This window comes from Kribbella pittospori, assembly GCF_004331465.1.
GTDB classification, from domain to species: Bacteria; Actinomycetota; Actinomycetes; order Propionibacteriales; family Kribbellaceae; genus Kribbella; species Kribbella pittospori.
In genome coordinates this window covers 1-112,471 of sequence record NZ_SJKB01000002.1, presented here as the reverse complement: position 1 = coordinate 112,471, position 112,471 = coordinate 1, and the positions used below count along the sequence as shown (strand labels likewise).

The window sequence follows — 112,471 nt, the reverse complement described above, 5'->3', positions numbered from 1 at the left end:
CAAAGACATCGGCTGGTTCGACCGGGCCTGAGATCCGGCCTGAAATACGACTTCTCGGGTGGGCCGGATAGGGTCCACGCATGGTTGACGTTGCGGCGATCTTCAAGGCGTACGACGTACGAGGGGTCGTCCCGGACCAGCTGGACGAGTCGGTGGCCCGGGCGACCGGGGCGGCGTTCGTCGAGGTCCTGGACGTCCTCGCGTCCCCGGGGGCGGTTGTGGTCGGCTACGACATGCGGCCGTCCAGCCCGGCGCTGGCGGCCGCGTTCGCCGAGGGTGTGACGAGCACCGGGGCGGACGTGGTCGACATCGGCCTGGCTTCCACCGACCAGCTGTACTTCGCCTCGGGCCGGCTCCAGCTGCCCGGTGCGATGTTCACCGCCAGCCACAACCCGGCCCGCTACAACGGCATCAAGATGTGCCGCGCCGGCGCCTCCCCGGTCGGCACGGACTCCGGTCTGCGCGACATCGCGGACCTGGTCGCCAAGACCGTCGCGGAGGGCCCGGTGCCCATCGCCGTGCCGGGCAAGGTGGCTCGCAAGAACCTCCTGACCGCGTACGCCGACCACCTCAACGACCTGGTCGACCTGAGCGGCATCCGGCCGCTCACGGTCGTCGTCGACGCCGGCAACGGGATGGGCGGCTACACCGTCCCGGCCGTGTTCGCGTCCGGGCCGGTGACGATCATCCCGCTGTACTTCGAGCTGGACGGCAACTTCCCGAACCACGAGGCCAACCCGCTGGACCCGAAGAACCTGGTCGACCTGCAGGCGAAGGTCCGCGAGGTGGGCGCCGACCTCGGACTGGCCTTCGACGGCGACGCGGACCGCTGCTTCGTGATCGACGAGAAGGGCGACCCGATCTCGCCGAGCGCGGTCACCGGTGCGGTCGCGGTCCGGGAGCTGGCCAAGCACCCGGGCTCGGCGGTCATCCACAACCTGATCACCTCCAGGGCCGTGCCCGAGCTGATCACCGAGCACGGCGGGACGCCGGTCCGGGCCCGGGTCGGGCACTCCTACATCAAGCAGAAGATGGCCGAGACCGACGCGGTGTTCGGCGGCGAGCACTCGGCGCACTACTACTTCCGGGACTTCTGGCGGGCCGACACCGGCATGCTGGCCGCACTGCACGTGCTGGCCGCGCTCGGTGAGCAGGACAAGCCGGCCAGCGAGCTGTTCGCCGCGTACGAGCGGTACGTCGCGTCCGGCGAGCTCAACAACAAGGTCGACGACGCCGCGGCCACCACCGCGGCGATCGAGGACACCTTCGGCGACAAGCCCGGCATTACCGTTGACCATCTGGACGGTCTGACCGTGTCGGCGCCACAGTGGTGGTTCAACGTCCGTGCGTCGAACACGGAACCGCTGCTACGGCTGAACGTCGAGGCCGCGGACCGGCCAACGATGGAACGCGTCCGTGACGAAGTACTGGCCCTGATCACCGGTGCATCGGTGGAGGAGAACTGAATGGCTGTCAACCTGGACCCGGACCTGCTGAGCATCCTGGTCTGCCCGAAGTGCCGCTCGGAGTTCCGCGTGGACGACGAGGCGAACGAACTGGTCTGTACGAACGCCGCCTGCGCCCTGGCCTACCCGGTCCGTGACGACATCCCGGTGCTGCTGATCGACGAGGCCCGGGACACGAGAGACACCGAATCCGCGGACAGCTGATGAGCTCCTTCGACGACTCGCGGCTGGACGACCCGGCCGCGCTTCAGGCGACCGATCACCTGTTGCGGCGCCTGGCGATGGCCGGAGCGCGCGTCCGGGCCGAGCTGGAAGCGGCCGAGGAAGCCCTGTCCAAGGTCGACACCGACGGCTTCCGGCCGCGCGCGGTGCTGGCCGCGGGCCGCGACGCCCGACTGGTCCGCGCCGTGCTGGAGCCGGTCTGCCCGGTGCCGTTCGTGGCTTGGCCCGGTCCCGGCCTGCCCGGCTGGGCCGGTCCGCTCGACCTGGTGATCGTGCTCGGTGGAGTCGGCCCCGATTCCGACGCCGAGTCAGCCGCATCCGAGGCGGAACGGCGTGGCACCGGCCTGATGGTCGCCTGCCCGCCGGACTCCCCGGTCGCACGCGCGTCCGCGGGCGCCCGGCACGCCATCCGGCTGCCGTCGCAGTCCGACGACCAGTTGGCCTCGGCGGTCGCCGTACTGCAAGGGCTGCACCAGATGGAGCTCGGTCCGGTGGTGGACGCCAAGTCGGTCGCGTCGATCCTCGACGACGTCGCGATCGAGTGCTCGCCGAACACCGACGTGGCCTCGAACCCGGCGAAGGACCTGGCACTGATCCTGGCCGACGCACTGCCATTGGTGTGGGGTGGATCCGTCCTCGCCGCACGGGCCGCACGCCGGGTGGTCGAGGCGATCCGGCTGGCGAGTGGCCGGCCCGCTCTGGCCGCTGACGCCGGGCACCTACTGCCGGTGCTGAACCAGCCGCCGCGCGACCTGTTCGCCGACCCGTTCGACAAGCCGGAGGAGCTGCGGCCCGCTTTGGTCATCCTGGACGACGGCACGGACGACCCCGGGGTCACCGAGCACCGGCACAAGCTGGAGGACAAGGCAGCGCGTCACGACGTGCGGGTCAACGTGGTCACGCAGGCCGAGGGCTCGGACATCGCCCGGTACGCCGCTCTGTCGCAGCACGGCCGCTACGCCGCGGCGTACCTGGGCATCGGCCTGGGCCGCTACGGCACTCCGATCGACTCCGCCCCGGACGAGCCAGGGAACCCAGCGGAGGATCCAGCGTGGTAGTGCCGTTGCTGAACACCATCCGGGACTACGCCTGGGGTTCGCGGACAGCGCTCCCCGAGCTGATGGGCGTGGAGCCGGACGGCCGACCGCAGGCGGAGCTGTGGATGGGCGCGCACGAGTCCGCGTCGTCCGTCCTGCCATGGGGCGATTCCCTGTACGACGTGGTGTCCGCCGGACCGGCCGACGTACTCGGGCAGGAGACCGCGGAGCGGTTCGAGGGACGGTTCCCGTTCCTCGCCAAGCTGCTGGCCGCGGAGCAGCCGCTGTCGATTCAGGCGCATCCGTCGCGGGAGCAGGCGATCGACGGGTACGCGCGGGACGAGGCGGCCGGGATCCCACGGGATGCGGCCGACCGGAACTACAAGGACGCGTGGCCCAAGCCGGAGATCCTGATCGCGCTCGGGCCGTTCGAGGCGTTGGTCGGGTTCCGGCCGCTCGACACGACGGTCGCGCTGCTGGACGCGCTGATGCCGGTCGGGTTCGCGGACCTCACCAGCCTGCTGCGCAACGGCAAACTCCAGGACGCGTTCACCCAGTTCATGGGTAGCGACCGGGACACTATCCGTCCGCTGGTCTCGGCCCTCGGTGAGGCGTGCGCGCAGTACGCCGGCGAAGCATTCGCCATCGAGTGCGAGACGCTGGCCAAGCTCTGCGCGGACTTCCCGGACGATCCCGGCGTACTCGCGGCACTGTTGCTCAACCGGGTGCGGCTGGAGCGGTTCGAGGCGGTGTACCTGCCGGCCGGGAACGTGCACGCGTACCTGTCCGGGTTCGGGTTCGAGGTGATGGCCAACTCCGACAACGTGTTGCGCGGCGGCCTGACCAGCAAGCACATCGACGTACCGGAGTTGGTGTCAGTGGTGGACTTCGAGCCGCTGGCCGATCCGGTGCTCACCGCGCCCCCGGTGGTTGACGGCGTCGCGACGTACGAGACCGGTGCCGAGTACTTCGCCATCCACAGGGTCGACCTGGACAACGGCGAACGGACGGTGGCCGGAGTCGGTCCGCGGATCGTCTGCTGCGTGGCGGGATCGGTCGAAGTAGGGGCCGCAGGCACCGAGTCGGATGTGATGTTGTCCGCCGGTCAGTCCGCGTTCGCCTCGGGACCCGAAGGACCCTGTATCTTGCGTGGTTCCGGCACGGCGTTCGTCGTGTCCGCGCGCTGAAACCACTGACTGCTGACGGAGGACCTGGACAACATGGCTGGTGGCGGAACCAAGGCCGTCGTCGCGGCGCTGCTGGCGAACACCGGCATCGCCGTCACCAAGTTCGCCGCGTGGGGGCTGACCCAGTCGGCCTCGATGCTGGCCGAGGCGATCCACTCGGTCGCGGACGCCGGCAACCAGGTCCTGCTGCTGGTCGGCGGGAAGCGGGCGCAGCGCGAAGCCGACGAGTTGCACCAGTTCGGGTTCGGCCGGGAGCGGTACGTCTACTCGTTCATCGTCGCGATCGTGCTGTTCAGCGTCGGCGGCCTGTTCGCGCTGTACGAGGGCTACCACAAGGTGCACGATCCGCATCCGATCGAGCACTGGAAGTGGGTGCCGGTCGCCGTCCTGCTGATCGCGATCGTGATGGAGTCGTTCTCGTTCCGGACCGCGATCATCGAGGCGAACAAGCTGCGCGGGCCGGTGTCGTGGCCGCGGTTCATCCGCAACGCGCGGGCGCCGGAGTTGCCGGTGATCCTGCTGGAGGACTTCGCCGCCCTCACCGGCCTGGTGCTGGCGCTGATCGGCGTCGGCCTGACGCTTGCCACCGGCAACGGTGTGTTCGACGGCCTGGGCTCGATGGCGATCGGTGCGCTGCTGGTCTGTGTCGCGATCTTCCTGGCGATCGAGATGAAGTCGCTGCTGCTCGGCGAGTCCGCGACCCGCGAGGCGCAGCAGAAGATCGTCGACGCGATCGAGAACACCACCGGCGTGCAGCGGCTGATCCACATCAAGACCTTGCACCTCGGCCCGGAGGAGGTTCTGGTCGCCGCCAAGGTCGGCGTCGAGCCGACCACCGACGCCGCGTTCGTGGCCGAGACCATCGACGCCGCCGAACGCGCCATCCGCGCCGCCGAGCCGATGGCCGTGCACATCTACCTCGAGCCCGACGTCTACGAGGAGAACCACGTCCCCGACGAGCGCCCCGCCGTCCCCGAGGCACCGTCGCACTGAGCTCCCGTCTGATGGGTTGACCCACGAGATGGTGGGTTCGCCCATCGCGTGCGGCGTGCCAACCCACCATCGCGTGGGTCGACCCAGGAAATGCCGGGTCACCGGGGTTTGGGTGGGAGTACGCCGGAGCGGCCGAGCCACCGCAACGCCCGGTCGCGGTCGATCTGGGACTGGGTGGGCGGCGCGGTGAGCCGGCCGGTGCGGTAGCCGAGGTTGCGGATGTCGGCTGCGACCGACGGTTCGGCCAGGGCTCTGAGGGCGAACGCCAGGGCCGCCGGCGTCACGTCGTACCGGCGTTCGAGGTCCAGGGCGAGTTGGACGGCGGCGAGGTCGCGGTCGTCGTACTGGCGTTGTGCGGTCTGCCCGGAGCGTGACCGGGGAAGCAGGCCGAGGGCCTCCCGGTACCGGAGCATCCGGGGGGTCGTGCCCAGTCGCTTGGCGGCCTCGGTGATGCGCATGGGGACAATCTTGACATTTCGGTGTTAGAAACGCGGTACAGGCGATCAATCGGTAGGGTTCGGGCCTCTAGGCTCTGGCACGCAGGAAGCAATCAACAGTCTTCAGGGGAGCGGGAACGGTATGACGTTCGATTACAAGGTGGCCGACCTCGGTCTGGCCGAGTTCGGCCGCAAGGAGATCCGGCTGGCCGAGCACGAGATGCCCGGCCTGATGGCGATGCGCGCGCAGTACGGCGACAGCAAGCCGCTGTCCGGCGCGCGGATCATGGGCTCGCTGCACATGACGATCCAGACCGCGGTGCTGATCGAGACGCTGACGGCGCTCGGCGCCGAGGTGCGCTGGGTCTCCTGCAACATCTTCTCCACCCAGGACCACGCGGCCGCCGCGGTCGTCGTCGGCCCCGACGGTTCGGCCGACGCCCCCGCCGGTGTCCCGGTGTTCGCCTGGAAGGGCGAGACGCTGGAGGAGTACTGGTGGTGCACCGAGCAGGCGCTGAAGTGGCCCGGTGAAGAGGGTCCGAACATGATCCTGGACGACGGTGGAGACGCCACCATGCTCGTCCACAAGGGCACCGAGTTCGAGAAGGCCGGCGCCGTACCGGACCCGTCGACCGCGGACTCCGAGGAGTACGCCGTCGTGCTGAAGCTGCTGACCCGCACGCTGCAGGAAGCGCCGCAGCTGTGGACCACCATCGGTCAGGGCATCAAGGGTGTCACCGAGGAGACCACCACCGGCGTGCACCGGCTGTACGAGATGCACAAGGCCGGCGCGCTGCTGTTCCCGGCGATCAACGTGAACGACTCGGTGACCAAGTCGAAGTTCGACAACAAGTACGGCTGCCGGCACTCGCTGATCGACGGCATCAACCGCGCCACCGACGTCCTGATCGGCGGCAAGGTCGCGGTCGTCTGCGGGTACGGCGACGTCGGCAAGGGTTGTGCGGAGTCCCTGCGCGGCCAGGGCGCCCGGGTGATCGTCACCGAGATCGACCCGATCTGCGCGCTGCAGGCGGCGATGGACGGCTACCAGGTCACCACCTTGGACGACGTGGTCGGGATCGCCGACATCTTCGTCACCACCACCGGCAACAAGGACGTCATCACCGCCGACCACATGGCCGCGATGAAGCACCAGGCGATCGTCGGCAACATCGGCCACTTCGACAACGAGATCGACATGGCCGGCCTGTACAAGGTCCCGGGCATCGAGCGGGTCAACATCAAGCCGCAGGTCGACGAGTTCCGCTTCGCCGATGGACACACCATCATCATCCTGTCCGAGGGCCGCCTGCTGAACCTCGGCAACGCGACCGGCCACCCGTCGTTTGTGATGTCGAACTCGTTCACCAACCAGGTGCTGGCCCAGATCGAGCTGTTCGTGAAGACGGCCGACTACCCGACCGAGGTGTACGTACTGCCCAAGCACCTCGACGAGATGGTCGCCCGCCTCCACCTCGACGCCCTCGGCGTCAAGCTGACCGAGCTCTCCAAGGAGCAGGCCAACTACCTGGGCGTGCCGGTCGAGGGCCCGTACAAGGCCGAGCACTACCGCTACTGATCCCCCCACCCCCACGAAAGGCGCCCCGCCATCTGGCGGGGCGCCTTTTCGTTGGCTAGGACCACTCGTTGCTGCCGGGGGCTGCCCAGCCTTGGGCGTTGACTGCGGCGGGACGCGCGTCCAGGACCGGCCGCGGTACGGCGAAGGGGCCTGGGGGAGCCTGTGGCGGCGGAGGCAGGACGCCGTACGGGCTGGGTGGGGCGTACGGCGTTGGTGGCGCGAAGGGGCCGGTGTGGGCCGGGCGCGCGGTTGCCAGGCGGTTCAGCTCCCGGCGACGGCGTTCGGCCAGTACGGCGGACAGGTACGCCGGAGCGATCATTGGCACCGGTGGAGCGGGTGCGGTGACTTGGCTGACGCGGTACGCCAGCGCGTCACCCAGTGCGATCCGGGCGTCGGGCTGCAGTTCGGTGAAGCGCCCGAGGTAGTCCCGGGCGGTGTTGGCGAGCTCGTCGGACAGCCGTGACAGCTCCAGCGACTGCGCCCACTGCACCAGGTGGCCGGCCACGAACAGCGGCGGCGACGTCATCGGCTGGTGCCGCTCGCGGATCACCACGGTGCCCGAGACCATGTCCCCGATCCGCTTGCCCTGCTTGTTCATCAGGCTCGCCACGATCCCCGGGCAGGCCGCGAACCACGGCGCGAAGTCGACGAAGAACCAGAACAGCGTACGCACCAGCGCGTGCCGGAACCGGATCGAGCTGCCGTCGTCGCGGACCACCTTCAGCCCGAGCACCATCTTTCCGAGCGTGCGGCCGCGGGTCAGCGTCTCCATCACCACCCGGTAGCCGACCACGACCAGCAAGACGACGATGAAGATCAGCGACACCGCGAGCGCCTCACTCGCGTCCCCACCGATCAGGAAGCCGGTCAGCAGCGAGATCAGCACGCTCAGCACGATGCCCTGCAGCAGTACGTCGATCGCACACGCCAGCGCCCGCGTCGGCATCCGCGCGATCCGCACCTGGAGGACGACCGCTTCCCCCGTGACCAGCTGAGACACCCCGTCGCCCCTCCCTAGACACTCTGTCCGGCTAGTCTGCCAGCGCAAGGAGCCAGTCAGGGGAGGAGGTGCGCTGTGGACGTCGAGGCGTTCGTCTCGGTGCACCAGCCGCAGTGGGACCGGTTGGCCTACCTCACGCGTCGCCAGCGGCGTCTGAGCGGTGCTGAGGCCGAGGAACTGGTCACGCTCTACCAGCGTGTCGGTACGCATCTGGCCGCGCTCCGAGCGGCCGGTGCCGACCCGGTCTCCATCGGACGGCTGTCCGGTCTGATCGCGGATGCCCGGGGTGCCGTCACCGGCGCGCAAGCACCTGTCTGGCGCGACATCTCGAAGTACTTCCTGGTCAGCTTCCCGGCCGCGCTGTACGCGTCCAGACGCTGGTGGGTCACGATCGGCCTGATCTTCTACGTCGTCGTGGCGTGGTCGGCCTGGCGGATCATCGCGCATCCCGAGGTGGTCGACTCCATCGGTACGCCGGACCAGATCCAGCAACTCGTCGACCACGACTTCGAGTCGTACTACTCGGAGAACCCGGCCCGGGACTTCGCGCTGCGGGTGTGGATCAACAACGCGACCATCAGCGCCGCGGTGCTCGCGCTCGGCATCCTCCTGATCCCGTCCGTCTTCATCCTCTGGGACAACGCGCTGAACCTCGGCGTCAGCGCCGGGCTGATGATCAGCCACGACCGGGGCGGCCTGTTCTTCAGCCTGATCACGCCACACGGTCTGCTCGAGCTGACCACGGTCTTCGTCGCCACCGCGGCCGGTCTCCGGCTCGGCTGGTCCTGGATCGTCCCCGGCGCGCGGACCCGGATGCAGGCACTCGCCCAGACCGGTCGCGCGACCGTTGGGATGGCCATCGGTCTGGCCGCGATCCTGCTGGTCACCGGTGTGATCGAAGCATTCGTCACGCCGTTCCTCCCCGGCCCGGTCCGGATCACGATCGGCATCCTGGCCGAGCTCGGTTTCTTCGTGTACGTCTGGACCCTCGGCCGCCGCGCCGCCCGCTCCGGCGAGTACGGCGACATCGACGAAGCCGACCGCGAAGCCACCGCCCCCGTCTCCGCCTGACCGTTTGCCCGTGGGCACTGGGCTTGGGTGAAGACTGCCCAGGAAGTCAGGACGAGCCAGTGGTACGGCGTCGCGATCACCGTCGGGTTGATCGCCTACGGCGTCGTGCACCTGCTGATCGCGTGGATCGCACTGCAACTCGCCTGGGGCAAGTCGTCGGAGGAGGCGTCCCAGCAGGGCGCGCTCCAGGAACTGGCCGGCAAACCGCTCGGCGGCGTACGGCTGTGGATCGTCGCGATCGGCCTGTTCGCGCTGGTGATCTGGCGTGCCCTCGACATCGCGTACGGCGCCCTGGACCTCTCACAGACCGTGCGGTCGGTGGGGCGCGCGATCGTCTATCTGGTGCTCGGTGTGAGCGCGGTGAAGGTTGCAATGGGCTCGGGCGGATCCAGCTCCGGTCAGTCGCGCACTGTCAGCGCCCGGCTGATGGGGAACGGTGCCGGACGGCTGCTGATCATCGCGATCGGTGTCGGCATCGTGGCGGTCGGCGTACACCAGCTGTACAAGGCGGTGACGAAGAAGTTCACCGAGGACCTGGTCGGCGGCGTCTCCGAGACGACCATCCTGCTCGGCCGGATCGGGTACGCCGCCAAGGGCATCGCGTTCGTGATCGTCGGCATCCTGTTCGCCTGGGCCGCGATCGACTACGACCCGCAGAAGGCCGGCGGCCTCGACACCGCACTCCGCACAGTCAAGGACCAGCCCTTCGGCCCAGTCCTCCTCACCATCCTCGCACTGGGCCTGGCCGCCTTCGCCCTCTACGCCTTCATCTGGTCCCGCAACGCCCGCAAGTGATCAGCCGATCGGTACGTCGCGGCGCCTCCAACCGACCAGGCCGATGGTGCCGACGATGATGGTGATGGCCAGAAGGACGATCAGCGGGGTTGCGGAGAGGGAGCCGCCGGGGAGGCGGGGGAGGTGGGTGAAGGGGGAGATGTCGTTCGTCCAGTCGGCGAGTTGGACGCCGGCGTTGGTGAAGCCGATCAGGATGCAGATGCCGGGACCCGCCCACGCCGCCGGGGAGATGCGCGGGAAGAGGCCGAAGATCGCGAGGGCGATCGCCGCCAGCAACCACACGGCGGGCAGTTGCCCCAAAGACGCACCGATCAGCCGGGGAATCTGCTTGCCGACGTCGTCAACCGCCAACCCATACGCGAGTCCCGCGGTGAGCCCGGACGCGAACAGAGCCAACGCCGGACCGAGCACCCCGAACAGCAGGTGACTCCCGGCCCACCGCAACCGGCCGGTCGCGGTAGCGAGCACCGGCTCGGCCCGCCCACTCGTCTCCTCAGCCCGCAACCGCAGCGTCGCCTGTACGGCGTACGCGGACGCGATCAGCCCGAGGATCGTCATCACCCCGGCGAAGAACGAGTCGATCAACCCGGCCGAACCACCGAGCCGCTCGAACATCTCCTTGGCCTTCGGCTCGTCGCGCAGGATGTCGCCGACCCCTTCGGCCACACCGCCGAACAGCAAGCCCAGCAAGGCGAATCCGACTGTCCACGCCACCAGCAGCCCACGGTGCAACCGCCACGCCAGTCCCAACGGCGAACCGAGTCTGCCCTCGGCCGGTCCCAGTCGAGCCGGCAACAGTCCGGCGCCGACGTCCCGCCGTACGGCGAGATTGATGGCGACGGCAACGAGTACGGCGGTTGCCGCAAGCATCACCACGGCCAGCCACCAACGGTTCTCGCCGTACGGGTGGATGCGCTGCGCCCAGGCGATCGGCGACAACCACGACAGCCACGCCAGCGGGCCGTCCGTGTGCGCACTCGTGTCGCCCGCGGCCCGCAGTACGTACGCCGCCGCGAGCACACTGATCGCGATACCGCGCGACGTCCCCGCGTTGGCGGAGAGCTGCGCGGCCACCGCACCAATCGCGGCGAAGAACCAGCCGGTGGTGGCGAATTCGGCGCCGATGGCAACGGATCCGGACCACGGCAGGTCCTGGCCGTGCATGCCCAGGGCAAGCAGTACGGCGAGCACCAGGTTCGCACCGAACGTCGACAGCAGGGCCGCCGCGAGTCCCGCGTGCCGGCCGACGACGCTCGAGCCGAGCAGTTCGCTGCGGCCGGTCTCCTCCTCGACGCGGGTGTGCCGGATCACCGTGAGCAGGCTGATCAGCCCGACCATCACCGGCACGAATCCCAGTCGCCAGGTGACGAACTCACCGAGACTCGTCCCGGACAGTTCGCCGTACAAGGTGATGAAGCCGGCGTTGTTCGCGTAGTCGAGCCGCGACTGCGCGGTCGGGAACAGATCGCCGTACTGCTTGACGTAGCTCATCGGGATCGCGCAGAGCACCACGATCCAGATCGGCAGGATGATCCGGTCCCGGCGCAGGATCAGCCGGATCAGACCGCCGGTGCCGGCCAGCGTTTTCATTTCGCCGCCTCCGGTTCGTACAGCCGCAGGAACAGCTCCTCCAACGACGGCGGCTGACTGACCAGACTCCGTACGCCGATCTCCGTGAGCCGTCGCAGTACCGAGTTGATCTCGTCGGTGTCGACGTCGAACCGGACCAGGCCGTCCTCGACGCGCAGGTCGTGGATGCCTTCGAGCTGGGCGAGTCCGTTCATCGTGCCGACCAGCTCGGCCCGGATCGACGTACGGGTCAGGTGCCGCAGCTCGGACAGGGTGCCGCTCTCGACGGCGCGGCCGGCCCTGATGATCGTGACCCGGTCGCACAGTGCCTCGACCTCGGACAGGATGTGGCTGGACAGCAGGACCGTCCGGCCGTCCCGGTCGCTGACCTCCTGGACGACCTCGCGGAACACCTCCTCCATCAACGGATCCAGGCCCGAAGTGGGCTCGTCGAGCAGCAACAGTTCGACGTCGGAGGCGAGCGCCGCGACCAACGCGACCTTCTGCCGGTTGCCCTTCGAGTAGGTGCGGGCCTTCTTGCGCGGGTCGAGATCGAATCGCTCGAGCAGGTCGGCCTTGCGCTTCTTGTCCAGCCCGCCGCGCATCCGGCCGAGCAGGTCGATGGCTTCGCCGCCGGACAGGTTCGGCCACAGCGTCACATCGCCCGGGACATAGGCGAGTCGCTTGTGCAGCTCGGTGGCGTCCGACCACGGATCGCTGTCCAGCAGCCGTGCGGTGCCGGAGCTTGCCCGGGTCATCCCGAGCAGGATCCGGATCGTGGTGGTCTTCCCCGCGCCGTTGGGGCCGAGGAAGCCGTGCACCTCACCGGTTCGCACCGTGAGGTCGAGGCCGTCCAGGGCACGAGTGCGCCCGAATGTCTTGACCAGACCTTCCGTGCTGATCGCAGCCGGCATGATCAGTTCTCCTCAGATCTCTTCCGTAGTTGTTCGGCTTGTTCTTCGGTGATCAGGGGGATGGTGAAGACCTCCATCAGCCCCTGGCCGATCCGGGCGTACCCGGCCGGTGTGGTGATGTCCTCGCCCAGCGCCTTCGAGACCTGGTCGCGGAAGACGAAGACGCTCAGCTTGATCGCGGCCATCGCCGCCGCGTAGGCCCGCCGGTCGGTGGGGTGGATGCCGTAGCTGGTGGTCCACTCCTCGATGCTGTCGACGGCGCCGAGGAACAGGGCGGCCGCGGTCTCCGAGCCGTCCATCATCGAGCGGACCAGGTAGAGCTGGAGCGGGAACACCCGCGGATGCAGGGTTGCCGGGTCGAGGGCGGCGACCCCACCCGCATCGGTGAGCTCCTCGCCGACCTCCAGCATCCGTTCCTTCGCGTACTCGTCGCAGGCGTCGCGCAGCGCCTCCTTCGACCCGAAGTGATGCCGCACCAGGCCGGACGAAACGCCGGCCTCCGCCGCGATGTCGCGGATGCTCGCGCCCTCGATGCCGCGCTCCCCGAACAGGCGGATCGCCGCGTCCCGGATCCGGGCTCGCGCGGTCAGGTCGTCGATCGGACGTTCCATGGTGCTCCTCTCGCTACACACAAGAGCAAACTCCTACACGACCGTGTAGTCAAGTGGAAAATGATTACGACTTCTGGAAACACTTGTGTGACAAAGTTCCGCATCTCGTTGACAGGAGAGCGCTTGCTGGTGTGGTTTCGTCACCAAACCAACACGCACGGTGGAAGGTGGGGCGGATGAGGAAGCTGTTCGCGGCGATCGCGGCGCTGGGTCTGCTGGTGGTGTCTCCCGGTACGGCGCAGGCCGCCGAGCCGGCCAAGAAGGTCGTGAAGGTCGGGGTCACCCAGTCGGTCGACTCGATGAACCCGTTCCTGGCCGTCCGGCTGGTGACCGGGGCCATCCAGCGGTTGATGTACGGCTTCCTGACCGTGCCGGACTCGAAGACGCTGCAGCCCAGCCCGGATCTGGCCGAGTCCTGGAAGACGTCGCCGGACGGGTTGACCTGGACCTTCACGATCCGGCAGGCGAAGTGGTCCGACGGGCAGCCGATCACCGCCGACGACGCGGCCTGGACGTTCAACAAGATGATCACCGACGACGCCGCCAAGTTCGGCAACGGCCCGGCGGTGGCCAACTTCGCGAGCGTGACCGCGAACGGCCAGGAGTTGACGATCAAGCTGAAGACCCCGCAGGCGTCGATGCTGGACAACCCGGTCCCGATCATGCCCAAGCACATCTGGGAGAAGGTCAAGGACATCTCGAAGTACGAGGCCGACGAGTTCCCGACCGTCGGCAGTGGTCCGTACAAGGCGGTGGAGTACAAGAAGGACCAGTTCGTCCGGCTCGAGGCGAACCCGGACTACTGGCGCGGGCGTCCGAAGATCGACGAACTGCAGGTGATCTTCTACGACAACCCGGCCGCCGCGATCGTCGGTCTGAAGAAGGGCGACATCGACCTGATCGGCCGGCTGAACCCGCCGGACTTCGAGGCGCTCAAGGGCGACGCCAACATCGTCCAGTGGAACACCCAGGGCCGGCGGGCGTCGTACCTGCAGATCAACCACGGCGCGACCACCACCGACAACAAGCCGATCGGTGACGGGCACCCGGCCCTGAAGGACGTCCGGGTGCGGACCGCGTTGCACTACGCGATCGACAAGCAGAAGCTGGTCGACGAGGTGCAGAACGGGCTGGCCAAGCCGGCCGACGGCTCGATCATCCCGCCGCTGTACAAGGACTTCTTCTGGGAGGCCAGTGGCGACGAGAAGGTGACGTACGACGTTGCCAAGGCCAACAAGATCCTCGACGACGCGGGTTACAAGAAGGGGCCGGACGGCATCCGGACGATGCCGGACGGGTCGCGCAAGCTGCAGTTCCGGTTCAGCATCCACACCGACACCCCGATCGAGGACAAGCTGGCCGAGTACCTGACCGGCTGGTTCAAGGAGATCGGCATCGGCCTGAGCACCAAGCGGCTCGACTCCACCAAGTTCACCGAGGAGACCGGCGTCACCGCGCTGTTCGACATCGCGATCAGCGGCTGGTCGGTCAACCCGGACCCGGAGGAGGTGCTCGGCACGCACCTGTGCAGCCGGCGTCCGACCGCGTCCGGTCAGGGTGGCGGGACCGAGTCGTTCTACTGCGACCCGCAGTACGAGGACCTGTACCTGCAGCAGCAGAAGGAGCTCGACCGGCCGAAGCGGGCCGCGATCATCAAGAAGATGGAGGAGCGGCTCTACACCGACGCTCCGGTGATCGCGCTCTACTACCCGAACGACCTCGAGGGCTACCGCAAGGACCGGATCGCCGGCATCACGCCGATCCCGGAGGACAACGGCCTGCTGTACGGAGGCAGCGGCTACTGGCCGTTCTACACGGTCGACACGGTCACGGCCGACGGTGGTGAGGACGGGATCAGCGGCGGAGAGCTGGCCGGCATCATCGGTGGTGTCGCGGGTGGTGCCGTGGTGGTTGCCCTGGGCGCCTTCGTGATGATGCGCCGCCGCCAGGACGTCGCCGACGAGCGCGAATGACGGTCAGCCAGCCCGCCGTCGAGGCTCTGGAGGAGAGCCCGACCCGCTACGGTCTGCTGCGGTACGCAGCGGCCAAGGCGGGCGGGGCCCTGCTCAGCATCGCGATGGTGATCGTTGCGACGTTCTTCCTGTTCCGGTTGCTGCCCGGCGATCCGGTGCGGGCGCTCGCCCAGGGCCGCAACATGACGCCCGAACAACTCGATCTGGAACGGGCCCGGCTCGGTCTGGACAAGTCGATCCCCGAGCAGTTCGTGCATTTCGTCAAGCAGACGCTGCAGTTCGACCTCGGGACCTCGTACGAGTACAAGCGGCCGGTGATCGACCTGATCGGGGAGCGGATCGGCTCGACACTGCTGCTGACCGGGACCGCGCTGGTGATGGCGGTCAGCCTCGGGATCTGGCAGGGCGCGCGGGCCGGGTGGAAGCCGGGCAGCCGGTTCGACAAGTTCTCGACCGCGATCTCGCTGGTGCTGTGGTCGGTGCCGACGTTCTGGCTCGGGCTCCTGCTGCTGATGGTGTTCGCTGCGGGCATCGGGCCGATCCCGGGCGTCTTCCCGACCCGCGGTATCTCCAGCGTGGACGCGCCGGACGGGTTCGGGTACGTCCTCGACGTCGCGCAGCACATGGTGCTGCCGTGCCTGACCATGGTCGCGGTCGTGTACGCGCAGTACCTGCTGGTGATGCGGTCGTCGGTGCTGGACGAGGTCGGGCAGGACTACATCACCACGGCGCGCGCGAAGGGGTTGCGCGACGACGACATCCGGCGGAGGCACGCCGTACCGAACGCGTTGCTGCCGACGGTGACGCTGGTGTTCATGCGGATCGGGTTCGTGGTCGGAGGTGCGGTGACGGTCGAGGCGATCTTCAGCTGGCCGGGGCTCGGGCAGTTGTTCTACGACGCGATCCGGGTGCCGGACTTCACGCTGATGCAGGGCACGTTCCTGCTGATCACGGTGTCGGTGATCGTGATGAACACGCTGGCCGACGTGGTGTACCACGTCCTTGACCCGAGGGTGAGGTCGGCATGAGTGGCGTGATGTGGGTCCGGCGGCAGCGGGCGTTGCGACGGTTCGGGTCGGAGTTCCGTGCGCACAGGGCCGGGATGGTGGGGCTCGCCATCCTGTTGGTCGCGGTGGTGCTCGCACTGATCGCGCCGCTGTTCATCGATGCCGGCGTGACGAACGTGGTGAGCGGGACCCGCGAGAAGATGGCGCCGCCGAGCATCCACGACCCGCTGGGCACGGACGAGTCCGGGCGGTCCGTGCTGCTGATGATCTGGTGGGGATCGCGGACCTCGTTGCTGATCGGGTTCCTGGCCGCGTTGCTCAGCATGGTGATCGGTACGACGTTCGGTATCGCGGCCGGGCACTTCCGGGGCTGGGTCGGAGCGATCATCCTGCGCATCACCGACTGGTTCCTGGTGCTGCCGTCGCTGGTCACCGCGCTGGTGCTGGCCGCGATCCTCGGTGGCAGTACGGCGACGATCATCGTCGCGATCGGCGTGACTTCGTGGCCGTCGACGGCCCGGCTGATCCGGGCGCAGACACTGGCGGTAGAGGCGCGCCCGTACATCGAACGGTCGCTTGCCCTCGGCGCCGGGCACTGGCACATCACCACCCGGCATGTGTTCCCGAACGTCGCACCGTTGCTGCTGGCAAGTACGACGCTGGAGGTGGCGAGCGCGATCGTGACCGAGTCGACGCTGGCGTTCCTCGGCGTCAGTGCGAACAAGACCTCGTGGGGGACGATGTTGCGTGGTTCGTACGACTGGGGTGCGGCGACTGCGGGCGCGTGGTGGTACATCTTGTTGCCGGGTCTCTGCATCGTGCTCGTGGTGATGGCATTCACCTTGTGTGGAAGGGCTTTGGAGTCCGTGCTCAATCCCCGGTTGCGGACGAGGGCGGCGTGATGAGTCTGCTCGAGTTGGACGAGGTGTCCGTCACGTATCGCATTGCGTCCGGCGACGTTCCCGCCGTACGCGGAGTGTCGTTGTCGTTGGAAGCGGGGGAGGCTGTCGGGCTGGCGGGTGAGTCGGGATCCGGCAAGTCGTCGGTGGCGATGGCGTTGCTGCGGTTGCTGCCGCGGTCGGCGCGGGTCGACGGGCGGATCCTGCTGCACGGCGAGGACGTGCTGGCGATGAAGTGGGGGCGGCTGCGGGCGGTTCGCTGGTCGGAGGCGTCGATCGTGTTCCAGGGTGCGCAGCATGGGCTGAACCCGGTGCAGCGGATCGGTGACCAGATCGCCGAGCCCTTGCTCGTGCACAAGTTGTCGACGCCTGCTGAGGCTTCGGTGCGGGTGCGGGAGTTGCTGGAGCAGGTCGGGTTGCCGACGTGGCGGGCTCGGAGCTATCCGCATGAGCTGAGTGGTGGCCAACGGCAACGAGTGATGATCGCGATGGCGTTGGCCTGTTCGCCGCGGCTGATCATCGCGGACGAACCGACGACCGCGCTTGATCTGATGGTGCAGGCGCAGGTGCTGACGTTGATCCGGAAGTTGATCGCCGAGCACGACATCTCGCTGCTGATGATCTCGCATGACCTGTCCGTGCTGGCTGATGTGTGCGACCGGCTGGCGATCATGTACGCCGGTCGGCTGGTCGAGCAGGGTCCGTCATCGGGGGACTTCCGGCATCCGTACAGCCAGGCGCTGGCGGCGGCGTTCCCGACGGTTGGCGATCCGGCATCGCGGCTCGCGCCGCGCGGGCTGGCCGGCGATCCACCGGATCCGCAGCAGTTGCCCGGTGGGTGTGCGTTCCATCCGCGGTGTCCGGCGGCTCTGCCGGACTGCTCGACGACAACCGTCGACCTGCGTCCGGCCGGTCCGGGGCGGGCGGCTGCCTGTCTGCTCGTGGGGAGGGATCTTGCTAGAGGCAACTGAGGTGAAGGTTTCGTTCGGTGGCCGCGGTGGTCGGCAGGCTCGGGCCGTTGACGGTGTGAACCTGACCGTCGCGCCGGGGGAGATCGTCGCGCTGGTGGGCGAATCCGGGTGCGGCAAAACGACACTCGCCCGTACCTTGCTCGGTCTTGAACGGCCGACGTCCGGCCAGGTCTCGTACGACGGGACGCCGTTGAGCTACACGGGCCGTCGGCTGCGGGCGTTCCGGCGGCAGGTGCAGTTGGTGTTGCAGGATCCGATGGGGTCGCTGAATCCGCGGCAGACCGTGTACGAGGCGGTCGCCGAGGGGCCGCGGATCCACGGGCTGCCGGACGAGGAGAAGGTCGTCGCGGACGCGTTGTCGCGCGCGGGCTTGCGGCCGCCGGAGCGGTTCTTCCTGCGCTATCCGCACGAACTGTCGGGCGGTCAGCGGCAGCGCGTGGTGATCGCTGGTGCATTGGCGTTGAGTCCCAAGGTGCTGATCGCCGACGAGCCGGTCGCGTCGCTGGACGCATCCGTGCGGGGCGAGATCCTGTCGCTGCTGCTCCGGCTCCGGGACGACCTTGGCCTTGCCGCGCTCGTGGTCACGCACGACCTGGGTCTCGCCTGGAACATCGCAGACCGGGTCGCCGTCATGTACCTCGGCCGCATCGTCGAGTCCGGCCCCACCGAAGACGTCCTGACCAACCCCCAACACCCGTACACCCAGGCCCTCCTGTCAGTCCTTCCCGAGTCCCCCGAACGCATCGTCCTCACCGGCGAACCTCCCGACCCGACCCGAATCCCCACCGGCTGCCGCTTCCACCCCCGCTGCCAGCTGGCCCTCACCCCCGCCTGCCACAGCACCCCCCTCCAAATCCTCCCCGCCACCACCACGGCCCAAGTCGCCTGCCACCTAGCCCCAGTACGCACCACCACCTAACCCACCCGCACACCCCAACCAGCAAACCCCTCGCCAGCTCACTCGCCACACCACAGCCGCACCCCTCCGCGCCCCCGCCTCTGCGGCACCCATCGCAAGCTCACCCGCCCCACCCCCACAGCCCGCGCCAGCCCGCCCGTCCGACCATCATTCGAGGGGATAACCCCTGGTGTTGTGGGTTCTCCGCTTCTGCGCGAGGGGAGAACCCACAACTCGAGGGGTTATCCGGTCGAGTGACCACCTCAACCCACCGGTCCCACCGGCGTCCGGGCAGCTGGCTCGTTCTCAGGTGACACGTGCATCTGGACAGGTAGTGCACCTGCGATACGCCGTACACGGAGCACAGACAGCGCTCAGGTGCACTACGTCTGCGTCGGTACTACCTGTCCTCGTGCACGTTTGCCCTCGATCGCGGGGCCTGGCAGTCCTTCCAGCGGTTGACAATAGTTAACGAGAAGTAGAACTATTGCGGCATGGTGGAAGATCAGGTCGATCGGTTCTTCGAGGTGCTGGCCGATCCGACCCGGCGGCAGGTCGTGCGGCTGCTGGGGGACGGGCCACAAAGGGCCGGGCAGCTCGCCACGGCCACCGGCTCGTCGTCGCCGGCGATGAGCCGGCACCTGCGCATCCTGCTGGCGGCCGGCCTGGTTGCCGACGAACGCGGTCCCGACGACGCCCGCGTCCGGATCTTCCGCCTCAACCCGGAGCCCGTGGTCGCCGTACAGGCCTGGCTCGACCAGGTCCAAGCGCACTGGCGCGACCAACTCAGCTCGTTCAAACGGCACGTCGAGCAGAAGGAGTCATCGTGACCGACCACTCCGCCACCACGTCGGTCGAGGTGACCGTCGACCCGGCCACCGCCTTCCGCGTGTTCACCGAAGAGATCGATCTGTGGTGGGTGCGCGGGCCGATCAACTTCATGGACTCCGCCCGGCTGCTCGAGTTGCGGATCGAGCCGGGTGTCGGTGGACGGTTCCTCGAGGTCTACGGCACCGACGACGTCCTCGAATCCGGCCGGATCACGGAGTGGGAGCCGGGTACGGCGTTCGCCTATCGCAATCCGGCCGAGGACGTCGAGACCCGGGTTCGCTTCGACCCGATCGACGGCGGCACCCGCGTGACCGTCGTACAGGCGTTGCTCAAGGACGGCGCCGACACGGCATTCGTCTGGCCGAACGTACTGCACTGGCTGCCCGCCTGGATCGCCCGCCGTGACTCGGCTCCGCGTACGCCGCGTGAGCTCGACCGGCTCGCGATCGCCTTGTACTACGAGGATCCGGCCGCGGCGGCGCGCTGGCTGCACACTGTCTTCGGCCTCGACTCGTGGGACAAGATCCCGGCCGAGGGACAGCAGCCGTCCTGGATCGAACTGCACGTCGGCTCCGCCGCGATCCTCCTCTGCAAGCGCACCGAGTCTGCCGCGCCGGCAGCCGACCATGCCGTCTGGGTGTACGTCGACGACCTCGACGCGCACTTCGCCCAGGCCCAGTCGAACGGCGCCAAGATCCTGTCCGAGATCCAGCAGTACGGCTACCGCTCGTACGACGCCGAGGACCTCGAAGGCCACCGCTGGACCTTCCTGCAGGCCCGCCCGACCCAGCAGTGAAGGAGTCATCGTGACGCAGGAGTCTGTGAAGCCGTCGGCGACGGCTTCGGTTGAGGTGGCGGTTGATCCGGCGACCGCGTTCCGGGTGTTCACCGAGGAGATCGATCTGTGGTGGTTGCGGAGCCCGATCAACTTCTGGGAATCCGGGCGGGTGATCGCGATGCGGCTGGAGCCGGGCGTAGGCGGCCGCATTCTGGAGGTCTACCGAACCGAGCCGGAGGACGCGCTCGAGCTCGGCACCATCACCGTCTGGGAGCCGGGTGAGCTGCTCGCATACCGCAGTTCCGTCGACGACACCGAGACCAAGGTCAGCTTCGACGCGATCGACGGCGGCACCCGCGTCACCGTCGTCCAATCGTTGGTCGAGGGTGGCGACAAGGCCTTCTACTTCTGGCCGAACGTGATCCGCTGGATCCCCGCCTGGGTCGCCCGCCGCGACACCGCGCCGCCCACCCCGCGTGAGCTCGACCGCCTCGCAATCGGCTTGTACTACGAGGATCCCGCCGCCGCGGCCCGTTGGCTGCACACCGTCTTCGGCCTCAACTCCTGGGACACGATCCCCGCCGAGGGCGAGGACCCGTCCTGGATCGAACTCCACGTCGGCTCGGCCGCAGTACTCCTCTTCAAACGCACCGACCAGGCCGCACCGTCAGCCGACCACAACGTCTGGGTGTACGTCGACGACCTCGACGCGCACTTCGCCCAAGCCCAATCCAACGGCGCCAAAATCCTCTCCGACATCCACCACCACGGCTACCGCTCCTACGACGCCGAAGACCCAGAAGGCCACCACTGGACCTTCCTCCAAGCCCGCCCGACTCAACTGTGATTACAGGCGGCCGGCCTTCTTCAACGCCAGGTAGGTGTCGGCTAGGGCTGGGGCTATGGTGTCTGGGTTTTCGTCGAGGACGGTGACGCCGGCTCGGGTGAGGACGGCGGTTACGCGTTCTCGGTCGAGGCGGGTTCGGGCGGCGGAGGCGGCGCCGTAGACCTCGGGGAGGTCGGAGCGGGTGGACTCGAGTTCGGTGAGGCGGGGGTCGGCGACCGACGCGAGGACGATGACGTGACGGCGGAGCAGTGGGCCGATGACGGGGAGGAGGGACTCCTCGATCACCGCCGGGTCCAAGCCTGTCAGCAGTACGACGAGAGAACGCTGGCCTAACCGCTCGAGCACCTGGGACACGACGACGCGGAAATCGGTCTGGACGAGCTCAGCCTCGACGTTCGCCAACGCGTTCACGAACGACGGCAGCACGTCCTCCGGCGCGGGACGTCGTACGTCGGCCCGGACCGCGGAATCGCAAGCCAGCAAGGAAACCCGGTCACCGGCCCGGGTCGCGAGCGCGGCCAGCAGGAGTGCCGCGTCCATTGCGTGGTCGAGCCGCGGTGCGTCGCCGACTCGTCCGGCTGACATCCGGCCGGAGTCGATCACGATGGCGACCTGGCGATCGCGCTCCGGCCGCCAGGTCCGCAGTACGACGTTGCCGCGACGGGCCGTCGCACGCCAGTCGATGCTGCGTACGTCGTCACCCGGCACATAGTCACGCAGCGAGTCGAACTCGGTGCCCTGACCCCGCACCAGCAGAGCGGTCCGCCCGTCCAGCTCCCGCAACCGCGCCAGCCGCGACGGCAGGTGCTTGCGACTCTTGAACGGCGGCAACGCCCGGACCGTCCACTGCACCCGGTGCGACCCCTGCCGGCCCGCGAAACCGAGCGGACCGATCGACCTGATCGTCACCCGATCCGCCTGCCGGTCCCCGCGCCGCGTCGGCAGCAGATTGGTCGTCAGCCGTCGCCGCTCCCCGTGCGGCAGGTTCAGCTTGTGTGGCGGATCCAGTACTCCGGCCGACGGCGGCCACGCATCACGCAACAGACCACGCACCCGCCGACCCGGATTGGCCACCAGCAGGTTCACCGCAGCGTGCTCACCCAGTCGTACGGCGGTGTCGCCCTCGCGGCTCAACTGCAGTCGCCGAGGCGAACCGGCCAGCAACATGTCCACCACGCACACCACAACAACGACCGCGACGACCAGACCGACGCCACCCCAGCTCGGCATCGCCAGAGCGACGAAGAGGACTCCGGCTGCGGCCAGCAGAGCGGCCCTGTATGTGAGCACCATGAGCTATCGGGGCACCGGTACGGTCGCCAGGACGCTCTCCAGCACCGCGTCCGCGCTGACGCCTTCGAGCTCGGCCTCCGGACGCACCTGCACCCGATGCCGAAGGCAAGGACGTGCCATCGCCTTCACATCGTCCGGAATCACGTAGTCCCGACCGGACAGCCACGCCCATGCCCTGGACACTGCCAGGAGGGCGGTAGCGCCTCGCGGCGACACCCCGAGCTGCAGTGACGGCGACTGTCGCGTCGCCCGGCACAGATCCACGACGTACGCGAGCACGTCCTCCCGGACCGAGACCCGGCGTACGGCGGCCTGACCGGCGGCAAGGTCCTCCGGTCCAGCGACCGGACGCAGACCGGCAGCAGCCAGGTCGCGCGGGTCGAAGCCCTGTGCATGCCGAGCGAGGACGGCGATCTCCGCGTCGCGCGGCGGGATGTCGAGCGTCACCTTCAGCAGGAACCGGTCCAACTGGGCCTCGGGCAACGGATACGTGCCCTCGTACTCGATCGGGTTCTGCGTCGCGGCGACGACGAACGGCACCGGCAGCATCCGCGGTACGCCGTCGACGGTGACCTGCCGTTCCTCCATCGCCTCCAGCAACGCCGCCTGGGTCTTCGGTGGGGTCCGGTTGATCTCGTCGGCGAGCATGATGTTGGTGAACACCGGACCCGGCCGGAACTCGAACTCGCTGCTCTTCGCGTCGTACACGAGTGATCCGGTCACGTCACCGGGCATCAGGTCCGGCGTGAACTGCACCCGCTTGGTGTCCAGCCGCATCGCCATCGACAACGCGCGCACCATCAGCGTCTTCGCCGTACCGGGCACGCCCTCCAGCAGCACGTGGCCGCGGCAGAGCAGGGCGAGTACCAGTGCGGTCACCGCGGTATCCTGACCGACCACCGCCTTGCCGATCTCGGTCCGCAGCGCGACCAGCGCCTGCCTGGCCTGGTCGGCGCTGACCTCGGTAGTCGTCACGGGTGTCGTACCTCCTGCGTCAGTGCGTCGAGTTCATGGGACAAGGACATCAGAGCGGCGTCGCTGAGCGGTGGGAGGCCGTAGAGGAGTTCGTACAGCATGGCCGGGTCCCGGCCGGTCCGGGCCGCCACTGTCGCCACGACAGCCGACGGATCGGCCCGCCGGGGGATGCCGTGCGCCTTGTGGAGCTTGCCGAGCGCCGACTCGCGCAGTGCGGCCGCAGCGCGGTCTCTGGCTCGTGAGCGCCGATACAGCCGTGCCCGGCCCTCTGTGGTCTCGGCAGCGTGCACGATGACCGGCAACCGCTCCGCGACCACCGGGCCGAGCCGTCGGCCCCGCCACAACGCCACTACAAGTACGGCGAACGCCAGCGCCCACCCGATGTAGCGGATGTCCGGCGGGACCAGTGGAGGGCCGTCCTCGTTGTCGTCGCCGAATCCGCTCGACTCCCACTGCGGCAGGTACCAGGTCAGCTCCCGGTCCGTGCCGATCAGGTTGAGCGCCAGGGCCGCGTTGCCGTCTTCTGCGAGCTGCTCGTTGGTGAACGAGCGGGTCGTACCCACGACGTCGACGATCCGGCCGCCCGACTCCATCCGGATCACCGTGTTGTTGATGCCGTCGCCGTAGCACGCCTGCGCGCCGTCCGGTGCGGAGTACGTCGATCCGCCGACAGTCACGGTCCCGGCCTTCACTGCGGCAGGCAGATCGCAGTTCGGCTGGCGACTGTCCGAGGCCAGGATCTGTCCGTTGTCCTCCACACCCGGTGCCAGGACCTCCAGCGCTCTGGTGCCGGGACGGATCAGAACGACATGGCTCCACCCGGCGTCCGCGATCCGCTGCCAGTCGAAGCGGTCGAGCTGGCCCTCAGGACCGATGAGCAGCGTCTTGCCGCTGGCCGGCTGGACAGCGTCGTCCAGTACGTCGGTGCCGGTCACCTTCACACCGTGGTTGCCCAGCAGCGTCGCCAGCGCCCGCGCGCCCTCCGGCTCCGTGGAGTCCGGGCTGAACGGCCCAGAAGTCCGTGCGGTCGTGGCGATCAGTACGACGATCGCCGCCAGCACAATCACCCCGGTCACGAGCAGTGGCGTCCGCAGCGCCCGCCAACTCTCGCCAGCACTCCGCCCTACTGCAGTACTCACGCACTCACCATGACCCGAGCAGTCCGGGCAGCGTCGTCAGCGGCGACGACTGCGGCGTACCGCTCCGGTGTACCCGGACGGTTGCCGTAGACAACCTCGGTGAACGCGAGTGCAGCCGGCTGCAGTGGTTCCCGCAATGCCGGTGTCGCGCGGCCTGCGTCGGCGACCACCTCGTACGCCGTCCGCCCGGCGCGATCGTCCAGGATCGTGCGCTCGGTCAGCTCTGCCACGCAGGCGCGGAAGCGGCTACGGATGGCGTGCGCGTAGTCCCCGGACGCCGCCTCCCGCTCCGCCTGAGCGCGGTACTCGGCCGCTGTCCGTGGTCTGGAGGTGTCGAAGACCGTCTGCTTCTCCCGATGACTGGTCCGGAGTACGCCGGCCCGCCACAGCACCACGACGACGATGAGCGCGAGCAGGACGATCAGCATGACCAGACCGGCGTGCCCGTTGGGGGAGGAACCGCTGAGGCTGTCCAGCATGTCGCCGATCCACTGCATGACCTTGTTGAGCGCCTTCTCGATCAGTGAGCCACCGGACTGCCGGTACGCCGACTTCGACAACTCCTGGGCCGCCTCGGCAGCCGCCTGGTCCCGGCCGATGTCCACCGGGGGTTCCTCGAGGAACACAGCGATCACGGCGTACCTCCTGGCCGCAGGACCGGACGCATCCACAGGTCGAGGCCTTCTCGCCGGACCCGCAGATCCAGGTAGATCAGGGCCTGGACGGCGGACATGAAGGCCAGACTGGCGATCAGCGTCATGGCGGTCGCGACCCCTGCCGCCACACCGATCACCACAGCGGCCACAGTCGCGCCGGTGCCGTCGCTGCTGTCGGCCCACGAGCCGACCGTGAGCACCAGCGTGGTCACCCCGAACTGCAAGGCGTACCCGACGATGTTGACCACCAGACCGCCGAACAGCAGGATGCCGAACACCCGCCAGAACTTGCCCTTCACCAGCCGCCAGGAACGCTTCAGCGAACCCCAGATCCCCACCCTGACAGGGATGTAGAGGCCGATGTCGGGTGCGCGCCGGCCCTCCATCAGTACGACGGTCCCCGCCAGCACCAGGCGGATGCCGAAGATCAGCACGAGCACAGCACCGACCAGCACCAGCACTATCGCCACCGCACCGGCCACGTCGGAGGAGATCGCCGCGTCCGTGCCGGAGCCGATACCGAACACCGCCAGACCCCAACCGGCGATCAGGATGACGAACGACAGCGACTGCAGCAGCCCGACAGCTGCCAGTGCGGGCAGCGACGGCCGGACCAGCCGCAGCAGTTCGCGCGGCCCGACGCGATGCGCCAACTGGCTCCGCACGGCGGCCAGGGCGATGATCCCGGCCATCATGCTCGACACCACGGTGAACAGGACCAGCTGGACGCCGTAGGTGAGCAGCAACGCCGCACCGGCCTGCTGGAACGGGTCATCGGACCCGAAGAACCCACCCAGACCACCAGGTACGGCGACCTCCGTCAGCACGGCCTGGACCGCGATCAGTGCGATGGCCGCAAGGACCGGGAGGCCCAGCATGATCGTCTTGTTGTCGGAGATGGTCCGGGCCGCGTTGTCGAGCAGGTCCGCGGGCAGCCAGGGCCGCAGCGGCTCCGTCGCCGTACCTTCGTGCAGCGTGATATCGCCGGCTGTCTGCTTGGCCACCATCCACCTCCCGTCCCCGCTGAACCGTCGGCCGCACACCGACGTGTGATCCTCAGAAGCTTGTCCCCAGAGTTGTCCCAGAGTTGTCTTGGACACCCGCAGTGCACCATGATCACAGCCCAACTCGGGGTCACTCGGCGATCCGGCGTGTGCACTACCCGGGGAATGGGACACTATCCGTAGTGCGTACGGTCAGCATCCGCTGGGCGCACAACGATCGGACGGCAAGGAGCAGGGCGTGGCAGAAGGCAACCGGACGATGCGGGGCCGCATCCTCATCGTCGACGACGACACTGCGTTGTCGGAGATGCTCAGCATCGTGCTGCGCAACGAGGGCTACGACACCTATCTGTGCGCAACCGGTGACAAAGCGGTACCGGCGTTCCGGGAGTTCAAACCGGACCTGGTGCTGCTCGACCTGATGCTGCCCGGCATGGACGGCATCGACGTCTGCCGGGCGATCCGGGCCGAGTCCGGCGTACCGATCGTCATGCTGACGGCCAAGAGCGACACCGTCGACGTCGTGCTGGGCCTGGAGTCCGGTGCCGACGACTACGTGGTCAAGCCGTTCAAGCCGAAGGAGCTGGTGGCCCGGATCCGGGCCCGGCTGCGCCGGATGGACGAGCCGGGGCCGGAGTCGCTGACCATCGGCGACCTCACCATCGACGTGGCCGGGCACTCGGTGAAGCGGGCCGGGGAGACCATCCAGCTGACTCCGCTGGAGTTCGATCTGCTGGTCTGCCTGGCCTCCAAGCCCTGGCAGGTGTTCACCCGCGAGGTGCTGCTGGAGCAGGTCTGGGGCTACCGGCACGCGGCCGACACCCGGCTGGTCAACGTGCACGTGCAGCGGCTGCGCTCCAAGATCGAGAAGGACCCTGAGCACCCCGAGATCGTGGTCACGGTCCGCGGTGTCGGTTACAAGGCGGGTGCGGACTGATCGAGTACGGACGCGACCCGGAGTCGCAGGCTGTCGCCGACGCCCCGGCAACGACGCCGGGGCCGGAGCAGCAGCCGGCCCTTCCCGAGCAGGACGGGGCCGAGACCCGCGGGACGGAGCTGGAGCTCACCGCCGCCGCGGCTGATTGGCCTGCCTACCCGCAGCCGCTCTGGCGGACGCACCCCAAGCACTGGCCGGACATCTGGCGGCGGTCCATCCAGGCCCGGATCGTCACCGGCACCCTGCTGATGTCGACCGTCGTACTGCTCTTGGTCGGCTGGGTGATGATGAGTCAGGTCACCGACGGTGTGCTGGAGTCCCGTCGTGACAGCGCGCAGGCGGAGGCGCGGGCGCAGCTGACCTCGCTGTCCAACACGATCAACGCCGCCGACCCCACCACGATCAACCAGCAGCTGTCCGAACTGGTCCTCGGCACTAACCGCCCCGGCCTGTACGACGTTCTGCTCGTGCCGACCGACACTGCCACATCGAACGCGATCCGCTACACCGGACTGGTCGACAGCGACTCCATCCCGCAGCCGCTGGCCTCTTCGGTGATGAGCGACGACTCCAAGCTGTGGGACACCTACACGCTGATCAACTACCGCGACGGGCCCAGCGTCCCCGGGCTGGTGATGGGATCGCAGCTCCGGGTGAACTCGACCGGCGACCGGTACGCCGTCTACTTCCTCTTCCCGCTCACCGCGCAGCAGGAGACGCTCGACGTCGTCCAGCGCGCGCTGGTCACCGCCGGACTGCTGCTGGTCGTGCTGCTCGGCGCGGTGGCGTGGCTGGTCACCCGTCAGGTGGTCACCCCGGTCCGGATGGCGCGGCGGATCGCGGAGCGGCTGGCGGCAGGCAAGCTCGAGGAGCGGATGCAGGTCCGCGGTACTGACGACCTGGCCCGGCTGGCGGTCTCCTTCAACAAGATGGCCAGCAACCTGCAGCGGCAGATCCGGCGGCTGGAGGAGCTGTCCCGGCTGCAGCGCCGGTTCGTCTCCGACGTGTCGCACGAGCTGCGGACTCCACTGACCACGGTCCGGATGGCCGCCGACCTGCTGCACGAGAGCCGGGACCAGTTCGACCCGATCAGCCGCCGCTCGGTCGAGCTGCTGCAGAACGAGCTCAACCGGTTCGAGGAGCTGCTCGCGGACCTGCTGGAGATCAGCAGGTTCGACGCCGGTGCGGCTGCTCTGGACCTCGAGGACGTGGACCTGCGCGACATCGTCAACCGCGTGCTCGAGAACCACGAGACTCTGCTCCGGCGCAAGGGCTGCGAGGTGCAACTGGACATGCCGGAGCCGTGCCGCGCGCAGGTGGACGCCCGCCGGATCGAGCGGATCCTGCGGAACCTGATCGGCAACGCCATCGAGCACAGCGAGGGCCTGCCGATCCGGATCAGCACCGCGTGCGACGAGGACTCGGCCGCTGTCGCGGTCCGCGACCACGGTGTCGGTTTCCGGGCCGAAGAGGCCGAGATGGTGTTCAGCCGGTTCTGGCGGGCCGACCCGGCCCGCGCCCGGACGACCGGCGGGACCGGCCTCGGCCTGTCGATCGCGCTGGAGGACGCACGGCTGCACGGTGGCCGGCTGGACGCCTGGGGTTCACCGGGCGAAGGCGCCTACTTCCGCCTCACCCTGCCGCGGCGGCCGGACGTGACGCTGTCCGGATCGCCACTGCCGGCCCGCCCCGCCGACGCCACCCGGGTGGTCTCCGACAAGTCGCTGGTCGACGTCGGAGCGCCGTACCAGAAGCTGACGGGTGGTGAGGAGCGGTGAGGCGCAGACTGCTCGTGGTCGTGCTGGCGCTGACGTTGCTGGTCACCGGGTGCGCGACCGTCCCGACGCAGGGGAATATCCGCCAGGGCAGCCGGGAGGGCCTGACCCAGGGCGGGATCGGCGTCGGCGTCGAGGCGAAGCCGCCGCGGGAAAACCTCACCGAGCTGGAGCTGGTGAACGGGTTCCTCGAGGCGATGTCGGACACGCGGGCCTTCGACGTCGCCCGGCAGTACATGACGGCCGACGCGGCCGCGGCCTGGAAGCCCGAGACGCAGACGATCGTCTACGACCAGCGTCCCGGATCGGTGGCCCCGCAGCCAGGCGGTGGGGTGAAGCTGACCGCCCGGAAGATCGCGACCGTCGACGAACGGGGCGAGTGGATTCCGGCGGCGCCCGGCGCCGACCGGGCCGACTTCCTGTTCAAGGTCGCCAAGGTCGACGGCCAGTTGCGGGTCGCTTCGGCGCCGCCCGGCGTGTACCTGGGCAGCAACCAGGTGGACCTCAAGCTGGCCCCGCGCGATCTGTACTTCTTCAACCCCGGCCGGGAGTTGCTCGTCCCGGACCCGGTCTACCTGTCGGTGAACCAGTCCCAGGGCCAGGCCGCGACCCAGCTGATCCAGGAGTTGCTGAAGGGCCCGACCAAGAGCCTCGGCAACGGCGTCGTGTCGCTGGCCCCGCCCGGCACCCAGGTGCAGGTGTCCGTCCCGGTCGAGTTCGGCGTCGCCACGGTGGCGCTGAACGACACGGCCGCCGCGCTCCGGGATCAGGACCGGCACCTGCTCGCCGCCCAGATCGTCTGGACGCTCAACCAGATCAACCTCCGGGCCCGGATCACGGTCGGCGGCGCACCGCTGCTTCCGGACGATCCCGACGTACTGCCGTTCACCAACTTCAGCCAGTACGACCCCTCCATTCCCGGTGGGGCGATGACCACGCTGTACGGCCTGCGGCAGGGCCGGGTGCAGCGCGTCGAGGGGCTCGACGGGGCGTCCGACATCGCCGCCCGGCCGCTGGACTCCAGCCTGCTGCACGGGCAGATCGCCGAGTCGTTCGCCGTGAACCTGCGGGGGGACTCGGGCGCGATCGTGACCACGATCGACGGCGAGAAGGTGGTCGCCTACGGTCCGCTGGACAACACCGACAACAGCGACAAGACCGATGACCTGCGCACGATCAAGACCGTGGGCACGGTGCTGCGGCCGAGCTACGACAACGACGACAACCTGTGGATCGTGGACCGGGCCGACAAGGCGACGCCGCGGCTGCGGGTCCGCAACCGGGACGGGAAGCTCACCGCCGTGACGGTCAGCTTCCGCGGCGACACCCCGCTGGTGCTGCGGATGGCGCCGGACGGTGTCCGGGCGCTGCTGGTGATGCGCTCCAAGGCCACCGGCAAGACGTACGTCGAGACCGGGGCGATCCAGACCGGACCGGACGGCAAGCAGTTGCTGCTCGGCAGCCTCCGCAAGCTCGAGCTGGCACTCACGGACATGACCGATGCGGCCTGGAACAAGCAAGGTGTCCTGGTCGCCGGGGCCTCGGGCTCGGCCAGCAACGCCGACCGTGCGCCGTGGCTGGTCAACCCGGACGGTTCCAAGCTCCAGTTGCTACCCGGCGCGTCCACCGACTTCATCACCCAGCGGCTGGCCTCGAACCCGAGCAAGGACACGCTGCCCGCGGTCGAGGACGTCGACGGGCACGTGCACTGGCAGACCCGCGACCTGACCTGGACCGCGATGGAGGACGACGCGAACGCCCTGCCGTTCATTCCGGTCTACCCGGGCTGACCCGGCCTGGAGATATCCACAGGCGCGAGCCGGGGTGGTTGCGGTGCCGGGGCGGCGTCGCCGATCGTGGGTGCGGTGCCGGTCCGGGACGCGTTCGCCGATCTCGTCCTGGGTGGACGCTGCGCAGGCTGCGACCGGCCCGGAGTCACTCTCTGTGGTGGTTGCCGGGAGCTACTGACCTCGCTGACTCCGTTCCGTGCCTGGCCCGACCCGCGTCCGCACGGACTGCCGCCGCCCACAGCGGCAGCGCCGTACGCCGATCAGGTGCGGAAGCTGATCATCGCCCACAAGGAGGAGGCCCGGTACGCGCTTGCTCGTCCGCTCGGGCGGCTCCTGGCGACCGCCGTGCTCACGGCCATCGGAGACCATCCGGGAGTGTGGATCTGCCCTGTCCCGTCAACGCCTTCGACCGTCCGGCAGCGCGGCCACGACCCACTGACGCGGATCGCCAAGGCCGCCGTGCGGGTGCTCCGGCGCAGTGGCGTCGACGCCCGGCCGGCAGCCGCGCTGTCCGTCGTACGGCGTCCTGACGACCAGGCCGGACTGTCCGCGGAACGCCGAACGGCCAACCTGGCCGGGGCTTTCGCGCTTCGTTCGCGCTGGGCTGAAACGCTGACCGATCAGCCGGTCCTGCTGGTCGACGACGTGATCACCACCGGTTCCACGCTCAGCGAAGCCTGTCGCGCCTTGGAAACCGGCGGAATTCCGGTGCTGGGCTGCGCGGTGCTGGCCGCGACCCGTCGGCAAAGGCCGTCTGGTTCATGAGAACTTCCCTACCGGTTTTCGCCGAAGCCGACTAGCGTTGGCCCATGACACCCGCACGGGCTTGTCGGGCAGGGAAGTGGTGCAGGACCGGATCAGCCGGAATCCTCACTGCGGAGTCCGACGGGCGTGATGGCGGGTGTTCTTGTTTCGGGCGCCCCAACCGCAACCGACACAGTGAGACGGAGTGGATTTCACGAGCTGGCGGGGGTCCGGAGACGTAAAAGAAGTCGCCGATCGATGGAGGTTTCCGTGGACGTCGTTGTCAAGGGTCATCACTGCGAGGTCAGTGACCGCTTCCGGCAGTACGTCGAGGAAAAACTCGAGCGGATCGAGAAGGTCGATCACCGGGTACTGCGGTGCGAGGTAGAAGTCAGCCAGGAGAAGAACCCGCGACAGCACGATCGGGCGATGCGTGTCGAGCTCACCATGTACACCAAGGGGCCGGTGGTCCGCGCCGAAGCCTGCGGCGAGACCAAGCAGGCGGCGTTCGACGTCTGCCTCGACCGGCTCCGCGCCCAGGTCCGTAAGGCGGCGGACCGGCGCCGGGTGCACCGCGGTGAGCGTTCGCCGGAAGGCCTGCGGCACGTGAACGCGAAGCAGCCGCTCAACGGCACACCAGCAGTGGAGGAGACAGTCGCCGAGGACGAAGTGGCGACGTACAAGTTCGGATCCCTCACGGTCACCGGGGACGGTCCCCTGGTGATGCGCGAGAAGACCCACACCGCCAAGCCGATGTCCCTGGACCAGGCGCTCTACGAGCTCGAACTGGTCGGGCACGACTTCTATCTCTTCGTGGATGCGGACGAGAACCAACCCAGCGTCGTATACCGGCGCCGCGGCTATGACTACGGCGTGATCCGCCTGACCGTCTGATCCACCCCGCTCCGGTCGCGTGAGGCCGACCTCCGAGGTTCCGGGAGGAGCGCAACACAGAAGGGGCCGGGCTGACCAGCCCGGCCCCTTCTACTTCCCTGCGATCGTGCTCAGCCGTCGATCTGGGACTGGAGTTCCGTGGCGTACGTCGCCACCTCCGCGTACACGCCCGGGTTACCGGCGTCCGCGCACCCGACACCCCACGAGACCACGCCGAACAGGCGCCCGTTCAAGACCAGCGGCCCGCCGGAGTCGCCCTGGCAGGAGTCCTTGCCACCGTCCTCGTAGCCGGCGCAGATCTCGCCGTCGGCGGTGTAGCCCTCGCTCGCGTAGGCCTGCTCGCAGTACGCGTCACCCAGCACCGGCACGTCCACCTTCTGGAAGGTGTCCGCCGGACCGGTGTCCTCGGTGTCGCCCCAGCCGTAGACCACCGACGGTGCTCCGGCCGTGTCCGCCCCCGCGTCGGTCTCCAGCGCCAGAGTGGGTACGCCGTCGAACGGCGTGGCCAGCGTCATCACGGCCACGTCGTGGCCGCCGGCACTGCCGTACTCGGGGTCCACCCAGATGCTGCTGATCTTGGACTCCTTGCCACTGGACGTGTCGGTCAGCACGTCGCGGCCCTGGATCGCGGTGTAGGTGCTCGCCGACTCCTGAGCGCAGTGCGCTGCGGTCACGATCTTGTTCGCCGCGACCAGCGTCGATCCGCACCACTCACCGGTGGGATCGGGGGAGCCGCTGTTCGACAACTGAATGGCCCACGGGGTGTCGGCGGTGTGGGCGATGGTGCCACCGACGATCCGGGTCTTGGGTCCGTCCGGCGCTTCCGCGGCCGATGCGGAGCCGGCTACGGCCACCGCACCGAGGGACGCCGCGGCCAGCACACCGGCTGCCAGGGCAGCACGGACCAACTGCAATCTTCCTGTCATGCCTCACTCCAGGTTGATAGGGGGCCACACGGGCGGCGCGGCCTGCTGGGAGCGTCCCCCGAACACCCTCTGTAGCGCACCTCCCACTTGCGGTAACTCCCGAGTTATGGCCCGGGCTCCCACTACAGTTCGGCCGTGCGTGCGCCTCGAACCAACTGGAAGACGGTCTGGCTGAAGCTGGCCGGCGCCGCCGTGCCCTTGGTGACGATCGGCGTCGGCAGCCCGATCATGTTCGGCATCCTCGCGGTCCGGCGGCGAAGTCTTGTGCTTGCGGTGTCCGCGCTGGTCTATCTGGGCACGGCCGTCGCCTTCTGGGTGCCCGGCTTCAGCGAGCCGGATCACCAGAGCCCTGACGCGGTCGTCTTCATACTGCTGGCCAGCATGGGCGTGGCGAGCATCCAGGCCGCGCTGGTCATCGGCGGCCGGAAGTACGGCGGCCCGGTCGACCTCAACGACGCACCGGCCGAAGTGTTGTCGGCGCTGCCCGGGCTGGATCAGCAGCGCGCGACGGCCATCGTGTCGAGCCGCTCGGAGACGGGCCGCTTCCGGTCGGTCGACGAGCTGTGGTCCCGAGGGCTGCTGTCCGGCCCGCCGAGCAAGGATCTGGTCGACCGGCTGGTCGTCGTACCGGTGCAGGATCGGCGCTGAACGGATTCTGTCGGTGGAGCCGGGCAGAATCTCGAAGATGACTACGCAGGTGTTGTCGACGGCGCAGGCGCGGCGGGTCGCGTTGGCGGCCCAAGGCTTCATGGACCGGCGGCCGAAGGGAGTGCCGGACACCCGGGCGCTGGCCCGCGTGCTCGGCCGGATCGGCCTGATCCAGATCGACTCGGTGAACGTGCTGAGCCGCGCGCAGTACCTGCCGCTCTACTCCCGGCTCGGTCCGTATCCGCGGGCGCTGCTCGACCGTGCCAGTGGCAAGGCGCCCCGCCGCCTGGTCGAGTACTGGGCGCACGAGGCGTCGCTGATCCCGGTCGAGACGCACCCGCTGATGCGCTGGCGGATGGACCGCGCGATGACCGAGGCCTGGGGTGGCCCGCGCGCGATCGCGCAGCAGCGGCCGGACCTGGTCAAGCAGGTGCTCGCCGACGTCCGCGAGCACGGCCCGCTGACCGCCCGGGAGATCGACGATGACGTCGAGCGCGAGCGGGACAACTGGGGCTGGAACTGGTCCGACGTCAAGCGAGCCCTCGAGTTCCTGTTCTACGCGGGCAAGATCACGGTGGCTCGCCGGAACCAGCAGTTCGAGCGGCAGTACGACGTACCCGAGCGAGTGCTGCCGGCCGCCGTACTCGCCACGCCGACTCCGTCGGATGCCGAAGCGCATCGAGGGCTGGTGTCGATCGCGGCCAAGGCGCATGGGGTGGCGACTGCGCAGTGCCTGAGGGACTACTTCCGGACCGCGCCGGATCCGACCGCGCAAGCGATCCAGGAGTTGGTCGAGGAGGGGGAGCTGCTCCCGGTCCAGATCGAGGGGTGGAAGCGGCCGGCGTACCTGCATCGGGACGCGCGGCTGCCGCGGCGGGTGAACACCCGCGCCCTGGTCAGCCCGTTCGACTCGCTGGTGTTCGAGCGGACCCGGACCGAGGTGTTGTTCGATTTCCGGTACAGAATCGAGATCTATGTGCCGGCCGAGAAACGGATCTACGGGTACTACGTCCTCCCGTTCCTGCTCGGGGACCGGCTGGTCGCGCGGGTGGACCTCAAGTCGGATCGGACGGCCGGCGTACTGCTGGTCCAGTCGGCGCACGCGGAGCCGAAGGCACCGGTGGAGACCTCCGACGAGCTGGCCGCGGAGCTCGTCCAGCTCGCGGGCTGGCTCGGTCTGGACCAGGTGCGAGTGGCCGGTGGCGGTGACCTCTCGCCTGCGCTGAGTGACTCCCTGCGCGGTTACTGAGCGCGGAGCCGGAACTTTTCGGGCTCCCGGAGCGTGGGTCGGGTAAGCCCCAAGGCACGCAGCGGGCGTGGCTTGACACACCCAGCCCCGTACCATGGGTCACGCGCGCCCGCCTGTGGGTGGGACGCGCCTGTCGGCTCATGCCGCAACCCAGGCTTCAGCAGCAAGGAGAGAACTCCCCACCATGAAGGTGATCGACAAGGTCCTGCGGATCGGCGAGGGCAAGATCCTGCGTCAGCTCCAGGGCATCGCGAAGATGGTCAACTCGATCGAGGACGACTTCGTCGGCATGTCCGACGAGGAGTTGCGCGGTCAGACCGCGGAGTTCAAGCAGCGGCACGAGAACGGGGAGTCGCTCGACTCGCTGCTGCCGGAGGCGTTCGCGGTGGTCCGGGAGGCGGCCAAGCGGACGCTGCACCAGCGGCCGTACGACGTCCAGGTCATGGGCGGCGCCGCGCTGCACCTGGGCAACATCGCCGAGATGAAGACCGGTGAGGGCAAGACCCTGGTCGCCACCCTGCCGGTGTACCTGAACGCGCTGTCCGGCCGCGGTGTGCACGTGGTCACGGTGAACGACTACCTGGCCAAGTACCAGGCGGAGTGGATGGGCCGGGTGTACCACTTCCTCGGCCTCGACTACGGCGTGATCCTGCCGGAGATGTCGCCGGCCGAGCGACGGGTCGCGTACAGCAAGGACATCACCTACGGCACCAACAACGAGTTCGGCTTCGACTACCTGCGCGACAACATGGCGCAGAGCATCGAGGACTGCGTCCAGCGCGAGCACAACTACGCGGTCGTGGACGAGGTGGACTCGATCCTGGTCGACGAGGCCCGGACCCCGCTGATCATCTCCGGCCCGGCCGAGGACTCGCAGCGCTGGTACGTCGAGATGGCCCGGATCGCCGGCACGCTGAAGCCGCGGATCGCCGACGACAAGGTGCCGGAGGAACAGCGCCCGGTCGCCGACTACGAGGTGGACGAGAAGAAGCGCACCGTCGCGATCCTCGAGCGCGGTATCGAGAAGGTCGAGGACCGGCTCGGGATCGACAACCTCTACGAGTCGGCGAACACCCCGCTGATCAGCTACCTGAACAACGCGCTGAAGGCCAAGGACCTGTTCCGCCGCGACAAGGACTACGTGGTCGTCGACAACGAGGTCCTGATCGTCGACGAGCACACCGGCCGGACGCTGCACGGCCGCCGCTACAACGAGGGTCTGCACCAGGCGATCGAGGCGAAGGAGAACGTCGAGATCAAGGAGGAGTACCAGACCCTCGCGACGATCACGCTGCAGAACTACTTCCGGCTCTACGACAAGCTGTCCGGCATGACCGGTACGGCGATGACCGAGGCGGCCGAGTTCTCCAAGATCTACAAGCTCGGCGTGGTCCCGATCCCGACCAACAAGCCGATGATCCGCAGCGACGAGCGGGACCTGATCTTCCGCACCGAGGACGCCAAGTTCGACGCGGTGGTCAAGGACATCGTCGAGGTGCACCAGACCGGTCAGCCGATCCTGGTCGGCACCACCAGCGTGGAGAAGTCCGAGCGGCTGTCCGCCCAGCTGCGCAAGGAGAACGTCGCGCACGAGGTGCTGAACGCCAAGCAGCACGCGCGAGAGGCGGCGATCGTGGCCGAGGCCGGCCGCAAGGGTGCGGTCACGGTGGCCACCAACATGGCCGGCCGTGGTACCGACATCATCCTCGGCGGGAACCCGGAGTTCCTGGCCGACAAGGAGTTGCGCGCCCGTGGCATCGACCCGGCCGATTCGGTCGAGGAGTACGAGGCGGCGTACCCGACGGTGCTGGAGCAGTTCGAGAAGCAGGTGAAGGACGAGCAGGAGGAGGTCCGCGAGGCGGGCGGCCTGTACGTGCTCGGCACCGAGCGGCACGAGTCCCGCCGGATCGACAACCAGCTGCGCGGCCGGTCCGGCCGGCAGGGTGACCCGGGCCTGTCCCGGTTCTACCTGTCGCTGGAGGACGACCTGATGCGGCTGTTCAAGCGCGAGATGGTCGACTGGGCGATGTCGCGCAACAACGACGACAGCCAGCCGCTGGAGAACAAGGTCGTCACCAAGGCGATCGCGTCAGCACAGTCCCAGGTCGAGGCGCAGAACTTCGAGACCCGGAAGAACATCCTCAAGTACGACGACGTGATGAACCGGCAGCGGCACGTCGTGTACGACGAGCGCCGCCGGGTGCTCGAGGGCGCGGACCTGCGCGAGCAGGTGCAGGACATGCTCGAGGAGACCGTCACCGGGTACGTGCAGGGTGCGACCGCGGACGGGTTCGCCGAGGACTGGGACCTGGACGCGCTGTTCACCGCGCTGAAGACGCTGTACGGGACCGAGGTGACCGAGGACGACCTGATCGAGGAGGCCGGCGGCGAGAAGGCCGGCCTGACGTCGGACTTCCTGATCGAGCGGTTCATCCTCGACGCCAAGGAGGCGTACGAGCAGCGCGAGGAGTTGCTCGGCGAGGAGTCGATGCGTGAGCTCGAGCGCCAGGTCGTGCTGAGCGTGCTGGACCGCAAGTGGCGCGAGCACCTGTACGAGATGGACTACCTGCGTGAGGGCATCGGGCTGCGCGCGATGGCGCAGCGCGACCCGCTGGTCGAGTACCAGCGCGAGGGCTACGACATGTTCGCCGCGATGATGGAGTCGATCAAGGAGGAGTCGGTCGCTTTCATCTTCAACGTCGACGTGAAGGCGATGCAGGAGCAGATGGTGCTCAGCGCCGACGCCGAGGTGGAGCAGGTCGTCGAGGACGAGGACATCCTCACCCCCGGTGCGCCGGTGGCGGAGTTCCCGGGCCGGCTCCAGGACGAGATCCGCCCGCAGGACACGCCGCGGCCCCGGGACACCCCGCGCCTGCAGGTCAAGGGCCTGAGCGAACGGCGCCCGCAGCGGCTGTCGTACTCCGCTCCGACCATCGACGGCGACGACGAGGTCTCGCACCACCAGGAGGGCGACGAGGGTGGCCTGATGTACGCCGGCACCCCGCGCAACGTCGCCTGCCCGTGTGGCTCGGGCAAGAAGTACAAGCGCTGCCACGGCGACCCGCAGTCGGACGTCTACAAGTTCTGACGCCTTGAGAGGGCGTCAGAGTTCTCAGACGCCCTCTTAGAGTTCTGCACAGTGTGGTTCCCGCCTTGGCGGGAGCCACACTGCTGTGGTGGTGTGGTCGCATGTGGCTGAAGGAGCGGTTCGGGCTGGGGGTGCCCGTGGTGGGGGCGCCGATGGCGAACGTGAGCGGCGGAAAGCTGACGGCCGCGATCTCGGCGGCCGGGGGACTCGGGATGCTGGGAGCCGGGTCGGCGGTCACCGCTGACTGGATCCGGACCGAGGGGGCCGTGGCCGCGGCGGGCGGGAATCCGTACGGGATCGGGCTGATGGCCTGGTCGGTGGACGAGCGACCCGAACATCTGGACGCCGTGCTGGAGCTCAAGCCGGCGCTGGTCTCGCTCAGCTTCGGGGACTACACGCCGTACGTCGGGACGCTGCAGAAGGAAGGCATCGTCGTCGCGACCCAGGCGGGGACGGTCGCGGACGCGCGGCAGGCGATCGACGCCGGGGTCGACGTGGTCGTGGCGCGTGGGGCCGAGGCCGGTGGTCATGGCCGGAACGAGGTCGCCACCCTCCCGCTGCTGCAGGCGATCCTCGACCTCACCGATCGCCCGGTGCTCGCGGCCGGCGGTATCTCCGGTCCGCGCGGGCTGGCCGCCGTACTGGCCGCTGGAGCCGCAGGTGGCTGGATCGGTACGGCGTTCCTCACTTGTGTCGAGGCGTTGACGTCGGAGCCGGTTCGCCGGCGGGTGATCGAGGCGGACGAGACCGACACCGTCTACGGCACGGTCTTCGATGCGGCGTCACGCGCGGGCTGGCCGGACGAGTTCGGCGGCCGTGCTCTGCGGAACGACTTCTTCGACAGTTGGGTCGGTCGCGAGGAAGAGCTCAAAACCAAGGACAGTGGGCACGCCGACTACGTCGAGGGCACCCGCGCCGCCGACCCCAGCCGCGCGTCGATCTACGCGGGCCAAGGAGTCGGCGCCATCACCGGCCAACCGACAGCCGCCGAAGTCCTCGAAGGTTTCGCGGGCTACCGCACGTACCTCCAGGCCGCGAGCAACCAATGAACCAGGCGGCCCCGGGCGGCGGGCGGACGACTCTGGCGACTGTCGCCGCAGCGGCCGGGGTGTCGACGGCGACGGTGTCGAAGGTCCTGAACGCACGCCCGGACGTCGGCCACGAGACCCGCGTCCGAGTTGAGCGAGCGCTCGCCGATCACGGGTACGTCCCGCAACGCCAGCGGAGAGCGCGGAAGAAGACGCGGGTCCGAACCGTCGGCCTCGTCTGCGACGACCTGCTCTCGCCGTACACCGTCGAAGTCCTGCGCGGCGTCAGCGGTGCCGCAGCGGAGGCCGAGGTCGACGTGGTGGTCGCCCTGCTCGATGACGTCCTGGGCGGCCCGTCGTCCGATGCCTGGGTACGGCGACTGCGCGTTGCCGGGCACGAAGGGATGATCGTCGTCGCCTGCGAACTCACCGAGGTACAGGGCGCTGCCGTCGACCGTGCCGGTCTGCCTTTGGTGGCGATCGATGCGCTGAGCCTTCCCTCGATCGAGGTGGCCACCGTTGGCGCGACCAACGGGACCGGTGCATTGGGTGCGACCGAACACTTGATCGGGCTGGGTCACGAGCGGATCGCCTTCGTCGGTGGGCCGGAGTCGTCGTCCTGCGGACAGGCCCGGCTGCACGGCTATCTCGCCGCGATGACGAACGCCGGTCTGCCCGTCGACACAGAGCTCATCTCGCACGGCCTCTACATCACCGCGACCGGTGTCGAGGAGGGCCGGCGCCTGCTCGGGCTGGAGCGACCACCGACCGCCGTCCTCGCCGCCAACGATCCGATCGCCATCGGAGTGATCGAAGCGGCCCGGCTGCAGGGACTTGCCGTGCCGGCGGATCTGAGCGTCGTCGGCTTCGACGACACGTTCCTGGCCGAATCGTCGACACCGCCGCTGACCACCGTGCGACAGCCCTTGCAGCAGATGGGGGCCTTCGCGTTCGCGAGCCTGATGCGCCTGGTCGGCGGCCGCGCTTTGGACACGTCCCACATCGAGCTGGCCACCGAGCTCGTCGTCCGGGAATCGACCGCCCGCTTGCTCTAGACAATCCCGCTCTGGGCAACCTGCTCTGGGCAAGAGCCGGGAAGCCGGCGGGAAGGTCCGGGGAAGGCGCTCCTCCTAGCGTCGTCGGCAGTTGTCCACGACGCCGGACGATCCGGCGCGATCAGGGGAGGATTCATGACCACGACGACCGAGAAGCCACGCCGCAACGGCGTGGACACCGCGACGCTCTTCGCCACCCTCGACGCGGTCAAGGGGCAGAACGAGATCGCGAAGTTCCAGTTCAGGGCCAGCAACACCTGGCAGACCGGCACGCACAGTCGCTCGACCGCGTCGGGCTTCTTCGGTGCCATGCAGGAAATGCGCCACAAGTCCGACACCGTGCTCGACTTCGACCACCCGGCGGTCCTGGTCGGCGCAGACAACGGGCCGACACCGGTGGAGTACCTGCTGCACGCGATCGCCGCCTGCCTGACGGCCGGCATCGCCAACATCGCCGCGGCGCGGGGCGTCGAGCTGACCAAGGTCACGTCGACGGTCGACGGCGACATCGACCTGCTCGGGATCCTGGGGCTGTCGGACGGCTCCGTCCGCAACGGCTACGAGCAGATCCGGGTGTCGATCGCCATCGAGGGCGATGCCGACGACGAGACCCTGCGCGGCATCGTCGAGCAGTCCCGGCGCCGTTCGGCCGTGTACGACGTACTCGCCAACCCGACGTCCGTCGTGATCGACGTGGTCACCGGCTGACACGTCCGCCGCAGCCGGGGAGGGGGAGCACGATGCAGACCATCGACACGATCGTGATCGGCGCCGGGCACGCGGGGCTTGCGGTGAGCCGGCTGCTCACCGGGGCCGGTCGCGACCATGTGGTGATCGAGCGGGGCAGGATCGCCGAGCGGTGGCGCGCCGAGCGCTGGGACTCGCTCCGGCTGGTCAATCCGAACTGGATGCTGCGGCTGCCGGGCTGGGAGTACGACGGCCCCGATCCGGACGGGTACCTGAGCGCCGGCCGGTTCGTTCGCCATCTGGTGCAGTACGCCGAATCGTTCGGTGCCCCCGTGGTGTCCGAAGCCACGGTCTTGGAGCTCACCCAAGCGAGCTCCGGGGGCTATCGAGTGGTCACCGATCGCGGCACCTGGCGAGCCCGGAACGTCGTGATCGCGACCGGGCCGCACGGTGCACCTCGGGTGCCGGCCGGACTCGGCGCGGCCGAGGTCCTGACCGCGAACAACTACCGCTCGCCGGGCCGGCTTGCTCCCGGAGGCGTGCTGGTGATCGGCGCCTCGTCGTCCGGTGTGCAGATCGCCGACGAGCTCAACCGCGCCGGCCGCCAGGTACACCTGTCGGTCGGCCGGCACACCAGGATGCCTCGCAGCTACCGCGGCATGGACATCTTCTGGTGGCTGGAATGCATCGGGCGGCTGGCTCGGACGATCGACGACGTACGCGATCCGACGGCTGCCCGGCGGGAGCCGTCGATGCAGTTGATCGGGCACCGGCCGGGAGAGCGGCCGCGCGAGGTCGACCTGCCGACGCTGCAGAAGGCCGGCGTTGGGTTGCTCGGCCGCTTCTACGGTATGGACGGCGGCAGGGCGCTGTTCCGGTCGGACCTGGCCGGCACCGCGGCGACGGCCGATCTGCGGATGCATCGGCTGCTGGACGCGGTGGATGAGTACATCGCGTGCACCGGCCTCACCAGAGAGGTCCCGGCAGGCGTCCGCCCACTCAGCCACGTGGCACCGGCGCAGAGCATCGACCTGTCGATGGCGGGGATCGGGACCGTGCTCGTCGCCACCGGCTATCGGCCCGAGTACCCATGGCTGCGGCTCCCGATCGTCGGTCCTGACGGCCATATCGAGCAGGACCGCGGTATCACCGCCGCTCCTGGTGTGTACGTCGTCGGGCAACGGTTCCAGCACCGACGCGACTCGGGCTTCATCGACGGCGCTCGCCACGACGCCCATACCGTCGTACAGCACCTGCTGAGTGCCTGCTCCGTGGAGTCGGCGCGATGAGTACGACGTACGACATCCTGGTCGTCGGTGGACGGGTGGCAGGTGCCTCGACTGCCATGCTGCTCGCCCGTGCGGGTGCTCGCGTGGCTCTGGTCGAGCGGTCTGCGTACGGCAGCGACACTGTGTCCACTCATGGCCTCATGCGCGCAGGCGTTCTGCAGTTGTCGAGGTGGGGGCTGCTGGACACCCTGACCGCCGCCGGTACACCACCGATCCGCGAAACCACCTTCCACTACAGCGATCGCGAGGCCCAGCAGATCACCATCCGCGCCAAGGGTGGCGTGGGCGCCTTGTACGCACCTCGCCGCCAGGTCCTCGACCGCATCCTCGTCGACGCGGCCGCCGATGCCGGAGCCGACGTACGGCACCGGACGGCAGTCACCACGTTGCTGCGAGACGAGAGCGGACGCGTAGCTGGCGCTCGCGTGCAAGACCGCGCGGGGCGTACTGCGGATCTCCTTGCCAGCTTGACGATCGGCGCCGATGGCATCCGGTCGGCCGTCGCGTCGGCAGTCGACGCTTCCGTCGTACGGCGGGGCGAGTCCCGCAGCGCCATCCTCTATCGGTACTACGCCGGGCTGCGGACTGCGGGGTACGAGTGGGCCTACGCACCTGGTGCGGGGGCCGGCTTCCTGCCCACCAACGAGGAGCTGACCTGCGTCTTCGTTGCGACGACTCCGGCCCGGATGCAAGCTCTGGGCCGCGAGGAAGCCTTCGCGACACTGCTCACTGAGACCGGCCTGGCCGAGCGTGTGTTCTCGGCCGAGCCAGCGAGTCGCTTGCACGGTTGGGCTGGTGCCGCAGGGTTCATCCGCCAGTCCTGGGGTCCTGGCTGGGCGCTGGTTGGGGACGCTGGCTATTACAAGGACCCGATCACCACCCACGGCATGACGGACGGCCTGCGGGACGCCGAGCTGCTGACCGACGCGATCCTCCGGAGCCCATTGGCGCAGTACCAGGCGACGCGGGACCAGCTCTCGCACCGGTTCTTCGACGCCACCGAGAGCGTCGCGTCGTACGCGTGGAGTATGGACGAGGTGCGGCTACTGCTGCGGGAGGTCAGCTCTGCGATGGGCGACGAGGTCGAACACCTGCAGTCGCTGCCGTCAGCCCTGCTTCAGGCACCCGGTGCCGGGCTGTAGCTGGGGCTCGTTCCGGCGCCTACGATCCGAGTTGTGGAGGTCAGCGTTCGGCTGCTGGGCGGGTTCGCCGTCGTCGTCGACGGCACGCCGATTTCCAACGGACGGTGGAGCCGCCGCCAGGCCGCCACGCTGGTCAAGCTGCTCGCGCTGGCGCCCGGCGGCAGGCTGCACCGGGACCGGGTCGTGGATGCGCTGTGGCCGGAGCTCACGCTGGACGCCGCGCTTCCGCGGCTCCACAAGGCCGCTCACTACGCGCGGGCCGTCTTCGATGACCGGGACGCCGTCGTACTGAAGGACGAGGTCGTCGCGCTCTTTCCCGACGCGTGTCTCGAGGTCGACGCCGGGCAGTTCGAAGCGGCCGCCAGGGATGCGCTGGCGAGCGAGCCGCCGTCGCCCGAGCTCTGCGCCACCGCCCTGGACCTGGCCGGTGAGCTGCTGCCGGACGACCTGGCCGAGCCGTGGCTTGACGATCCGCGGGAGCAGCTTCGGCTGCGGGTCCTGCGGCTGCTGCAGTGCGCGGGCCGCTGGGAGGAGCTCCTGGCGATGGATCCCGCGAATGAGGAGGCTCACGTCGAGCTCCTGCGCGAGGCCGTCGTCGCCGGTGATCGAACCACCGGTCTCCGCCGCTTCGACCGGATGGAACGCGCCCTGGCCACCGAGCTCGGCATCTCGCCGGGTCCCGAAGCCGTCGTACTGCGTGAACGCCTGCTGACATCCGCGACCCCGTCGAAGCAGACGGAGTTGGTCGCGGAACCGCAGGCTTCAACTCTGCTTGAGCGGGACGGCGAATTGGCCGTGCTCAGAGGCGCGGCTGGTGCGGCTGTCAGCGACGGCCGTGGTGTGGTCATCCTGGTCTCGGGGGAGGCGGGTGCCGGCAAGACGGCCTTGGTGCAGGCGTTCCTCGACGGGCTGGGGCCTGCGATCAACGTGGCCATCGGTGACTGCGACGACTTGCTGGCGCCGCGCAGCCTCGGTCCGTTCCGCGACATGGCCGAGCACGACGCTGAGCTGGCGGCCGCATTGTCAGCCGATCGGCCGGACGGTGCGCTGCTACGTGTCTTCTCCGAGCGTCCGTCCGTCGTCGTGGTGGAGGACATCCACTGGGCCGACGACGCGACGCTCGACGCGATCCGCTTCCTCGCCCGCAGGTTCCCGGGCATCCCGGCCGTGCTCCTGCTGACGTTCCGGGAGACCGGGGTCGATCCGGGACACCCGCTGCGGCAGCTGCTCGGAAGCCTGACCGGATCCTCGGTACGACGAGTGACGCTGCCGCCCCTGACCGTCGACGCAGTCCGGCAACTCGGGCCGGCCACCGCGAGTCAGGCTGAGGAGATCCATCGGGTCACCCAAGGGAACCCGTTCTTCGTCACCGAAGTGCTCGCGGCCGGCGGGGGTGGTGACGTACCTCAGACTGTCCGGGACGCCGTACTGGCTCGGCTGGGCAAACTCTCGGCTCCGGCGCGAACGTTGGTCGAACGGTTGTCCGTGATCCCGACCCGGGCGGAACGGTGGCTGGCCGAGAGCCTCGCGGAAGGCGATCCGGCGGTACTGATCGAGGCCGAGCGTTCCGGGATGGTCATCGGAGCCGACACGACGGTCGCGTTCCGCCACGAGTTGGCCCGGCGGGCGATCGAGGCCACGCTGACCGCGGGCGAGCGGATCCAGGCCAACCGCGTGGTGGTCGACGTACTCCTCGGGCGTCCTGTGCTGGAGCCCGCTCGGCTGGTGCACCACGCGGAGCGCTGCGGGCGGGTCGACGTCATCCTGGAGCACGGTCCGACCGCCGCGTTCGAAGCCGCCCGACTTGGTGCTCATCGCCAGGCGGTCGGCGTACTGGACGTCGTACTGCGGCATCGCGAACTGCTCGGCTCTGACCAGGCAGCCGACCTGTTCACCCGACGGGCTTACTCGCTGTACGTCGTCAACCGGTTCGAGGCCGCGCTGGAGTCCGCCGAGTGCGCTGTCGGCGCGGCCGAGGCGGCCGGCGATGCGATCCTCCAGGCAGAGGCGTTGATGGTGCTCGCGCGGGTGGCCCTGTTCGCGAGCGGGCCGCTCCGTTCGCGGCGTGCAGCCGAGCAGGCTGCGGACCTGCTGGAGCCGACGGGTGACGAGGCGCGGCTCGCGGCCGCGCTGATCGAGCAGGCCCGTGCACACAGCAACCTGGCGACGATCGGGATCGTCGCCGAGCCGGGCGATCGGGCCGAGGCCTTCGCCGCGCGGGCGTTCGCTATCGGCCAGAGCCTGTGCCGGAGCGATCTGGAGGCGCAGGCCGGGTGCTATCTGGGAGACGCCCGGCTGGCCCGGGGTGACCTGCGCGGTGATGAGGATCTGCGCCGCGCGATCTCGCTGGCTGGGGCGGACAGCCGAGTGGAGACGGTCGTGCGGTGCTACGTGAACGCCGCTGGCGGCGCGTACCGCAGCGGCCGGTTCGACGACGCCGAGAAGTACGTCGCCGCAGGCCTGCGGGCCGCGGCGGACGGTGAGTTCTTCGCCGGCCAGTACCGCCTGCGCCTCACCGCGGCCGCGGTGCAGGCGAGCAGAGGGCAGTGGGACCACGCCATCGCCGCACTCCGTGCCCTGCTGGACAGTCCGGGGGAGCCGGGTGTGATGGCAGCGCTCGCCGGCAGCCTGCTGGCTCGACTTCACGCGCGGCGCGGAGACGCCGCAGCGGGTGACGTGCTGGCGGCGGCGCTGGCCGCCCGCCCGATCGCGGACGATGTCTACGTCGAGGGCACTCTGGCGGTCGCGCGGATCGAGCTCGGGTGGCTGGACGGATCCCTGGGCGACTCCACCGACGAGGCTCGGCTGGCGCTGACCCTCGTCAAGGAGGCGGAACACCGGACGATGCAGGCCGAGCTGTGTGCCTATCTGGGCCGAGCCGGTGTCGATGTCGCTGCTCCGACCGGAGCGCCAGGTCCCTGGGCCGACACTCTCGCCGGACGCTGGGAGGAGGCGGCGACCGCTTGGGCCGCCTTGGGCGATCGCTACGAGCAGGCGGTCGTGCTGGCAACGGCTCCGGACCGCCGGGCACGGGCGCAGGGCCAGGTCCTGCTGCGCGACCTCGGCGCAGCCGGCACGGCCTTCGCGGTCTGAGACATACCACTCGGCCATGTGGTCTTGACGTGCACTGTTTAAACCGGTTTAGATAGGCCTTAAACCGGTTTAAATGCCGCCAGACGAGGTGTCGATGAGCAAGCAGCGGCCGACGATCGCGGATGTCGCGGATCGGGCCGGCGTGTCCAAGGGCGCGGTTTCGTTCGCGCTGAACGGGCGGCCGGGTCTGGCGCAGGCGACCGTCGACAAGATCCTCGCCGCCGCCGACGAGCTCGGCTGGCGGCCGAGCAACCGGGCCCGCTCGCTGTCGGTCTCGAAGGCGTTCGCCCTCGGTCTGGTGATCACCCGGGACCCGGACGTGCTGTCCTCGGACCCGTTCTTCCCGGCCTTCATCGCCGGCGTCGAGAGCGTCCTGTCCTCGCGGGGGCAGGCGCTGGTCCTGCAGGTCGTCACGGCCGGCGAGGAAGAGGAGGCCGGCTACCGGCGGCTGGCGCAGGACGCCCGGGTGGACGGGGTGTTCCTGTCCGACCTCCGGCACGACGATCCCCGGATTCCCTTGCTCAAGGAGCTGGGCCTGCCCGCCGTCACGCTGAACCGGCCCGACGGGACGTCGCCGTTCCCCGCTGTCATCCTGGACGACCGGCCCGGGACCGCCGCGGTCGTCGAGCACCTGGTCGAGCTCGGCCACACCCGGATCGCGCACGTCGCCGGTCCGCCCGCGTTCGTGCACGCGACCGCCCGGTCCACCGCACTGCTCTCAACGCTCGCCGCTGCCGGCCTGGAGCCGGTCGCGGTGGAAACCAGCGACTTCACCGCCGCTGGTGGGATCGAAGCCACCCGGCGGCTGCTCACCCTGCCGCAGCCGCCGACCGCGATCGTCTACGCCAACGACCGGATGGCGATCGCCGGCCTGGGTGCCGCCCAGGCTGCCGGGCTCACCGTGCCCGACGACCTGAGCATCGCCGGCTTCGACGACAGTGAACTGGCCGAGTACGTCCACCCCGGCCTGACCACTGTCCGCGCCGATCCGTTCGCCTTCGGAGAGGCCGCGGCCCGAACCCTCAACCTGGTCGTCGACGGCGCCACCGACGTCCCCGACGCCGAGTTGCCACCGGCGCAACTCGTCGTACGGCGCTCCACCGGCGCGCCACCATCACTGGGGTCCCCTTCCCCTGCCTAGCTGGAGGAACATCATGAAGTTGCAAGCTGGATTGCTGGCGCTGGTACTGGCCGGCTCCCTCGCCGCGTGTGGCGACAGTGGCGGTGGCTCTGGTGACGCCGACGCCGCTGCCTCGGCCCGCGGGCCGATCAGCATCTGGTACTCGAACAACGCCGAAGAAGTGGCCTGGGGCAAGCAGATGGTCACGGCCTGGAACGCGGCGCACGCGGACCAGAAGATCACCGCGCAGGAGATCCCGACCGGGAAGAGCTCCGAGGAGGTCATCGGCGCCGCGATCACGGCGGGCAACGCGCCCTGCCTGATCTTCAACACCTCGCCCGCCTCGGTCTCGCAGTTCCAGAAGCAGGGCGGCCTGGTGCCGCTGGACACCTTCCCCGACGGCAAGCAGTACATCGAAGACCGCTCCGGTGACATCGCGCAGCAGTACAAGTCCTCCGACGGCAAGTACTACCAGCTGCCCTGGAAGTCGAACCCGGTGATGATCTTCTACAACAAGAAGGCGTTCGCGAAGGCCGGTATCGACACCACCAAGCCGCCGCTGGCGACGTACGACGAGTTCCTCGCCACCGCCCGCAAGGTGGTCGCGGCGAAGGCGGCGAAGTTCGCCATCTACCCGGCGCCGAGCAACGAGTTCTACCAGTCCTGGTTCGACTTCTACCCGCTGTTCGCGGCCGAGACCGGCGGCAAGCAGTTGGTGGAGGACAGCAAGGCGCAGTTCAACTCCGACGAGGGCAAGAAGGTCGCCGCCTTCTGGCGGACCATGTACGCCGACAAGCTCGCCTCGCAGGAGAAGTACACCGGCGACGCGTTCGTCGACGGCACCGCCGCGATGGCCGTGGTCGGTCCGTGGGCGATCGCGACGTACAAGGGCAAGGTCGACTGGGGTGTCGTCCCGGTGCCGACCTCGAGCGCCAAGCCGGCGAACGAGATCCACACCTTCAGCGACGCGAAGAACGTCGCGATGTACTCGGCCTGCAAGAACCGTGGGACCGCCTGGGACGTGCTGAAGTTCGCCACCAGTCAGGAGCAGGACGGCAAGTTCCTGACCGCGACCGGGCAGATGCCGCTGCGCAAGGACGTCGCGACCGCGTACCCGGACTACTTCGCGAAGAACCCCGACTACAAGGTGTTCGCCGACCAGGCCGCCCGGACCGTCGAGGTGCCGAACGTGCCGAACTCGATCACCATCTGGCAGACCTTCCGCGACGCCTACTCCAAGTCGGTCATCTTCGGTCAGCAGGATCCGAACGAGGCCCTCGACGGCGCCGCCCAGAAGGTCGATGAACTCGCCAAGCAGTCATGAGACGAGGTCCGGTCACCCGATTTCTGGGTGAGCACCCGATCGGCACGGTGTTCGTCACGCCGTACGTCGTGTTCCTGGCCGCGGTGTTCGCGTACCCGCTGGGGTTCGCGGTGTACATGTCGTTCCACGACTACTTCTTCACGGCGCCGGGCGCGGTCGTGGACCGGCCGTTCGTCGGGTTCGAGAACTACGTCACGGTGTTGTCGGATCCGGCCGTACGGCGGGCGTTCGCGAACGTGCTGGTCTTCCTGGTGATCAACGTGCCGCTGACCGTCGTGCTGTCGCTGGGGTTGTCGACCGCGCTGAACTCGGCGATCCGGTGGCGGACGTTCTTCCGGGTCAGCTACTACGTGCCGTACGTGACCGCGAGCGTCGCCGTGGTCGGGGTGTGGCTGTTCCTGTTCAACTCGAACGGGCTGGTCAACTCCATCCTCGGCCCGCTCGCGCCGGACCCGTCCTGGCTGGTGAACTCGAAGCTGGCGATGCCGACGATCGCGGTCTACGTGACCTGGAAACAGCTCGGGTTCTTCATCCTGCTGTACCTCGCCGCCTTGCAGAACGTCTCGAAGGACCTCTACGAGGCGGCGTCGATGGACGGCGCCGGGCGGTGGAGGTCGTTCCTCAACGTCACTGTGCCCGGCGTCCGGCCGGCCACCACGCTGGTCGTCCTCGTCGCCACGGTGACCGGGGCGAACCTGTTCACCGAGCCGTACCTGCTGACCGGCGGTGGTGGGCCTGACGGGGCGTCCGCGTCGCCGGTGCTGATCATGTATCAACGCGGGATCGAGCAGGGCAATCCGGATGTCGGTTCCGCGATCGGCGTACTGCTGGTGATCGGCGTCCTCATCATCGCCTTGATCGAACGGCGTTTCGTCGGGAGGGAAGACTGATGCGGCTGCGTTTCGTCGGCCTGCTGATCGGGGCCTTCGTGTTCCTGTTTCCCTTCTACTACATGCTGATCGGCAGCCTGCAGGCCGAGCCGGATCCGACCGTTGCCGGGGCGTTCCCCGAACCGGGGAACCTGACCCTGCACAACTACGGCGAGATCGACAAGGCGATCAACCTCGGCCGGTCGCTGGTCAACTCCGGCATCTTCACCGGTGGCGTGATCCTCGGGACACTGGTCTTCGGTGTCCTCGCGGGGTACGCGCTGGCCCGGCTGCAGTTCCGCGGCCGGGGGCTGGTGTTCAACCTGATGCTGCTGATCCAGGTCGTGCCGTTCCAGTTGCTGACCATCCCGCTGTACGTGCTGATCGTGCGCAGCTACGGGCTGGCGGACTCCTACGGCGGCATGATCCTGCCGTTCCTGATCAACTCGACCGCGGTGTTCGTGTTCCGGCAGTACTTCCTGCAGTTGCCGGCCGAACTGTTCGACGCGGCCCGGATCGACGGTGCGTCCGAGCTCAGCATCCTGTGGCGGATCGCCGTACCGCTGGTGAAGCCCGCGCTGCTGACCGGTGTCCTGCTGACGTTCATCGGGCCGTGGAACGAGTTCCTCTGGCCGTTCCTGATCACCAAGCAGCAGGACCTGCAACCGCTGGCGGTCTCACTGTCGAACTACCTGACCACTGTGTCGGCGCGGGCGGCGAACCCGTTCGGCGCCGTACTCGCGGGGGCGTGTGTGCTGGCCGCGCCCGCGGTGGCCCTGTTCCTGATCTTCCAGCGCCGCTTCATCTCGGCGAACATCTCGTCCGGGGTCAAAGGCTAATCCTGAAAGGTTTTGTGGTGACTGTTCCTTACACGCTCACTCGGGTCGGCGTCCTGATGACGGCCGATCCGGGCAACGAGCTGGAGGCCGAGGGCGTCCTGAACCCCGCCACCGGCCATACACCGGACGGGCAGCTGTACCTGCTGCCGCGACTGGTTGCTACGGGCAACGTGTCCCGCGTCGGCCTGGCCAAGGTCGAGGTCAAGGACGGAGTGCCTGTCGGTGTCGAGCGCGAGGGTGTCGTGCTCGCGCCGGACGAGGGCTGGGAGCGCGGGCTGAACAACGCCGGCGTCGAGGACCCGCGGGTGACGTTCGTCCCGTCGCTGGGTCTGCACGTGATGACGTACGTCGCCTATGGTCCGCTCGGCCCGAAGCCGGCGCTGGCGGTGTCGTCGGATCTGCGTGAGTGGCGGCGGCTCGGTCCGCTGCACTTCGAGTACCAGCCGGATCTGGACACGGATCTGAACCTGTTCCCGAACAAGGACACGGTGTTCTTCCCCGAACCCGTGGCCGGCCCGGACGGCGAACCGTCGTACGCGATGTTGCATCGGCCGATGTGGGACCTGGGCTGGTTCCGCGAGGGCGAGGGCGTGCACCTGCCGGCCGGGGTGACCGACGACCGGCCGGGGATCTGGGTGTCGTTCGTGCCCGTGTCGGCCGTTCAGGAGGACGTCCGGAATCTCGTCCACCTGCGTCAGCACCGGCTGCTGGCGATGTCGGAGTACCCGTTCGAGGAGCTCAAGATCGGCGCCGGGCCGGCGCCGCTGCGGGTGCCCGAGGGCTGGTTGGTGATCCACCACGGCGTCACCGGTGAGCAGCCGGAGGGCTTCGACCCGACGACGCAGAAGGTCTGCTACGCCGCCGGTGCGCTGCTGCTCGACCCGAACGACGTGACCAAGGTGATCGCCCGGACCGAGGAACCGATCCTGGTTCCGGAGACCGAGGAGGAGAAGGTCGGAACGGTCGGGAACGTGGTGTTCCCGACCGCCATCGAGGAGGTGGACGGGGTGCGGTACGTCTTCTACGGGATGGCCGACGCGGCCATCGGGGTCGCCCGGCTGGATCGGCTGCCATGAACCCGACCCGCCGAACCGTCCTCGGCGGAGCGCTCGCTCTGACCGCCGCTTCCACCGTCACGCTGCCGGCTGTTGCTTCCAGCAACAAGCTGAGCAACCTCGCGCACCTCGACTTCCTCCGTACGTCGGTCACCCCGCCTGCTCAAGTTGGCCACACGACCTACGGCTCGGGGCCGCTGGGAGTGCTGTGGACCTATGCGGACCGCCAGTCCGACGGCTCGTACAAGCGCATCGGTGGCGGCACGTACGACGCCGCCACCAACACCTACGGGCAGGGCGCGTACAACACGGACGACATCGCCCGGGCCACAGTCGTCTACCTACGGCACTACCAGCAGTTCGGTGACGCCGCCTCCCGGAACGCCGCCCGCGACCTCCTCCGGGGCCTGACCTACCTCCAGTCCACGAACGGGAACGTCGTTCTGTGGATGCAGCCGGACGGCACGCTGAACCCCAGCGCCGACCCGGTCGAGCTCCCCGACCCCTCCGACTCCGGCCCGTCGTACTGGCTGGCACGGACGGTGTGGGCGCTAGGGGAGGGGTACGCCGTCTTCCGCCGACTGGACCGCGGCTTCGCCGACTTCCTGAAGGACCGGCTCGAGTTGGCGATCGCCGCGCTGGAGCGGCAGGTGCTGGTGCGCTACGGCCAGTGGAACATCGTCGACGGTCGTCGTCTCCCCGCCTGGCTGATCGTGAACGGCGCTGACGCGACGTCCGAGGCGGTTCTCGGGTTGTCGGCGTACGTCCGGGCCGGCGGGTCGGCGCGGGCACGTCATGCGCTGATGCAGTTCGCCGAAGGTGTTGCTGCGATGAGCGCTGGGTCGACGACGAAGTGGCCGTTCCGCGCACTGATGCCGTGGGGCGAGTCGATCTCCGACTGGCACGCGTGGGGTGCACAGATGCCCTCCGCACTCGCGGCTGCGTCGTCGGTGCTCGACTCGAGCCGTCTGCTCGACCCGGCGATCGGCGACACCGCCGGGTTCACGCCGCTGCTGCTCACTGCCGGCGGTCCCGACAACGGCTGGCTCCCTGCGCCGATCGACCGTACGCAGATCGCGTACGGCGTCGACGCCCGGCTGCAAGGCCTGCTGGCGGTCGGCCTCCCCGGCCTCCGGCAGGTCGCCTCCTTCGTCGCAGCCTGGTACTTCGGCGCCAACCGCGCCGGCACCCCGATGTACGACGCGACCACCGGCCGCACGTACGACGGCGTGTCCGGCGACGGCGTGGTCAACTTCAACTCGGGCGCCGAGTCCAGCATCCACGGCCAGCTGTCGATGCTCGCCCTGGACGCCTCACCGGCCGTCGCTCACCTCGCACAGCAGTTGGGCAGCGCAACCCCGGCGTACGACGGACTGAGAGTTGTCGAAGGCGAAGCCGCCACCGGTGGAGAGAAGGTCACCCCGCCGTCCGCCTGGACCGGTGAATCCCAATGGAGCAACGGCTCCTACCTCTCACTGACCGCAGGTACGTCGGCGCAGTGGACCCTGCCTTCGTCGCCTCAGGCACGCCTGGTGCTCCCGATCGTGAACCTCGTCGACACCCCAGACGCGGGTCACACCACCTGGACCAGTGGTTCCCGGCGGCTCGGCACCATCGACCACGGAGCGGGTGGCCCACAAGGCATCTCCGCCGCCCCGGGTGCCCTGCTCCCGATCACGTTGGCCACGCCACTCCCGCCGAACGCGACCCAACTCGCCGCCTCGGCCACGGGACCGGCCCAGGTGGACGCACTCCTCCTCATCCCCAGCATCAGCATGCTCCGGCTGGGGACCGCCACATTGCTGACCAGCGTCGACTCGCACCCCCGCAAGGTCAGCGCGACCGGCCGAATCGCCTACTCGTATACGTCGACGGGCAAGCTGCACTCGCAGGGCAAGCCGTCGCAGGTCTCGGTGCAGCCCGGCGGCTTCACCGTCGTCCTCGGGTAAGCGCCTCGGCACACCAGGCTGCGACGAAGGCGAGAGCCTGACCGCGCTGGTGGTAGAGGTGCCGGCTGTCGGCCTGCTGGTGGTAGGCGTTGTGGGACTCCGCGGAAGCGCGGCCCAGCAGGCCGGGGAGGAACCAGGCGTACTTGACGCCTGAGGCCATCACGGCGAGGCGGACCTGGTCGGGGTCCCCTCGCCAGCCGGCCTCGTGCAAGCCGTCGAGGTAGTTGCCGATGCAGGTCTCGGCCAGTTCGCCCATCCGCTCGGCCGGCCAGAACAGGTCGAAGACCGCGTCCGGGATGTGGTTGCCGATGTCCTCGCCGAGGGCGCCGTCGCCGGTGAACGCCCAGTCCAGCAAGGCGATCTCGCCGGTCGGCCGCTGGATCACGTTGCAAACCCACAGGTCGAGGTGACAGCGCGCCCGCGGCAAACTCGCGACCAGATTGAGCAGGTCGTCGCGGTGGGCGAGCAGGTGCAGCCACGCCGACCGCAGCCCGGGCGGCGATGTCTCGGCGATCAATGGCTGCTGCCAGGCCGCGTCGTCGTCGGCCAAGTGCCACGGCACGTCGCGGCTGGTCGAGTAGTCGCGCAGAAATCCGGTCGAGGTCCACGGTTGTGTGGTGGCGGGTCGCGCCTGCCAGCGCCCGCAGGCCCGTGCCAGCGCGGCATGCTCGGCCAGGCTGAACTGGGTCCCCGGCGTGCCGCCGATGTCCTCGAGCATCAGTACGGCGTGGTCGTCGTGCTCGGCGAGCTGCGCGGCCGGCAGCACCAGGCCGGCGTCGGCGACCTGCTTGCGGAGTTCGTCGTCGGCGTACACCTCGAGTTCGCGGCGCCAGTAGTTCCAGTGCCGCGGATCGGTGGAAGCGGCCCAGGGGCCGCTCGACAGGACCGGTTTCCGCAGCTGCTTGCGGATCGCGGTGCTGCCGTCGGGATAGGTGAGGCGCTCGACCGTCGCCGTCACCGCGTTCAAGGGGTTGTGCCGCAATGTCGTCGTTCTGACGTCGGCGTCAGCGGTCATGAACAGCAATGCTGACACGCCATCCGGCTCAGCGCAGCAGGATGACCACAGTGAGATCAGCGCCTTGGGATCAGCGCAGCAGGAGAGTTCCCGGTGGGAGGCCGGTCAGTGCCTTCACGTCGCGGCTGAGGTGAGCCTGGTCGGCGTACCCGTGCAGGGCCGCGACGTCGGCGAGGGCGGCACCGGTGCGGGCGTGGTCGAGGGCGACGTTCATGCGCAGGACCCGGTCGAGCATCTTCGGCCCGTAGCCGAACGCGTTCAGGCAGCGTCTGTGCAGTTGACGCTCGCTCAGACCGACGCTGCTCGCGAGGCTGATCACACCGGCTTCACCGCGCAGCATCCCGGCGCGGATGCTCCGCAGTACGTGCCTGATCAGTCGGTCCTGCGGCTCCTCCGCCAGACTCGCGACGGCTTGGTCCAGCGCCAGTGCGGGCACGGGCGCCGAACGCACCTGGTCCAGCAGGCGGCGGCTTCGCGCAGGCGACCACAGTTCGCGCAGCGGGACCCGCTCGTTCAACAGTTCCTTTGCGGGTACGCCGAAGAAGTCCGGCGCGGCTCCGGGCGAGAACCGGATCCCGGCGTACCTCGTCCCGGCGTCCGCGATCCCGGTGTACGCGCGGCTGTCCGGCCCGGACACGACCAGGTCGTCATGCATGAACAACAGGTCCATACAGCCGTCGGGGAGAATCCGGTACTCGCCACCCGCTGCCGTCCGGGTCCACAATGCAGCCCCGGGCAGCAGCGCAGGACGCTCCCGGTACGGCTCACCAACCTGACTCACCCCACCAGTCTGCAACGCCCCGCCGACAGTTTCAGTCGGGCGTGTCCCAGTTGGTATCCGCAACTACCCGCAGCCGGAGTCCTGGCCCGCTCGGGCGTCACGCAGAGGTACGACGTCCAGGACGTGCCCGCCCGTCGGGACATACTTGACCAGGGCAACGTTCTCGCGCAGACGCTCCTCGCGCAGGGCCGTGCCGGTACGGCGATCGATGACGGTGCGCCAGATCTCGTTGCGGCGGAAGTAGTCCGCGCCGACCCGCAGGAAGCGCTCGCCGCGAGCGAACACCCGGTATGACGCATCGGTCGGTGCGTCAGCGAGGATGTCGCCTTCGAGGTAGCGCTCGCCGACCCCCACGCGCAGCTGGAACGTCCGGTCGGTGTCGTTGCGGAACTGCAGATCCACGTAGTTGTAAACGATGCTGCACCCCACGCCCCACGGCAGCACCCGGCCGTTGTCCGGGAACGGGTCGAAGCTGTGCGTCGACCGCTGCGTGACCGTCAGCGGGGAGTGCAGCACCATCCAGTGCAGCAGGTTCGCGAGCTGGCAGATGCCGCCACCGATGCCGGGCCGCGCCTGCCCGTTCGACAACCGCATGCCCCGCACGTAGCCCTTGCGGCGCGTCGCGTTCCCCACCAGCTTGTTGAACGAGAACGTCTCACCCGGCCGGATCAGCAGCCCGTCCACCTGAGCACAGGCGAGCCTCAGGTTCGTCACCTTGTTGTGCTGCATCCACATCTCGGTCTCGCCGAGCTCTCGCAGCAGCAGCGACTTGTGCCGCTTCACCCGCACCGGCAGGTCGTCCACCTGCCGCGTCTGCGCGTACGGCGTCCTGGATCGCAGCCACTCGATCCGCCGCAGCACCCGGTGGTAGCGCACCGCCACCGGGTACAGCACCGGGATCCGCTCGGCCCATCGTTGCCGCCGCAGCGCGGGCAGCACCCGCGCCCGCTCGGCATCGCTGAGCTGCGCCAACCCGATCCGCCACGGCACACCCGGAGTCACCCCAGTGGACTCCGGGTCTGCCGAGTGAGCCTGTGAAGGAAGAGAATCCAGCGTCCTGCTGAGAGTCGTGTCAGACATTCGTTCCCCCGAACGACGAAGACCGATCGCTCGACCGATCCGGTTAACGTACGCCGTGCCTGCGGCAGCCACGTGACGGCAGCAGCACGATCCGATTGCGCTCCGTGAGACGTTCGTAGTTCCACGAGAGTTCGCCTGACCGCTCAGTCAGCCGAGCTCGAGCGCCGTACAGACCCACCGGTTGCGGCGGACCTCCATCCGCAACGCGATGGCGCGCGACCGGTCGCCGTGCCGCACGTGAGCCGCGACCTCCGCCACCCGATGGGCCGGCGTACACACCCGGATCGACCGGATCACACTGCGCTCGTGTGCACCGCGTCCCGTGGCCGTGGTGGTCAAGCCCAGTAGCCGCACCCGGCGGTTCAGCTCCGCGAACACTTCCTCGTCCGCGAACCGCACCAGCTGCGAGATCGGCCGATCGCCGGCGATCACCTCCGACATCGCCTGCACCAACCGGGACGCCCACGCCACCGCATCCGGCATCCCTGGCCGGACCGTGGGCCGCTGGTGCTCAGGGTTCGGTACGGCCCGCAGCCGCCGCACGTTCGAGTGCGTTTCGGCGATGGAGTCCGGCCGGCTGACCGTTGACAGGTTGTTCATGTCAGTTCTCCTGGGAGGTGGGCGGCGTGTGAAGGACCTGGCCGGGGTGGATGAGGTCGGGGTCGGAGCCGATCAGCCGGCGGTTCGCGCCGTACCAATCCGGCCAGCGCCCTGCGATCTCCGCGTCCGTCGCGCTGGCACCGAGTTCGTCGGCAGCGATGCGCCAGAGCGACTCCCCGGGCCGGACGACTCGCACCGGCCGTCCTGAGCGGACCGTCGTGTAGCGCGTGGGCGCCCCAGCGGTAGGGCGGTCCGGTACGCCGACTCGCGCCGGCGACTGGGCCTCGGGCTGGACGGTGGAGCGAGGCTCCACCTGAGTCCATGGGCGCGCCGTCCCCTCGACGGGGTCGGCGTGAGCGGTGGTGAGCGTGAGCGGAGTGACCGCAGCAACGCCCAGCGCAGACCGCAGGAGGGTGCGGGCGGTCCTCGAGGTGATCCGGCCGGCGATCGCGGACGCGGCGGCTCCGGCGACGCCAGGGAGTTGCTCGAGGACCGTCGCGAGCATCGCGAGCACGAGCCACCCGTACGCGACCCACGCGACCGTGCCGACCGCGAGGACCGCCATCGAGTCGAGATCGCGGCTGCTCGCCGCGCCGATCGAGCCCGCGGTCGCCCAGCGCAGACCGAGGCCGACCCCGGCCAGCGCCGTCAGCGTGAACGCGCCCTTCACTCCCCGTGTCATCGGTTCCCTCGTGATCCATGAGTTTGCTTGAGTTTGCTTTGGTTGCACCACTATAGATCCCGGATCATGGCAGTTGGCAAGTGCTGCGGTAGGTTCGGGGGATGCGATGGGACGCGTTGTTCCAGGACCTGGAGTCGCAGTTCGAGGCGCTGCAGGAGGGAGACCTGTACGGCGAGGTCGCGGACCGGATCCGGACCGAGGTCGGCAAGATCACCGTGCTCGACCGCCTCCGCGGCGCCGTGGACACCGTCGTACGGGTCGAGGTGACCGACGCCGAGCCCGTGCAGGGGATGCTCACGCGAGTGGGGAAGGACTGCCTGCTGATCGAGGCGGAGCGGGCCGAGGAGTGGCTGATCCCGGTCGGCGCGCTGGTCGCCGTGCATCGGCTCGGACCGTGGGCGGAGCCGGCAGTCGGGGCGGTGGCGGGGAAGCTGGGCCTGGCCCACCTGCTGCGCGGGATCGCGCGGGACCGCTCACCGGTCACGTTGTTCTGCGGGGGCGTCCCGGTCACCGGGACGATCGATCGGGTCGGTGCGGACTTCGTGGAGATCGCCGAGCATCCGCTCGACGCACCGCGGCGGCGGAGCGAGGTCTACAACGTCAGGCTGGTCCCGACCGCCGCCCTGTGCGCGCTGCGGCGCCGCTGACTCAGTGCAGGTCCTCTGCCTGCTCGGCTTCCTCGCCGAACGGGTGGGCGTCGATGAACTCCCGGGTCTCGGTGTACAGCCGCTCGATGTACTTCTCCAGCTCGGTCGCCTCGACCCGCCACTGGCCGCGGCCGCCGATCTTGACCGCCGGGATGTCGCCGCGACGCACCAGCGCGTAGACCTGGTTCGCGGAGATGTTGAGCACCTCGGCGACGTCGGCGAGCTGGAGGAAACGCGGACCCGGCATCCGTCCTACTCCTTCACATCGTGGCTGGTTCCGTCAGTTTGCCATGGTTGGCACCCGGATGGCCGGGTTTGTCCCCAGCCTGTGACTGCCTGTGGATGACCGTGCACGGTGCGCCGCTGGACACGGCAGAATGTCCGCGCAGACGGATCGAGTGACTGGGGAGCCCGACGTGGTCGACACAGCAGTGCGGAGTGGGTTCGGAGCGCCGTCCGCGCCCGCCCAGCGCAACCGACGGGCGCGCTGGAAGGACGGCCGACTGCTCCTGGGTGTTCTGCTCGTCGCTGTCACCGGTTTGGCCGGCGCGAAGCTGCTCTCGTCCGCTGACGACACCACGACGATCTGGGCCGCCAAACATGACCTCCCGGCCGGGACCAAGCTGACCGGCGACGACCTCACCACCGTGCGGGTGCGCTTCACCAGCAGCGACGACGCCAACAAGTACGTCGCCGCCGACGCTGATCTCAAGGGTTTGGTGATCGCGCGGCCTGTCGACGCAGGGGAGTTTGTTCCGCGCGAAGCCGCCGTACCGGAGGCTGAGAGCAATCGCACCGAGCTTCCACTGTCGGTTGCGACCGGGAAGCTGCCGTCGGATGCTGCGGCTGGTGACCAGGTCGACATCTGGGTCATCCCGAAGGCTCAGGACCAAGCGGCCAAGCTGATGTGGAGCGACGTTCGCGTGCTGCAGGTCGATGCGGTGAAGGGGGTCGCTGGTGGCTCGGCCCGCCGGCAGGTTCTGGTCGGCCTTGATCAGGACGATCTGCGGCGACTCCCGGCGGCTCTGACCGCGATGAGCTCGGGTGAGCCGGTGCTGGTCAGGCGGGGCAGCTGATGTCGGTTCCAGTGCTGCTCGCGGTGACCGGAGCACCGTGGGAGGCAGACGTCGTGCGCCGGGCCGAGCGCGCACCAGGCCTCCGCGTCGTACGGCGCTGCGTCGACATCGCGGATGTGATGGCTGCGGCTGCAAGCGGGCAGGCGCGAGCGGTTCTGCTGGCGAATGATCTGCCGCGGCTCACGTCCGATGCTGTGGCGGCGCTACACGCCCGTCGGATCGCCGTCGTCGCGCTGGTGGACCCGTCGGAGAACGGCGAACCGTTCGGTACGGAGGACCGCCTCAGCCGGATGGGCATCGAGCGGATCCTGCCGGCCGACGTCAGCCCAGAAGACCTCGGCCGGGCCGTCACCGGTGCCGTGGACGCCGGACCGCCCATCACGGCTTCGCACTTCTCGGGCGGGTTCGTGCCGGTGACGCCGGAGACGGCCGGCAACCCACCACCGGAGTACAGCAACGGCAGTGGCCGGATGATCGCGGTCTGGGGCCCGACCGGCGCTCCCGGACGAACGACGGTCGCAGTGGGACTGGCCAGCGAGCTCGCAGCAAAGGGCGTACCAACGCTGCTGGCCGACGCCGATGTGTACGGCGGGACCGTCGCGCAGCAGCTCGGGATGCTGGACGAGACGGCGGGCCTGGCGGCGGCCGCACGATCAGCGGCGAGCGGCGCTCTGGACATGCCGATGCTGGCGAAGCACGCGCGGCAGGTGGAGCCACGATTGCTGGTGCTGACCGGGCTCAGCCGGGCGGACCGGTGGACGGAGCTACGGCCGGCGGCGGTCGAATCGATCTGGTCGACCGCGCGGATGCTCGCGCCGTGCACTGTGGTCGACGTCGGGTTCTGCATCGAGAGCGACGAGGAGATCTCCTTCGACTCGCTGGCGCCGCGGCGCAACGGCGCGACCCTGGCGACGTTGGAGGAGGCCGACGAGGTGATCGTCGTCGGTGCGGCCGACCCGGTCGGACTGACCCGGCTGATCCGCGCGATCCACGAGCTCCGGGCGGTGGTGCCGTCGGCGGACGTCAGGGTCGTGGTCAACCGTATCCGCTCCGGTTCGCTCGGCAGTTCCCCGGCCGACGCGGTCACCGAGGCCCTCGACCGGTACGCCGGGGTCCCGGTCACCGCGCTGCTCCCGAACGACCAGAACGCCGTCGACGCGGCGATGGCCGCGGGCCGCACCCTGGCCGAGGCGGCCCGGTCCAGCAAGCTCCGCAAAGCACTCCAGCAGCTCGCCGCCGTCGTCGCCGAGGGCTTCCCGAGCCGGGCCCATCAGGACTCCGGACTCAGGGTCGGGTAGGTGGCGATCCGGGGGAAAACCCCACCGACACCGGTGCGGGGATGTGTCAGGGTGAGCAGGTAGGTGTCACACCCTGAGGGGGAAGCATGTCCCAGGTCCAAGGCCGGCCGACGAGCACGATGAGTCCCGAGCGGCGGTACGGGATCGCCATCTCCGTCGCGCTGATCCTGGGCGGGGTCTACTGGGCTCTGACCGGGCTCACCGAGGACACCAAGACGAGCCAGACGAGCTACCCCGTGCAGGGCGACTCGCTGCTGGTCGAGGCCAAGTCGGCGAGCGTCGAGGTCCGCGCCGGTGACGTCTCCGACGTGCGGGTCGAGCGGCAGTTCGAGCGGAACGTGCTGGGTTCCGACCCGAAGGAGCAGTACGACGACGGCAAGCTCGAGCTGCGCGACACCGGCTGTGGGCCCCTGTCGTTCGGCTGCGAGACGCACTACACCCTGACCGTGCCGAAGGAGCTCAAGGTGACGCTGGAGAGCTCCAGCGGTGATCTCACGGTCTCCGGGCTGGAGGGCGGGGCGAACCTCAAGACCAGCTCCGGCGACATCGAGGTGCACGACGTCGGCGGATCGCTCTGGCTCGAGTCCAGCTCGGGTGACCAGGAGGCGGACGGCCTGACCGCGACGTCGGTGACGACGAAGAGCAGCTCCGGCGACGCCGACCTGGAGTTCGCCACGGCGCCGCAGTCGGTGGACTCGGAGGCGAGCTCGGGTGACGTGACGATCCGCGTCCCCAACGACGCCGAGGCGTACAAGGTGGACACCGAGACCTCGTCAGGCGACGAGTCCGCCACCGTCACGGTCGCCCCGACCGCCACCCGCACCATCGACGCCAAGACCTCCTCCGGCGACGTCACGGTCGAGTACGCCCACTGACCTGACGACACGTGTACGGCGAGTGACCGGCAGGACCGGCAGCGTGAGGCCGCCCATGTGCTGAGTAGGCTTGCGCGCATGTCGGACGGGAAGGTCGAGCTGCGCGGGCTACTGGTGGATTGGGGTGGGGTGCTGACCTCCGGACTGGAGGAGGCGCTGCGCCGGTGGGCCGAGCTCGACGGGTTCGACTTCGATTCCTACCTGCAGGCGGTGCTGGCCTGGCTGCCCGCCGAGAACCCGGCCGACGCCACGGCCGAGGCCGAGCTGAACCCGGTCCACGCGCTGGAGCGCGGACAGATCGCCGTACCGGACTTCGAGCGCAAGCTCGCCTCGATCCTGCTGCGCCGCGACGGTACGCCGGTGCCCGCGGAAGGGTTGATCGAGCGGATGTTCGCGCACTTCGAGCACCAGCCGGCGATGTCCGCACTGGTCCGCCGGGCCCGGTCGCACGGAATCCGCACCGCATTGCTGTCGAACTCCTGGGGCAACACCTACCCGCGGGACACCTGGGACGGGATGTTCGACGACATCGTCATCTCCGGTGAGGTGGGGATGCGCAAACCCGACCCGGAGATCTTCCTGCTCGCCGCCCGCCGGCTCGACCTGAAGCCGGAGGAGTGCGTGTTCGTGGACGACCTGGAGCTCAACGTCAAGGGCGCCCGCGCGCTCGGCATGACCGGCATCCTGCACACCTCGTACGACGAGACCCGCCGCGCCCTGGAATCCCTGTTCGGAGCCGACCTGACGTGACCGTGACGACCACCACCTCCTCTCCCCGCCCGCTCGCACTGCGCCGGATCCTGATCGTGATCGCGGTCTGCGCGGCCCTGGTCGCGCTCGGCGCGTGGATCGCCGGTCTGTTCGACGGCATGATCGACCTCCGGGTGTACCGGATGGGCGGTTCGGTGCTGCTGCACGGCGACGCCCTGTACGACGCGCAGCTGGCCGGGTCCGGGCTGCCGTTCACCTACCCGCCGTTCGCCGCGATCGCGATGGTCCCGCTGGCCGCCGTGCCATGGGGCGTCGCGCTGGTCGTCTGGACCACCATCTCGGTGCTGTGCATCACCTTGATCTGGCGGACCAGCCTGACCAAGACGTTCTGGTCGTTCTTCACCCAGCGCAAGCGGACCGCAGTGCTGGCCGCGCTGACGGTGCTGTCGCTGCTGCTCGAACCGGTCTGGCAGACCTTGCAGTTCGGCCAGATCAACCTGTTGCTGACGGCAATGATCCTGCTGGACCTGGTCCGGCCGGCCGACGCCCGGCTGCGCGGCTTCTGGCTCGGTGTGACGATCGGCGTGAAGCTGACGCCGCTGCCGTTCCTGGCGCTGCTGATCGTCACCAAGCAGTGGCGCGCGTTGCGCAACGCCGTGTTCGGCCTGCTGGCCACCATGGCGATCGGGTTCGCGATCGTGCCGCACCAGTCCTGGCGGTACTGGACCGACGTCATCCTGGACGCGAACCGGGTCGGCGGTCTGGCCTACACCGGAAACCAGTCGTTCAACGGCTTCCTGCACCGGCTCGGCAACGACGCGAGCTGGGTGCAGCCGACGTGGTTCGTGCTCTCTGCCGTGTTCGGTCTGCTGGTGCTCTGGCTGTCCCGGCGCTACTGGCTGGCCGACGAGCGGGTCACCGCGATCTCCGTGATGGCGCTGGCCGTGCTGTACGCGTCACCGGTCTCGTGGAGTCACCACTGGGTCTGGATCATCCCGCTCGGCGTGAGCCTGATCCGCGGCGTGAACCGGGTCTGGGGTCTCAACCCCGCGGTGGTCACCGGCGTGCTCTGGTACGGCCTGTTCGTACTGCGGTCGATCTGGTGGGTGCCCTACCGCGACGACCGCGAGCTCAACTGGACCTTCTGGCAGTCGATCCCGGGCAACTCCCACCTGATCCTCGGCATGCTCGCCTTCATCCTGCTCGCCGTCACCAGCCGTTCGCTCACGCGTCAGGACGAGAACAAGAGCAGCAAGCCACCCGCGGTGTAGCCGACCATCACGACCAGCAGCGGGATCTGACCGGCCAGAGCCTTGTTCCGGGGGAACAGAGCGACGGCGCGGTCATGCGCCGAGACGACACCCAGCAGGTGGCCGCCCACCACCGCCAGCACCTGCATGACGGCGATTGCGGTGCTGTGGTTGGTGATGCCGGTGTTCACCGCGAGCAGCCCGGTGCCGAACACGTTGGCGCCGTTGCTGAGCGGGTCACTCAGGTAGATCAGCGTCCGCTGCCCCTCGAGGATGAACAGCGTCAGGTAGTGCGCAATGACGTATCCGAGGGCGATCGGTATGACGGAGTGCGCGAACAGACGTGGCAGTGACGTCCGGGAGCTGTCCGAGAGGCGCCCGGCCAGCAGAGTGGCACCGGAGTACGTCACCAGCACGAACAGGATGAACACGATCAGCGCACAGGTGCCGAGCACGGTCATCGACACGTCCTGGTCCTGCGCCCAGCCGATCCACGCCGACGAGTTCGAGAACCCGTCGTACGCCGTGGAGCCGAGCAGCGCGGAGACCATGCCGACGAGGCCGGGCAGCGGCTTGAGGCCGTCCAGGTTCTCCAGCGGCCGGCGGACCACCAGTGCACCGTCAGTACGACGGCCCCACGGTGACAACCGGGACATCAGAGTCGCATAGACCTCGAACGGGTCGGCGGTCGAGAACCACCGGTCGCCGAACAGGATCGCTCCGAACATCGTGATCACGACGTACAGCGCCATCCACGCCTGCAGGACCGGGATGGTGGCCCGGTCCGGTGCGACCAGCTCGAGCCAGGTGAAGGCGAAGATCCCCAGCGTGGCCGGCCAGAGTCCGAGCCGCGGCGAGAGCTCCAGCAGGCCCTTCGAAGGCGGCTGCCGCAATGCCTTGCAGAGCAGGAGGTGGAGCGTCCGCAGCGGGTTCAGCGTCCGCCAGACCGGGCCGAACACGATCGAGATCGGCACCAGGCCGACCCAGACCAGGATGTAGATGAACCCGAAGATCGGGTTGGTCAGCCGGTCCACGCCGAACACGAGCGACGTCATCGCGTAGAGGAAGGTCGCCAGCCCGACCACCCGGACCAGCCAGCGGAACCAGCTGGCGTCGACCGTCCGGGTGATTGCGGCAGGCAACGGCTTCCCGGAGGCATTACCGCGGTACTTCGGGCTGCGCCAGGCCAGCGCGAGCACGACGAACGAGACGGCGACCGCGACCGCGGCCCCACCGACCGCGAGGCCGAACGGGATCGGTAGGTCCTGCCGGCCACCGATCCCGTGCAGCGGGAGCAGAAGTGTGATCACGAGACGACGAGTTTGGCGACCAGCTTGCCGCTCTTGTGCGTCTCGATCTCGAAGGTGCCCTTCATGTTCGCGGTGAACTTGACCGAGGCGGGCTTGCCGGGCGTCAGCTCCAGCTCCTTGTCGTAGCCGTGGATGTGCAGCTCTTCGTCGGCGTCGCTGACCGCGGTCACCAGCACGCTCTGGCCGGCCTTCGCCTTGACGGTCGCGCCGCTCGGGTTCACCTTGCCGTTGGCAACGGTGACGTTGATGGTCACGTCGGCCTGCTCGCCGGACGGGTCCGCGGTGTTCGACGGGCTGGAGGAGTTCGGCTTGCCCGGCGTCGCGGTCATCGTCGGCAGGTCGCTCGGCGTACTGGCCGGGGTGCTCGGCGGGCTGCTCGGACTCGCGCCGCTGTCGGAGTCACCGCTGCCGCAGCCGGCCAGGACCAGCAGGCCGAGGGTGGGGAGAAGAGCGGCGGCGGTACCGCGAGTGAGCGTCGAACGCATGGGTCGAGGGGCCTTTCAAGGGGTCTCTTCGGTTTCTCAGGACGCGGGACACGCCCTCTTGCCTGACGAACACGGATAGCTCAGTGTTCCCAGAAACAGCTCTTCGGCCAGTGTCGCAGCCCACTGTCGGACCTGGCCGCTAGGGTGACGAGACAAGCTTCGACTGCGAGAGGAAGGTGATCGGATGCCGGATCGGCTGACGTCGCTGGACCTCACCTTCCTCAAGGCCGAGTCGCCGGCCACCCCGATGCACGTCGGGACGGTCGACATCTTCGAGCCGCCGGTGCACTCCGGTGACGGGTTCGACTACGAGAGCCTGGTCGCGCTGATCCGGGACCGGATCGCGTTCGTGCCGCGGTACCGGCAGCGGGTGCAGCAGGTGCCCGGCCGGTTCGCCGGCCCGGTCTGGGTGGACGACGAAGAGTTCGACATCACCTTCCATGTACGGCGCTCCGCACTGCCCCGGCCCGGGACCCACGCGCAGCTGCTGGAGCTGGTCGCCCGGATCATGTCCCGGCGGCTGGACCGGGCCCGCCCGCTCTGGGAGATGTACCTGGTCGAGGGCCTGCAGGGTGACCGGTTCGCGATCATCGCCAAGTCCCACCAGGCCCTTGTCGACGGCAACAGTACGGTCGACATCGGCCAGGTCGTGCTGGACGCGACCGCGCATCCGCGGGAGACGCCGACCGACACCTGGCAGCCGGACCACCCGCCGTCCGCGCTGGAGCTGCTGGCCGGCGTGTTCGCCGACGCCACCCGCCACCCGACCGCGGTGCTCGAGCTGGCCCGTGCCGAGATGGCCAGCCTGACCGGCTCCACCTCGGTCCGCGAGGTGCTCGGCGATGTGGTCGGCTCACTGGCAGCGCAGCGGCACGCGCAGGAGAGCTCACTGCACGTGAAGACATCAGGTCAGCGCCGGTTCACCACCGTGCAGACAGACCTGGAGGACTACCGGACCGTCCGGGCGATGCACGGCGGCACGGTCAACGACGTGGTCCTCGCGGTCGTGGCGGGTGCGTTCCGGGCCTGGATGATGACGCGGGGTGAGGGCGTCGGGCCGACCCGCAACGTGCGCGCGGTGGTCCCGGTGAGCATCCGCGACGACGAGGACGACGAGCCGACCTCGCTCGGCTCCCGGGTGATCGCCTCGACGGTGAACCTGCCGGTCGGCGAGAACTCCCCGGTCATGCGGCTGCACCAGATCTCGTACCAGACCAAGGTGCACAAGGACACCGGCCGCGCGGTCAGTGCCCGGTCGCTCGTCGGCATCGCCGGGTTCGCCCCGACCACGCTGCACGCGCTGGCCGCCCGGGTCGCCACCACGACGGTTCGGCCGATCGACGACGTGGTCATCACCAACGTGCCCGGACCGCAGTTCCCGCTGTACGCCAAGGGTGCGCCGATGCTCGCGTCGTACCCGGTGGTGCCGTTGATGCCCGGTCAGGGGCTGTCCGTCGGCGTCACGTCGTACGACGGGAAGGTCTCCTTCGGGCTGAACGCGGACCGCACCGCGATGCCCGACCTCGCTGTTTTCGCCCAATGTGTGACGGATGCGCTGGACGAGCTGCTCGACACCACCAAGGGCAGCCACAACCGGGCCTCCCGGGGCCGGAAGAAACCCCGCGGCACTCCCAAGAAGGCGGGTACATGAGGGTCTACATCCCATCCGCACTGCGATTGCTGGGCGTCGCCTGCACAGTCGGCGAGCTCGGCCCGGCGCCGCTGACCGCGTACGCCGTCACACCGGCGCTGCGGGAGTGGTACGCCGAGGGCGACGACGAGGAGCTCGAGTACGCCGCGATGGCGCAGGCTGCTCGAGCCTCGGTCGGACTGCTCGCGGCCGATCCGGACACGGCCCGGCGCCGTGTTGTGGTGGCCGCCGAGGTGAGCGCCATACCGCCGGCCGATGGTTCGGTCGAGCTGGGGGACGCCCGGCTGGAGTTGCACGTGGTGATCCCGTGGACGTCGGTCGCGGCCGTGCACCTGGACGCTGCGGGCGCGGGTCCCGTGGTCGGGAAGGCCGCCGACCTGTGGGACGCCGCCCAGAACGGTGACGACGACGCACTTTTCGCCCTCGATTCGTGCGAGGGTGAAGATCTGCTGTGGTATGCGACACAGGAGGTCCCCGATCTGCTCGTCGCGGAGAGATCCCGCGGCGGCGTGACGGGCCCGAGCTGACAGGGAGCTGATGGCGATGCAGGCGATCTGGAAGGGTGCCATCTCGTTCGGGATGGTGACGATCCCCATCAAGGTGTTCTCGGCGACCGAGGAGAAGGACATCTCGTTCCGCCAGGTCCACGTCGCCGACGGGGGGCGGATCAAGTACAAGCGGGTCTGTTCGATCGACGGCGAGGAAGTGCCGTACTCCGACATCGGCAAGGGCTACGAGATGGCCGACGGGCGGATGGTGGTGCTCGAGCCGGACGACTTCGCCGACCTGCCGCTGTCCAGCAAGAAGGTCATCGACGTCCTCGAGTTCGTGCCCTCGGACCAGGTCGACCCGCTGTACCTGGGCAAGTCCTACTACCTGCAGGCCGACGGCGGGCCGGGCGCCAAGCCGTACGTGCTGCTCCGGGACGCGCTCGAGGGCTCCGAGCTCTACGCGCTGGTCAAGGTGGCGCTGCGGTCGCGGGAGAGCCTGGGTCTCCTGCGGACGGTCGACGACATCATGGTGCTGCAGGTGATGCTGTGGCCGGACGAGGTCCGCGACGCGTCGTTCGCCGCTCCGCCCGAGGACGTGGAGATCCGCTCCCAGGAGAAGGCGATGGCGTCGTCGTACATCGACACGCTGCGCGGCGAGTTCGACCCGGACCAGTACCACGACGAGTACCGGTCGGCGCTGGAGAAGGTGGTCGAGGCGAAGGCCGCGGGCGTGCCGCTGCCGGAGACCGAGGAAGAGGAGACCGAGGGGGCCGAGGTCGTCGACCTCGTCGCCGCCCTGCGTGCCTCCGTCGAGGCCGCCAAGGCCCGGCGCGCGGGCGGATCCGGAGACGCTGAGCCGGCCAAGAAGGCTCCCGCGAAGAAGGCCGCCGCTGCCAAGAAGGCACCGGCCAAGAAGGCGGCCGCGGCCAAGAAGGCGCCGGCGAAGAAGACCGCCAAGAAGACTGCGAAGAAGTCCGCATGACGGAGCAGCCTGGGATCCCGGACTCGACGACCGGGGTCCCGGCGCCGCCGCCGACGCAGACCGAGATCCCGAAGGACGCCTCGGAGATCCCGGACGATCCCAATGCGCCGTTGGTGAAGCCGGGTTCGTTCCTGCTGGAGCTCATCCCGGTGCCGGTGACCGACATCGACCGGGCGAAGCGGTTCTACTCCGAGCAGGCCGGGTTCCACATCGACGTCGACGTGTCACCCGCGGACGGCGTACGCATCGTGCAGCTGACCCCGCCCGGGTCGTTCTGCTCGATCAGCCTCCTGCAGGGGTTGCCGATGATCGATATGGAGCCGGGCAGCCTGCGTGGTCTCCACCTGGTCGTGAAGGACATCGAGGCCGCTCGCCAGGAGTTGATCGGGCGCGGCGTCGAAGTCGGCGAGACCGAAGATCTCGGCGGCGTCTTCTACGCCTGGTTCAAGGATCCCGACGGCAACACCTGGACCCTCCAGCACATGCCCTGGCGGCCCTAGCTCAGTCCCGCGACGAACTTCAGCAGCCGTGCAGTGAACTCCTCAGGGAACTCGGCCGGCAGACCGTGCCCGCCGAGCAGCGCCAGCACCGGCAACTGGATGCTGCGCACCGCGTCATCGTTCCCGTACGTCGGCATCGGCAGCTTCATCCGGTCACACCAGTGAACCTACCGCCCCAGCGGCCGGCGCCGGGGAATCACCTTCCGGTGGCTGATCCGCCAGCCGCTCGCCGTGCGAACGACGACGTCCTTGTACGTGAGGCTCGCGCAGCTGCCGTCGGCCATGATCCCGATGGCCTTCGAGAGGCCTGCCACTTCATCCGGGCCCACGTCGGTCAGCACGACGTTGGTGATGTGATGACCGACCGGGTTGCCGTCGCCGAGAGCCAGCCCTGCCTCCCACAGCGCCGTGGTCCCGACGATCACCCCGCCACCGATGTCCGACACGTCGTACCTGACGTCCGGGGTGAACAGCCGATCCGGCGGCTCGCCCGCGTCGACCAGGTGGCCGTGCATCGAGATCAGGTCCGTGATCGCGATCCGGTCGTCGAGATTCATCCGACACTCCTAACTGGGGAGATCCCCGGTTTCGATCCGTCGGCTAGTCTAACCAGGGATGTCCCCACTTAAGCCACTGCGTGCAGATGCCCAGCGGAACCGCGACCAACTCGTCGCGGTCGCGCAGGCTGTCTTCGTCGAGCTCGGCACCCACGCGCCCCTCGACGAGATCGCTCGGCGGGCCCGGATCGGCAACGCGACGCTGTACCGCCACTTCCCGACCCGCGACGACCTGATCGTCGCCGTGTACGCCGAGGAGGTCGCCGAACTGTGTGCGGTCGACGACGGTGTCGACGTGTTCGACTGGCTGGCGCGGTTCGTGCGGCACGTGGCCGAGAAGGGGGATCTGGCGCGCAGCCTGGAGCCGTCGGCGCGGCGGTCGGAGCTTCACGAGGAGTGGCATGCGGCGATGGTCGAGACGGTTGGCCGGCTGGTCGGGCAAGCCCAGCGAGAGGGGCGACTGCGGGCTGACGTGGACCCGGTCGACCTGCTGGTCATGGCTGCTGGAATGGCGACGGCGGAGCCTGCTCGAGTGAAACGTATGCTACAAATGTTGCGGCGCGGGGCGGGTGCCTCCTCACCTGACCAGTAGAGCTCCTGGTCAGGTCTGTGGTCAGGTTCGTTTCAGGTGGTCGGTCGTGGCACCATGCTCGTATCACCAGCGAGCGCGCCGCCCACCCGCACGGCGTACCCGCACGATCCACACCACCAGATCGAGGAGCCCGCAGTATGGATGCCGTCACCGTCGTTCCGACGCCCGCCAACGAGACAGTGTTGGGGTATGCCCCCGGATCGGCCGAGCGCGCGAGCCTGGAGGCGAAGCTCAAGGAGTTCACCTCGGCGGGCGCGATCGACCTGACCTGCACCATCGGCGGTGAGCAGCGGCTCGGTGGCGGCGCGTCGATCCAGGTGGTCCAGCCGCACCGGCACGCGCACGTGCTCGGCACCCTGGGCAACGCGACCGAGTCCGATGGCCGGGCGGCCGTGGTCGCGGCACTCGCGGCAGCCCCGTCCTGGCGGTCGCTGTCGTTCGACGACCGCGCCGCGATCTTCCTGAAGGCGGCCGACCTGCTGTCCGGTCCGTGGCGCGACACCCTGAACGCGGCCACCATGCTCGGCCAGTCGAAGACGGTGCAGCAGGCCGAGATCGACGCGGCTTGTGAGCTGATCGACTTCCTCCGGTTCAACGTGGCGTTCGCGCGCCAGATCGTCAGCGACCAGCCGATCTCGTCGCCGGGGGTGTGGAACCGGGTCGACTACCGGCCGCTCGAGGGCTTCGTCTACGCGATCACGCCGTTCAACTTCACCGCGATCGCCGGCAACCTGCCGACCGCGCCGGCGCTGATGGGCAACACCGTGGTCTGGAAGCCGTCGCCGACGCAGCAGTTCGCGGCGCACTGGACGATGCGGCTGTTGGAGGCCGCAGGGCTGCCGGCCGGGGTGATCAACCTGGTTACCGGTGACGGCCTCGAGGTGAGCAAGGTTGCGCTGACCCACCCGGACCTGGCCGGCATCCACTTCACCGGCTCGACCAAGACGTTCCAGTCCCTGTGGGGCACGGTCGGCGCGAACATCGCGTCGTACAAGACCTATCCGCGGCTGGTCGGCGAGACCGGCGGCAAGGACTTCATCCTGGCGCACCCGTCGGCGGACCCGGCGGTGTTGAAGACCGCGATGGTGCGCGGCGCGTTCGAGTACCAGGGCCAGAAGTGCTCGGCCGCTTCGCGGGCGTACGTCGCCCGGTCGGTGTGGGACCGGATCCGCGACGACCTGGTCGCCGAGACCGAGTCGCTGACCATGGGTGACGTCACCGACCTGTCGAACTTCATCGGCGCGGTGATCGACGACCGGGCCTTCGCCAAGCACAAGGCGGCGCTGGACCGGGCCGCGGCGACCGACTCGATCGAGGTCGTTGCCGGTGGCACCTATGACGACAGCGAGGGGTACTTCGTCCGGCCGACGTTGCTGGTGTCGGCCGACCCGACCGACGAGATCTTCACCACCGAGTACTTCGGCCCGATCCTCGGCGTGCACGTGTACGACGACGCCGACTACGACAGCGTGCTGCGGGGGATGGAGCACTCCGCGCCGTACGGGCTGACCGGTGCCGTGATCGCGCAGGACCGGCACGCGGTCGCCGAGGCCGCGGAGTACCTGCGGTTCGCGGCCGGGAACTTCTACGTGAACGACAAGCCGACCGGTGCTGTGGTCGGGCAGCAGCCGTTCGGTGGTGCTCGCGCGTCCGGGACGAACGACAAGGCCGGCTCGATGTGGAACCTGATCCGCTGGGCCAGCCCGCGCTCGATGAAGGAGACCTTCGCCCCGCCGACCGACTACCGCTACCCCCACCAGGGGTAAGGGAAGGAAAGCAAAAGCAGTAGTGGGTGGGGCCGCACCAGGGGTGAGGGAAGGAAAGCAAAAGCAGTAGTGGGTGGGGCCGCACCAGGGGTGAGGGAAGGAAAGCAAAAGCAGTAGCGGGTGGGGCCGCACCAGGGGTCAGGGAAGGCAAAGGCGTGCCCGCTACCGGGATGTCCGCCTGGGTTAGGTGATGAGGCCTCGGCGGACGGTGATGTAGAAGGTGGTCAGGTCGTCGATCAGGGTCTCGATCTGGCGCTGGTTCTTGAGGTTCGCGTCCAGCAGCCAGTCCGAGATCAGGTCGAACAACCCGCCGACGAGGCCGATCGCAACGCTGTGACGAACCGCCCGCTGGTCGGAGGCATCCCGGCCGGTGGGCGGTCCGTCGTACCGGTCCCAGAGCTGCTCGAGGAAGCCGGCCGCCCAGCGCCGGTTCGCCCGCCGTTGCCGCTCGGCCACCTCGGAGATCCCGGACGCCATCCCGAAGGTGACCTTGGTGACGCGCGGGTCGTCGACGAGTTCGTGCACGAAGCTGGCGAGCAGCCGCGGCGCCTCCTGCCGCTCGTTGCCGGCCGCCTGCGCGGCGACGGCGACCATCCGCTCCTGCAGCCGTTCCGAGGTCCGCCGCAGCAGGGCGACGTAGCACTCCTCCCGGCTGGAGAACAGCTCGTAGAAGCTCTTCGTCCCGATGAATGCTGTACTGCAGATCTGCTCGATGGACGTACCGAGATAGCCGTTGGTGGCGAACAGATTGAGCGCCGTATCCAGCAGCTGCTCACGCCGTTCGGCCCGCCGTTGCCCGGCGTCCAATCCCCGTATGGTGCGACTCATGCGCTGGACGTTACCCGTCGTACCGAATCCGTAACCGAGGGAACATCTTCCGAACACGAGCCCTTGTCCGTCACCACATTCCACCGGTCAGGCGCTGCGGTGGTACTCCTGCAAGGGTGGATCGATCAGCAACGCGGATCCGCACTTCACGCAGATCCACTCGTCGGGCTCCTCGACCAGATGATCGGGTGCCTCGATCCGCTCGAACGGCATCACCGTGGCGCAGAAGACGCAGAACTGCGATTCCTCGCCCGGCTCCGTGCGCTGACCCTTCTGACGAAAGACTGGCTTCCGCATGACTGGCTCACCTCCGAAGAGCACCCCGCGCTCCTCAGATTGCCACCGCGGGGGAGCCGGCCCGGGTAGCGACACACGAGTCCCCGGGACGGACGTCGTACGACGCCCGCCGCCGGGGACCGGTGAAATGTCTCAGTTGGTGCCGTTGTGCCACTCGCGGCCGAGTTCGTGCTCCTTCTGCAGGCCGGACCGGATCGCGTCCACCACGAACGGCTCCATCTTCTTGCCGATCAGCGGTACGGCGACCTTCACGTCCAGGTCGATCGCCTGCACGGCCTGACCGCCGCCGCCGGTGATGCTCGCGGTGCCCTTGAGCGTGACCGGGGTGTTGACGATCTCGCCGGAGACGTCGGCGTCGCGGGACCCGTCCGGCTTGGCCGCGTGCCAGGTCTCGGTCTGGACCAGGGTCAGCGTCTCACCGACGAACTTCTTGGCGAAGTCCGGTACGCCGTCCGACGGCATCTCCCGGCGGACCTTGACGACCGTGTCACTCCCGGACTTGGTCACCTCGACGTTGTACGACAGCGCCTTGGTCTTCTGGCAGGCCTGCTCGCGGAAGGTGGCGTCCGTGACGATCGCGAACACTTCCTCGGGGGTGGCGTCGTACGACGCCGACAGCTTCAGCTCCATGCCGCACATCATGGCACCATCGTGCGGCCAACTGGCTAGTGCGGCGTCAGCGTCAGGGTGACTGTGCGGTTCTTCGCGGCGTTCCGGAACAGTGGTTGGCCCTGGTCGCCGGACTGCATGGCGAAGGCGGTGAGCGGGAGCCCGGAGGCGGCGCTGAGCTCCTGTGTGGCGGTGCGCGCGCGGAGGAGCGCCGTACGCGATCCGCCCGAGGTGCTGCTGCCGGGTACGACGACCGAGTAGCCGGTCACCGTGATCGCGGCGTCGAGACCCGGCAGTCGCTTGCCCAGGGCAACCAGTGCGTCCTGGCGGCCCGGGCCGAACTCGGTGCCGGCGGAGAACAGGCCTTCGGCGAACAGCACGCGCACCGTGCCGGAACGGCGCTGCACGACCACACCAGGCCCGGCGACCTTGCGCTCGATCAGCTCCAGCTTGTTCGCGACCGCAGCAGCCGACGCCTGTCGCTCCGCTTCCAGAGCGGCCAGCTTCCGGGCCAGCTCTGCCGCCTCCTGGTGACCGCTCGTGTCCACACTCGGTGTCGCCGTCGGCTGGACCTCCTGCGTCGGCTGAGCGACCGGCTGATCGTCGCCGCCGAATACGGCGATCCCGCCAACCACAACCGCGACTGCCGCCACGCCTGCGACTACTCCCACCAGTGGCAGCACCGGCCGGGACGCGCGACGGTGCCCGAGGATCGACGCCACGGTCTTGCGCCCCGCGGCGGCCGCGGCGTCGTCCGGCGCGGTCTCCTGCACCCGCGACCAGTAGCCGTCCGCCTCGGACCACTTCTTCTGCTGCGCCCGGATGCGCGCGAGCAGGTCCAGCACCTCAGGTGTGGCCTCACCCGTTTCGTCGAGCTCGACGAGCAGCGCAGCCGCGCCGTCGAGGTCGCCGCGGCGGGCGGATTCGGCCGCCCGGCCGAGGGCGAGCTGCCGCTGGAGTCCGGTGAGTACGGTCATGGCTTGATCAGTCCGAACACCTTGTCCTGCTCATCGCGCGGCAGCAACCGGATCAGCTGCTGCACAACGCGTTCGAGCGTCCGCTCGTCTCCTGCGCCGATCGCCTGGTGGCCCTCGCGCACGAGGTTGTCGACCTCGCGCGTGGCCGGCAGCAGGCCGGGCTGCTCGACGAGTGCGTAGAAGAGCCCGACCTGCCAGCCCGGCTGCCGTTGTTCGAGCCGGATCATGAACTGATTGGTCCGGTCGATCTGCGCCTGCACCGCGGTCAGGTTCTGATCGTCGATCGCCCGCTGCGCCTGGTTCTGTAGTTCGGTCAGCTCCTGCTCGTCCCGTGCGGCGCCGGTCCGCGTGACCAGTTCGCTGGCCTCGGCCAGCAGGTCGAGCAGCTCCCGGGTCCGCTGCGGCAGCTCAGCGAGTTCCTCGATCTCGTCGAGCTGGGCATGCAGGTCGCGAAGACGATCCTCCGCCGTGGCCGCCGCGCCGGCATCGGTCGCGGCCGCACGCACCTGTTCACGAGTGGTCTGCAGCGTCTTCTCGGCCTCCAGCCGCTCGAGCCGATCCCGTACGGCGGGCAAGTCGTCCGCGGCGCGGGCGGCCTCGAGCCGCCGCTCGGCCACGGACAGATCCTGCTGCAGTACGTCGGCGCTCGGCGTCGTGATGGAGTCCAGGTCGATCTCGGCCTCGAACTGTGCCTGGATCAGCTCGACGTCGGCCACGACGGTGACCAGGTTCGACGCGTCGACCTCGAAGGTGACGGCGACCTCGGTCCCGGCCGGCAGGTCGATCCGCAGGTCCAGCGGCCGGATCTCCAGCATCCCGACCTGCCGGTTCCGGTCCGCCCGGGCCCGCTCGCCCTGCACCACCGGAATCCGGATCAACGCCTCGTCGTCGCGGCGCTGCAGCGCGTGCGAGGTCCGGAACTTCTCCTTCACCTTGGTCGGTACGCCGACGCCCTTGCGCAGCAACGGCGAGAAGGTCCGGTCGGCCAGCTGGATGCCGAGCGAGTGGGTCAGCCGCGCGCCGCCGAACTCGACGTCGCGATGCGTGATCGACAAGGTGTTCGGGTTCAGCTTCCGCGGTGCGCCGGTCGGGTCGAACAGCTCGATCGTGAACCTCGAGGTCCGGCGCTCGTCGATGACGACCTCGGTCGCGAACGCGCCGACCCGGTTGAGGGCGATGTTCGCGGACCGGTACGGCGGCCGGCCCTCGGGGTTGGCGAGGACGACGGAGTACCCGGTCCAATCGTGGTCCTGCCCGGCCCGCAGCCGCCCGGCCACCGTCGGGGTGATGGTCGTGACACTCGGCTCGTAGCTGAGCTGGACCGCGAACCCGCCGGCCGCGGGTGCGGCGGACGCCGGCGCCGGGTGCCGGACCGTACTGGCGAACACGGCCGCGCCGCGCGCCACCACCGTCGACGGATCCAGCCGGGTGTCCAGCTCGATGCCGAGGCCTCGGGCCGGATCCGAGAGCAACTCCCGCAGGCCGGGGGACAGGGTGACACCGCCGACCAGCAGCAGTTTGTCGATCGCGTCCGGCGCCAGCCCGCTGTCCCGCATCGCCTCGCGGCACAGGTTCATCGCGCGCACGTAGTACGGCTCCGCCACCCGATCCAGCTCGCCCCGGGTCAATGTGTACTCCAACAGTTCGGTGTCCCCGGACCCGCTGTCGATCTCGACCATGACAGGCACCGACTCAGCCCGTGAGAGCGCGATCTTCGCGTCCTCCGCCGCGGCCTTCAGCCGGGCGAAGTTCCGTGCCCAGGTGCGGTCCTCCCGGCTGAACTCGCGCACACCGACCGCTTGTGCGGCCGCCGGTGCGAGCACCTTGTCGACCAGCGCCCAGTCGATCAGCTTTCCGCCCAGGTAAGAATCGCCCGCGTGGTTCAGCACCCGGAGATCACCGTCGCGCTTGCTGACCACCGCGGCATCGAACGTCCCCCCACCGAAGTCGAACACCATCCAGTACGCCCGGTCGTCGGTGTCATGGAACCCGTACGCGAACGCGGCGGCGGTCGGCTCCTGGACCAGCGGAGATCCGGCCGCGAACCCGGCCAAGGTGGCGGCCTCGACGGTGGCCTTGTTCTGGTTCAGGGAGAACGCCGCCGGCACCGTGATCACGGCCGCGGTCGGCGCATCGGTGTTGAGGTACATCGCCGCGTCGGCGCGTAGCGCCTTCAGCACCTCCGCGGACAGTTGCGGCGGCGTGAGCCGGGTGCCGGCCTTCGCGAACGTCCGGCCGGCATCGGCCAGCCCCATCTCCAGCTTGAACTCGGCCGCGGCGTTGTCCGGATCGATCTCCACCCGCTCCCGCGCTCGCGACCCGACCATGACGATTCCGGGCTTCGGGATCCAGACCGCTGACGGCGTGGTGTCCTGACCGAGGCTGTTCTTGATCGCGCGCACTGTGTCGCCCTCGGCGACCGAGATGGCGCTGTTGGTGGTGCCGAGGTCTATGCCGAAGTCGATCGTGTCACGCATGGCTGTCCTTGAGGTCGGTGGATGCGGTGGGTACGGCGACGATCACCTGCGCGGTCTGGATCCGCCGGTCGTGGTGATAGACGGCCGGCCGGACCGTCTCGAGGATGGTCTCGGCGGTAGCGTCCGGGTCCTCGGAGTAGACGAGCACCTCGACCGACCGACCGGCGTGGAACGGTTCGCCGTCGTGGTCCTGCACGGTGAGCCCGGCCTCGGCGAGTGCCTCGGCACAGGTGCGCAGGTAGCGCGCCGCCTGCCGGCCCTGGGTCTCTTGTTTGCCTTGGGCAAGTTTTCGCTGGGCTCGCCAGAGATTGGTCGCCGCCTCGGCCAGGGCCGCGTCCGCGGCGTCGTCGTCCGCCGCCGCCGGTGCGGCGGGCTGAAGCGTCTGCGCGAGTTCGGCGAGGTAGCGGTCGAGGTCGTCGTACTCGACGCCGGACCAGCGTGGTGCCTCGATCCGGAAGGCCTTGTGCTGCCGCCATTGGCGGACCCCGAGCCAGGTCATCCCAAACCTCCGGTGAATTGTTTGCCGTCGACCCGATGGACCAGGCAGAAGGCGTAGATCGTTTGCTTCGGGTCCTTCCACCATTCGGCGCCCGGCCAGCCGACCCTGGTCGTGTAGCCGGGCAGGGCCGGGATGGTGTCCGAGCACGCGTGCCTGGCTTTCGCGTAGACCGCGGCGTCGCCCGGCCACTTCTCGCCCGCCTTGTACAGGACCGGGTAGCCGAAGACCTGCGCCCAGTGCTTCACGCTGCACCGCACCACCGCGACCTTCGGAATGGTCTTCGCGTCGACGCCGGACTTCGTCTGCAGGCAGGTCCCGACCGGCGCGTTGTTCGCGATCTTGTCGGCGTACAAGTCCATCGCGACCGCCTTCGGGGTGGTCGGCGCGTCCGGCTTCGCCTTCCGGCCGGCCGAAATCTCCTGGCCGTCCCTGCGATGCAGCACACAGGACGCGTAGTTCTCGTACTCGTTGTCGTCCTTGCCCGTGTTCCAGTACTGCGCCCCGGCATAGACCTCGTTGATGTCGTACTCGGCCGGCTTCAGCCCTTGCTGGATGAGCATCTCGCCGCACTGGAAGGTGGCGAGCGCCGCCGCCTGGTCGTTCCCGGGGTACGCCGCCGGCACCTTGGTGAGCTGTACGTACCCCAGCACCTCGCCCCAGTGCGGTTCGTCGCAGTCCCGCCCTTTCAGGTCGGTCGCGTTGTCGAGCCAGTCGTCGGCCTGCTTGTCCAGGCAGGTCCCCGGCTCGGCGTTGTCCGCGATCTTGGACTGATAGACGCTGACCTCCTGGCCGAACGGTCCCCAGCGCACGACGCCGAAGACGATCGCGGCGGCCACCAGCAACCACAGCAGCACCCGGCCCCGCCGTCGCCCGCCCGGCCGCCTGGGTTCCGAGTAGTAGTTGTGAGACCGCGGCGCGGATCCGCCGGGCCGGGACGCCGGCTTGCTCGGCGGACGCCGCGGCGGCTCCCGGCGCTCGCGCCGGAAGTTTCCGGCCGAGATCTCCGCCAGCATCCGGTCGATCTCAGCCCGGACCGACGGTGCGTCGATCTCGCGCCGGACCTGCCGCAGCATCGCCTTTGCCGCAGCACTGCCGCGCATCGTGTACAGCAGGAAGACCTGTCCCCGGAAGTCGGCCATCGCCTTGGCGCTCTCCCGCACCATCTGCCGGTTCTCCTGGATCAGCGCCGCGTCCCGTGGATCGATCACCAAGCCGGCTGCCCGGTTGAGCCACTCGTCGGCCCGGCCGTCGGACACCTCGCCGCGGTCGAGCAGTTTGACTGCGCAGTTGTTCAGCAGGATCGCGATCTGGTCGTGCAGCTCCGCGGTACGGCGGTGCCGTTTCGCCGGCACGATCGAGTCCAGCCGGGTCAGCCGCGGCAGCAGTTCGCGTTCGATCTCGTCGACGATCGGGTCCGGATCCTCGTCCTGGATCCGCCGGCCGATCGAGGTCCGGCGCTCCTCCAGTTCGGCGTACAGCGGAGCCGCCGCGGTCTCCAGCATCCGGTCGGCCAGTTGATTGGCATCTGGGAAGCGACTGGCGTGGTCGCGGTGCCGGAACCCGTTGGCCGTCGCCGCGACCGCCAGGTCGATGCACGGCTTGATCAGTGTCCGGGGCAGCTCGCTGCGGATCTCCTCCACGGCGGACGCGGTCAGCTGCCGGTCGTCCAGCTCGAGCACCCGGGATGCCAGGTGTGCGCCGAACTCCTTGCTCGCCAGCACCTTGGTCCAGGTCTTGCCCGCGATGGTCCACAGCTTGTCGAGCTCCACCTGACTTTGCTGCTGGTCCAGCTCACCGTGGATCGCCTTCGCATGAAGGTCGATTGCGGTGTCGTGACGCTGGTGGGCGGCCTCGGTGCAGCCGCAGGCCTCGAGATCGTTGCCCCAGCGCGCGAACACCTCATGCACCAGCCGGCGCCGGGGATCGCCGAGGATGAGATCGCAGGCCGCTTGGATCTCGTCGGGATCCCGCGAAGCGGTCGGCCCGAGGTCCACGTCGGCGCCCACCTCGAGCGCCGCGCGGACCCGCTGCACAACCTGCCGGGCGGTACGCCGGTCCACACCGGCGACCAGACCGCTCACCCGGAAGGCGTTCCGCCGGTAGAGCCCAGTCCCGGCGAGCCCTCGCAGCTCATCGGCGATCGGATCCGCCACCAGCTCACCCCCAGGTCAAGTCGGTTCGCCGGACCGTTGCCCGGCTCACCAACCACCTTTCCACCCCGGGAAGCCGGTCCGAACCGGAATCAGGACCGTCTGGACCCACCTTGGACCCGCGGTGGACGCACCCTGGACCGAACCTGCACCCGGACGGGTGGATCAGGGCCTGGTCGTTGCCCGGGACAACCCGGGACGCGTCAGGACAGCAGCAGGGACGCGAGGATGCCGAGGGTGAGCGGCAGCGTGACGGCGATCGCCAGCCGGCGGCCGCGACGGTTGCGCCGGCGGATCGTGGTGCGGTCGATCGTCGTCGCGCAGGGCTCGAAGCCCAGCGAGTCGGCCGGTGCGAAGAGACCGCCGAGCCGATCGAGCATCGACTGAGCCGACGTCTGCCGGCCGGCTTCCTGGACGACACGACGCCGGAGGAACTCCCGGGGGTCGCCGCTCGGGAGCGTGAGCCCGGGCGGCAGCGCGCGCTGCACGACGGCGTGGGCGGCGGCGATCCGCCGTGACCTGCTGATCGAAGGCGGGAGGATCAGATAGGCCAGGTGGACCAGGGACGCGTAGTCCCCGAGCAGCAGCGCCTCGATCTGCGGTTCTTCCCGGGTCGGTCCCTGGATCGGTCCCGGGACCAGCGGCGTCTCGACCGTGGCGGACATGCAACTCCTCGTTTCGGCGTACCTCACCTCCAACGAGCCAATCCCTGACCGGTCACGCACCCGTCGGCTACCCTCGGGCGCATGAGCAGTGACGACGGGGTGGCGGGGCGGTGGGATGGCGTTGATGTGCATTTCGGGGAGGCCGGCGGGCGGCTGACGTACGGCAGCTATCTGCGGCTGGCCGAGCTGCTGGACCAGCAGCGGCTCGAGTCGGATCCACCCGCGCACGACGAGTTGCTGTTCATCACGATCCACCAGGTCTACGAGCTGTGGTTCAAGCAGGTCCTGCACGAGCTGACCGCCTCCCGGGACGCGATGCTGTCCGGTGAACTGTGGCTGGCCGAGCACCTGCTCCGCCGGGTGCACACGATCGAGCGCACGCTCACCCAGCAGGTCGACATCCTGGAGACGATGACCCCGCAGGACTTCGGCGAGTTCCGGCACCGGTTGTCTCCGGCCAGCGGGTTCCAGTCGGTGCAGTTCCGCGAGATCGAGTTCCTGTCCGGGGCGAAGGACCCGTCGTTCGTACGCCGGTTCCGCGGCCTGACCGAAGTGGAGAAGGAGCGTCTCGGCCGGCGGCTGGAGGAGCCGACCCTGTGGGACGCGTTCCTCGTCGTCCTCGAGAAGGCCGGCTTCGGCACCGACACCGAGGACTCCATCCGGGACGCGCTGCGCAAGGTCGCCGGTGACCGCAGCCACTACGCCGCGGTCTGGGAGCTCGCCGAGGTCCTGCTCCAGCACGACGAGCTGGCGGCGGCCTGGCGGGCCCGGCACGTGGTCATGGTCGAGCGCATGATCGGCACCAAACCTGGCACCGGCGGCTCCTCCGGCGCCGGCTATCTGCGCAGCCGGTTGGATCTTCGTTACTATCCGTTGCTTTGGGATCTGCGTACGACCCTCTAGTCTCACCGCGCACGGAGCCGATGAACGGCCCGATGAAGGGATGGCGCGGTGAAGCTCTACTCCGACGTGGGGACGCAGCGGTTCCGGCAGGTGCTGGGCGATCTGCTGCTGGTGGGCTGGGTCTGGTTATGGGTCGAGGCCGGTCTGCTGGTGTTCCGGATCACGAACGCACTCGGGGCGCCCGGCCGGAAGGCGGCTGAGGCGGGCGACGGGCTCGCGGGCGACCTGCGCCGGTTGTCGGAGCCGATGGGCAAGGTGCCGGTGGTCGGCGACCAGTTGCGGTCGCCGGTGGACGGCGCCGCGGCGGCCGCGGGGAAGCTGGCCGAGGCCGGGAGAGACCAGGCACATGCTGTGGAGCAGCTGGCGTACGTCCTGGCCGGAGTGACGATCGGGATGCCCGTGTTGTTGGCGTTGCTGATCTGGCTGCCGCCGCGGATCCGGTTCTCCCGGCGGGCGACCGCGGCGCAGAAGTTCATCGACAGCGACGCGGACCTGCAGTTGTTCGCGCTGCGGGCGATGGCCAACCAGCCGATGCACAAGCTCGCGAAGATCTCCGACGACCCGGTCACCGCCTGGCGCGAGGGCGACGCCACCGTGATCGGTCAGCTCGCCAACCTCGAACTCCGCAGCACCGGCCTGCGAGCGCCGGCACAGCTCCAACTGGAGTGACGAAGCTACGCTCAACGCATGGCGCGGGTGTTGCTGGTCGAGGACGATGACGCGATCCGGACGTCGCTGGGCAAGTCCCTGACGGCGGCCGGTCATGTCGTCATGGCCGTCGCCTCCGGCGCTGATGGCGTCGCCGCGGTTGCCCGCGATCGGCCCGACGTACTGCTGCTGGATCTTGGTCTGCCGGATCTGGACGGCCGGGACGTGCTGGCCATGGTTCGCGCGGTGAGCGACGTACCGGTGATCGTGGCGACGGCCCGGGACGATGACGCGAGTGTGGTCCGGCTGCTCGACGCGGGCGCGGATGACTACGTGATCAAGCCGTTCAGTTCGGCGCAGATCGACGCGCGGATCCGGGCAGTACTGCGTCGCCTCGGTCAGGGCGGCGAGCAGGGCGAGTCGACGGTCGATCTGGGCGCGTTGCGGATCGACCCGCGGAGTCGCGAGGTCACGGTGGACGGTTCGCCGGTCGACCTGACCCGCAAGGAATTCGACCTGTTGCTGGCGTTGTCCCGCCGGCCAGGTGCGGTGGTGAGCAAGCGCGAGCTCTTGGCCGAGGTCTGGGGTCTGCCGTGGGGTGGCGGCGACCGGACGGTCGACGTTCACCTGTCCTGGTTGCGGCGCAAGCTCGGTGAGACGGCCGCGGCGCCGCGGTTCCTGCACAGCGTCCGTGGCGTCGGGATCAAGCTGGCGTCGGGAGACTGACCATGCGCCGCCGGATCCTGTTCCTCTCGGTCGGCATGACCACCTTGGTCGTGCTGGCGTTCGCCGTACCGCTGGTGTTGCTGATGCGCAGTACGACGGCCAACGAGTCGAAGGAGCGGGCGCGGTACCGGGCCGAGGCAGTCGCGTACTACGTCGGCGACAGGCGCAACAGCGCCGACGACATCACGGCGTACATCGAAGGGCTCAGCAAGGACGGGCCCGGCACGATCTCGGTCCGCCTTCCCGACGGTACGACGCTCGGCGACCCGCCACCGGGTGGGGTGCCGGCGCCGAAGCCGCTGCCGGCCGACTACGACGACGACGATCGGAGGGGTCCGCCGCAGCTCGGCGATGTGGACTATCGCTCGATCGACGACGGGATGGCGGTCGAGGTCGCCGTCGGCACTCCGCAGGGTCCGGCCTCGGTCTGCCTGTTCCTGACCAACGACGAGTTGTACGACGGTCTCACCCCGCGTCTGCTGATCCTGATCGGCGGCAGCCTGGCCGTACTCCTGCTCAGCATCGTCGGCGCCGAACTCGTCTCCCGCCGGCTCGCCCGCCCTCTCGAGGAGACGGCCAATACGGCGGAACGCCTGGCGAGGGGTGACCTGGACGCCCGCGCTCCGACCACCGGCCCGGCCGAGGTGGCCAAAGTCGGTGCCGCGCTCAACGGTCTGGCCGACCGCATCGACGAGGTGATCGCGGTCGAACGCGAGGCCGTCGCCGATCTGTCCCACCGCCTGCGTACGCCGTTGACCGCGCTCCGGCTCCAGGTCGAGGCCCTGCCCGACCGTGAGCGCGCCGAGGAACTGAACATCCAGGTGACCAGCCTGGAACGGACGCTGACTGCCGTGATCAGCGCGGCCCGGCGTCCGCAGCGCGAAGGCCGGGTCCCGCACTGCGACGCGGTCGAGGTGACGCGCAGCCGAGCCGCGTTCTGGGAACCGCTGTTCGAGGACCAGGGCCGAGAGCTCGCCCTCGATCTCCCGGAGCCACCCGCCATGGTGCGCTCATCGGCCGAGGACCTCGCCGCCGCGCTCGACGCGTTGGTGGAGAACGTCGTCGCCCACACCCCGGACGGTACGCCGGCCCGGATCACGCTGACCCGGGAGCAGAACGTCGTACGGATCGCCGTCGCGGACAAGGGACCGGGAATCCCGCTCGGAGCCGGTGAGCGCGGCCGCAGCGACCGGGGTTCCACCGGACTCGGGCTCGACATCGCCCGCCGGTACGCCGAAGCCACCGGCGGCCACCTCACCATTCACGCCAACGAGGTCGTCCTGACCCTCGCCGTTCCCTGATCAGAGCGGGTAGACGCGCGCCCAGCCGACGTCGAAGTACGCCTTCTGCATTGTGCAGCCGCAGAAGTTGTCGAGCTGGATCGTCTGGTGCATCGGCCCGGGCGCCTGCACGTCGGGATCGGTGTCGTGGAACCACACCTGCCCGTCGATGTACCCGGTGAGTCCGTCCGGAGCCCATTCGAAGCCGTAGTTGTGCCACTGGGCCAGGTCCAGCGATCCCGAGTGGTACTCGTCCTGGATCACCTCGGAGTCGGTCGGGTGATGCATGAAAGCGGTCGCCGAGGTGTCGCCGACGTTGACCTCGAAGTAGTCGTACTCGCCGCCCTGCGGCCATTCGTCGGAGTCCGGCCAGGTGATCAGCACCGGGTGGTACGCGTGCCCACTGTTGCCGTCAGCAATCACCCGCGCCCGCACCTCCCAGCGGCCGTACTTCTGGCCGAGGTCGGACGCGAGGCCCGCGGTGTCCCCGTTGGCGTAGCCGGTCTGGCGCAGGTACCCGTCCTGCACCGTGTTCGTGTAGCCGCAGCGCTGACCGTTGCCGGCATGCCCGGGCCAGCATCCGTCGACGCCGCCGTAGATGGCCCACCTGCTCTCGTCGGGAGCGCCCGTGTAGTCGAACTCGTCACTGGCCGGCAGCGGCGTACCCCAGCCGTAGTTCCCGGCCGCGGTGTCTCCGGCCGGCTGGGCCTGGGCGGCGGGGGCGAGAGCTGGTGGGCTGCTGACACCTTCAGGACAACAGGAAGCGGGGCGGCTCGCCCTTCAGGGCGTTGTTGGACCTGAGCCAGACGGCGGTCTCGGCCGGGCGCCGGCGCGCGATCTCGGACAGCAGGAGGTCGCGGGCCCGGGCGGCGGTCTCGGTGTAGTCGGACTGGCTCTCGCGGACCACTTCGGCGTCGGTCGCGACCCAGACGGCGTACAACTCGGCGTCCGACCACTTGGCCAGGTCGGCGTCGATGATCTGCTGCTCCGAGGGCGTCCTGGTCCGCTGACGTGACCTGACCAGGCCGATGGCAAGGATCCCGGCCGCGATCACGACGGTCCCGAACACGATCAACGCGACGGACAGCGACGCCTTGACCAGGGCCAGCGCGATTCCGGCCACCGCGACCACGCCGATCGCGACCGACCAGGTCACCATCGGTCCGGCTGGTCTGGGCGCGGACGGACGCTCAGCCACGACGTTCTCTCCTCCTCGGGCACCACTCACGGTCCTGTGTATCCCGCTCACGGGGCGTAGCGGGTGCTCGGAGGGCGAACGACACACGATCTCAAAGTTTCCTCAGCATGCTCGTCAAAACCAGGCCCGCTCACTGCGCCCGCAAGGCCTCGTAATCCTTGGCGGTGAGTGGCTTCGTGGTCAGCGCGCCGTCCGCCAGCAGCGCCTCCACCGGTACCCCGTTGTGGGAGAACGTCACCTCGTCGACGGCCGGCAATGCGGTCACGGACAAGACGATCTGCCCGACCGCCAGGACGTTCTCGGTCGCGGACCGGCCGCCGGTCTCCCCGGACAGTTCGAGTACGACGCTCTTCGCCTGGACGTGGATCACGCTCAACGTCAGTCCCGGCTGCAGGGCGGACGTGAGGCCCGCGGCCTGCTCGGTCGCGGTCGGTCCGTCCTGCAGACCCTGGAGTACGGCGTTCATCAACTCGGTCGACGTCGTGCTCGCCGCCTCCCGGTTCAGCGCGACCAGCCGGTCCCGCCGGACGAAGTTCACCTGGACCGTCGCCTGTCCGGACGTCGCCGGGGTCGGTCCTGTCGTCGGCATGGTGGGATTGCGGAGCCGGGACGGGAGCGACCCGGGATCGATCGGCGCCGGGTCGTCCTGGACCGGAACCCCACAGCCGGCCAGGACCAGAGCCGCTGCGATGGCCACGGCGATCGCCTTCATGACCGCACCGCCGGCAGCCGCACCACGAACCGCGCGCCGCCGGCCGGAGCCGCCGAACACCAGACCGCACCATCATGGATCGCTACCGTCTCCGCAACGAGTGCCAGACCGAGACCTGTCCCCGACGACGATCCGCGTTTGGTCGCGCCGGTGGCGAACCGCTCGAACACGCGCTCCCGATCGTGTGGCGGGATCCCCGGGCCGGCGTCGTCGACCAGCACCAGGACGTCCTCGTCCACCCGGGCGACCTCGACGGAGGTCAGCCCACCGCCATGCGTCTCCGCGTTCTCGAACAGGTTGCGGAACAGCCTGCCGAGGCGAGGCTTGTCGGCCTTCACGACGATGTCCGTCCTGCCGCGCAGCAGCGTGGATTCGCGGCCGACCTCGCCGAGGACCTGGCGCAGCAGTTCGCCCAGATCGACGGTCGTGCTGGGCCGCTGGTCGAGACCGCCGTCGGACCTGGCCAACTCGAGCAGGTCGTCGAGCAGCCGCCGGAACCGTTGCAGGTCGGCGGTGACGAGGTCCAGGGCCCGCTGTGACCGCTCCGGCAGTTCGTCGCGTCGGGCGTTCAGGAGGTCGACGCTGCCGACGAGGGTGGTCAAGGGGGAGCGGAGTTCATGGCTGACGTCGGCGGCCAGCCGGGCGTCGCGGTTGATCCGCTGCTGCAACGTGTCGACCATGCTGTTGAAGGACCCGACGATCGTGGCGAGCTCCGGATCCTCCGTCGCCGGCAGCCGGGTGTCGAGCTCGCCGCCGGCGATCGACGCGGCGGTGACGGCGACCCGGTTCAGCGGCGTGACGACGGATCGGCTCGCCCAGAGCCCCAGGGCGGCACCCAAGGCGGTCGCCAGCGCCGCACCACCCATCAGGATCCCGCTGAGCAGCCGCAGGTTCCCGTCGAGCTCAGTGAGGGGAGCGATCTCGTAGAACTGCCCGTTGACCGATGGCAGCGGCACCCCGACCACCATGTACGCCTCGTCGTCCGACCGGAACCGCTGACTGGCCGGACGGCCGTTCGCGATCTCTCCCAGCACTCCACCCGGTACGGCGTCTCGTCCCTCGTCGAGCGCGGACGCGTACCACTGGTCCCGCCAGCGCAGGATGATCGAGTGACCCGCCGGGGTCCCGGCCGCGGTCAGGACCGCGGAGACATCGGCGCCGGCACTCGACAGCCGGCGCTGGACGTACGCCGCATCCGCGAACGTCTGGTGCTGGACGGCGTTCTCCCGCTGGGCGAGCAGGTAGCCGCGGGCGAGGAGATAGGTGCTGATGGCAAACACAGCGGAGACGAGCAGTGCCACCACGGCGAACGCGAGCACCAGCCGGTGCCGCAGCCCCAGGGCGTGCAGGCCGAATCTCATCGCGGATCCAGCCGGTAGCCCATTCCCCGGACCGTGGTCACGAGTTGAGGTCGTCCGGGATCACGCTCGACCTTCGTGCGCAGTCGCCTGATGTGAACGTCGACGATGCGTTCGTCCCCGTAGTATCCGTGCTCCCAGACCGAGGCCAGCAGCGCCGACCGGCTGAGCACCCGGCCGGGTGGCGAGGCGAGCTCGACCAGCAGCCGGTACTCGGTGACGGTCAGGGGGACGTCCTTGCTGTCCAGCCGGACCGCGCCCCGCGAGGTGGACAGCACGAGCCGCCGGCGCGGATCGGAGTCGAGCACGATGTCGGGCTGGGCCGCCTCCGCGCTGGTCCGCAGCCGCCGGCGCAGAGCCCGCAGTCGCGCGGTGATCTCCTTCACCTGGAACGGCTTGGTGACGTAATCGTCTGCACCGGCCTCCAGACCGGCCACGATGTCGTGGGTGTCGGAGCGCGCGCTGACGATCACGATCGGGATGTCGCTGATCCGGCGGATCTCCCGGATACAGGTGTAGCCGTCGATCTCGCCGAGCATCAGGTCGACCATCATCAGGTCCGGCATGGCCGCCCGTGCCTGATCCAGCGCCGTCGGCGTATCCGCTGCCTCGGCGACCTGGTAGCCCTCGTCCTCGAGGGCGAGCCGCAGTACGGCCCGAATGCGATCGTCGTCCTCCACGATCAACACCTGCATCGGCACCGGCACATCCTCGCAACTCCGACCGCCGTTGTGACGGGCTGGGCACCGCATGTCATCCGATCGTAAAGAAGGACCACCACCGATCTCAAAGTCCGGGGCGCAGGGTTGTACCAGTACCACAACTGCATCGGAGGACCCGTCGATGACCGAGATGACCCACGGTCCACTTCCCCAGAAGGCCATCGTCACGTTGTCCGACACCGACCTGAACGGCGGCCTGACCGCACTGCGCTGGCGACTGCGTGGGCTCGTGATGGAGGGCGTGTGCCTGGTGGTCGTGGATGTGTCCGACCTGGGCCAGATCTCGTCCACCCTGCTGGCCGAACTGCTCGACACGCACCGCACCTGCCGCCGTCGTGGTGGTGGGGTCGTGATCCGGCACGCCAGCCGGAAGATGACCGACGTACTGCGCCGTACCGGCCTCGACAAGGTCTTCGAAGTCGAGGCTGCGTGACGGCGAAGCGCTGCAGACTCCCTACGTCATCCGCCCACTGTGAGGACCGCCGACCGCTCATGAGCCACTTCGACCGCGACCCGTGGGTACCGGGTTATGTCGACGTGACCATCGTCGAGTTCGCCGCTCACACCGCCTACCTCGATCCGCGCAGCGGCACCGGGTATCTGGTCACCCCGCGTCCGGAGACCGATGTCGCTGCGCCCGAGGACCCACTCGTGCAGGCTGTCTGGTCGGACAGCCTGCACGATCCGGGTCGGGTGGGCGGACTGTCGCTGAACTCCGCGGACCGGCGGGAGGCCTTCGACTACCTGCGGGACGAGGGCTGGCTGCCGTTGCTCGACGACCAGGGCGAGATCGAGCCGGCCGGCTGGACCACCGACGGCCGCCAGGCGCTCTGTCTGTACGGCACGCCCACGTCGGGCCGGCCCTGCCTGGAGACGCTCAGCCGCTCGCTGACGGCCCTCGACATCGCAGCCGGCCTCGGCACCCGGTCCCGGCACTGCTGAAATTGTTGCCAGCAGCAATCAGGGCTCAGTAGAGGACGGGGTTCAACGGGCCGTCGGGGACGGTCCCCGGTGCGCGGTTGTCGAGGAAAGCGGCGAGATCGCCCTGCTGGAAGGGATTCGCCGGCGGCGCGATCTCGATGGCCGCGTCCATGTAGATCACGGTCATCACCCGGCGGGGCGTCGTACTGGAGTTGCCCGGGGCGCGGTGGATCGTCCAGCCGGAGTGGAAGCTGACGTCCCCGGTCGCGTACGGCGAATCGTCGACGCGGAACCCGGACTCGGTCACGAAGGTGTCCAGCATGGCCTCGGATTCGTCGCTGATCTCGAGCTCACGGCCGTACCCCGACAGGTGGCTGCCGGCCGCGAACGTCAGCGGACCGAGCTCCATCGGGGTGTCCTGCAACGGGACCCACGCGGTGACGGTGCGGTCCGTCGACAGCGGCCAGTAGTGCTGGTCGACGTGCCACGGCGTGAAGCCACCGCCGGCCTCCTTGTAGAGGGCCTGGTCGTGGTACAGCCGCACGGACGGCACGCCGAGAAGCTGGGCTGCGATGCCGGCGAGGCGGCGGGAGAAGACGAACTCGCGGACCGCGTTGCTGTGCCGCCACAGGTTCTCCACCTGGAGGAACGCGCGGCTGTAGGTGTCGCGTTCGGCCAGCGGCAGGTGCTGGGTGTTGATCCGGACGACCTGCTCGGTGATCTCGGGCTCGTAGTGCGTCACGACGTCGGGGCTCAGTACGCCGCGCAGCTTCACGTAGCCGTCGGCGGCGTAGTTGTCGACGTCGCCCGGACTGACGGCGTACGGCTGGTCGAGTTCGGTGGCGGTGGTGGTCATCGGGCCTCCCAATCGGCGATCGGTGACCAGTTTCGGCTGGCGGGTGCTCGGGGTGCCACGCGTGCAGCGGCCAAAACCGGTACTCTGCTGACCACTTGAGGCGGGTTGATGGTGGATCGGCGTCGGCAGAGTACTGTTCTGGCATGCGGCCGACGTACGAGCACATCCCTGCCTCGCCGCATCAGTCGTGGCATCTCGGGCTGCGGGCGGAGCCGCGGTTCGGGTTCGACTGGCACTACCACCCGGAGTACGAGCTGACGCTGATCGTCGCCGGATCGGGCCGGCGCTACGTCGGTGATCGGGTCGCCGACTACGGTCCCGGCGATCTGGTCCTGCTGGGCGCGGAGACACCGCACACCTGGGAGTCGGAGGCGGCCGGGTGGCATGAGGCCGTGACCGTGCAGTTCCTGTACGACGCCTTCGGTACGGGGTTCTTCGATCGGCCCGAGTTCCACGGCGTACGGCGCCTGCTGGCCCGATCCGGCTGTGGTCTGCGCTTCGACGATGCCGACGGTGTCCCGGAAGCCATGGTTGCCCTGAGCAACACCACCGACGCCGCTCGCGGGACACTCGCGGTCCTCGAGATCCTGGTGACTCTCGCCAGTCAGCCGGCCGAGACCATCGCGACCCGTTCCCTCGTCACCAACGTCGACGCCGCCGCCCGGGACCGGATCGACCGCGTGATCGGCCTGGTACGTCGCGACTACGCCGAACGCCTCGCCATCGGCGAGGCCGCGGCGCTGGTCTCGATGTCACCCGACGCATTCAGCCGCTTCTTCCGGCGGCACACCGGCCGGACATTCACCGACTACGTCAACGACGTACGGCTCGCTGAGGCGTCCCGCCGACTGGTCGAGTCGGATACGCCGATCAGCGCGATCGCGACCGGCTGCGGCTATCCCAACCTCTCGCACTTCAACCGCCGCTTCCGCGCGCAGAACGCGATGAGCCCCCGCGACTTCCGCAACCACTTCAGTTCCGCCGCAGCACGCCGAGGGTGAGGACGAGACGCCGGCAGACCGGGTCTGAGCTGGCCGGCTCAGACCCGGTCGGTGGGACGTCAGGTGGTCAGGCCCACGGGTCGAACGGGATCCCGGCGGGCTTCGACGCGTTCAGGAGGTTGCGGAAGCGGTCGTCCTTGTCGGTGGTCTTGATGGTCGCGGAACCGAAGTCGGCGTTCATCAGCGTGTCCCGCAGGCCGGTGCTGGGCCAGCCGTTCCAGTCGACCAGCGGGGGATAGCGCCAGTTGTGGTAGTGGTTCTCCGGCGGTTCGTCGTTGCTGTTGGCGAGCCGGAAGAAGTGCGTGCTCGCGCCGTCCTTGTGGTAGACGACCTTCGGGTGCGAGCCGTCGAAGCGCACCTGCGACCGGGCATAGGTGACCTGACTCGAGTGCTGGGTGGTGGTCACGTACTCGACCTGGTTGGCCGACTGGTTGATCCAGGAGATGACGTGTTCGAAGTCGTGCCGGTGGCCGCCGAGGCTGCTGCCGGGCACGGCCTGGTCCTTCTCGAAGTAGCTGGCGTAGATGACCGCGCACCAGCCGTTGTTGCACTTCGACCGGGCGTACGTCTGGGAGTTGTCGAGGTCCGACTGGTCCCGGCAGTTGCCGTTGACCGCGCCGGTCGGGTTGAGACCGGGGTTGAGCGTGCCGTCGGACCCGATCGCGGGTACGGCGTAGCAGCCGTCGGTGTCGTAGTCGTACGCCGGTGAGAACGACTGCTCCCATCCACCGGCGTTCTGCGGGAGATGCGGTGGCGGAGCGGCGTACGCAGCCACCGCGGTGGTGACCATCAGCGTTGCGGTGCCGAGCACGACACCGAGCAGTCGCCGGGTGCGCGTGCGTCGTCGGGGCGGGGGAGAATCGGGCGTCATTCTCTCTCCTTCAAAGGGGCGGATGATGCTGTGGGGCGTTCGGACATGACGACCGGAAGCGCATCCACTTGACGATCTGATGACGGCAGGAACGGGCGGCGCAGTCTGAGCATGTCCCTCGGATGACGAATGCTGAAGGCGCCTTGAGCGTCGCCGGATCAGGTTGTTACGTTCAACTCGCGGTCCGGCCGTTCTCCCCCGTAACGGCCGGCCGCATCTTAGGCCTCCGCCACCTGATTCTGACCGGCAGTGCGGCCCCCGCGAGCATTGCGACTGCGAGTACGACGTGCAGCCAGACGTCGGCCGGCCCGATCGGCACCAGATCCGCGATCACCGGCGCCGGGTCCAGCTGTCCGTAGGTCAGCAGGATGACCATCAGTAGTCCCGCGCCCGCCAGGAACGCGCGGCAATGCCGCGCGGATCCCGCCATCACCAACGCGGTTGCTCCGAGAGCCAGCTGCAGGATCGCACCCACCACGGACACGTGAAAGACCCCGAACAACAGCCCTTCGGTGCCGATACTCATCCGCGCGACCCCGAAACAGGCCAGCGAGATGAACGCTCCCGCCACCCACAGCGCAACCCCCTGGGTCGCTGTCGGAATGGAGTGCTGAGCCGATCTGTACTCCATGAGATCTCCTCACACCGGGCGGCCGTGCGGAATGACAATCCTACGAACCCGGCGGCAACTCCGCGCGCGTCTGCGGAGAGTCGTCACGCAGTCTCAAACCCGGCTCAACCTGACGTTCACCTGGACGTTGCTGGAGGCAACAAGCCTTGAGCGCTACTCGGGGCCGACGGCACGCCGTTATGATCCGGACGTGTCGACTCCGGTGCTCGCCACCAAGTTGTTTCCGCCGGCCCGGCGGTCGGAACTGGTTGTGCGTCCGCGGCTTGCCGACCGGTTGGACCGCACCCTGGACCGCGGTCACCGACTCACGCTCATCTCGGCGCCGGCCGGCTTCGGGAAGACCACGCTCCTGAGCGACTGGGCCGCGGGCCAGGAGCGGGTGGGATGGCTGTCCCTCGACGAGGGCGACAACGCGCTTCCGCGCTTCTTCGCCCATCTCTGGGCGGCGCTCGCCGGCATCGGTCTGGACCTGGATCCAGCGGCGTTGGACGACGCGCCAATGATCGCGGTGGTCAATGAACTCGTGCGCGCCGGGCAGCAGGCACCGGACAGCCACTGGCTGCTCGTGCTGGATGACTACCACGTGATCAACACGCCCGAGGTGCACGAGGCGATGACCTTCCTCCTCGATCACGCGCCGGACCAGCTGCATCTGTTGGTGACGACCCGCGCCGATCCGCCGTTCCCGCTGTCGCGGCTGCGAAGCCGCGGGCAGTTGACGGAGGTGCGGGCCGCGGAGCTGCGCTTCGCGCCGGCGGAGGCGGGGGAGTTCCTCAACGAGATGATGGGCCTGCAGCTGACCGAGACCGACGTACGGGCGCTGGAGGAACGGACCGAAGGCTGGATCGCCGGTCTTCAGCTGGCTGCGCTCTCGCTGCGCGGGATGTCGGACCGTGGGGACGTCGCCGAGTTCATCGGGGCCTTCACGGGCAGCCACCGCTTCGTCATCGACTACCTGGTGGACGAGGTCCTTGCCCGGCAGGACGAGATGGTCCGGGACTTCCTGCTCCGCACCGCGGTCCTGGACCGACTGACCGGTGACTTGTGTGATGCGGTCACTGGCGGGACGGGCGGTGGCCAGGTGCTGGAGGAGCTGGACCGCGGCAACGTGTTCGTGGTCCCGCTGGACGCGGAGCGCTCGTGGTACCGGTACCACCACCTCTTCGGAGACGTCCTGCGCGCTCGCTTGATGGCCGAGCACCCGGAGCAGCTGCCGACACTGCATCAAGCTGCGAGCGCTTGGTACGCCGCGCACGATCTGGTCGCGGACGCGGTCCACCACGCACTCGCCGCTGGTGACCACGACCGCGCCGCCTACCTGATGGAAGAGGCGGTGCCGGAGTTGCGGCGCGCGCGGCAGGACAACCTGCTGCTGGACTGGATGCGGTCGCTGCCGGAGTCCGTCGTACGGCGGAGTCCGGTACTGAGCATCGTGTCCGCTTGGTCGCTGATGACGACTGGTGACCTGGACGGGATGGAGCACCGGCTCGATGATGCCGAGGCGGCGCTCGCGGCCGGTGCGCGGGACCAGGCGCTCGCGGCTACGTGGGCCGACGTCGAGGACCTGCGGACCGCACCGGCGACTGTGTGGGTCTACCGGGCTGCACTGGCTCAAGCGCGGCACGACGTACCGGCGACTGTGCAGTGCGCCCGGCGGGCGCTGGAGTTGGCGGGCGCCGAGGACCACTTCGTGCGGGGAGCCGCGTCCGGGTACCTCGGTCTGGCTGCGTGGGCGGCCGGTGACGTCGAGGAGGCCTTGGCGACGTTCTCGGAGGCCGTGCGCAGCCTGCACGCGGCGGGGAACCTGATCGACGAACTGGACACCACGGTGGTGCTTTGCGACATGTGGATCACTGCGGGCCGTCCGCATCGGGCGCGTCGGCTGTATGAGCAGGCCCTGGCGACCGCGACCGGAGGCGGCGAGCCGTACCCGCGGGCTGTCGCCGACCTGCATGTCGGACTGGCCGAGCTGGACCGTGAGCTGGGTGATCTGGTCAGTGCGGAGGCCCATCTGGAGACGGCGAGGGTGCTCGGCGAGCGCAGCTCGATCACCGAGAACCGGCACCGCTGGTACGTCGTGACAGCCCAGGTGTGCGTCTCGACGGGCGACCACGCCACCGCCAGGGAGCTGCTCAACCATGCGGCAACGCTGTACCGGCCCGGCTTCTACCCGGACCTCCGCCCCATCGCCGCCCTGCGAGCCCGCGTGGACATCGCGGCGGGAGACCTCGCGGCGGCATCCGAGTGGGCGGACGACTACGAAGTCACCGTGACCGGTGAGGCGTCGTTCCTGCACGAGTACGACCACCTCACGCTCGTCCGGCTGCTGCTCGCCAGCGGCACCGCGCCACTGGGCGACGTACTTGCGCTGCTGGACCGGCTGTACGCCGACGCTGAGCAGACGCGCGCAGGCAGTCTGCTGGAGATCGGCATGCTCCGAGCCCTCACCCATCAGGCGCGCGGGCAACGGCCGGCGGCTCTGGCCGAGCTGGATGCGGCTCTGTCGCGAGCACCGGAACCGGACGGCTATGTGCGCCTGTTCCTCGACGAAGGCGCCTCGATGCTTGCCCTGCTCCATGAGGCCGCGTCCGTGCAGGAGGGTGGTGAGTACGACGTACTGCGCAGGCATGCTCGTCGACTCCTCGGCACCGGCGCTGCCGGCGTACCTGCGCGTGGAGCACTCGCCGATCCGCTCAGCGAACGCGAGCTCGAGGTCCTGCGCCTCCTCGACAGCGAGCTGACCGGTCCCGAGATGGCCCGCCGGCTCTTCGTCTCGCTGAACACCCTGCGTACCCACACCAAGCGCATCTTCACCAAGCTGGACGTCAACAGCCGATCGGCTGCCGTCCGCCGCGCTCGCGAGCTCGGCCTGCTGTAGCACTCACGTGTCCCGCGCGGACATGTCACATCGTCAGTCACCACATGTTGTGACGCCCGGTCGCCACCTCCCGAAATACGTTCCGGACATACCGCGGCACCCGCCACGGACCACCGGAACAGGAGCCGGACATGACCATCACGCCAACCACCCTCACCCGGGCCGCAGGCGCCGCCGCGGTCGTCGCAGGACTGCTCTTCATCGGCGTCCAGATCAACCACCCGCACCTGGATGCCACCTCCGTCGCCACGACCGAAGTCATGGTGCGGAACTCGCTGAAGGTGCTGATGGCCGTGCTCGCGCTGGTCGGCATCACCGGCATGTACCTGAGCCAGATCCGCAAGAACGGAGTCGTCGGACTCGTCGGCTACCTGGTGCTCGGCATCGGCTACCTCACCATCATGAGCACCGTCGCCATCGCCGCGTTCGTGCTGCCCTCGATCGCCGACACCAACCCCGGCTACGTGAACGACGTCCTCGCCGTGTCCAAGGGCGACTCCGCCACCGGTGACATCGGTCCGCTGCAGATCGTCCAACAGGTCCAGGACTTCGGCTACCTGGCCGGCGGCCTCGTCTTCGGTATCGCGCTCTATCGGGCCCGTGTTCTGGCTCGCTGGGCGGCCGTGCTGCTCGCCGTCGGTGGCGTCGTCACCCTCGTGCTCTCCTTGATGCCGGACGCGTTCTACCGGCTGCTGGCCTTCCCGAACGGCATCGCGATGATCGGCCTCGGCTACTCGCTGTGGCGTACGGCGCGCACCGTCACCACCCAGCCGGCCGCGGCTCGCGCGACGGCGGACGCGAAATGACCCAGCACACCGCCTCTGGCACCCGGCCGGCGCCGCAGCGCCGGCCGGGTTCCCGGGACGGTTCGATCCTGCGAGTGCCTGCTGCGCTGATCGCACTCACCCTGATCCCGCTCGTCGCCGGGTCGCTCCGGCTCGTCGAGCTCGCCGGCGGCCCGCAGGTGTTGCCGACCAACCCGCGCATCGACGCCTCACCCGCCCCGGTCGTCCTGCACGTTGTCGCTGCCGCGGTGTACGTCGTCGCCGGCGCATTCCAGTTCCCCGCTCGGGTACGCCGCGCCCACCGCACCTGGCACCGCCGAGCCGGCCGCGTCCTCGCAGCAGCCGGCCTGGTCGTCGCCGGCTCGGGTCTCTGGATGACGCTGTTCTACCCCGGTGCGCCTGGCGGTGACTTGTTGTGGTCCGTGCGGCTGGTCGTCGGCTCCGTGATGGCCGCAAGCATCGTCCTCGGCTTCACCGCCATCCGCCGCCGCGACATCCGCGGACACCGCGCCTGGATGATCCGCGCCTACGCCCTAGCCATCGCCGCCGGAACCCAAACGATCACCGAAGGCGTCGGCGAGGGCCTCTTCGGCACCAGCGACCTCAGCACCGCGCTGTCCGTCAGCTCCGGCTGGCTGATCAACGCCGCCATCGCCGAATGGATCATCCGCAGACAACGCACCAACAGGAGAGGGCCATGACCATCACCGCACCCGCGCCACCTACGACCGAACTCTCACTGACCCGCCTGCATCTGATGCGCGCCGGCTACCTCCTGATGGGCGTCGGACTCGCCCTCGTGAAGTGGCCGCTGCTCTTCAAGGCCGACACCCTGCCGCTGTACGAAGGCGTGACGCTTTGCCTCCTCACCGCCATGTCACTCCTGGCGTTCCTGGGACTGCGCTATCCAGTCAAGCTGCTCCCCGTGCTCCTGTTCGAGTCGGCCTGGAAGCTTCTCTGGCTCGCCCTGGTCGCTCTCCCCAGAGCCATCAGCGGTGACCTCGACACGGCCGCCACCGAGATCGTGGTCAACTGTTCCCTGGTCATCGTCATCCTCGCCGTCACGCCATGGCGGTACGTCTGGCGGACCTACGCCCGTACTCCGGGGAACCGCTGGCGCTGAGGTCAGTTGGCTCGGAGGCGGATGGCTAGTTCTACGTCCCAGAGGGTTTTGCGTGGCTGGCGGCGGGGGTCGGTGTGGTACGCCTCGTAGCGGCAGCCGAACCGATCGCCGGCTGGTACTTCGTCCTTGTCGAGAACGAGTCCCTCGGCTTCGGACCACTCCAGCAGAGCGCGGTTCGCCCGCAGCGCATGGTTGCGATAGATGAGGGATGCGTACTTACCGGCAGGCAGTACGCCGGGTCGCACCCGGTCGTCGCCCGGATGGATGGTGTCGGTGACACCGACCTCCAGCTCCATCGGCCCGTTCATGTCGATCGTGAGCAGCCGAAGGAAGAAGTGCCCTCGAGGTTCGACGTTCGCCTGGTCCAACCATCCGATCAGCTCGTTCAGCAACTGATCACGCACCTTCAGCATCCCGCGGAACGGCGTGACCACCGTGATGCCGAGCGTGGCGACCTCAGCCCGGTCGTCGACATGAGGCGGAGTCAGGATCTCCATCCGAACATCCTGGGGTACTTGACGGCACATGTCTAGTACTTGATGATGGCTGTCAAGTAGTGGAGGTCGTCATGGTCGCGGAGTTGCCGTCCGAGCGTGAGCTCGTCAAACAGCTGATCGCGCTGGTGGAGATCCGCCTGCTCGATCCGCTGGAGATCCTGCTGGAGTCCGATCAGAGCGGGCTTCACGACCGGGTGGTCGAGATGGCCGCGGTGTGGGCGTCGCGGCTGCTGGGCGAGGACGAAGTCGCTGCCCGCTTCGCCGCGATCCGTCTGGTCAGCACGCTCTATCCCGGTGACCAGGGATTCACGCCACCACCGGGCTGGTGGCAGACCCCGTTGGGTCAGGTCATGGTCCGCAGAGTCGGGCATCCGACCGCGGAGTCCGTGTCGTACGCCGTCGCGGGCGCGATGCTCGGGATCACGCGCCAGGGCGTCCACGACCTGGTGGTCCGCGGCAAGCTCGACCGGCACGAGAACAAGGGCGTGACGACCGCCTCCGTGCAGAAACGCATCATGTCCGCCACCACGACGGAAACCTCGTCGACCACATCGACACCAGCGTTGCCTATGGCCCCGATATCGCCAACGAGTTGATCCGTGAGGCGCTCCACCCGTACCCCGAAGGTTTGGTGATCGCCACCAAGGTCGGTGTCGCCCGCGACGAGTACAAGTCGTTCAACGCCGAAGCGGGCCCTGAGCAACTACGTGATCAGGTCGAGCAGAATCTGGACACGTTGGGCCAACCCCGGCTGGACCTCGTGTACCTGCGCGTCGGCGGCGACGGCATGCTCTTCCCCGACGAGACGCCGTTCGAGGAATCGTTCGGCGCTCTCGCCCAACTGCGGGACCGCGGCTTGATCCGCCACCTCGGCCTGAGCGGTGTCACCGTCGAGCAACTCGAGGCAGCCCGTGCGATCGCACCGGTGGCCGCCGTACAGAATCGCTTCCATCTTCTCGATCGCAACGCGCTGGATGTACTGCGTCACTGCGAGAACGAAGGCATCGCGTTCGTGCCGTACTTCCCGCTCGCCGCCGGCATGCTGAACCCAGGCATCGACAAGTCCCAGCCTCCGCCCGGCATGGGCCTCAGCCACGACGCGGAAGTTGCCCTCGACAAGCTCACCGCCCGGCACGGCGCCACCCGCGCGCAGATCGCCCTGGCTTGGCTATTGGCGATCTCTCCCGCGACCCTGCTGATCCCCGGCACCAAGTCCGTCGCCCACCTCGAGGAAAACCTCCGAGCAGGATCCGTTCAACTCACCGACGCCGACCTCAAAGAACTCAACAAGCTCGCCTGACGACCACGGTCACCCCAGCAGGCCGAGGAGTTCCTTGGAGATTGCTTGGGACTCGCTGATCAGGAGGGGGACGGCGGCCTTGCCGAGTTCCTGGGTCATGCGGAACGTCGGGCCGGAGACCGAGATCGCCATCGAGATCGGGACGTCGGGGATCGCGACGGCGTAGCAGACGACGCCGATCTCCTGTTCGCCCTTGTCGGTCGCGTAGCCCGCGCGGCGGATCCGGTTGAGTTCGGTGCGGAGCTTGGCCAGGTCGGTGATGGTGTGCGCGGTCTCGGCCGGCATGCCGACCCGGCTGACGATGCGGGCCACCTGGTCGTCGGACAGGCCGGCGAGGATCGCCTTTCCGACGCCCGTCGAATGGGCGTGCGCGCGGTGCCCGACCTCGGTGAACATCCGCATCGCATGCCGCGAGGGGGACTGGGCGATGTAGACGACCAGGTCGCCTTCCAGTACCGCGAGGTTCGCCGACTCGCCGATCTCCCGGGCGAGTGTGTCCAGGTGTGGTGTCACGATCGGGCCGAACTGCGACTCGACCCTGCCCGCGAGTCTCGTCAGCTTGAGCCCGAGCCCGTAGTGGCGGTTCGGCAGTTGGCGTGCGTAGCCGAGGGACACCAGCGTCTTGAGGAATCGGCGCGTGGTCGGAGCCGGGACGTCGATCGCGGCCGAGAGTTCGGTCAGCGACGAGTCGCCACTGTCGGCCAGCAGCTCGAGAAGGTGGAACGCCCGTTCGACGGATTGGACACTCCCAGACGTCCTGTTCTCCACCGTCCCGCTCTCTGTCTCAACCCCCACGCCGGGATTCGCTGGAGCCAGCATAAGTGCTGCACCGGACAGGTCAGGAGGCTATCGATAGCTTCCGCATATTGGAACTGTTCTTCCGCATAGTGTTGACAGCTCTGCGTCAGTGAGCGAACACTTGGACAACACCCAGATCAATAGCCCGCAACTCTCAGACGCCAGGTAGTACATCGGTGTAGAGAGCTGTCGTTGCGCAGACTTCGGGGGCCTGTGCCGGGCGAATCCGCCTTGCCGAGGGAGACACTCATGACTTCCGGCTCGTTGCTCACCCGCCGCCGACTGCTCCAAGGGGGCCTTGGTCTGGCTGCCGCCGGCGTGGCCGGGACCTCGCTGACCGCGTGCGGCTCGGGGTCGTCCGGTACGCCGTCAGGCTGGACCGAGGTGACCTTCAGTTCCGTCGGCGATCCCACCACCCAGAAGATGTTCAAGGACATGATCGCGGCTGCTCAGAAGGAGAGCCTCGACGAGCACAAGATCAAGGTCGTCTGGAAGCCCGCGCCGGGCGACGACTGGGCCAGCGTGATGCTGCAGTTCGCCTCCGGTACGGCGGCCGATCTGCAACGCATCGACGACGACCGGGTGTACGACCTGGCCACGAACGGCAAGATCCTGCAGCTGGACAAGATGATGCAGGACGCCAGCACCGGGTTCGATCTGACCAAGTACAGCCCGACGTTCACGACCAAGGTCGCGGTGGAGGGGTACCAGTTCTCGATCACGCCCGGCATGAGCGCGAATGCGCTGTACTACAACAAGAAGCTGTTCGCGGATGCCGGGCTGACAGCGCCGACCTCGTGGGCCGATGCGTGGAGCTGGGACGAGTTCGACGCGGCCGTCAAGAAGCTGACGAAGAAGAACGGCAGCCGGACCGAGACCTACGGTCTGCAGTACGCCGTCAACACGATCCAGCCCACGGCGTACGGTGCTGGTGACACCGCGCTCTACAACAACCAGACCGAGTGTGGTTACGGCAAGCCGGAGACGCTGGACGCGATCGACAAGCAGATCTCCTACATCCGCGAGGGCTACGCCCCCACCATCGACGTCGAGTACCTGCCGTTGTTCAACGCGGGAAAGCTCGCGATGACGTGGCAGGCCATGGACATCAGCGCGCAGATCAGCAAGAACGTCGACTGGGACGTGATGCCCTGGCCCAAGACGCCGCTGTTCGCGATGACGAAGAACTACGCCCGGACCTGGGTCATCCCGAAGACCGCGAAGGACCCGCAGGCCGCCTTCCTGGCGATGAAGGCGCTGTGCGGCAAGGCGGCCTCGGACGTCATGGCCAAGGCACAGTTCGCCGTACCGGCGCTGACCGAGGTCGCCAAGAGCGCGGCGTTCACCGACCATCCGCGGCCGAAGGCCGCGACCGTGTGGGCCGAGGCACTCGGCAACGTCGCCGGCAAGCCGGTCGACGTACCGTTCCCGCGCGGACCGATCGGGACGGCGCTCGCCGACTCCTTCGTCGAGGGCACCAACGCCAACAACCTGGTCAGCGGCAAACTCGCCACCGCCGACTACCTCAAGCGCGGACGGGACGCGGTCAACGCCGAGATCAAGAAACGCGGCTGGAACGGGGACAAGGGCAAGGAGTTGCTCGCGAAGGGAGGAGCGCTCACCGATCCCGACCTGAAGGTCGCGGCCAAGTGACGGCCGCACCGACGCTCCAGGTGCGGGACCCCGCGGCTGCCGACCAGCGCCGTGGCCGGCGGCGCCGCAACCTCCGCGGCTGGATGTTCATCGGGCCGGTCGTCCTCGGGACGCTGCTGTTCAACGTCATCCCGGTCCTTCCGACCCTGGTGACCAGCTTCACCGACTGGGACGGCCTGGCCGCGCCGAAGTTCACCGGAGTGGCCAACTACAAGGAGATGTTCTCGGGGCAGGATCCGCTGTTCGGCAAGAGCCTGATCAACACGGCCATCTACACGATTGGGTACGTCCCGGTCGGGATCATCATCGGGATCGCGCTGGCCGTGCTGGTCAACAACCGGCTCCGGGGGATGGCCGTCATCCGGGCGCTGATCTTCCTGCCGTACGTGACATCCCTGGTCGCAGTCGGCGTCGTCAGCCGGTGGGTCTTCAGCGATCAGTACGGCGTCATCAACGCGGTCCTGGCCTCGTTCGGCATCACCGGACCGCACTGGCTGGGCGAACCCGGATCGGCCATGGCCGCGGTCATCGTGACGGCGATCTGGGCGAACATGGGCTTCAACATGATCATCGTCCTGGCCGGCCTGCAAGGGGTTCCGGAGACGTTGATCGAAGCGGCCACTCTCGACGGGGCCGGCCGGTTCTCACGGTTCTTCCACGTGACGCTGCCGTTCCTGACGCCGACGATCTTCATGTTGCTGATCCTGCAGACGATCGGCTCGTTCCAGGTCTTCGCCCTCGTCCTGGTGATGACGGGCGGCGGACCGGGCGACGGCACGTACGTCTACATCTACCACCTCTGGTACGAGGCGTTCTCGCTGCGAAGGATGGGCTACGCCTCGGCACTGGCGATCGTGCTCTTCGCCGTGCTTCTCGCCGTCACCTGGATCCAGAACCGGCTTTCGAAGAGGTGGGTGTTCTATCAATGACGGTCGAAGACACTCGTGCTCCCGAACGGATCGCGCCACCGCGGCCGCCGCTGCCGGTGGACGACACCGGCGGCGAACGGCGCCGGCGGGCCGGCCGGATCATCGGACCGACGGCGACGTACGTCGTCTGCGTCATCGCGGCGTTGGTTGCCATCGGCCCGTTCCTGTGGATGCTGTCCAGCTCGTTCAAGGAGCCGGGCGACGTGATCAGCCTGACTCCGCACCTGCTTCCGAACCCGTTCACCCTCGACAACTACGCGTACCTGATCAACAACGGCGTCCTGCCGTTCATCAGGTTCCTGGGCAACAGCGCGTACATCACGGTGCTGGTGATCATCGGCCGGCTGATGGTCTGTGCACTGGGCGCCTACGGCTTCGCGCGGCTGCAGTTCCGCGGGCGGGATGCCGCCTTCGGGCTGTTGCTGGCATCGCTGATGATCCCGGACATGCTGATGGTGCTGCCGCTGTACTCCGCGTACGTCAAGGCCGGCCTGATCGACACCCACTTCCCGCTGATCATCCCGCCGATCGTCGCCAACACCTTCGGCACCTTCCTGCTCCGGCAGTTCTTCATGACCATCCCCAAGGAGTACGACGAGGCCGCCCTCGTCGACGGTGCCAGCCATTTCCGGATCTTCGTGAGCATCATCCTGCCGCTGTCGAAGCCGGCCCTGGCCACGCTCGCGGTGCTGACCTTCGTCAACGTGTGGAACGACTTCTTCGGTCCGTTGGTCTACCTCAGCGATGTCAACAAGTTCACCGTCCCGGTCGGGCTGGCGTTCTTCCAGACCCAGGACAGCACCCAGTACGGCCCGCTGATGGCCGGAGCGACGCTGGCCATCATCCCGACCGTCCTGGTCTTCGTCTTCGCGCAGAAGTACTTCACCCGCGGAATCTCGATGACCGGAATCAAATGATGCCTTCTGGACAAGGAGACAATGTGACCAAGTACGTGGTGGCGACGGTCGACGAGATTCCACCCGGCCAGCGGAAAGTGGTCGAGATTGCCAAGCGGTCGATCGGCGTCTTCAACGTCAAGGGCAACTTCTACGCGATCCGCAATCAGTGCCCGCACGGCGGCGGACCGATGTGTGAGGGCGTGACGTCCGGACTGGTGCGCTCGGACAAGCCCGGGAACTACGACTACATCATGCGCGGGGAGATCATCCGCTGTCCCTGGCACGGTTGGGAGTTCGAGATCGCGACCGGGCAGTCCTGGTTCGACCCCGCGAAGACCAAGGTCAAGGCCTATCCCACCGGCGTGGAGTCCGGTGAGGCCCTGGCCAGGAATCCGGAGCTGTCCGCGGCCGGGTTCCGGCCCGGCCCGTACTCCGGTGAAACGTACGAGGTCGAGGTCGACCGCGACTATGTCATTGTCAATATCTGACGCCGCCGGGATGGTGGGCGAGACGACCATTCCGTTGCGGGTGCGGTCCGTTGCGCGGATCTCGGTCGGCGTGACCGAGCTCGTGCTCGTCGCCGACGACGCTTCGGAGTTGCCGTCGTGGGCTCCGGGGAGTCACATCGACGTACAGGTCCGCCCGGGGCTTGTTCGGCAGTACTCGCTGTGTGGCGATCCCGAGGATCGCAGCCAGTGGCGGATCGCCGTGTTGCGCGAGCCCGAGAGCCGTGGTGGCTCCGCGGCGTTGTGCGAGCGGGTCCAGGCCGGCGATGTGCTGACGGCGACCCGGCCGCGCAACCACTTCCCGTTGCTGGAGTCCCCGCGGTACCTGTTCATTGCCGGCGGCATCGGAATCACGCCGATCATCCCGATGATCGACGCGGCACACGCGGCCGGCGCCGACTGGAGACTGGTGTACGGCGGTCGCAGCGAGGCGTCGATGGCCTACCGGGACGAGGTCGCGAGTGTCGATCCCGAGCGCGTGCTCGAATGGCCACAGGACCGTCGCGGCCTGATCGAACTGGATCGGCTCCTGGACGAACCACAGCCCGGAACGTTGATCTACTGCTGCGGTCCCGAACCGCTGATCGCGGCCGTCGAGGCGAAGAGCGCGCATTGGCCGCACAAGACACTTCAGGTCGAGCGGTTCGCGCCGAGACCGCTCACCGACGTCGCGCCCAACACCTCCTTCGAGATCGAACTGGTCGACAGCGACGAGGTGCTCGTCGTACCGCCGGACCGATCCATCCTCGAAGTCGTGGACGAGGCGGGGATCTACGTCTTGTCGAACTGCGAAGAGGGCACCTGCGGCACCTGCCAGACGACCGTGCTGGAAGGCGTTCCGGACCATCGCGACTCCGTCCTCGACGAGGACGAACGCGCCGCCAACGACACGATGATGATCTGCGTCTCGCGCGCGCTGTCCGCCCGATTGGTCCTCGACCTGTGAAAGGTGAGATCTCCAGTGACTGTCCAACAACTCGAGAACTACGCACGGCCCCAGCAGTGGGCCGGGATTGAGCTGGTCGACACCGACGTACATATCAACCTCGACAACCTGCGGAGCCTCTTTCCCTATCTGGAGGCGCGGTGGTGCGACTACATCACCGAATCCGGGATGGGCGGGCTGGCGTCGAACCTCTATCCGTCCAATGCTCCGAATCTCTTCCTCGAGGGATCGCGGCCGGACCAGGGACCGCCAGGATCGAGCCTCGAGCTCCTCCAGCGGCAGCTGCTCGACCCGTGGCAGTTGCAGTACGCGATCCTCAACTGCACGTACGCCGTCGACTCCGTCCACAACGACGACTTCGCGGCCGCGCTCGCCCGGGCGCTGAATCGCTGGCAGTTGCACGAGTGGCTGGAGCAGGATCCGCGGCTCCGGGGCTCGGCCGTGCTTCCGCTGCAGAATCCGGCGTTCGCGGCCAAAGAGGTCGAATGGGCCTCGCAGCACAGCCAGTTCGTCCAGGTGACCGTGCCGTCGCGCAGCCGCGAGCCGCTCGGCCGCCGTGGATTCTGGCCGATCTACGAAGCCGCGCAGCGGGCCGGTCTCGTCGTCGGTGTCCAGGCCGGCGGTCTGAGCGGCAACCCGGTGACGCCGGTCGGCTGGGCGACGTACTTCGTCGAGGACTACGTGAGTGTTCCGCTGGCGTTCCAGGCGCAGCTGATGAGCTTCGTTGCCGAAGGCGTCTTTGTTCAGTACCCCGAGCTGACGGTGGCGACGATCGAGGGCGGCTTCAGTTGGCTGCCGCCGATGATGTGGCGGTTCGACAAGGACTGGAAGGGTCTGCGCCGCGAAATTCCGTGGGTGGAACGTCCACCGTCGGAGGTGATCCGTGAGCACGTCCGGATGACCATCGCACCGCTCGACCGGCCCGACACCCCGCAGTACCTCGTCGACGTCATCGACCAGCTTCTCTGTGACGACATGCTGATGTTCTCCACCGACTACCCGCATGCGCACTTCGCGAACGCCGCGGACGCGCTGCCGGAGGGGATCTCCGGGGATCTGCAGACCAAGATCATGTCGGGCAACGCGCACTCGACGTACCGGCTGGGATGAGGAGAAACATGACACAGACACAGACACAGCCGCGGGCAGAACGCCGTACCGCGGCGAAGCAGATGATCATCGACTGCGACATCCACAATGTGATGGCGCCCGGAGCCTTGGAGCCCTACCTCTCGAATCGTTGGCTCACCCATCTGAAGACCTTCGGCTCGCGCCAGCACTCGGGGAACGTGTATCCGAAGGGATCGCCGGCCCGGTACGACGCCTTTCCGCCGTCCGGACTGCCCGCGGGTGGCGATCTGGGGTTCATGCAGAAACAACATCTCGACGGGTTGAATGTCGAGTTCGGGATCCTCGGTCCGCTCAGTGGCTCCGGCAGCCAGCTCGATCCGGAGTTCTCCGCGGCGTTGTCGGCGGCAACCAACGACTGGCAGATCAAGGAGTGGCTGGAGCCGGAGCCACGGCTGCGAGCGGGCATGATCGTGCCGGCGGAGCACAGCGAGCAGGCGGTCGCCGAGATCGAGCGGCTCGCCGGTCATCCGGGTTTCGTGCAGGTGCTGCTGGTCGCGCGTAGTGCGGCGCCGCTCGGCGACCGCCGTTACTGGAAGATGTACGAGGCTGCGGCCCGGCACGATCTGCCCATCGGCATTCACTACGGCGGTGGCGTTCGGGGCGTTCCGATGAGCGCCGCGGGCTGGCCGTCGTTCTACGTGGAGGATCACGCGGGGATGTCGGCCGCGTTCCAGGCGCACGTGGCGAGCCTGATCTTCGGTGGGATCTTCGACCGGCTTCCGAACCTGCGCATCGCGTTGATCGAGGGCGGGTTCGCCTGGTTGCCGTCCCTGGCCTGGCGGATGGACACCCATTGGCAGCGCTTCCGCGCCGAGGTTCCGCACGTAGGTCGCAGGCCGTCGGAGTACCTGCGCGAGCACTTCTGGACGACGACGCAGCCGATCGAGGAACCGCATCGTCCGGCCGACCTGCACAAGGTGTTCGAACACCTCGGCGGGACCGACAAGGTGATGTTCTCCACGGACTATCCGCACTGGGACTTCGACCATCCCGCCCATGCCTTCCAGGTCCGGTTGCCTGCGGCGACCCGGGACAGCATCTACACGGAGAACGCCCGCGCGTTCTACAAGCTGCCGGCACGGGCGGAGTCGCTTTGACCAAGATCAGCTCGATCGAGACGTTCGACGGTCATGGCTGCATCGTCCGTGTTCGTACCGACGACGGGCTGGTGGGGTACGGGCAGACGGCGCACTCCGAGGCCCGGATCACCGGGGAGGTGCTGCACACTCTGGTCGCGCGGAACTATCTGGGTCGGGACCCGTTCGATGTCATGACCCTGGCCGAGGAGTGCGCGCGTGCGGAGTACAAGTACTTCGGCAGCTTCCTGTTCCGGGCCTTGGCCGGCGTGGACACCGCGCTGTGGGACCTGGTCGGCAAGGCGAAGTCCCAGCCGGTCTACCAGTTGCTCGGTGGAAAGTTCCGGCCGTCGGTGCCGGTCTACGGTTCGGCCATGCGTCGCGACACGACGCCGGAGGAGGAGGTCGACCGGATCGTCGCCGCCGTCGCCGCGCACGGGTTCCGGGCAGTGAAGGTCAAGATCGGCGAGCGTAACGGCCGCGATGCGGAGTCGCGGACCGGCCGGACCCGGCGGCTGGTTCCCTTGCTGCGCAAGGCACTCGGCGATGACATCGAGATCAGCGCGGATGCCAATGGTGCCTACTCCCCGGGGCAGGCGGTCCGGATCGGGCGACTGCTCGAGGAGTACGACTATCTGCACTTCGAGGAGCCGGTGCCGTTCTGGGAGTACGAGAACGCCCGGAGTGTTGCGGCGACTCTCGACATCCCCGTCGGGCTGGGGGAGCAGGAGTTCTCGGTCGACGCCATGCGACGGATCATCCAGGACGGCATGGCCGACGTCATCCAGCCCGACGTCTGTTACATCGGCGGCATCACGCGGGCCCGGCAGGTTGCGGAACTGGCCAACCTTGCCGGGCTCCCGTGTGTGCCGCATTCGTCGGGGAGGTCATTGACGGCGATCTTCACCGCGCATCTCGTGACGGCGATGCCGGCGTGCAATCTCTTTCACGAGTGGACCATCGAAGACGCCTCGAACATGCGCGTCTACGAGCCGTTCCCGGTCGCGCGCAACGGCGAGGTCGTCCTGTCCGACGCGCCCGGCTGGGGCGTCGAGATCGCCGACTCCACGCTGCAACGCATGGAACGCCGAATCTCGTCGCTCTGAATCGCAGTTCTGGGCTGACTTCAGCTCGCCCGTGTGGGCTCCTGGTCATACGTCGCGAGACGCTCTTCAGCAGCTTCCGGTGTCTCGGTTGGTGAGGAATCGCGGGTCGATCGACTGCGCTGCGTTTGTGGTGTTTTACCTATCGTGACGCAATTCCGGCTACCGAACAGTTGAGCTGCCAATGGGCATCATCTGGTTTCGACACGCTCCTGCGCGGTACCCAGAGTCAGGCGTGAACGCCTGCAGCCTGATGCGGAACGTCTGCGCCTGATCGCATGGCGTTGTCCGCACGCTCGGGGGTCAAGGAGAAGCCGATGAACGACTCACCTCGCATGCTCGTCCGTCTGCACGACGTCGACCTGACCTTGGCCGATCCGGCGCAGGACTTTCACGGGCGGAAAGTTGTCGATCGCAACGGCGAGGAGGTAGGTGACGTCGTTGGCCTGATCATTGACGAAGACCTACGCCGGGTGAGGCTGCTCGAGATCCAATCAGGTGGAGCATCAGACGACCTGCGATCGACGCAAGTGCTGCCGATCGATGTGATCATTGCGGTTGACGACCGCTCGGTGCGTATCTCTCCTGATCGTCTGAAGGTGGCCAGCGGTCCCATCTACTACCGCGACGTTCTGCCGGAGCGTCCGTACTACGCGTCGATCTACAGCTATTACGACTGCCCACCGTTCTGGTGGCCCGGTTACACCTATCCGGAGCTCGTCGCTGAAACATAGGCCGGGACCACCGGACGGCTTGGCTCGGGTTTGTGCCTGGGCACCGGTGGGTTGCTGCGGTAGGTCACCTCAGCGATTCGGAGCTACCAGAGGAACGGAACCATGGAGATCATCGGAGTCATCGTCGCCGGCGTCATCATCGGTTTACTTGGAAAGTTTGTCGCGCCGGGCGACAAGGACAACATCCCGATCTGGCTCACCATCCTGTGCGGGATCGGCGGAGTGATCATCGGCTGGTTCGTCTACACCGCGTTCGGCGGTAACGGCAGCGCCGGCATCGACTGGGTGCGCTGGATTGTGGCCATTGCGATCTCGGCTGTTCTGGTCGTCATCGCATCCACGGTCACCAGCCGGAACACCTGAGCGCGAGGCTGAGCGGCAAGCCTGCTCCCCATTCGGGCCACGCGGAGGTTCGAATGGGGAGTCGCCGCGTCGGGCCGTTCCGCGACCTGCATGTCGTTCTCCTCGTCGAGAACCGCCGGAGGTCGCTCCGCTTTCACGCCCAGTCCGCGAGCGATTCGTTGCAATCTTCGAGAACTGGGAGTCGGAGTTCGCGTCACTGGGTCCGCCAGAAGCCGATCCGGATCCGGGTGTGGTCGAGCGTTGCGGGCATCGGGCCGGCAAGGGCGTTGCGAGTGGCCGGATCGACGTCGAGCGCGTAGTGGTCCGTCACGTGGCTGACGGCGGCGCTGGTCGTGAGCAGTACGACGTTGCGTGCCGGGCAGGTGGCGGGTCCGTCGCTGAACGGGATGACCGGCCACTCGCCGTCCGTACGGCCGTCCAGCCACACCTCCGGCTCGAACCGGTTCGCGAACTCCAGCGCATCCGTGTCACGGTGGAACACTGAGCTGACGATCGCGAACTCGGTGCCTGCGGGGACCGTCCGCCCACGCCACTCGGTGTCGCTGCGCGATTCCCGCAGTACGACGAGTGTCGTCGGCCAGAGCCGGAGCGATTCCTGGACCGCGGCACCGGCGTACGACAGCAGCGGGGAAAGCTCCGGATGCTCGGCCTCGGATGCGATCCGGTCGAGGACGTCGCCGCGGGTCGCGAGAACAGCGAACACCCGCCAGAGCGCGATGCCCGCGGCGTCGAAGGCGAACAGCCAGTGCGGGACCTGCCCGGCCGGGTCGAAGTCGGGCGAGGCCGGCGGCAGCATCTCCACCAGGCTCCCCGGCTCGCGCTTGTCGACGTAGGTGTCCAACTCCTGCGCGAGTTCCCGCCGTACGGCGTCGTGCCGGGGACGGAACCCGGCCCAGTTGGCGTCGGCTGGGAGCCGGTCGAGGCGGGCGGTCAGCGCGGTGTCGTTGCGGGCGCCGTCCCCGAGGACGATGCGGCGGACGATGCGCGACCAGACGGCCCGGAAGTCGTCCCAGGCCAGCGTGGCGTGCAGAGAGTCGAGCTCGTCGCGGATCACCTCGAGCATCCGATGCCCGTGCCGGTGGACGGGCTGGTGGGATTCGAGGGCCTGCTCATTCAGCTCACGTCGCGATGCGCGCAGCGGGGGATCGGTGACGAGAACCGCATGCGGCTGGAAGTGTCGCAGCGCTCCGACCTTGTCGGCGGTCGCCGTGGAGAACGGTTCCGGTGTCTCGTCGAGCAGCCGCCGGACGTCGCCCGGCGCGGTGACGAGAGCGATCGTCCGCCCGGGGAGCCGGAGCAGGACCGGGCCGTCACCGTAGCGCTGCCGGAGTCTACGGACCTGGCGGAGTGCGCGGTCGTCGACCCGCAGCCGCTCGGCGAGGTGGCTGACTTCAGGCCGGCGCAGGATCGCGCCGCGGGCAACCACGGGTAGCAGTACGTCGCGCAGTGCACGACCGGTGTCCAGGACCGAGGCGGAGGGCAACGCAACCATGCCGTGCCGGTGCCCGGCGTAGTTCGGGACAAACGGCGGCGCAAGCCGGCTGAGGCCGCAGGCGATCAGCAGCACCCGGCGCAGGGCTGAAGCCCTCGGGTGGAGAATTGCGGAATGGCTGCAGTTGGTGAGTTGACCGAGGACGCCGTGGAGATCGCCGAACGGATCGCCGACGTTGCCCGCGAGCAGGGATGGACGATCGCGGTCGCCGAGTCGCTGACGAGCGGGAACATAGCGTGCCATCTTGGCGCGGCTCCGGACGCGAACTCGTGGTTCGCCGGTGGCGTGGTCGCCTACGCTTCGGAGGTCAAGTTCAAGGTGCTGGACGTCGACCGTGGCCCGGTCGTCACGGCGCGGTGCGCCGAGCAGATGGCCCGGGGCGTCGCTCGGCTGATGAACGCCGATGTCGCCGTAGCTGTCACCGGCGTCGGTGGTCCTGACCCGAACGAAGGTCATCCTGCCGGCACCGTCTACCTCGCCGTCAGCAGCGGCTCGCACGAAGAATCCGCGCACCACCGTTTCGACGGCGATCCCTCCGAGGTGGTCGAACTGGCAACCGTCACGGCGCTGCGCGAACTCCTGACGATGCTCGAGGACGCGCGCCGCTGAGAGCGACGACGCTCAAGCGGGCCAACCCCTCACCGCTTGAGCCGAATGCCTGGGCGCCGGAAGGCTACGGCGCCTCCAGGTCCGCGGCGACACCGAAATGGTCCGAGCCGAAGGTGCCCTGGACCGCGGTGTCGAAGATGCGGTCGGCGGAGTGGATCCGCAGGGTCGGGCCCCGATCATCGCAGCGGACCATGATGTAGTCGATCCGCCGAGGTGGGATCCGGGACCAGTCGGCCTCGGTCACGATCGACGGGTTCTCGAGCGTGAAGGTGTGCCCGTCCTCGCCGGGGCGGGCGAACTCCCAGGCGTCCTGGTAGTTCACGCTGAGCTCGCCGAGCGACTGCCGCCCGGTCAGGAACCGGATGCCGCCGGTCTCGGGCCGCGCGTCGAAGTCGCCCGCCAGGACGCGACCTCCACGGCTGCCGAATGCCCGGGGAAGTCCCGCGGATTCACCCGGTCGGTGACGCACAGGTCGACCTCCTCGTCCCGGACCGCCGGCCATCGGCTGACCACCGAACACCCGACACCTTCCGACGTACGACAGCCTTGGTGGAGTACGTCGTACTCGTCCCCGAAGATCTCGCGGACCTGGTCACCGGCATCGTCGACGACCGTCTCCTGCAGCGCGACGAAATCGGGTCGCAGCGATCTGAAACCCTCCCGGAGTACGTCGCGACGGGCCGGCCAGTCGCCGTGCCGGCACCAGATGTTCAGCGTGGCCACGCGGATGCGATCAGGCACAGGAACCTCCGACGCCGGCGGGTCAGTCGGGGGGCTCGATGGGGCTGCCTTGGTCGCCGGTGGTGACGTCCTGTTCTTGGGGCGGACGGCGTTCGTCGGGGTTGGGCTGCGGGCCGGGGGAGCGTTGGCCCTCGTCGTGTTCGACCTTGTCGAAGTCGAGTCCGCCCTTGTCGAGTTCGTCGCTCTCGAGGGCTTCGTTCAGTTCGGTGTCGCTGACGGTCTTGTGTTTGTCGTCAGGATTCGGCCGATCGAAACTCATCATCGCCTCCAGCTTCCGTTCCCGCGGGTAGTCCGGGAGGTGTGGACGGCCCCAGGTGCTGTTCGTTCTCAACACCAGGGACCTCGGACGACATCGACTCTCGAGTACCGAAGTCCTCCTGTGCTGGAGGTGCCCCGAATCCGCCGCTGTATGCCACCAAGGCGAGGACTTCACCACCCCGACGAGCCGAGCTCGGCGGGCCGGGCGCGGCCTTCCGTTCCCGGGTGACTCGGGTCTATGCATCTACGGTGACAAGGCTCGATTGTCGGAGGTCGCTGGCTGGTGCCAGGTTGTGAGTAGGTGGTGGGCGTGGAGGTT

Annotated in this window: 116 protein-coding genes (1 of these 116 cut by a window edge); 73 read left to right on the top strand and 43 right to left on the bottom strand. The window is 68.6% G+C overall.

Features of this window, described 5'->3' with window-relative positions; translation table 11 throughout:
* The 6 genes in view from E0H73_RS07030 to E0H73_RS07005 are tightly spaced (at most 49 nt apart) and all read left to right on the top strand, a layout consistent with a single transcriptional unit that may run on beyond the window.
* Positions 1–31 carry the 3' portion of a ThuA domain-containing protein gene (locus tag E0H73_RS07030; protein WP_131352676.1) on the top strand. It extends 713 nt beyond the left edge of the window, so the window shows 31 of its 744 coding nt (coding positions 714–744); its start codon lies beyond the left edge, outside the window; the stop codon is at positions 29–31.
* A 49-nt stretch (positions 32–80) separates the two neighbouring features.
* Positions 81–1,466, top strand: coding sequence for a phosphomannomutase/phosphoglucomutase (locus E0H73_RS07025; RefSeq protein ID WP_131352675.1), 1,386 nt, complete (start codon positions 81–83; stop codon positions 1,464–1,466).
* Positions 1,467–1,670 carry a Trm112 family protein gene (locus tag E0H73_RS07020; protein ID WP_131352674.1) on the top strand — a complete coding sequence of 68 codons (204 nt, stop codon included), beginning with the start codon at positions 1,467–1,469 and terminating at the stop codon, positions 1,668–1,670. It abuts the gene before it with no gap.
* The gene (locus E0H73_RS07015) at positions 1,670–2,746 is read left to right on the top strand and encodes an SIS domain-containing protein (RefSeq protein WP_131352673.1); all 1,077 of its coding nucleotides are present in this window, start codon (positions 1,670–1,672) and stop codon (positions 2,744–2,746) included. The genes E0H73_RS07020 and E0H73_RS07015 overlap by 1 nt, the downstream gene beginning before the upstream one ends.
* A complete protein-coding gene (gene manA, locus E0H73_RS07010; protein ID WP_131352672.1) occupies positions 2,740–3,912 on the top strand; it encodes a mannose-6-phosphate isomerase, class I in 1,173 nt (390 codons plus the stop codon). The genes E0H73_RS07015 and manA overlap by 7 nt, the downstream gene beginning before the upstream one ends.
* Positions 3,913–3,945: 33 nt before the next feature.
* Positions 3,946–4,905 (top strand): cation diffusion facilitator family transporter, encoded by a 960-nt coding sequence (locus E0H73_RS07005; RefSeq protein WP_131352671.1) that lies wholly within the window; start codon positions 3,946–3,948, stop codon positions 4,903–4,905.
* Positions 4,906–5,003: 98 nt separating this feature from the next.
* Here E0H73_RS07005 and E0H73_RS07000 read toward each other — a convergent pair whose 3' ends face one another.
* Positions 5,004–5,363, bottom strand: coding sequence for a MerR family transcriptional regulator (locus E0H73_RS07000; protein ID WP_131352670.1), 360 nt, complete (start codon positions 5,361–5,363; stop codon positions 5,004–5,006).
* A 121-nt stretch (positions 5,364–5,484) separates the two neighbouring features.
* Between E0H73_RS07000 and ahcY the strand changes: the two genes are divergently transcribed.
* On the top strand, positions 5,485–6,921 hold the full coding sequence (gene ahcY / locus E0H73_RS06995; protein WP_131352669.1) for an adenosylhomocysteinase: 1,437 nt from the start codon (positions 5,485–5,487) through the stop codon (positions 6,919–6,921).
* A gap of 55 nt (positions 6,922–6,976) precedes the next feature.
* Here ahcY and E0H73_RS06990 read toward each other — a convergent pair whose 3' ends face one another.
* Entirely contained in the window at positions 6,977–7,921 is a 945-nt protein-coding gene (locus E0H73_RS06990; protein ID WP_238163867.1) for an RDD family protein, read from the bottom strand.
* A gap of 75 nt (positions 7,922–7,996) precedes the next feature.
* On the opposite strand from E0H73_RS06990, the gene E0H73_RS06985 reads away from it, so the two are divergent.
* Positions 7,997–8,992: a stage II sporulation protein M gene (locus E0H73_RS06985; RefSeq protein ID WP_131352668.1), complete on the top strand. Its 996-nt coding sequence runs from the start codon at positions 7,997–7,999 to the stop codon at positions 8,990–8,992.
* A gap of 27 nt (positions 8,993–9,019) precedes the next feature.
* Positions 9,020–9,787 (top strand): DUF1206 domain-containing protein, encoded by a 768-nt coding sequence (locus E0H73_RS06980; RefSeq protein ID WP_131352667.1) that lies wholly within the window; start codon positions 9,020–9,022, stop codon positions 9,785–9,787.
* On the opposite strand, the gene E0H73_RS06975 is transcribed toward E0H73_RS06980, so the two are convergent.
* The 3 genes from E0H73_RS06975 to E0H73_RS06965 are packed head-to-tail and all read right to left on the bottom strand — an operon-like array spanning position 9,788 to position 12,881.
* Positions 9,788–11,377: an ABC transporter permease gene (locus E0H73_RS06975; RefSeq protein WP_131352666.1), complete on the bottom strand. Its 1,590-nt coding sequence runs from the start codon at positions 11,375–11,377 to the stop codon at positions 9,788–9,790.
* On the bottom strand, positions 11,374–12,270 hold the full coding sequence (locus tag E0H73_RS06970; RefSeq protein ID WP_131352665.1) for an ABC transporter ATP-binding protein: 897 nt from the start codon (positions 12,268–12,270) through the stop codon (positions 11,374–11,376). The genes E0H73_RS06975 and E0H73_RS06970 overlap by 4 nt, the downstream gene beginning before the upstream one ends.
* A gap of 2 nt (positions 12,271–12,272) precedes the next feature.
* Positions 12,273–12,881 (bottom strand): TetR/AcrR family transcriptional regulator, encoded by a 609-nt coding sequence (locus E0H73_RS06965; RefSeq protein WP_131352664.1) that lies wholly within the window; start codon positions 12,879–12,881, stop codon positions 12,273–12,275.
* A gap of 176 nt (positions 12,882–13,057) precedes the next feature.
* Here E0H73_RS06965 and E0H73_RS06960 point away from each other — a divergent pair, with 176 nt between their 5' ends.
* The 8 genes from E0H73_RS06960 to E0H73_RS06925 all read left to right on the top strand — a co-directional run bounded on the left by E0H73_RS06960 (position 13,058) and on the right by E0H73_RS06925 (position 21,085).
* The gene (locus E0H73_RS06960; RefSeq protein WP_131352663.1) at positions 13,058–14,854 is read left to right on the top strand and encodes an ABC transporter substrate-binding protein; all 1,797 of its coding nucleotides are present in this window, start codon (positions 13,058–13,060) and stop codon (positions 14,852–14,854) included.
* A complete protein-coding gene (locus E0H73_RS06955; RefSeq protein WP_131352662.1) occupies positions 14,851–15,882 on the top strand; it encodes an ABC transporter permease in 1,032 nt (343 codons plus the stop codon). The genes E0H73_RS06960 and E0H73_RS06955 overlap by 4 nt, the downstream gene beginning before the upstream one ends.
* Complete coding sequence (locus E0H73_RS06950; RefSeq protein ID WP_131352661.1) at positions 15,879–16,763, top strand: ABC transporter permease; 885 nt, start codon at positions 15,879–15,881, stop codon at positions 16,761–16,763. The genes E0H73_RS06955 and E0H73_RS06950 overlap by 4 nt, the downstream gene beginning before the upstream one ends.
* Positions 16,763–17,731, top strand: a complete 969-nt coding sequence (locus E0H73_RS06945) for an ABC transporter ATP-binding protein (protein ID WP_131353272.1) — start codon at positions 16,763–16,765, stop codon at positions 17,729–17,731. The genes E0H73_RS06950 and E0H73_RS06945 overlap by 1 nt, the downstream gene beginning before the upstream one ends.
* Positions 17,715–18,650 carry an ABC transporter ATP-binding protein gene (locus E0H73_RS06940; protein WP_131352660.1) on the top strand — a complete coding sequence of 312 codons (936 nt, stop codon included), beginning with the start codon at positions 17,715–17,717 and terminating at the stop codon, positions 18,648–18,650. Before E0H73_RS06945 ends, E0H73_RS06940 begins: the two co-directional genes overlap by 17 nt.
* Before the next feature lie 473 nt (positions 18,651–19,123).
* Entirely contained in the window at positions 19,124–19,459 is a 336-nt protein-coding gene (locus E0H73_RS06935; protein ID WP_131352659.1) for an ArsR/SmtB family transcription factor, read from the top strand.
* Positions 19,456–20,256: a VOC family protein gene (locus E0H73_RS06930; protein WP_131352658.1), complete on the top strand. Its 801-nt coding sequence runs from the start codon at positions 19,456–19,458 to the stop codon at positions 20,254–20,256. The genes E0H73_RS06935 and E0H73_RS06930 overlap by 4 nt, the downstream gene beginning before the upstream one ends.
* A gap of 10 nt (positions 20,257–20,266) precedes the next feature.
* A complete protein-coding gene (locus tag E0H73_RS06925; protein ID WP_238163866.1) occupies positions 20,267–21,085 on the top strand; it encodes a VOC family protein in 819 nt (272 codons plus the stop codon).
* Here E0H73_RS06925 and E0H73_RS06920 read toward each other — a convergent pair whose 3' ends face one another.
* Genes E0H73_RS06920 through E0H73_RS06900 form a run of 5 tightly spaced genes read right to left on the bottom strand, consistent with a single transcriptional unit; the run spans position 21,086 to position 26,152 of the window.
* Positions 21,086–22,378 (bottom strand): DUF58 domain-containing protein, encoded by a 1,293-nt coding sequence (locus tag E0H73_RS06920; protein WP_131352657.1) that lies wholly within the window; start codon positions 22,376–22,378, stop codon positions 21,086–21,088.
* Between the two features lie 3 nt (positions 22,379–22,381).
* Positions 22,382–23,353, bottom strand: a complete 972-nt coding sequence (locus E0H73_RS06915) for an AAA family ATPase (RefSeq protein WP_131352656.1) — start codon at positions 23,351–23,353, stop codon at positions 22,382–22,384.
* Positions 23,350–24,492, bottom strand: coding sequence for a DUF4350 domain-containing protein (locus tag E0H73_RS06910; RefSeq protein ID WP_131352655.1), 1,143 nt, complete (start codon positions 24,490–24,492; stop codon positions 23,350–23,352). Before E0H73_RS06910 ends, E0H73_RS06915 begins: the two co-directional genes overlap by 4 nt.
* Positions 24,489–25,127 carry a DUF4129 domain-containing protein gene (locus tag E0H73_RS06905; protein WP_131352654.1) on the bottom strand — a complete coding sequence of 213 codons (639 nt, stop codon included), beginning with the start codon at positions 25,125–25,127 and terminating at the stop codon, positions 24,489–24,491. The genes E0H73_RS06910 and E0H73_RS06905 overlap by 4 nt, the downstream gene beginning before the upstream one ends.
* On the bottom strand, positions 25,124–26,152 hold the full coding sequence (locus tag E0H73_RS06900) for a hypothetical protein (protein ID WP_238163865.1): 1,029 nt from the start codon (positions 26,150–26,152) through the stop codon (positions 25,124–25,126). Before E0H73_RS06900 ends, E0H73_RS06905 begins: the two co-directional genes overlap by 4 nt.
* Positions 26,153–26,411: 259 nt before the next feature.
* On the opposite strand from E0H73_RS06900, the gene mtrA reads away from it, so the two are divergent.
* The 5 genes from mtrA to hpf all read left to right on the top strand — a co-directional run bounded on the left by mtrA (position 26,412) and on the right by hpf (position 32,292).
* Positions 26,412–27,089 (top strand): MtrAB system response regulator MtrA, encoded by a 678-nt coding sequence (gene mtrA / locus E0H73_RS06895; RefSeq protein ID WP_131353270.1) that lies wholly within the window; start codon positions 26,412–26,414, stop codon positions 27,087–27,089.
* 119 nt (positions 27,090–27,208) lie between these two features.
* On the top strand, positions 27,209–28,867 hold the full coding sequence (mtrB, locus tag E0H73_RS06890) for an MtrAB system histidine kinase MtrB (protein WP_272949122.1): 1,659 nt from the start codon (positions 27,209–27,211) through the stop codon (positions 28,865–28,867).
* Complete coding sequence (locus E0H73_RS06885; protein ID WP_131352651.1) at positions 28,864–30,654, top strand: LpqB family beta-propeller domain-containing protein; 1,791 nt, start codon at positions 28,864–28,866, stop codon at positions 30,652–30,654. The genes mtrB and E0H73_RS06885 overlap by 4 nt, the downstream gene beginning before the upstream one ends.
* A gap of 75 nt (positions 30,655–30,729) precedes the next feature.
* Positions 30,730–31,419, top strand: coding sequence for a ComF family protein (locus E0H73_RS06880; protein WP_131352650.1), 690 nt, complete (start codon positions 30,730–30,732; stop codon positions 31,417–31,419).
* Positions 31,420–31,668: 249 nt separating this feature from the next.
* Positions 31,669–32,292, top strand: a complete 624-nt coding sequence (gene hpf / locus E0H73_RS06875; protein WP_202867236.1) for a ribosome hibernation-promoting factor, HPF/YfiA family — start codon at positions 31,669–31,671, stop codon at positions 32,290–32,292.
* 110 nt (positions 32,293–32,402) lie between these two features.
* Here hpf and E0H73_RS06870 read toward each other — a convergent pair whose 3' ends face one another.
* Entirely contained in the window at positions 32,403–33,218 is an 816-nt protein-coding gene (locus tag E0H73_RS06870) for a S1 family peptidase (protein WP_131352648.1), read from the bottom strand.
* Between the two features lie 135 nt (positions 33,219–33,353).
* Between E0H73_RS06870 and E0H73_RS06865 the strand changes: the two genes are divergently transcribed.
* From E0H73_RS06865 to E0H73_RS06795, 15 genes are all read left to right on the top strand, one after another.
* Positions 33,354–33,866: a type II secretion system protein GspK gene (locus tag E0H73_RS06865; protein ID WP_202867235.1), complete on the top strand. Its 513-nt coding sequence runs from the start codon at positions 33,354–33,356 to the stop codon at positions 33,864–33,866.
* 37 nt (positions 33,867–33,903) lie between these two features.
* Positions 33,904–35,115 (top strand): winged helix-turn-helix domain-containing protein, encoded by a 1,212-nt coding sequence (locus tag E0H73_RS06860; RefSeq protein WP_131352647.1) that lies wholly within the window; start codon positions 33,904–33,906, stop codon positions 35,113–35,115.
* A gap of 184 nt (positions 35,116–35,299) precedes the next feature.
* Positions 35,300–38,203 carry a preprotein translocase subunit SecA gene (gene secA / locus E0H73_RS06855; RefSeq protein WP_131352646.1) on the top strand — a complete coding sequence of 968 codons (2,904 nt, stop codon included), beginning with the start codon at positions 35,300–35,302 and terminating at the stop codon, positions 38,201–38,203.
* Between the two features lie 101 nt (positions 38,204–38,304).
* Positions 38,305–39,252, top strand: a complete 948-nt coding sequence (locus tag E0H73_RS06850; protein WP_131352645.1) for an NAD(P)H-dependent flavin oxidoreductase — start codon at positions 38,305–38,307, stop codon at positions 39,250–39,252.
* Positions 39,249–40,286, top strand: a complete 1,038-nt coding sequence (locus tag E0H73_RS06845; RefSeq protein ID WP_131352644.1) for a LacI family DNA-binding transcriptional regulator — start codon at positions 39,249–39,251, stop codon at positions 40,284–40,286. The genes E0H73_RS06850 and E0H73_RS06845 overlap by 4 nt, the downstream gene beginning before the upstream one ends.
* A 135-nt stretch (positions 40,287–40,421) precedes the next feature.
* Positions 40,422–40,994: an OsmC family protein gene (locus E0H73_RS06840; protein WP_131352643.1), complete on the top strand. Its 573-nt coding sequence runs from the start codon at positions 40,422–40,424 to the stop codon at positions 40,992–40,994.
* 32 nt (positions 40,995–41,026) lie between these two features.
* On the top strand, positions 41,027–42,262 hold the full coding sequence (locus E0H73_RS06835; protein WP_131352642.1) for an NAD(P)-binding domain-containing protein: 1,236 nt from the start codon (positions 41,027–41,029) through the stop codon (positions 42,260–42,262).
* Entirely contained in the window at positions 42,259–43,404 is a 1,146-nt protein-coding gene (locus E0H73_RS06830; RefSeq protein WP_131352641.1) for an NAD(P)/FAD-dependent oxidoreductase, read from the top strand. Before E0H73_RS06835 ends, E0H73_RS06830 begins: the two co-directional genes overlap by 4 nt.
* Positions 43,405–43,437: 33 nt before the next feature.
* Complete coding sequence (locus E0H73_RS06825; protein ID WP_131352640.1) at positions 43,438–46,497, top strand: ATP-binding protein; 3,060 nt, start codon at positions 43,438–43,440, stop codon at positions 46,495–46,497.
* Between the two features lie 94 nt (positions 46,498–46,591).
* On the top strand, positions 46,592–47,638 hold the full coding sequence (locus E0H73_RS06820) for a LacI family DNA-binding transcriptional regulator (RefSeq protein WP_131352639.1): 1,047 nt from the start codon (positions 46,592–46,594) through the stop codon (positions 47,636–47,638).
* Between the two features lie 13 nt (positions 47,639–47,651).
* Positions 47,652–48,941 (top strand): extracellular solute-binding protein, encoded by a 1,290-nt coding sequence (locus E0H73_RS06815; RefSeq protein WP_131352638.1) that lies wholly within the window; start codon positions 47,652–47,654, stop codon positions 48,939–48,941.
* Complete coding sequence (locus tag E0H73_RS06810; protein ID WP_131352637.1) at positions 48,938–49,831, top strand: carbohydrate ABC transporter permease; 894 nt, start codon at positions 48,938–48,940, stop codon at positions 49,829–49,831. The genes E0H73_RS06815 and E0H73_RS06810 overlap by 4 nt, the downstream gene beginning before the upstream one ends.
* Positions 49,831–50,649 carry a carbohydrate ABC transporter permease gene (locus E0H73_RS06805; protein WP_131352636.1) on the top strand — a complete coding sequence of 273 codons (819 nt, stop codon included), beginning with the start codon at positions 49,831–49,833 and terminating at the stop codon, positions 50,647–50,649. Before E0H73_RS06810 ends, E0H73_RS06805 begins: the two co-directional genes overlap by 1 nt.
* 17 nt (positions 50,650–50,666) lie before the next feature.
* Positions 50,667–51,725 carry a glycoside hydrolase family 130 protein gene (locus E0H73_RS06800; protein WP_238163864.1) on the top strand — a complete coding sequence of 353 codons (1,059 nt, stop codon included), beginning with the start codon at positions 50,667–50,669 and terminating at the stop codon, positions 51,723–51,725.
* On the top strand, positions 51,722–53,653 hold the full coding sequence (locus E0H73_RS06795) for a hypothetical protein (protein ID WP_131352635.1): 1,932 nt from the start codon (positions 51,722–51,724) through the stop codon (positions 53,651–53,653). The genes E0H73_RS06800 and E0H73_RS06795 overlap by 4 nt, the downstream gene beginning before the upstream one ends.
* Here the strand turns inward: E0H73_RS06795 and E0H73_RS06790 are convergent.
* From E0H73_RS06790 to E0H73_RS06770, 5 genes are all read right to left on the bottom strand, one after another.
* The gene (locus E0H73_RS06790) at positions 53,634–54,668 is read right to left on the bottom strand and encodes an aminoglycoside phosphotransferase/kinase family protein (RefSeq protein ID WP_131352634.1); all 1,035 of its coding nucleotides are present in this window, start codon (positions 54,666–54,668) and stop codon (positions 53,634–53,636) included. The genes E0H73_RS06795 and E0H73_RS06790 overlap by 20 nt on opposite strands.
* 70 nt (positions 54,669–54,738) lie before the next feature.
* Positions 54,739–55,449 (bottom strand): helix-turn-helix domain-containing protein, encoded by a 711-nt coding sequence (locus E0H73_RS06785; RefSeq protein WP_238163863.1) that lies wholly within the window; start codon positions 55,447–55,449, stop codon positions 54,739–54,741.
* Positions 55,450–55,512: 63 nt separating this feature from the next.
* Positions 55,513–56,451 (bottom strand): VanW family protein, encoded by a 939-nt coding sequence (locus E0H73_RS06780; RefSeq protein ID WP_238163862.1) that lies wholly within the window; start codon positions 56,449–56,451, stop codon positions 55,513–55,515.
* A 225-nt stretch (positions 56,452–56,676) separates the two neighbouring features.
* The gene (locus E0H73_RS06775; RefSeq protein ID WP_131352632.1) at positions 56,677–57,129 is read right to left on the bottom strand and encodes an Rv3235 family protein; all 453 of its coding nucleotides are present in this window, start codon (positions 57,127–57,129) and stop codon (positions 56,677–56,679) included.
* Between the two features lies 1 nt (position 57,130).
* Positions 57,131–57,811, bottom strand: a complete 681-nt coding sequence (locus E0H73_RS06770; RefSeq protein WP_131352631.1) for a LysM peptidoglycan-binding domain-containing protein — start codon at positions 57,809–57,811, stop codon at positions 57,131–57,133.
* 101 nt (positions 57,812–57,912) lie between these two features.
* On the opposite strand from E0H73_RS06770, the gene E0H73_RS06765 reads away from it, so the two are divergent.
* Complete coding sequence (locus E0H73_RS06765; protein WP_131352630.1) at positions 57,913–58,458, top strand: hypothetical protein; 546 nt, start codon at positions 57,913–57,915, stop codon at positions 58,456–58,458.
* A 1-nt stretch (position 58,459) separates the two neighbouring features.
* Here the strand turns inward: E0H73_RS06765 and E0H73_RS06760 are convergent, their stop codons facing one another.
* Positions 58,460–58,705, bottom strand: a complete 246-nt coding sequence (locus E0H73_RS06760) for a helix-turn-helix domain-containing protein (RefSeq protein ID WP_131352629.1) — start codon at positions 58,703–58,705, stop codon at positions 58,460–58,462.
* Between the two features lie 169 nt (positions 58,706–58,874).
* Between E0H73_RS06760 and E0H73_RS06755 the strand changes: the two genes are divergently transcribed.
* The 5 genes from E0H73_RS06755 to E0H73_RS06735 all read left to right on the top strand — a co-directional run bounded on the left by E0H73_RS06755 (position 58,875) and on the right by E0H73_RS06735 (position 63,689).
* Positions 58,875–59,534 (top strand): SAF domain-containing protein, encoded by a 660-nt coding sequence (locus tag E0H73_RS06755; RefSeq protein ID WP_131352628.1) that lies wholly within the window; start codon positions 58,875–58,877, stop codon positions 59,532–59,534.
* Positions 59,534–60,832: a CpaE/TadZ family protein gene (locus tag E0H73_RS06750; RefSeq protein WP_131352627.1), complete on the top strand. Its 1,299-nt coding sequence runs from the start codon at positions 59,534–59,536 to the stop codon at positions 60,830–60,832. Before E0H73_RS06755 ends, E0H73_RS06750 begins: the two co-directional genes overlap by 1 nt.
* Positions 60,833–60,918: 86 nt before the next feature.
* Positions 60,919–61,707 (top strand): DUF4097 family beta strand repeat-containing protein, encoded by a 789-nt coding sequence (locus E0H73_RS06745; RefSeq protein WP_131352626.1) that lies wholly within the window; start codon positions 60,919–60,921, stop codon positions 61,705–61,707.
* A 78-nt stretch (positions 61,708–61,785) separates the two neighbouring features.
* Positions 61,786–62,457 carry an HAD family hydrolase gene (locus E0H73_RS06740; RefSeq protein WP_131352625.1) on the top strand — a complete coding sequence of 224 codons (672 nt, stop codon included), beginning with the start codon at positions 61,786–61,788 and terminating at the stop codon, positions 62,455–62,457.
* Positions 62,454–63,689 (top strand): glycosyltransferase 87 family protein, encoded by a 1,236-nt coding sequence (locus E0H73_RS06735; RefSeq protein WP_131352624.1) that lies wholly within the window; start codon positions 62,454–62,456, stop codon positions 63,687–63,689. The genes E0H73_RS06740 and E0H73_RS06735 overlap by 4 nt, the downstream gene beginning before the upstream one ends.
* On the opposite strand, the gene E0H73_RS06730 is transcribed toward E0H73_RS06735, so the two are convergent.
* Positions 63,650–64,978, bottom strand: coding sequence for a hypothetical protein (locus E0H73_RS06730; RefSeq protein WP_131352623.1), 1,329 nt, complete (start codon positions 64,976–64,978; stop codon positions 63,650–63,652). The two genes, E0H73_RS06735 and E0H73_RS06730, sit on opposite strands and share 40 nt — an antisense overlap.
* Entirely contained in the window at positions 64,975–65,463 is a 489-nt protein-coding gene (locus tag E0H73_RS06725; protein WP_131352622.1) for a cupredoxin domain-containing protein, read from the bottom strand. Before E0H73_RS06725 ends, E0H73_RS06730 begins: the two co-directional genes overlap by 4 nt.
* A gap of 184 nt (positions 65,464–65,647) precedes the next feature.
* Between E0H73_RS06725 and E0H73_RS06720 the strand changes: the two genes are divergently transcribed.
* Genes E0H73_RS06720 through E0H73_RS06705 form a run of 4 tightly spaced genes read left to right on the top strand, consistent with a single transcriptional unit; the run spans position 65,648 to position 69,087 of the window.
* Positions 65,648–67,114, top strand: coding sequence for a WS/DGAT/MGAT family O-acyltransferase (locus E0H73_RS06720; protein WP_131352621.1), 1,467 nt, complete (start codon positions 65,648–65,650; stop codon positions 67,112–67,114).
* Positions 67,111–67,641 (top strand): DUF6912 family protein, encoded by a 531-nt coding sequence (locus tag E0H73_RS06715; protein WP_131352620.1) that lies wholly within the window; start codon positions 67,111–67,113, stop codon positions 67,639–67,641. Before E0H73_RS06720 ends, E0H73_RS06715 begins: the two co-directional genes overlap by 4 nt.
* A gap of 16 nt (positions 67,642–67,657) precedes the next feature.
* Positions 67,658–68,587, top strand: coding sequence for a non-homologous end joining protein Ku (gene ku / locus E0H73_RS06710; RefSeq protein WP_131353266.1), 930 nt, complete (start codon positions 67,658–67,660; stop codon positions 68,585–68,587).
* Complete coding sequence (locus tag E0H73_RS06705; RefSeq protein ID WP_131352619.1) at positions 68,584–69,087, top strand: VOC family protein; 504 nt, start codon at positions 68,584–68,586, stop codon at positions 69,085–69,087. The genes ku and E0H73_RS06705 overlap by 4 nt, the downstream gene beginning before the upstream one ends.
* Here the strand turns inward: E0H73_RS06705 and E0H73_RS45765 are convergent.
* Both E0H73_RS45765 and E0H73_RS06700 read right to left on the bottom strand, forming a co-directional pair.
* Positions 69,084–69,236 carry a hypothetical protein gene (locus tag E0H73_RS45765; protein ID WP_165555522.1) on the bottom strand — a complete coding sequence of 51 codons (153 nt, stop codon included), beginning with the start codon at positions 69,234–69,236 and terminating at the stop codon, positions 69,084–69,086. The two genes, E0H73_RS06705 and E0H73_RS45765, sit on opposite strands and share 4 nt — an antisense overlap.
* A gap of 18 nt (positions 69,237–69,254) precedes the next feature.
* Complete coding sequence (locus tag E0H73_RS06700) at positions 69,255–69,644, bottom strand: nuclear transport factor 2 family protein (RefSeq protein WP_131352618.1); 390 nt, start codon at positions 69,642–69,644, stop codon at positions 69,255–69,257.
* Between the two features lie 58 nt (positions 69,645–69,702).
* Between E0H73_RS06700 and E0H73_RS06695 the strand changes: the two genes are divergently transcribed.
* Together E0H73_RS06695 and pruA are read left to right on the top strand one after the other, a co-directional pair.
* Positions 69,703–70,236: a TetR/AcrR family transcriptional regulator gene (locus E0H73_RS06695; protein ID WP_131352617.1), complete on the top strand. Its 534-nt coding sequence runs from the start codon at positions 69,703–69,705 to the stop codon at positions 70,234–70,236.
* Positions 70,237–70,373: 137 nt separating this feature from the next.
* Entirely contained in the window at positions 70,374–72,002 is a 1,629-nt protein-coding gene (gene pruA / locus E0H73_RS06690) for an L-glutamate gamma-semialdehyde dehydrogenase (protein WP_131352616.1), read from the top strand.
* 183 nt (positions 72,003–72,185) lie between these two features.
* On the opposite strand, the gene E0H73_RS06685 is transcribed toward pruA, so the two are convergent.
* From E0H73_RS06685 to E0H73_RS06650, 8 genes are all read right to left on the bottom strand, one after another.
* Positions 72,186–72,830, bottom strand: coding sequence for a TetR/AcrR family transcriptional regulator (locus tag E0H73_RS06685; RefSeq protein WP_131352615.1), 645 nt, complete (start codon positions 72,828–72,830; stop codon positions 72,186–72,188).
* Between the two features lie 87 nt (positions 72,831–72,917).
* Positions 72,918–73,127: a hypothetical protein gene (locus E0H73_RS06680; protein ID WP_131352614.1), complete on the bottom strand. Its 210-nt coding sequence runs from the start codon at positions 73,125–73,127 to the stop codon at positions 72,918–72,920.
* A 132-nt stretch (positions 73,128–73,259) separates the two neighbouring features.
* Positions 73,260–73,757, bottom strand: a complete 498-nt coding sequence (locus E0H73_RS06675; protein WP_131352613.1) for a DUF2505 domain-containing protein — start codon at positions 73,755–73,757, stop codon at positions 73,260–73,262.
* A gap of 35 nt (positions 73,758–73,792) precedes the next feature.
* A complete protein-coding gene (locus tag E0H73_RS06670) occupies positions 73,793–74,713 on the bottom strand; it encodes a hypothetical protein (RefSeq protein WP_131352612.1) in 921 nt (306 codons plus the stop codon).
* Positions 74,710–77,190: an Hsp70 family protein gene (locus tag E0H73_RS06665; protein WP_131352611.1), complete on the bottom strand. Its 2,481-nt coding sequence runs from the start codon at positions 77,188–77,190 to the stop codon at positions 74,710–74,712. Before E0H73_RS06665 ends, E0H73_RS06670 begins: the two co-directional genes overlap by 4 nt.
* Positions 77,183–77,689, bottom strand: coding sequence for a nucleotide exchange factor GrpE (locus E0H73_RS06660; protein WP_131352610.1), 507 nt, complete (start codon positions 77,687–77,689; stop codon positions 77,183–77,185). Before E0H73_RS06660 ends, E0H73_RS06665 begins: the two co-directional genes overlap by 8 nt.
* Complete coding sequence (locus tag E0H73_RS06655) at positions 77,686–79,842, bottom strand: hypothetical protein (RefSeq protein WP_131352609.1); 2,157 nt, start codon at positions 79,840–79,842, stop codon at positions 77,686–77,688. Before E0H73_RS06655 ends, E0H73_RS06660 begins: the two co-directional genes overlap by 4 nt.
* 200 nt (positions 79,843–80,042) lie before the next feature.
* On the bottom strand, positions 80,043–80,504 hold the full coding sequence (locus tag E0H73_RS06650; protein WP_131352608.1) for a hypothetical protein: 462 nt from the start codon (positions 80,502–80,504) through the stop codon (positions 80,043–80,045).
* An 81-nt stretch (positions 80,505–80,585) separates the two neighbouring features.
* Here E0H73_RS06650 and E0H73_RS06645 point away from each other — a divergent pair, with 81 nt between their 5' ends.
* From E0H73_RS06645 to E0H73_RS06630, 4 genes are read left to right on the top strand one after another with little or no spacing between them, the layout of a single operon-like run.
* A complete protein-coding gene (locus tag E0H73_RS06645) occupies positions 80,586–81,407 on the top strand; it encodes a tryptophan 2,3-dioxygenase (RefSeq protein ID WP_131352607.1) in 822 nt (273 codons plus the stop codon).
* A 48-nt stretch (positions 81,408–81,455) separates the two neighbouring features.
* On the top strand, positions 81,456–82,076 hold the full coding sequence (locus E0H73_RS06640) for a hypothetical protein (protein ID WP_131352606.1): 621 nt from the start codon (positions 81,456–81,458) through the stop codon (positions 82,074–82,076).
* A gap of 18 nt (positions 82,077–82,094) precedes the next feature.
* Entirely contained in the window at positions 82,095–82,781 is a 687-nt protein-coding gene (locus E0H73_RS06635; protein WP_131352605.1) for a response regulator transcription factor, read from the top strand.
* 2 nt (positions 82,782–82,783) lie between these two features.
* Entirely contained in the window at positions 82,784–84,082 is a 1,299-nt protein-coding gene (locus tag E0H73_RS06630) for a sensor histidine kinase (protein WP_131352604.1), read from the top strand.
* On the opposite strand, the gene E0H73_RS06625 is transcribed toward E0H73_RS06630, so the two are convergent.
* The 5 genes from E0H73_RS06625 to E0H73_RS06605 form a co-directional block, all read right to left on the bottom strand.
* Positions 84,083–84,589 (bottom strand): glycoside hydrolase family 16 protein, encoded by a 507-nt coding sequence (locus E0H73_RS06625; RefSeq protein WP_165555521.1) that lies wholly within the window; start codon positions 84,587–84,589, stop codon positions 84,083–84,085.
* Between the two features lie 220 nt (positions 84,590–84,809).
* A complete protein-coding gene (locus E0H73_RS06620; RefSeq protein WP_131352602.1) occupies positions 84,810–85,259 on the bottom strand; it encodes a hypothetical protein in 450 nt (149 codons plus the stop codon).
* 130 nt (positions 85,260–85,389) lie between these two features.
* The gene (locus E0H73_RS06615; RefSeq protein WP_131352601.1) at positions 85,390–85,971 is read right to left on the bottom strand and encodes a GerMN domain-containing protein; all 582 of its coding nucleotides are present in this window, start codon (positions 85,969–85,971) and stop codon (positions 85,390–85,392) included.
* Entirely contained in the window at positions 85,968–87,332 is a 1,365-nt protein-coding gene (locus tag E0H73_RS06610) for a HAMP domain-containing sensor histidine kinase (protein ID WP_131352600.1), read from the bottom strand. Before E0H73_RS06610 ends, E0H73_RS06615 begins: the two co-directional genes overlap by 4 nt.
* Complete coding sequence (locus E0H73_RS06605) at positions 87,329–88,024, bottom strand: response regulator transcription factor (protein ID WP_238163919.1); 696 nt, start codon at positions 88,022–88,024, stop codon at positions 87,329–87,331. Before E0H73_RS06605 ends, E0H73_RS06610 begins: the two co-directional genes overlap by 4 nt.
* Before the next feature lie 148 nt (positions 88,025–88,172).
* Between E0H73_RS06605 and E0H73_RS06600 the strand changes: the two genes are divergently transcribed.
* Both E0H73_RS06600 and E0H73_RS06595 read left to right on the top strand, forming a co-directional pair.
* On the top strand, positions 88,173–88,484 hold the full coding sequence (locus E0H73_RS06600; RefSeq protein WP_131352598.1) for an STAS domain-containing protein: 312 nt from the start codon (positions 88,173–88,175) through the stop codon (positions 88,482–88,484).
* 59 nt (positions 88,485–88,543) lie between these two features.
* Entirely contained in the window at positions 88,544–88,993 is a 450-nt protein-coding gene (locus tag E0H73_RS06595) for a hypothetical protein (RefSeq protein ID WP_131352597.1), read from the top strand.
* 25 nt (positions 88,994–89,018) lie between these two features.
* Here E0H73_RS06595 and E0H73_RS06590 read toward each other — a convergent pair whose 3' ends face one another.
* Complete coding sequence (locus tag E0H73_RS06590) at positions 89,019–89,828, bottom strand: phytanoyl-CoA dioxygenase family protein (RefSeq protein ID WP_131352596.1); 810 nt, start codon at positions 89,826–89,828, stop codon at positions 89,019–89,021.
* Positions 89,829–89,971: 143 nt separating this feature from the next.
* On the opposite strand from E0H73_RS06590, the gene E0H73_RS06585 reads away from it, so the two are divergent.
* A complete protein-coding gene (locus E0H73_RS06585; protein ID WP_131352595.1) occupies positions 89,972–90,829 on the top strand; it encodes a helix-turn-helix domain-containing protein in 858 nt (285 codons plus the stop codon).
* Between the two features lie 67 nt (positions 90,830–90,896).
* Here E0H73_RS06585 and E0H73_RS06580 read toward each other — a convergent pair whose 3' ends face one another.
* Entirely contained in the window at positions 90,897–91,700 is an 804-nt protein-coding gene (locus tag E0H73_RS06580) for an NPP1 family protein (protein WP_131352594.1), read from the bottom strand.
* A gap of 172 nt (positions 91,701–91,872) precedes the next feature.
* The gene (locus E0H73_RS06575) at positions 91,873–92,331 is read right to left on the bottom strand and encodes a DUF4383 domain-containing protein (protein WP_131352593.1); all 459 of its coding nucleotides are present in this window, start codon (positions 92,329–92,331) and stop codon (positions 91,873–91,875) included.
* Positions 92,332–92,521: 190 nt separating this feature from the next.
* On the opposite strand from E0H73_RS06575, the gene E0H73_RS06570 reads away from it, so the two are divergent.
* The 4 genes from E0H73_RS06570 (at position 92,522) to E0H73_RS06555 (ending at position 97,117) form a co-directional block, all read left to right on the top strand.
* Positions 92,522–95,209, top strand: coding sequence for a winged helix-turn-helix domain-containing protein (locus E0H73_RS06570; RefSeq protein WP_131352592.1), 2,688 nt, complete (start codon positions 92,522–92,524; stop codon positions 95,207–95,209).
* Positions 95,210–95,340: 131 nt separating this feature from the next.
* Positions 95,341–96,015 (top strand): hypothetical protein, encoded by a 675-nt coding sequence (locus tag E0H73_RS06565; protein ID WP_131352591.1) that lies wholly within the window; start codon positions 95,341–95,343, stop codon positions 96,013–96,015.
* Positions 96,012–96,695, top strand: a complete 684-nt coding sequence (locus E0H73_RS06560; protein ID WP_131352590.1) for a DUF2306 domain-containing protein — start codon at positions 96,012–96,014, stop codon at positions 96,693–96,695. The genes E0H73_RS06565 and E0H73_RS06560 overlap by 4 nt, the downstream gene beginning before the upstream one ends.
* On the top strand, positions 96,692–97,117 hold the full coding sequence (locus tag E0H73_RS06555; RefSeq protein WP_131352589.1) for a hypothetical protein: 426 nt from the start codon (positions 96,692–96,694) through the stop codon (positions 97,115–97,117). Before E0H73_RS06560 ends, E0H73_RS06555 begins: the two co-directional genes overlap by 4 nt.
* Positions 97,118–97,119: 2 nt before the next feature.
* Here E0H73_RS06555 and E0H73_RS06550 read toward each other — a convergent pair whose 3' ends face one another.
* Positions 97,120–97,614, bottom strand: coding sequence for a GyrI-like domain-containing protein (locus E0H73_RS06550; RefSeq protein ID WP_131352588.1), 495 nt, complete (start codon positions 97,612–97,614; stop codon positions 97,120–97,122).
* Positions 97,615–97,685: 71 nt separating this feature from the next.
* On the opposite strand from E0H73_RS06550, the gene E0H73_RS47075 reads away from it, so the two are divergent.
* A complete protein-coding gene (locus E0H73_RS47075; protein WP_238163861.1) occupies positions 97,686–98,210 on the top strand; it encodes a hypothetical protein in 525 nt (174 codons plus the stop codon).
* The gene (locus tag E0H73_RS06540; protein ID WP_238163860.1) at positions 98,207–98,914 is read left to right on the top strand and encodes an aldo/keto reductase; all 708 of its coding nucleotides are present in this window, start codon (positions 98,207–98,209) and stop codon (positions 98,912–98,914) included. The genes E0H73_RS47075 and E0H73_RS06540 overlap by 4 nt, the downstream gene beginning before the upstream one ends.
* 9 nt (positions 98,915–98,923) lie before the next feature.
* On the opposite strand, the gene E0H73_RS06535 is transcribed toward E0H73_RS06540, so the two are convergent.
* Entirely contained in the window at positions 98,924–99,709 is a 786-nt protein-coding gene (locus E0H73_RS06535) for an IclR family transcriptional regulator (protein ID WP_238163859.1), read from the bottom strand.
* Positions 99,710–99,961: 252 nt separating this feature from the next.
* On the opposite strand from E0H73_RS06535, the gene E0H73_RS06530 reads away from it, so the two are divergent.
* From E0H73_RS06530 to E0H73_RS06485, 10 genes are all read left to right on the top strand, one after another.
* On the top strand, positions 99,962–101,365 hold the full coding sequence (locus E0H73_RS06530) for an extracellular solute-binding protein (RefSeq protein WP_131352586.1): 1,404 nt from the start codon (positions 99,962–99,964) through the stop codon (positions 101,363–101,365).
* On the top strand, positions 101,362–102,294 hold the full coding sequence (locus E0H73_RS06525) for a carbohydrate ABC transporter permease (protein WP_131352585.1): 933 nt from the start codon (positions 101,362–101,364) through the stop codon (positions 102,292–102,294). Before E0H73_RS06530 ends, E0H73_RS06525 begins: the two co-directional genes overlap by 4 nt.
* Positions 102,291–103,211, top strand: a complete 921-nt coding sequence (locus E0H73_RS06520) for a carbohydrate ABC transporter permease (RefSeq protein ID WP_131352584.1) — start codon at positions 102,291–102,293, stop codon at positions 103,209–103,211. The genes E0H73_RS06525 and E0H73_RS06520 overlap by 4 nt, the downstream gene beginning before the upstream one ends.
* 23 nt (positions 103,212–103,234) lie before the next feature.
* Positions 103,235–103,681 (top strand): Rieske (2Fe-2S) protein, encoded by a 447-nt coding sequence (locus E0H73_RS06515; protein WP_131352583.1) that lies wholly within the window; start codon positions 103,235–103,237, stop codon positions 103,679–103,681.
* Between the two features lie 10 nt (positions 103,682–103,691).
* Positions 103,692–104,645 carry a PDR/VanB family oxidoreductase gene (locus E0H73_RS06510; RefSeq protein WP_131352582.1) on the top strand — a complete coding sequence of 318 codons (954 nt, stop codon included), beginning with the start codon at positions 103,692–103,694 and terminating at the stop codon, positions 104,643–104,645.
* Between the two features lie 15 nt (positions 104,646–104,660).
* Complete coding sequence (locus tag E0H73_RS06505) at positions 104,661–105,755, top strand: amidohydrolase family protein (protein WP_131352581.1); 1,095 nt, start codon at positions 104,661–104,663, stop codon at positions 105,753–105,755.
* A gap of 8 nt (positions 105,756–105,763) precedes the next feature.
* The gene (locus E0H73_RS06500) at positions 105,764–106,873 is read left to right on the top strand and encodes an amidohydrolase family protein (protein WP_131352580.1); all 1,110 of its coding nucleotides are present in this window, start codon (positions 105,764–105,766) and stop codon (positions 106,871–106,873) included.
* A complete protein-coding gene (locus E0H73_RS06495) occupies positions 106,870–107,958 on the top strand; it encodes a mandelate racemase/muconate lactonizing enzyme family protein (protein ID WP_131352579.1) in 1,089 nt (362 codons plus the stop codon). Before E0H73_RS06500 ends, E0H73_RS06495 begins: the two co-directional genes overlap by 4 nt.
* 314 nt (positions 107,959–108,272) lie before the next feature.
* Positions 108,273–108,689 carry a PRC-barrel domain-containing protein gene (locus E0H73_RS06490; protein WP_165555520.1) on the top strand — a complete coding sequence of 139 codons (417 nt, stop codon included), beginning with the start codon at positions 108,273–108,275 and terminating at the stop codon, positions 108,687–108,689.
* A 102-nt stretch (positions 108,690–108,791) separates the two neighbouring features.
* Complete coding sequence (locus tag E0H73_RS06485) at positions 108,792–109,052, top strand: GlsB/YeaQ/YmgE family stress response membrane protein (protein WP_131352577.1); 261 nt, start codon at positions 108,792–108,794, stop codon at positions 109,050–109,052.
* Positions 109,053–109,245: 193 nt separating this feature from the next.
* Here E0H73_RS06485 and E0H73_RS06480 read toward each other — a convergent pair whose 3' ends face one another.
* The gene (locus tag E0H73_RS06480; protein ID WP_131352576.1) at positions 109,246–110,619 is read right to left on the bottom strand and encodes a cytochrome P450; all 1,374 of its coding nucleotides are present in this window, start codon (positions 110,617–110,619) and stop codon (positions 109,246–109,248) included.
* 39 nt (positions 110,620–110,658) lie between these two features.
* Here E0H73_RS06480 and E0H73_RS06475 point away from each other — a divergent pair, with 39 nt between their 5' ends.
* On the top strand, positions 110,659–111,153 hold the full coding sequence (locus E0H73_RS06475) for a CinA family protein (protein ID WP_131352575.1): 495 nt from the start codon (positions 110,659–110,661) through the stop codon (positions 111,151–111,153).
* Positions 111,154–111,217: 64 nt separating this feature from the next.
* Here the strand turns inward: E0H73_RS06475 and E0H73_RS06470 are convergent, their stop codons facing one another.
* From E0H73_RS06470 to E0H73_RS06460, 3 genes are read right to left on the bottom strand one after another with little or no spacing between them, the layout of a single operon-like run.
* Positions 111,218–111,475 carry an exonuclease/endonuclease/phosphatase family protein gene (locus tag E0H73_RS06470; protein WP_131352574.1) on the bottom strand — a complete coding sequence of 86 codons (258 nt, stop codon included), beginning with the start codon at positions 111,473–111,475 and terminating at the stop codon, positions 111,218–111,220.
* A 29-nt stretch (positions 111,476–111,504) separates the two neighbouring features.
* Positions 111,505–111,894, bottom strand: a complete 390-nt coding sequence (locus E0H73_RS06465) for an endonuclease/exonuclease/phosphatase family protein (protein WP_131352573.1) — start codon at positions 111,892–111,894, stop codon at positions 111,505–111,507.
* 22 nt (positions 111,895–111,916) lie between these two features.
* Positions 111,917–112,225 carry a hypothetical protein gene (locus E0H73_RS06460; protein WP_131352572.1) on the bottom strand — a complete coding sequence of 103 codons (309 nt, stop codon included), beginning with the start codon at positions 112,223–112,225 and terminating at the stop codon, positions 111,917–111,919.
* Positions 112,226–112,471 lie beyond the last annotated feature (246 nt).

Excerpts from the sequence above, each read along its gene's own strand:
- E0H73_RS06485 (WP_131352577.1), top strand. The coding sequence starts at position 108,792 with ATGGAGATCATCGGAGTCATCGTCGCCGGCGTCATCATCGGTTTACTT.
- E0H73_RS06675 (WP_131352613.1), bottom strand. The coding sequence starts at position 73,757 with ATGGAGCTGAAGCTGTCGGCGTCGTACGACGCCACCCCCGAGGAAGTG.
- E0H73_RS06805 (WP_131352636.1), top strand. The coding sequence starts at position 49,831 with ATGCGGCTGCGTTTCGTCGGCCTGCTGATCGGGGCCTTCGTGTTCCTG.
- E0H73_RS06700 (WP_131352618.1), bottom strand. The coding sequence starts at position 69,644 with ATGAATCTCGACGACCGGATCGCGATCACGGACCTGATCTCGATGCAC.
- E0H73_RS06835 (WP_131352642.1), top strand. The coding sequence starts at position 41,027 with ATGCAGACCATCGACACGATCGTGATCGGCGCCGGGCACGCGGGGCTT.
- E0H73_RS07000 (WP_131352670.1), bottom strand. The coding sequence starts at position 5,363 with ATGCGCATCACCGAGGCCGCCAAGCGACTGGGCACGACCCCCCGGATG.
- E0H73_RS06635 (WP_131352605.1), top strand. The coding sequence starts at position 82,095 with ATGGCGCGGGTGTTGCTGGTCGAGGACGATGACGCGATCCGGACGTCG.
- E0H73_RS06870 (WP_131352648.1), bottom strand. The coding sequence starts at position 33,218 with ATGACAGGAAGATTGCAGTTGGTCCGTGCTGCCCTGGCAGCCGGTGTG.
- E0H73_RS06955 (WP_131352662.1), top strand. The coding sequence starts at position 14,851 with ATGACGGTCAGCCAGCCCGCCGTCGAGGCTCTGGAGGAGAGCCCGACC.
- E0H73_RS06750 (WP_131352627.1), top strand. The coding sequence starts at position 59,534 with ATGTCGGTTCCAGTGCTGCTCGCGGTGACCGGAGCACCGTGGGAGGCA.
- E0H73_RS06920 (WP_131352657.1), bottom strand. The coding sequence starts at position 22,378 with ATGGTGCTCACATACAGGGCCGCTCTGCTGGCCGCAGCCGGAGTCCTC.
- E0H73_RS06860 (WP_131352647.1), top strand. The coding sequence starts at position 33,904 with ATGACTACGCAGGTGTTGTCGACGGCGCAGGCGCGGCGGGTCGCGTTG.
- E0H73_RS06500 (WP_131352580.1), top strand. The coding sequence starts at position 105,764 with ATGACACAGACACAGACACAGCCGCGGGCAGAACGCCGTACCGCGGCG.
- E0H73_RS06695 (WP_131352617.1), top strand. The coding sequence starts at position 69,703 with ATGTCCCCACTTAAGCCACTGCGTGCAGATGCCCAGCGGAACCGCGAC.
- E0H73_RS06550 (WP_131352588.1), bottom strand. The coding sequence starts at position 97,614 with ATGGAGATCCTGACTCCGCCTCATGTCGACGACCGGGCTGAGGTCGCC.
- E0H73_RS06520 (WP_131352584.1), top strand. The coding sequence starts at position 102,291 with ATGACGGTCGAAGACACTCGTGCTCCCGAACGGATCGCGCCACCGCGG.
- E0H73_RS06475 (WP_131352575.1), top strand. The coding sequence starts at position 110,659 with ATGGCTGCAGTTGGTGAGTTGACCGAGGACGCCGTGGAGATCGCCGAA.
- E0H73_RS06945 (WP_131353272.1), top strand. The coding sequence starts at position 16,763 with ATGAGTCTGCTCGAGTTGGACGAGGTGTCCGTCACGTATCGCATTGCG.
- E0H73_RS06760 (WP_131352629.1), bottom strand. The coding sequence starts at position 58,705 with ATGCCGGGTCCGCGTTTCCTCCAGCTCGCCGACGTCGCCGAGGTGCTC.
- E0H73_RS06840 (WP_131352643.1), top strand. The coding sequence starts at position 40,422 with ATGACCACGACGACCGAGAAGCCACGCCGCAACGGCGTGGACACCGCG.
- E0H73_RS06490 (WP_165555520.1), top strand. The coding sequence starts at position 108,273 with ATGAACGACTCACCTCGCATGCTCGTCCGTCTGCACGACGTCGACCTG.
- E0H73_RS06815 (WP_131352638.1), top strand. The coding sequence starts at position 47,652 with ATGAAGTTGCAAGCTGGATTGCTGGCGCTGGTACTGGCCGGCTCCCTC.
- E0H73_RS06595 (WP_131352597.1), top strand. The coding sequence starts at position 88,544 with ATGAGCCACTTCGACCGCGACCCGTGGGTACCGGGTTATGTCGACGTG.
- E0H73_RS06705 (WP_131352619.1), top strand. The coding sequence starts at position 68,584 with ATGACGGAGCAGCCTGGGATCCCGGACTCGACGACCGGGGTCCCGGCG.
- E0H73_RS06670 (WP_131352612.1), bottom strand. The coding sequence starts at position 74,713 with ATGACCGTACTCACCGGACTCCAGCGGCAGCTCGCCCTCGGCCGGGCG.
- E0H73_RS06740 (WP_131352625.1), top strand. The coding sequence starts at position 61,786 with ATGTCGGACGGGAAGGTCGAGCTGCGCGGGCTACTGGTGGATTGGGGT.
- E0H73_RS06555 (WP_131352589.1), top strand. The coding sequence starts at position 96,692 with ATGACCATCACCGCACCCGCGCCACCTACGACCGAACTCTCACTGACC.
- E0H73_RS06580 (WP_131352594.1), bottom strand. The coding sequence starts at position 91,700 with ATGACGCCCGATTCTCCCCCGCCCCGACGACGCACGCGCACCCGGCGA.
- E0H73_RS06790 (WP_131352634.1), bottom strand. The coding sequence starts at position 54,668 with ATGACCGCTGACGCCGACGTCAGAACGACGACATTGCGGCACAACCCC.
- E0H73_RS06590 (WP_131352596.1), bottom strand. The coding sequence starts at position 89,828 with ATGACCACCACCGCCACCGAACTCGACCAGCCGTACGCCGTCAGTCCG.
- E0H73_RS06610 (WP_131352600.1), bottom strand. The coding sequence starts at position 87,332 with ATGAGATTCGGCCTGCACGCCCTGGGGCTGCGGCACCGGCTGGTGCTC.
- E0H73_RS06725 (WP_131352622.1), bottom strand. The coding sequence starts at position 65,463 with ATGCGTTCGACGCTCACTCGCGGTACCGCCGCCGCTCTTCTCCCCACC.
- ku (WP_131353266.1), top strand. The coding sequence starts at position 67,658 with ATGCAGGCGATCTGGAAGGGTGCCATCTCGTTCGGGATGGTGACGATC.
- E0H73_RS06845 (WP_131352644.1), top strand. The coding sequence starts at position 39,249 with ATGAACCAGGCGGCCCCGGGCGGCGGGCGGACGACTCTGGCGACTGTC.
- E0H73_RS06680 (WP_131352614.1), bottom strand. The coding sequence starts at position 73,127 with ATGCGGAAGCCAGTCTTTCGTCAGAAGGGTCAGCGCACGGAGCCGGGC.
- E0H73_RS06950 (WP_131352661.1), top strand. The coding sequence starts at position 15,879 with ATGAGTGGCGTGATGTGGGTCCGGCGGCAGCGGGCGTTGCGACGGTTC.
- E0H73_RS06935 (WP_131352659.1), top strand. The coding sequence starts at position 19,124 with ATGGTGGAAGATCAGGTCGATCGGTTCTTCGAGGTGCTGGCCGATCCG.
- E0H73_RS06660 (WP_131352610.1), bottom strand. The coding sequence starts at position 77,689 with ATGACCTGGCTCGGGGTCCGCCAATGGCGGCAGCACAAGGCCTTCCGG.
- E0H73_RS06585 (WP_131352595.1), top strand. The coding sequence starts at position 89,972 with ATGCGGCCGACGTACGAGCACATCCCTGCCTCGCCGCATCAGTCGTGG.
- pruA (WP_131352616.1), top strand. The coding sequence starts at position 70,374 with ATGGATGCCGTCACCGTCGTTCCGACGCCCGCCAACGAGACAGTGTTG.
- E0H73_RS06630 (WP_131352604.1), top strand. The coding sequence starts at position 82,784 with ATGCGCCGCCGGATCCTGTTCCTCTCGGTCGGCATGACCACCTTGGTC.
- E0H73_RS47075 (WP_238163861.1), top strand. The coding sequence starts at position 97,686 with ATGGTCGCGGAGTTGCCGTCCGAGCGTGAGCTCGTCAAACAGCTGATC.
- E0H73_RS06715 (WP_131352620.1), top strand. The coding sequence starts at position 67,111 with ATGAGGGTCTACATCCCATCCGCACTGCGATTGCTGGGCGTCGCCTGC.
- E0H73_RS06665 (WP_131352611.1), bottom strand. The coding sequence starts at position 77,190 with ATGCGTGACACGATCGACTTCGGCATAGACCTCGGCACCACCAACAGC.
- ahcY (WP_131352669.1), top strand. The coding sequence starts at position 5,485 with ATGACGTTCGATTACAAGGTGGCCGACCTCGGTCTGGCCGAGTTCGGC.
- E0H73_RS06605 (WP_238163919.1), bottom strand. The coding sequence starts at position 88,024 with ATGCAGGTGTTGATCGTGGAGGACGACGATCGCATTCGGGCCGTACTG.
- mtrA (WP_131353270.1), top strand. The coding sequence starts at position 26,412 with ATGCGGGGCCGCATCCTCATCGTCGACGACGACACTGCGTTGTCGGAG.
- E0H73_RS06615 (WP_131352601.1), bottom strand. The coding sequence starts at position 85,971 with ATGAAGGCGATCGCCGTGGCCATCGCAGCGGCTCTGGTCCTGGCCGGC.
- secA (WP_131352646.1), top strand. The coding sequence starts at position 35,300 with ATGAAGGTGATCGACAAGGTCCTGCGGATCGGCGAGGGCAAGATCCTG.
- E0H73_RS06770 (WP_131352631.1), bottom strand. The coding sequence starts at position 57,811 with ATGACACGGGGAGTGAAGGGCGCGTTCACGCTGACGGCGCTGGCCGGG.
- E0H73_RS06965 (WP_131352664.1), bottom strand. The coding sequence starts at position 12,881 with ATGGAACGTCCGATCGACGACCTGACCGCGCGAGCCCGGATCCGGGAC.
- E0H73_RS06820 (WP_131352639.1), top strand. The coding sequence starts at position 46,592 with ATGAGCAAGCAGCGGCCGACGATCGCGGATGTCGCGGATCGGGCCGGC.
- E0H73_RS07020 (WP_131352674.1), top strand. The coding sequence starts at position 1,467 with ATGGCTGTCAACCTGGACCCGGACCTGCTGAGCATCCTGGTCTGCCCG.
- E0H73_RS06645 (WP_131352607.1), top strand. The coding sequence starts at position 80,586 with ATGAGCAGTGACGACGGGGTGGCGGGGCGGTGGGATGGCGTTGATGTG.
- E0H73_RS06650 (WP_131352608.1), bottom strand. The coding sequence starts at position 80,504 with ATGTCCGCCACGGTCGAGACGCCGCTGGTCCCGGGACCGATCCAGGGA.
- E0H73_RS07005 (WP_131352671.1), top strand. The coding sequence starts at position 3,946 with ATGGCTGGTGGCGGAACCAAGGCCGTCGTCGCGGCGCTGCTGGCGAAC.
- E0H73_RS06975 (WP_131352666.1), bottom strand. The coding sequence starts at position 11,377 with ATGAAAACGCTGGCCGGCACCGGCGGTCTGATCCGGCTGATCCTGCGC.
- E0H73_RS06810 (WP_131352637.1), top strand. The coding sequence starts at position 48,938 with ATGAGACGAGGTCCGGTCACCCGATTTCTGGGTGAGCACCCGATCGGC.
- E0H73_RS06575 (WP_131352593.1), bottom strand. The coding sequence starts at position 92,331 with ATGGAGTACAGATCGGCTCAGCACTCCATTCCGACAGCGACCCAGGGG.
- E0H73_RS06795 (WP_131352635.1), top strand. The coding sequence starts at position 51,722 with ATGAACCCGACCCGCCGAACCGTCCTCGGCGGAGCGCTCGCTCTGACC.
- E0H73_RS06765 (WP_131352630.1), top strand. The coding sequence starts at position 57,913 with ATGCGATGGGACGCGTTGTTCCAGGACCTGGAGTCGCAGTTCGAGGCG.
- E0H73_RS06720 (WP_131352621.1), top strand. The coding sequence starts at position 65,648 with ATGCCGGATCGGCTGACGTCGCTGGACCTCACCTTCCTCAAGGCCGAG.
- E0H73_RS06960 (WP_131352663.1), top strand. The coding sequence starts at position 13,058 with ATGAGGAAGCTGTTCGCGGCGATCGCGGCGCTGGGTCTGCTGGTGGTG.
- E0H73_RS06600 (WP_131352598.1), top strand. The coding sequence starts at position 88,173 with ATGACCGAGATGACCCACGGTCCACTTCCCCAGAAGGCCATCGTCACG.
- E0H73_RS45765 (WP_165555522.1), bottom strand. The coding sequence starts at position 69,236 with ATGAAGCTGCCGATGCCGACGTACGGGAACGATGACGCGGTGCGCAGC.
- E0H73_RS06745 (WP_131352626.1), top strand. The coding sequence starts at position 60,919 with ATGTCCCAGGTCCAAGGCCGGCCGACGAGCACGATGAGTCCCGAGCGG.
- E0H73_RS06775 (WP_131352632.1), bottom strand. The coding sequence starts at position 57,129 with ATGAACAACCTGTCAACGGTCAGCCGGCCGGACTCCATCGCCGAAACG.
- E0H73_RS06850 (WP_131352645.1), top strand. The coding sequence starts at position 38,305 with ATGTGGCTGAAGGAGCGGTTCGGGCTGGGGGTGCCCGTGGTGGGGGCG.
- E0H73_RS07025 (WP_131352675.1), top strand. The coding sequence starts at position 81 with ATGGTTGACGTTGCGGCGATCTTCAAGGCGTACGACGTACGAGGGGTC.
- E0H73_RS06510 (WP_131352582.1), top strand. The coding sequence starts at position 103,692 with ATGGTGGGCGAGACGACCATTCCGTTGCGGGTGCGGTCCGTTGCGCGG.
- E0H73_RS06830 (WP_131352641.1), top strand. The coding sequence starts at position 42,259 with ATGAGTACGACGTACGACATCCTGGTCGTCGGTGGACGGGTGGCAGGT.
- E0H73_RS06560 (WP_131352590.1), top strand. The coding sequence starts at position 96,012 with ATGACCCAGCACACCGCCTCTGGCACCCGGCCGGCGCCGCAGCGCCGG.
- E0H73_RS07015 (WP_131352673.1), top strand. The coding sequence starts at position 1,670 with ATGAGCTCCTTCGACGACTCGCGGCTGGACGACCCGGCCGCGCTTCAG.
- E0H73_RS06685 (WP_131352615.1), bottom strand. The coding sequence starts at position 72,830 with ATGAGTCGCACCATACGGGGATTGGACGCCGGGCAACGGCGGGCCGAA.
- E0H73_RS06970 (WP_131352665.1), bottom strand. The coding sequence starts at position 12,270 with ATGCCGGCTGCGATCAGCACGGAAGGTCTGGTCAAGACATTCGGGCGC.
- E0H73_RS06530 (WP_131352586.1), top strand. The coding sequence starts at position 99,962 with ATGACTTCCGGCTCGTTGCTCACCCGCCGCCGACTGCTCCAAGGGGGC.
- E0H73_RS06565 (WP_131352591.1), top strand. The coding sequence starts at position 95,341 with ATGACCATCACGCCAACCACCCTCACCCGGGCCGCAGGCGCCGCCGCG.